We start from the raw sequence: 112,408 nt of genomic DNA on the forward strand, positions 1-112,408 counted from the left end.
GATCAGATGGAATTGCGCGAAGACGACATTCGCAAGCATTATCCCGCAGCGACCGCCTTGCTGAACGGGTTCGAACACGCACCTCGGATTGCCAAACCTGTTGAAGCCACCATTGAACGCTCTCCGGGTGTCTCGACCGGACGGCGGTTCCGGTCCACAACTCCGGGGTTGGTGACACGTCGTACTGCGCGCGCGGATGGGGTGCATCTGGTTGAACGGATCGAAGCTTCGGATGATGGCGATACGCTGGTCTCGCCGCCGCAGGCCACTACGCAGCAGGCAATCCGCCGTGCGGTTGCCATTGCTCTGGCGGTGGCTGAAGCCTATGCCGAACAGACACCGCTGGCAGACCTGAAACGCGCGAACCTTGCGGGCGATCTGCCCGCCGCGCGCAAGACCGAGTTTTCGGAATTGCTGACGGCTGAGGCGCTGATCACCTCGCATACTTTCGGCAATGCCTTGGCCTATCTGATGTCCTCGCATCTTGGCGAAACCACTGCTGATATTGGTGAGATCGAAGAGGTCTTGACCGACAACGGTCAACTTGCCCTGCATGGTGCATTGTGGGAACTGGACCAGATGCTGGCCAAACATGCCCCTGACGATGCCTATCTGATCGCGGCCACCAGCGCCTATGCCGAACAGCTAATGGAAAAAGCCGCCCTGCGCGCGCAATCTGCTGGTCATCTGGCCCCGTTCCACAACGCCGCCTGGCATATCGAGGCCGATGATCTGACGATCCGAGGGTTTGAACCCGCCTCGAAGGCCAAATCCACCACCCTGACCATGACGTTCAAGAAACCGAACGAGGTCGTTGGCAACCACATCGCCAAGTATCAGGCGATGAAGCTGGCCAAGATGGTGATGGCCTATGACTTCGACCGCCGCCTGAACCCGTTTGCCGAACTGGGTGGGTTCATCTTTACTTTCATGGGCGACGGCAAACCGGGCACCGGAAAAACCACCCTGATCCAGATGATGGCCGGGCTAATCAATGACTACTGCCAGAACGCGGGCTATCCGTTCCGCTATCAGAACCTGAGCACCGACAATATCGACAGCTATCAGGGCAAATCCGGCCAGAACGCCAAGGCCTTCATCAACACGATCATCGACCCCTCGGTTATCGGGTTTGGCACCATCGACGATATCGACCAGCTGGCGGGCAAACGCGGCGACCGGCAGTCCTCGGCCGGGCAACTGGAAATTACCGCCGTATTGATGGAGAGCTTTGCCGGCGCCAACACCGTTGTACGCGGTAACTGCACTTTCGGCATGTTCTCGAACTACCCCGAGAATGTGGACGACGCCCTGCGCCAGCGGGCGGGCGCACGGTTCCTGGTGGACGGGCCGCAAACGCGCGAGGATTACATCGACATCCTGCACCTGCTGATGGGCCGCAACCATGACATCCCGCTGGGCGAGCACGAAGCCTATGCCGCGCAGGAGATCAAGAAGGCCGTCGCCGCCAGTTTTGAAAGCCACTCCCGCCCGCATGAGGACGCCTTGCTGAAGGTCTATGACCGCGTGTCCGGCGACATCGGCCAGATGGACACGATCGCCAAGCTGGGCACCTACCTCAAGGCGATCCAGCAGGCGGATGAACGGTTCACCGGCCGCGCCATCAAGAACATCACCGACGCGGTCAAGGTCCGCGCGATGGATTTCGAACTGCCTGACGAGTGGATGGAAAACCCCGACCTGTTCCTGTTCCGAGACTACGACACCAAGAAGGCCATGATCGAGGACCTACGCCAGCCGATCACGGTCGAGATGGTGATGCAAGAGATCAACCGCTACGCCGACAGCGAGTTCCGATATGCCGACAAGAGCGACGAGGTCGCCATCGAAAACGCCGTCCGCGAGATGGGACGGATGGAAGAGGCCAAGCGGCGGTATTTGGACGGGAGGGGTGCTTAACCAATGATCATAGTCACCGCAATAATTGTGACTATCGGCGCCTCAAGTTTCGCGTTGGGTTGGTATGCGTCACCTAGAGTGGATACATTCGCGGCTTCGGTCATACTAGCACTACCCGTCGGGGGATTTATAGCTCCTATGGTTTTGACCGAGGCGTTGGGGATTCTAAATTCTGGCCAATTTGGTGCGGGCATCGGTTACATTCTAATCTATTTTTTCAGTCTGATTAAGTTTCCGTGGATTCTCTTTTGCACAATCCTGCTCTCATCGGGGATGTGTCTGTTTGCGTTACATGTGCGCCAATCTCTAGATTCCTCTCTGTCAAATGAGGATACGGCTCGGGCGCGAATTAAGGAGCACAGAAAGCTCATGAACGAAGCAACATTAGAAAAGGGTCAAAAGCGGGGATGACACAATGATCCGCCTCATCGAAAAAGGTCTGATGTTCGGCAACCTTGTCCACATCTCCAGCCCGGCTCTGGTCGAGCGGTATAACCGCGCGCTGCAGCATCTGGCGGGCAGGACCACGGCGCTGACGGATTTTCATGTCGATATCTCGGGCTATTCGCCGGAGGTGGGGATTGAGCTGGAGGATGAGCTCTACCTCAATCCCAACGGGGTCAACCGGCAGTTCATTCTGCTGACGACCGAACAGAAACGCGCGCCTCTGTTGAATGTCAAATTCTCAACCTCGCGCGATATTCTGCGCGAATTTATCGAGATGAACGAGGCGCAGCTGTTCGCCCTGACCGCCACCGATGCCGTGGCCGGAGAGCTGGTGAATTCGGTCATCAAACTCACCTCGCCGCGTGACCTACTGAACATCAAAAAGATCGAGATTGAGGCCGACACTGCAGGCGGCACCCTGCGCAAGGCGCAGCAGCTGGCGGGCATGGTCGAACAGTTCAAAACCCAAGAGGACGCCTGGTTCGATGACGTTCTGATCGCCAGGATGATTGAAACCGCCAAGGAAACCGGCGATGTCACCCGCAACCCCGTTCGCCTGCGCCACACCGCGTTTGAGCAACGCAACTTCTGGACGGCGCATTTCGGCGGGCTCTATCTGTTCCCGGATCTGGACCATCCGGCGGCGATCTACATGGGCGAAAAACCCGACGATCTGAAGATCAAATACACGTTCGAGCCGTCGCAGCGAAACCAGATCGCCAAGTTTCTTGACTATAACGACTTGGTCGAACCAATCGTCAAAGCGCGGGGCGTGGATGCCACCGCGATCCTGCAGCAAAAGATGGATTTCCTGACCGTCGACGCGGCGGCGGATGCAGGTGTTGACCTGAAGGGGCTGGATCGCAGCGATATGCGACGGCTGGCCCGTAATCACGCAGACCGCCTGCCCGAGGCTTATCACGGTTTGGGCCAATTACTGCGCTGGGCGAAGGATGGTGGTCCGTGGCCGCGCATCACTTCGGACCATCCGGCCTATTTCTACACGTTGCGGGCCGCTGATACGCCGAACCGCGATCTGGTGAACATGCTGCTGGCTGAGCTGGCCCCGCTGGACCCGCGCCAAATGTTCATCTGTCACAAGGAACTGTTTTACAACACCTATGCCGGTTGGCCCGAGACCAAGAAAGCCTATGTTGCCGACTTTCTTGCGCGCGAGTATCAGGTGGACAAGGCGGGCGCCCGCGCTGCGTTGTTCGGGCATGAGCCGGACATGAGCGGCGATGACCGGATCAGCGATGACATCATCGCACGCGTTGGTCCCTGGGGCGCAGTTGGGAGGAATTGAATGCTTGTCGCAATCCGTTTTCTAATTCCACTGCTGATCGTTCTGACCGTGATCTATGTCGGGCTGTCGATCTATTCCCGCCTCGTCCGTCGGCGTAAGTTGATCGCGCATTGGGAAAAAAAAGGGCTGCACGGTGATCGAGAGGCTTTTCTCGAGCGGGGAATGCGGCAATATGACAAATCGTTCCGCAAGAAACTGCTGCTGGGTGTCTACGTCATCCCGCTTGGGGCCATTGCCCTGCTGATCTATATTACTAATTTCAAATGAGGGCCGGATAGATGGTCTATGTCAAATGGGTATTCATCATCGTGTTTTGGGGGCTTGTTGCCTCGGTGCTGGAATACACCTTGCCACAGCAAGATGTGGTGCGGATCGTAAAAACCGAGGTGCGGCGCGTCGATTTTGGTGAGAACTCGATCTTCTGGGCACAGCAAGATACAGGCCAAGAGGGCGCGCAGACTGTCAACCGAGATGTGCGATTTGTGGAAACATTCCGCCCGAACGGGAAACCGCGCGTTTATCGCAATGAGGATACCGGCTGGGGCTGGCCGCCCTATTTCAAACTCGACAGTTCGAACCTACAGGCGGAACTGACCAATCTCGTGTCGACTGCGGATAACCCGCAATGGGTGGTTTTGCGCCATTATGGTTGGCGCAATCAGCTTATGTCGATCTTTCCCAATGTGGTCTCGGTGCGCCCGGTGGACAGCCCTGATGTGCGGCTGATCCCATGGTTCAACATCATCTTTCTGACGGTCTTCTTTGCCATCGTCTGGGCTATTTGGGTGCGCTGGCGTCAGTTCCGACAACGCCGTATCGACCCGATGCTTGAGAATATGGAAGATGGGATTTATGCCGCCGGTGATGCGATCGAAGAAAAGCGCAACGGGTTCCGCCGCTGGCTTGATAGCTGGAAATCCAAGTGATGGCGGGCATCTGATCCCGCCACCTGCTCGGTTCTGTTTGCTTATCGAACTACAAATTCAGCGTGCAATGCCCCGGCGGCCTTGATCGTTTTCAGTATGTCGATCATGTCGCGGGGCGACACGCCCAGCGCATTCAGCCCGGCCACAACCTCGGACAGGGTAGTTGCCTCGGGGATTTCGGCCAACCCGGTGCCATCTTCTTCTTCGATACCGGCGAAAGTGCGGGGGACCACAACCGTTTCGCCGCGGGCAAAAGGGTTGGGCTGAACTGCGATGGGGGATTCCTCGACTGTCAGGGTTAGATTGCCTTGTGATACCGCGACCCGTGAAATCCGAACCTCTTGCCCCATGACGATGGTGCCCGAGCGCTGATCGACCACGACGCGCGCCTTGGTTTCCGGTTCGACCAGAATGTTTTCGATCCGACCTAGCGCATGCGCGGTTGAAACCGACTGGGTTGCGGCAATGTTGAGTTCCACCGTGCCGGAATCCCGCATAATCGCCACTGCGCGGTTGAATTCTGTGTTGATCGCAATCTCAATCCGGCTGGCGGTGGTGAAGTCCGGCTCGCGCAGGGCAAGGCGCATTTGCGTCAAGGTTGACAGGTCAAAATCGATCTCACGCTCAACCCGTGCGCCCGAGGGGATCACGCCGGAGGTCGGCACTCCCTGAACAATCGAAGCAGCCTCACCCTCAGCCACGGCGCCACCGGCCAGAACCGTGCCTTGCGCCACAGCATAGATTTGCCCATCGGCTGCGTTGAGCGGTGTCATGATCAGAGTGCCACCCAACAGGCTTTTGGAATCACCAATGGCCGACACCGTCACGTCGATCTGCCCGCCGACCCGCGCGAAAGGCGGCAGGCTGGCGGTCACCAACACAGCCGCTACGTTTTTAGGGCGAAAATCTTCGCCATTCACGTTGACGCCCAGCCGTTCCAGGATGTTCGACATAATCTCTTCGGTGAAGGGTGAATTGCGCAGCCCGTCGCCAGTTCCGTTCAGCCCGACAACCAGGCCATAGCCGACCAGATCATTGCCCCGCACCCCGTCAAAATCCACAAGGTCCTTCAGGCGGATCGTGCCAGCGGATGCTATCCCGGGCAGCAACATCAGTAGGAAAACAAAAAGCTTCATCTTAGGAAATTCACCAGCGACAGGTTCGCATTGCGAACGGTGACGGAATACAGGCTCTCCAACTGGAACTGGACGGTCTGCAACTGTGAAGCGGTTTCATAGGGACCCGCAGCGATCAACTTGTTCCTGCTGAATTCAAGGCTGGTCTGCGCGGCGCTGTTGCGCGTGGCCGCCTGTTCGATCCGAGCCTCTGCTGAACCGACCTGAGCGCGCAAGTTCACCACATCGTTCTGGGTGTTGGCCAGATCGACGCCCAACTGTGTAAACAGGGCGGTGCGCTGATCACGCGGCAAGTTCAGAGCATTGTCAGAGACCAACGCCGCAACGGCAATATCCCGTATCGCATCCTTGATCGCGGGGTCGGTGGCTGTGATCGGGATCGTGATGCTTTCATTCTCGGATATCTGCATCGGTGCCAACGCATTGCCTGAGCCCTGGTAGATCACCGCGTCAAACCCGGCGGGGTCGTTGAACCAGTTTTCTGCCGCCTGTCTGATATCCGCCGTTGTGACGTATCCGCTCAGCTCCGTTTCAAGTGCGCTCAACAACGTGTCGGTTGACGGCAGGGGGGAGACATCAGTGGCCGCGCCGGAATACAGGCTGCGTCCACCAGCGCGGGTGTTCAGCGCTGATATGATCGTATCCAACTCGTTCCGGGCCTGAACCGATGCATTTTCATGGCTGACCGCCTGGTTTGACGTGCCGAAGGACAAAAGGGATGAGGTCAACTCGGTCACGGACTCGTTAATCGTGGTCAAGCTCAGCTGCATGGCATCCGTGAACAACCCAGCCTCAGCCGTCGACACCTGATAGGCGTCCAGGCGCGACAGGCTGCGGTCCAGATCCAGCAGATGGGAATAGTCGCCATCCAGACGTCCCGACACATCCTGAACCTTGCCGGTCGACATCTCATAAGACAGGGTTTCGATTTCGTTTCTGAGTTCGGTCGAGCGGGTCCGCAATGTCATGCCCCGCGCCAGATCGCCAATAGACGTCAAATTCATCATCAGAGCCTCAACAAGGTTTGCATCAATTCATCCACTACCGAGATGACCCGCGCGTTCGCGGCATAGGCCTGCTCGATCTCCATCAGGTTCTGCAATTCCTGGTCGGTGTCGACGCCCTGTTCCGCCTCGATTCGGGCCATTTCCAGCTGTGCGCTGTTGGCAAAGGTCAGGCGTTGGCTGGCTGTATGGGCGTCAGAGCCGGTCTTGGACATCAACGCCTCGGTCAGGTCAGAGGCGCGCATATTGCCGGTGCCAAAGGGCGATCCCGCGACGGGCCGGGCATCGCTGAGAATGGCGCCAAAGGCTTGCAATTGCGTGGCATCGCCCGGATCGCCGGGGGCCACCGCACCAAGCCCGTCGCGCAAGCGCCAGCTGTCACCCCCAGTGTCGGGATCAACAATCGTGTTCAAGCTGATGCGCGAGGCCAGCCCCTCAGGCGCAGTGGCATCGAAGCGGTTGCCGGCATCCGTGAACAGACCGGGATCGGTAGGCAATGCGGTGGGGTCCAGACCGGGTGTTTCGAACCGTTCGATCATATCCCGCGCGACCGAGTCGAGATGAGCCTGTGCCTCAACCGCCAGCTCATCGCGGATTTCAAACTGCGCCATCAGCGCGCCGCCGCGTATCTGGGCGTTGTCTCCGCCGGTGCGCACCGGGTTTCCGTTCATCTCCAACCCCGACAGCAGCCCATTGCCCACCGTCATGTGGGGTTTGGTGTCGCCCGTGGTGGTAAAGGAAAATTCGGCAGCCGTGCCTCCCAGCAGGATCAGGCCACCGTCTGAGTACAGCGACACCTGATCGTTCGCACGCGGAACCGCGTTCACCGGAACAAGCTCATTCACCTGATCTATCAACACCTGCCGCTGGTCTAGCAGGGCACCAATATCGCCACCCGCATGTTTGACCGACGGAATTTTGGCGTTCAGCTTCTCGATATCCTTGAGGGTCTGGTTCAGGCTCTCTACCTGCTTTCCAATGGAGCGATCTGCGTCCGAGCGCAGCTGCCGAACGCCTTCGGACGCCGAATTGAGCGCGTCGGCCAGATCACGGCCCGCGCGGGCCACCTGATCCAGTCGCTCAGAAGAATCTGGCAGGCTGGCAGCGGTGATCAGGCTGCTGTCGAACTCGGCCAACCGATTGGCGAGCGATGTGGGATCGTCAACCGTGCCAACGACGCCCTCAACACTGGTGTGAAAGCTGGAAACTGCAAATTGGTAGGCCAGTTCCGCATCGGTGGTGCGACGGTTGGCGGTTAGAACCGGGTCCTGATTGCGAATAACGCCTGCGGTGCGCACCCCGGTGCCCGAAATCACGTTTGTCGTCAGTTCCAGAGACCTGCGGGCATAGCCGGGCGTCCGCGCGTTGGCGATATTGTCTGACACAACCGAGGTGCCGCGGCTCGAGGCCGTCAGGCCGCTGACGGCGTTGTTGAATGCTGTCGACAAATTCATAGACAGGCCCCTTTCCGGGTCAAAACCCAAATCAGCGTTTGATGTTGGTGGTTTCTTGCAGCATCTCATCAACGGTCTGAATCACCGTAGCAGCCGAGGAATAGGCGCGTTGGGTCTGGATCAGCGAAGTCAGCTCGGTCGCGATATCTGTGGTCGATTCCTCGCGCGCGAAAGACACAAGTTCACCTGTTGGACCTTCCCCCGCGTTCCAGAGAAAATATGTGCCGCTTTCCCGTGATGGCGCATAAGTCTGGCTGTCCAGCGCGGTCAGGCCATTGGGGTTGGGCACATCTGCTAGCGGGATCTGGAACATGCGACGGCTGACACCAGTGTCATAGAACGCATATACATAGCCATTTTCATCGACCTGAACGCTGGTCATCGTGCCCACGGCCGACCCGTCGCGTGTGATCGAAACGGGCGCAAAGGTATCGGACAGTTGCGTGATGCCGTCCGCATCGCCGATCTGGCCGATATTGATCTCCATCGGGCCACCCGCGACGTTGACCACAAGGCTGCCGGTTGCCGGGTCATAGGCCCCGCCCGATACGGTGGCGACGCTGGCCAGTGTGCCGCCAGCGGTGCGGCTGTCGGTGAACGTCAGCGTGTATTCCCCGATCACCGCCCCGCCCGAGGCTGAGTCGCGCAGCACCATGGTCCATTCATTGCTGCTGCCGGCCCCGGGGACGGTTGGCACAAGTTCGATATCCACGCTTTCGGATTTGCCCAGGTTGTCGAAATATTCAACCGACAGGGGTTGTGTGTCGCCCGGCGACCCGGCTTCGGTGGCCGTTGCAGGCAAGTTCATACGCAGATTCATCTGTGTGGTCGGCGCGCCGGACAGTTGATTGACGCTGAGCTGCACGGGCTCGAGCGCTGCCGGGGTGTCCCGCGGCACCGCGGGAATTGAACCGTCCGGGTTGGCGCGCCAGCCCAGCAGGACCAAGCCGGATTCGGTGACCAGATACCCTTCCTCATTGGTGCGGAAAGAACCGGTCGTGGTCAGTTGCATCTCATTCGAGCCACCCGCGATTTGCGAGCTTGGGCGAACCGGCAGCATGCCTCGGCCGCGTACTGCCAGATCGGTTGAATTGTTGGTCGTCACCAGTGACCCGCGCTGATCGATCAGACGCTGGCTGGTGGTTCTGACCCCACCCGCCGAGTAGCTGCCGCCCTGACCCGAGGTGACCATCGAATGAAAATCCGTCTCAACCCGCTTGTAGCCGAAGGTCGACGAGTTGGCGATGTTGTCTGAAATAGTAGCCAGCCGGTTGGCGTTGGCCTTCAAAGATGCCACACCGGCATTCAGCGAGGAGGAAATCGTCATTGGCACGCCCTTCTGTTGCGTCAATCGTTGAGGCAACAGCTAACGCACTGCCCCTTAACAGCGCGCTAACAGTTAAAATCCGGCCTATCCTGTGCGTTCAGGTGTCGCGCAGAAAGATGATTTCGATCCGGTTATTGCGCACGGCCATCGGGTTTTCATCGCTCAACTCCCGGTCGGCATGACCGGTCACGCGATCCAGCCGAGAACCCGCAAAACCCTTATCCTCAAGCAGTTGGCGTACCACCTGCGCGCGCGAGGTCGATACATCCCAGGACGGGTCCTGCGCCAGAACCACGGGCGAGGCGCTGACGTGACCCTCGACCGAGACAGCATTTGTCACCAGATCCGAAGATCGCGTCACCAGCAGGGCCAGCGCCCGCATCATCGGGGTCGGTTCATCCGTTCCCGATTCGAACAGCGGCTGATCTTCGGTATCAAACAGCTCGACCACCAGACCTTCGTCAGTGACGCGCGTAACGATGTGCTTCAGCACATTGTCCGACACCATGCTTTCCCCGGTATGCCCCAGAAGTTGCGCTTCGAGCGTCGAGAAGTCCTCGGACATTTCCTTGCCGCCATCGGGATTCACGCCGATCGACCCCCGCGCTTGCCGCGCAATCGTCGGGTGCCGCTTGGTCGCGCCCGAGCCATCCATTACCATGGTCACTTCGGAAAACATGTTGTTCCCGCCAAAAGCCCCATCGCCCCCGCCCGAAACCGGGTTTACCGGAATTGTTGGCGAGAAATAATCCGCCAGCCCTTTGCGTTGTTTCTCAGTCGTTGCATTCAGCAGCCACATCAACATGAAGAACGCCATCATGGCCGTGACAAAGTCGGCATATGCGACTTTCCACGCGCCGCCGTGGTGACCATCGCCACCTGACACACGTTTCTTCTTGATGATGATTGGCGCCGCATTGGATTGCGCACCCATCTCCACCACCTTTTTTATCACCCAACTACAGGGGTAGCCGGGCAGGTCTTAAGGTGGCCTTAACACTTAAAACTGTCCCGATTTCGCTAGCGCGGCAAGTTGGCGTTGGCCCGCCGCAGGATCAGTTGCAGGAGGTTGAAGCTTTTTTTGATTCCATCTGGCTCGGGTTTGCCAAAGAACGCGTCCAGTTCCTCATGCACGCGCACGGCCTGATCCAGCAGCGGGTCTGCGCCTTCGGCATAAAGCCCGGCCTTGATCATGACCTCGGATTGTTCATAGCTGCCGACCAGTTTGCGGGTTTCCGAGATCAATTGGTTTTCCTCTGCGGTGGCCGCCCCCGGCAGGCTGCGCGAAACCGAACGGCTGAGGTCAATGGCCGGAAACCGCCCGCGCTCGGCAATGTCGCGGCTCAGCACGATATGCCCGTCCAGAACCCCGCGCAGGATGTCAGCCACTGGTTCATCCATATCCGAACCCGCGACCAGAACGCTGAACACGGCGGTGATATCACCTTGGCCCGCCGCTCCGGGACCCGCGCGTTCACACAACCCGGCAATCAGCGGCGTGACCGAAGGTGGGAAACCCCGCAACGAAGGCGCTTCGCCCATGGCAACGGCGATTTCGCGGTGCGCCTCGGCAAATCGCGTCACCGAATCGGCCAGAAACAATACGTTCAGCCCCTGATCGCGCAGATACTCGGCCACCGACATTGCCGACCAGGCGCAACGCCTGCGGGCAAGCGCCGATTGGTCGGACGTGGCCGCGACAACGACCGAGCGTTTCATCCCCTCTGCCCCCAACGCATGTTCGACAAACTCGTTCACCTCGCGCCCGCGTTCGCCCACCAGTGCCACGACAACGGCATCCGCCTGCATCGATTTCGCGAGCGTTGCCAGCAAGGTGGATTTTCCGACGCCCGATCCGGCGAACAGACCGATGCGCTGACCCTGGACCACGGGCAGCATCGTGTTGAGCATCGCTAAACCGGTCTCCATCCGTACGCCCAGCGGTTTACGTGCCACAGCGGGCGGCGGAGCACGCATGATGTCCTGCTCATGTGCGCCCGAAAGCAGAGGTTTCCCGTCCAGCGGTTTGCCAAAGGGATCGACCAGGCGCCCCAGCCAGTGCATGCCGGGTGCGAAAGCGGATGTCTGGTCCAGAATCACCCGGTCACCAAGGCACACCCCATCCGGCGCGGCGGTTGGCATCATGCGAATCCCGTCGGTCTCGACATGAAGCACTTCGCCCGGCAGATCCGGGCCATTACGACGCCGCAATGTCAGGTGGTCACCGATTCGCGCCTGCCCTTCAAGGCCTTGTATTTCAATGACTCCGCGCGCCACGCCGGTAACGCGGCCCATATGGCGCACAGCAGACAGACGGTCGAATTCACACTTCAGAAGCATCGGGTCGAGATCGGACATCGTGGGTTCTCCAATGGGTTTCTGCAAACGCTTTCTAAAGGAATCGGGGTTAAGCCTTGATTGAAATTGATCGAGGGAGAAGCCCCCGATGTTCTATGACCTGAACGTCTTTAAGGCAGCGTACGCAATGGCAACCCATGCCGGGCAACGGCAGGCAGTGATTGCGCGCAACATGGCCAATGCAGATACGCCCGGCTATCAGCCCCGAGATATCGAGGGTTTTCAGAAAGCATTCGAAAAATCAGACCGTCAGGTTTCGATGACCGCCACCCGCGCGGGTCATCTGAACGGCGCCACCGCCCCACAGCCCTGGGCCGAGTTTGAGGTTGCGCCGTCAGGCGATCCAAACGGCAATGGAGTGTCTGTCGAGGAAGAGATGTTCAAAGCTGTCGAGGTCAAGCGCCAGCATGACCGCGCGCTGACCATCTACAAATCCTCGATGAACATCCTGCGCAGCAGCCTTGGCCGGTCATAAGGAGTGTAAGACATGAGCGATTTTTCCCATTCCCTAGCCGCCTCAACCAATGCTCTGCGTGCGCAATCAGCCCGCTTGCGGCATGTGTCCGAGAATATCTCGAACGCCGATACGCCAGGTTATCGCCGCAAAACCGTGCCGTTTGAGACGGTGCAAAAGAACGGACAAGAGGTGGTGCAGGCCGGGCGCGTCAAACTGGATCGCCGCGAGGGTTCGCGCATTTATGACCCCGGTCACCCGATGGCGGATGAAACCGGCCATTACCGTGGCTCGAATGTCGATCTGATGATCGAAATCGCAGACGCACGTGAGGCGCAGCGCAGCTATGAGGCCAATCTCAAGATGTTCGACCAGTCACGCCAGATGTCGTCGAGCTTGATGGAACTTCTCAGAAAATAAAGGACACCAGAATGGATATCCGATCCCTGACCGCGGCACAAAACTATGCTGTCGCTCGCCCGGCCACGCAGGCCGATCCTGATCACGCCGGATTGGCGCAAGGGCTGCGCAGTACGTTTCAGGACTTTACAGCGACGCTGAAGCATTCCGAGCAAATGTCGCAGGCCGCCATGACCGGCCAGGCCGATCCCCACGCTCTGGTACAGGCACTGGCACAGACCGAGCTGGCCGTGGAAACGGCGGTCATTGTCCGCAACAAGGTGGTCGAGGCGTATCAGGAAATCCTGCGGATGCCGGTCTGATCGGATGCTCAGCGAAGGTCTCTTCTATGACATTGTGCGCCAGGCGCTGTGGGTCGCGGTCATTACCTCGGTTCCTATCCTCGCGGTGGCGCTGGTGTCGGGCCTGATCGTGGGTCTGTTTCAGGCGCTGACCTCGGTACAGGAAATGACACTGACCTTCGTGCCCAAGCTGATCGCCATCGTCATCGTGTTCTGGATCTCGATGGGGTTCATGACCCAGACGCTGGTGACGTTTTTCACCACAACCCTCATCCCATTGATCGCCGGAGGTCGCTGATGGATACCGCCTATACCACTTTGTCCCGTCAATCGGGCCTGATGAATGAAATGCGGCTGGTGGCGAATAATATCGCCAATGCCAACACCACCGGATATCGCGCGCAGGGTCTGGTGTTTTCCGAGTTTGTCCGCGACTTGCCGGGCAACCCGTCCCTGTCCATGGCACGGGCCGAGGCGCGCAACACCTCATTGCAGCAGGGCCTGCTGACCGAAACCGGCGGCCAGTTTGATTTTGCCATCGAAGGTGATGGGTTTTTCATGGTCGAAACGCCATCCGGCAACAGGCTGACCCGGGCCGGGGCGTTCTCACCCAGTGCCGAGGGTGATGTGGTCACGATGGACGGCCACCGGGTGCTGGACAGCAACGGCGCACCTGTTTTCATCCCGCCGGATGCTGCGTCGATTGACGTTGGCAGCGATGGCACACTGAGTATCGAGGGGCAATTGCTGGGGCAGATCGGCGTCTATCGTGTGGCCGATCCCAAAACGCTGGTGCGTGAAGGCAGCACGCAGTTCCGCGCCGAGGGCGAAATTGACCCGGTCGAAAACCCAGTGGTGCTGCAGCGTTTTCTCGAAGGGTCCAACGTCAATGCGGTCGAGCAGGTGACCCGGCTGGTCGAAATCCAGCGCGCCTATGAGCTGGGCCAAAGCTTTCTGGAAACCGAAGACGAACGTCTGCGCGGCGCGCTCAAGGCGCTGATGCGTTGACTTGTGAAAAGGAGATTTTGACATGCGAGCATTGAAAATCGCGGCTACGGGCATGGCCGCGCAGCAGATGCGGGTCGAGACGATCTCGAACAATCTGGCGAACACGAACACTACTGGCTACAACGCCCGCCGGGCTGAGTTCGCGGATTTGCACTATCAACAAATGGCGCGGGCCGGGGCGGTGAACGCCAATGACGGCACCGTTCTGCCCACCGGTATTCAACTGGGTCTGGGTGTGCGTCCGGCGGCTGTCACGGTGCAACTGGCGCAAGGCGGATTGTCGGCCACCGGGAGCGATCTGGACGTGGCCATCGAAGGGCGTGGTTATCTTGAAGTTACGCTGGCCAATGGTCAGTCGGGCTATACCCGCGATGGCAGCCTGAAACGGTCCGCAGAGGGGCTGATCGTCACATCAGACGGGTTTGCCGTCGCGCCCGAGATCACCATTCCTGACGATGCCCGGTCGATCTCGATCAACGCTGCGGGCGAAGTTTATGCCTATTTCGACGACACGGCAGACGGGCAACTGCTGGGTGAGCTGACGCTGGCCAGTTTCTCGAACGCCAAGGGGCTTGAGGCGATTGGCAGCAATCTGTTCAAGGAAACCGAAGCCTCAGGCGCACCCGTGGTCGGCACACCGGGTGAGGATGGTCTGGGCACGCTGCGGCAAGGCTATCTTGAGGACAGCTCGGTCGATGCGGTGCGCGAAGTGACCGAACTGATCGAGGCGCAGCGGGGATATGAGATGAATGCCAAGGTCATTTCCGCCGTCGACCAGATGATGGGCGCAACCACACAGGTGCGGTGATGCGGTTTCTGGTTTTGATGTTGGCCCTTTTGGTGCCGGCCTCGGTACAGGCTGAAATCGTAGTGCCGACACGCACTATTCGCGCCAAGGAAATGATCTCGGCGACTGATCTGGAGCTTAAGGCCCAGCAGGTGCCCGGCGCGATAACCACGCCTGAGTTTCTGATCGGGCAAGAGGCTCGGGTCGCGCTGTATCCCGGACGCCCGATCCGTGAAGGCGATGTGGGTCCACCGGCCCTGGTGGATCGCAACGATCTGGTTGTCCTGATCTTTGACCGCACATCGCTGTCGATCACCGCAGAAGGTCGCGCGCTGGGTCGTGGGGCCGCCGGTGATCGTATCCGGGTCATGAACCTGTCCTCCCGTACCACTGTGACGGGCCTTATCCGGCCCGACGGCCAAATCGAGGTAAAATGATGTCGCAACTTTCGAAATCTCTGTTGTTTGCCGTTCTGGCGGTGTCAGCCTGCGGGCGCTTGGATCATCTGGGCAAACCGCCAAGCTTCACTCCGAACGAGGACTCCCCCGAACATGTCGCGATGTTGTGGCCGGGCCTGCCTTTGCACACCCAGCCGCAGCGCAATGTCGACAGATCCTCACTTTGGAGCGGTGGGCAACAATCGCTATTGGGCGATCAGCGGGCGATCAAAAAGGGGGATATCCTGACGGTCGTGATTGAGCTGGACGAAAAAGCCGAGTTTTCGAACGACACGGAACGCTCGCGATCTGCTTCGGAAAGCCTTGGCATCGTCGGCTTGTTTGGCCTGCCACAGCGCGCGGCGGATCATCTGCCGGAAGGGGCATCGCTGGCGGACGCGGTCGAGATCGATTCCGCCTCAGAAAGCACGGGCGAAGGATCGGTTAAGCGCAAGGAAAAGCTGACGCTGCGTGTGGCCGCGACCGTGATCGACGTGCTGCCAAACGGGGTGCTGTCGATTTCGGGCTCGCAGGAACTGCGCGTCAATTTCGAACTGCGCGAGCTTTTGGTGACGGGCTACGTGCGACCACAGGATATCTCGCGCAAAAACGAGATCACCTATGACAAGATCGCCTCGGCCCGCGTGTCTTATGGCGGGCGCGGACAGATCACTGACGTGCAGCAGCCGCGTTATGGCCAGCAGATCCTGGATGCTGTGCTGCCGTATTAAGGAGCGGATGTGATGAAGAAACTTCTACCCGTCGTATTCTTGCTGATCGGTCTGGGGGCCGGTATCGGTGCCGGAGTTGTGTTTGCGCCCTCCGGTGAACCGAAAGAGGCCGCAAAACAGGAAAAACCCAAGGCCAAGGCGGAAAAAACCAAAGAGAAATCCGCCAAGAAAAAGGACAATGCTGGGAAAAAGGAAACGCAAAGCGACTATGAATACCTCAAACTGACCAAGCAGTTTGTAGTGCCCGTCGTCGATGCGGACCGGATCGCGGCGTTGGTCACCATGTCGCTGAGCCTTGAAATCACTCCTGGCATGACCGAAGCTTTCTACGCGCTTGAACCCAAACTGCGCGACGGTTTTTTGCAGGTCATGTTTGATCACGCCAATACCGGTGGTTTTGACGGCGCATTCACTGAATCGGACAATATGAGCGTTCTGCGCAAAGCGTTGCTGGAGACAGCGCGCAAGGATTTGGGCGATGATGTGTTTCAGGTCTTGATCATGAGCGTCAACCGTCAGGACGTTTGATTCTGACGGGGTTATACGCTGTTTAGTAGGGTGACGATTTCCGGTGCTGGGCGCGTTTGTGCGCCTTTTTTTGGGCGTCTGACAGGTTGGTGACGGCTTGTTTGCGGCCAAAGGCCGTGCGCAGCGCGTCCATCGCCGACAGTTTTTGCGCCCGAATCCGCGCCAGTTCCATATTCAACTGGCGGCGCGTGGCCGACTCCCAACCGTTCCACAACACATCGGTGCCAGTGACTCGGTACCCCTCGGCCGCGGCGCCGTCTTGGCGTGATTGCCGGACTTGCGCGTCCAGCCGCGCCAATTGGTGTTGCACGCGTGCTTCAGCCTCTAGCAGGGGGCGCAGGGCGTTGTATTCTTTTTGAAACACGGCCTCTGTAACGTTTTCCAGGTCTGATAGGGCGGCTTGTTTCATCTGATCTGTCCTTTGGCCTTTTTGCGCATCGCCTCTGCAAATCGGATGGCAGCAGCGACGGGGCGATAATGTTCTTCCGCGATTTCCTGTCCGATCTCGACGGCGGCATGCAGGGCGCGGGCCGTGGGCGGGTCGGAATGAATGGGAACGCCAGCCTCAGCAGCCCGGCCCCGGATTGCTGAGGCCACCTCCTCCACGCCCTTGGCCACGCAAACAGGGGCTGACCCCGCCGTCCGGGCCCATTTCAAGGCCACCGCGTAATGGGTCGGGTTGACGATCACCACATCCGCCGAGGGTACGTCGGACATCATCTGGTTCGTGGCGATGTTCTGCGCGCGCTGGCGGCGTTGTTGTTTGACATGCGGGTCGCCCTCGGCATCCTTGGTTTCGTCCTGAATTTCCTTGCGCGACATCCGGTTCTTGCGAATATGCTCGGCATGTTGCCAAAGATAGTCGATCACCCCGATGGCAAGCGCCACGATGATGACGATGAACAGGAAGCGAAACAGAAAATTCATCATCAGCATGACCGATGACCGCGCCGGAGCGGCGCTGGCGGACAGAATCTCGTTTAGGTTGGAGCGCAGAAACAGCGCCAGACAGGTGCCGTAGATCACCAGTTTCACAAAGCTCTTGGCGAATTCGAACAGGCCGCCGCGCCCGAATTTGTTTTTCGCATTCGAGATGATCGAGATGCGGGACAGTTTGGGTTTCAGCTTGCTGGGCGCAAAGATCAGCGCACGCTGGGCGATCAGGCTGAGCAGAACAGCGGCGGCGGGCACAGCAAACAGAACCGTGACGGACAACAGCGCCGTATTGACCATCCCACCGACCGGGCTTGCGGTGGGCCCTTCGGTCAGCAAGGGAGCGATAGTGTCGGCCTGATCAATCAGCACGACAAACAGGCTTCCTATATGTTGCACGCCGAATTGCCCGGCCGCGAACAGGGCAATGAGGAACCCGGCATAAGCGGCAACCACGGACAAGTCGTTGGACTTGGCAACCTCACCCTTTTCGCGCGCTTTCTGGAGCTTCTGCGGCGTCGGCTCGTAGGACTTGTCGCTGTCGTCTTCGGACCCGCTCATCTTGGGTCCTCAAGCGGGTTCAGCATGAAGGCAAAAAAGGCATCAGACCAGACAGACAAGATCAGGGGCGTGCCCGCGAACAACAGGAACAGGCCTGCAAAAGTAATGGCCGGAGCGCCAACAAACGCCACCATCAGCTGCGGCATCGCGCGGTTGATGACGCCAAGCGCAAGGTTATAGATCAGCGAGGCGATCACGAAGGGCATAGCCAGCGCAAACGCCAACCCAAAACTGCGCGCAATTTGCTGCACCCCCCATTGCGACAGGTCCGGGGCTAGTAGTGGGGTGCCCATTGGAAACAGCGTATAGCTGTGGATCAGAAACTGAGCGACGCGGATGTGCAGGCCGAGCAAAACCGCCAGTGTCAGGCCAGCCAGTGTCAGAAGATATCCCATCGCGGGCACGGGATCTGCAGCAGCTGGACCCAGAATCTGCGACAGCGATGTTGCCTGCGCCGCAATCGATCCTGCCGTTTGCAGGGCCAGCACGAACAGTCGCAGCGACATACCCAAGGCCATCCCGATCAACACTTCGGTCAGAACCAATCCTGCCATAGGCAACAGGCCGGGTGGGGCAACAGGCGCCGCAATCGCTGGTGTCACAATAAGGGTAAAGGCAGCCGCGATGCCGAATTTGACGCGGGTCGGAATGCTGCGCTCGCCAAAGGCGGGCAGCAGCGACACCATGGCCGAGACACGCAGGAAGACGGCAAAGAGGTGCCACAAACCCTCACCCAGCTGGGGCAAAAGCTCGGGCGGTAGCGCGATCACGCGGGCACCGTTCCAACCAGCGAAGGCCGCGCCTCGAGCCCGATTTCCTCGAACGACAGCACCGGGTTGGCTATGCCGCGCGCGTGCATGATGGTGCGCAGCAAACGGCGACGGCGGGTCGAGGTGACCAACGCCGGAAACAGCCCGTGATCGGCGGATTGCGCGACACTGTCGACCACGCCATCGGCCAGCTTGTTGAACAGGTTCGGCGGCAGCGCCACGTCGAGACCCGCTGCAGGCGCGTCGATCTGGTAGGTGGTGAAAGTATCCTCCCACTCCGGGGCCAGTTGGATCAGCGGGATCGATCCGTCTTCGCGTTTCATCTCGGCCACCAGTTGGAAACCCAATCGCTGCCGGACCAGTTCGCAGATGCCTTCGGGCTGTGTGGTGGTCAGCCGCGCCTCGGCCACGCTCTCAAGGATCAAGGCCATGTTGCGGATCGAGACCCGTTCGTCCAGCAGCAGACGCAGCACCGCATGTAGCGTGTCGATCGGTACCTTGTCGGGGATCAACTCGTCCAGAAGCTTGCGGTTGGCCTCGGCCCGAACCGGATCGCTGAGCCGTGTCATCTCGGATAAAAGGCGGCGCAGGGATTTCAGCGTCAGCAGGCGTGAGAAGTTCTGTTTGATGATCTCAAGCAGATGAGTAGCCAGAATCTCGGGCGGGGAAACGATGGTGGCCCCACTAAGCGCGGCGGCCTCTTGATCCTTGGGCAGAATCCAGCGGGCGGGGGCGCCATAGACGGGCTCGGTCACGTCATTACCCTCGGGCAGCATGTCGCGGTCATCCTGTACTAGCGCCAGAACCAGATCGGGGTTCAACACGCCGCGCGCCTGTTCGACGCCCTGGACCTTGACTACATAGGTGCCCATGGGCAGATCGGCGCGGTCGGTCAGGCGGATATCAGGCAGGATCAGGCCAAAGCTTGAGGCGACATAGGTCCGCATATTAGCGATGCGCGCGTCCAGCCCGGTGCCGGGGTTGAGGACCATGCTGACCAGATCGGGGGCAAACTCCAGATGCACATCGTCCAGGTCCAAAATATCGCCAATGGCTTGCGAGACCGGTGTGTCTTCCTGCGGTGTTGGCGCCAGCGCCTCTTCCGCTTCGGTCTTTTGCTTGCGATGGACGTTATAGGCCGCATAGCCCAGTACACCCGCCCCCAGGATGAATGGCAAAAAGGGCAGGCCGGGCACCAGCGCAAACAGCACCATCAACATGGCAACTGTTGCCAGGGCCGCTGGATGCCGGCCCAGCTGCGAGAAGATTGCGTTGTCGGTCGCCCCCTGCGTACCGCCGCGGGCCAGCAGCAGGGCTGACGCGATCGATATGATCACCGCCGGGATTTGCGACACCAGCCCGTCACCGACGGTCAGGATGGCGTAGGTCTCGAACGCGGATGAGATTGGCATCCCATGGACGATCACGCCCATGATCAATCCCATCACCAGGTTGAGCAACGTGATCAGCAGCCCGGCTATCGCATCGCCTTTGACAAATTTCGACGCCCCATCGAGAGAGCCGAAAAACGTCGTCTCTTGCTGCTCACGCTCGCGGCGTTCTTTAGCCTGTTGGTGGTCGATGGCCCCGGCGGACATGTCGCTGTCGATGGCGAGCTGTTTTCCCGGCATGCCGTCCAGGGCGAACCGCGCGCCGACCTCGGCCATGCGGGCAGCGCCCTTGGTGATGACCATGAAATTTACGATCAGCAGCACGCCGAACACCACCAACCCCAGAAAGATACTGCCGCCCATGACGAAGTCGGCAAAACCTTCGATCACGTCCCCAGCGGCATTGGGTCCCGTGTGCCCCTCTCCGATGATAAGCTTGGTTGAGGATACGTTTAGCGACAGCCGCAGCATCAGCGAGGCCAAAAGGATTGTCGGGAAAGACGAGAAATCCAGCGGCCGTTCGATAAACAGCGTCAGCGTAAAGATCAGGATCGCCAGCGCGAACGAGGCTGCCAGCCCCACATCCAGCACCCAGGCGGGCATCGGCAGGATCATCATCACAATGACCGTCATCAGCGCCAGCGCCAGCAGCACGGTCGGAGAAAACAGGGAACGGGCGTCGATCTTGGGCACGCATGCCTCCTAGTTGAACGAGATAAAGGCGGTGGCAGTGCCCGAAGGCGGAACCAGCGACCCCAGCGCGCCGCCACCCGGTTGTGGCAGATTGACCGGGATCAGAGGGGTTGCGGCGGTGGTAAACGGGTCGCGCGCGGCCCGTTCCGGGGCAGTGGGCAAGGGTTGATCCAGTTGTGCCAGTACGGTCTGAAACCGGCCCGAGTAAGCATTGGCCAGCGATGGTGTGCGGGAATGATAGGCCCCAACGGCTGCGGGCCACGATCCAAGCTCGGCATACAGTTCATTCAGAAACCGGGCGGCGTAGGTGGCGTTTTCATCCGGGTCGAACATGGCGTCGATGGACCGGAATGCCTTGCCGTGCCAACGGTAATTGATCTGAAAACAGCCGATGTCAAAGCTGCGCTTGCCTGCTTTGAAAATGTCGAAAACATAAGATTTCGCCTCAAACTCGGACGTGAACCAGTATCCTTGCCCTTCGACATTGATGGTCCAGGGCCAGGGTTCCAACCGCCCGCCGCGCAACCGCCCGGTTTCCACCCGCGCAATCGCGCGTAAGACATCCAGTGGTACACCCTGGGATTGGGCAGCGCGGCGCGCGGCTGCATCGCAAATGCCCGCCCCGCTGGCATCGGGCATGGCAAAGACCTGTTGCGCCGCACACAACGCAAGCAAACTCAGGCCAAAGATCAAACGATGGGGCATTCTGCCGGTCCGGGATTCTGATCAGTCCCGGCCAAGCTAGTCCTGCTAGGGTTTACAGAGGGTTATCAGCCGTTCAGATTCGATCAATCCGGCGGCCGAAGACAACGCTGGTATTGGTGCGCAGCACGCCGGGGATCTTGGCCAGATCATCAACCAGAATATCCAGGTCCTCGATCCGCGGGGCCTCGGCCGATAGCAGCAGGTCGAACTCGCCATTTATCGACAGGCAGAGCTTGACCTCGGGGTAAGCCTCAAGCCGATTGATGATACGCTTGGTTTCCTTTTGCTGCACTTCCAGCAGCACGACCACCTGTACGCGCGGGGCGTCTTCGGGGCTGTTCAGAACCACCGAATAGCCTGCGATCACGCCACGCTCTTCCATACGGCTGATGCGTTCATGCACGGTGGTTCGTGCCACGCCCAGCTTCGCGGCAATCTTGGTGGTCGATTCGCGAGCGTTGTGCTGCAGGGCGGCGATAATGCGACGGTCTAGCTGATCCATGATGCACCAAGGTGTAATGCACCGGGGCAGGGGGGCTCAAGACATGTCAGCACGTTCTTTTGAAACGGCTTTCCGGTCCGAACGCGGCCAGATCACAAGGGCCACCATAACCCCGGGGGCCGCGACCAGGGTCATCCAACCCAACGTTGCCGCCGTGCTGGTTGTGGTCATGATCCAGCCGGTTAGTGGATATAGCACCAGCCAGCAGGCGTGCGACAGGGTGAACTGGGCGGCAAACACGGCTGGTCGGTCTTCGGATCGCGTCGAGCGGGTCAGCAACCGGCCTGAAGGCGTCAGCGTGGCGGAATAGCCAAACCCGATGCAGGCCCAGAGTATTGCGAGACCGATCAGAGAGATCGGCATGCCCGCGAACAGGATGGCAGAGAGACCAATTGCCAGGATTCCGAAAATGGCCCCGCTCAGCATAACGGTGCGGTCCATGAACCGATCTAACAGTTTGGGCAGGGCAAATGCGGCCAGCATCGAACCGCCGCCGAACCCGGCCAACGCTATGGCCACAGCGCTTTCCGACAGGCCCAAATCGGACCGTACAATTACAACCGTATTGACGATAATCATCGCGCTGAGGGTCGCTGCTGTCCAAGTCAGGGCAAGTAATCCGCGCAGTCGGGGTGTATGCAGGTACAGACGAATGCCGCGTGTCGTACGGTCATAAATTCCACGGCGTCTTGTCGGTTTGGGTGAGGGCAGGGCAACCGACACCACCAACAGTGCCGAGGCGATGAACCCCAGGCCCGTACCCCAGAACAGGCTGTCGAAACTGACGAACAGCAAAAGCGCTGCGGCCAGAGCAGGGCTGAGCAGGCTTTCAAGATCATAGGCAAGCCGCGACAGGGAGAGCGCCTTGGTATAGTCCTGCTCATCGGTCAGCACGTCGGGGATGGTGGCCTGAAACGCCGGGGTGAACCCGGCGGATGCGGATTGCAGGACAAAGATCAGCACATAAATGTGCCAGATCTCGGTCACGAAAGGCAGGCAGACGGCGACCGCCGCACGCACCAGATCCAACGCCACCAGCATCCGGCGACGGTCGAGCCGCTCTGCGAAGGCTGCGGCAAGTGGGGCGACGACCACATAAGCCACCATCTTGATCGTCAGTGCGGTGCCCAGCACCAGACTGGCCGCGCCACCTGCCAGATCATAAGCCAGTAGCCCCAACGCAATTGTCGCCAAACCGGTGCCCGTCAACGCGACGACCTGAGCGCCCAGCAGATGGCGATAGGTGCGGTTTCGCAGGACACTCAGCATCGGCGGTTCGGACCTTTTTTCAATTGGCGTCGCGTCAGAGCCTGCTTAATGCAAGACGCACGGCGGCCTTATCCATTTTCCTGTCAAAGCAGGTGGGGTCAAGAAATCCGCGCATGTTTGTCGCATTCTATTGATGGCGTTGAGTTTACGGGCCAAACCTCCTATCTCGGGGGCGATATCGCATAAAGGAAGACCCCGTGGCGAACCATCTTTATAAAAACGACCTGCCGGACGGGTTGGACTTGGGCCCTGTGGTGGCCATTGATTGCGAAACCATGGGGCTAAACCCGCATCGCGACCGCCTGTGCGTGATCCAGATGTCGGGCGGCGACGGCAACAGCCATATCGTGCAGGTTGAAAAGGGCCAGACGCAGGCACCAAACCTGTGCGCCATGTTGGAAAACCCCGACGTGTTAAAGCTATTCCATTTTGGACGGTTTGACATTGCCGCGATGTACCACACCTTTGGCGCACTGGCCGCGCCGGTCTATTGCACCAAGATCGCCAGCCGTCTGGTGCGCACCTATACCGACCGTCATGGCCTGAAGAACCTGTGTCAGGAGCTGATTGGTGTCGATATTTCGAAGCAGCAGCAGATGAGCGACTGGGGGGCCGAAACCCTGACCGACGCTCAGCTGGAATATGCGGCCTCGGACGTTCTGTACTTGCATCAGCTACGCGATGCGCTGGACGGGCGTTTGGCCCGCGAAGGCCGTGCCGAGATGGCGCAGGCGTGTTTTGACTTCTTGCCGATGCGTGCGAAACTTGACCTCGCAGGCTGGCCCGAAACGGATATCTTTGCACACTCATGACTGATAACGAGTCCTTTCTGAGAACCGCCAAACAGGTCGTCACCGACGAGGCCCGCGCGCTGGACGTGCTGGCCGACAGTCTGGACGAGCACTTTGCCGAAGCCGTGCAGATGATCCTGCAGGCTCCGGGTCGCATCATCATCAGCGGCATCGGCAAATCCGGCCATATCGGTCACAAGATTGCGGCCACTCTGGCCAGCACCGGCACGCCTGCCTATTTCGTGCATCCGGCCGAGGCCAGCCATGGGGATCTGGGCATGGTCTCCAAAGGTGATGTGGTTGTGGCGATTTCCAATTCGGGCGAGGCACCGGAACTGGTAAACCTGCTGGCCTTTACCCGCCGCTTTGGCATTCCGCTGATCGGCCTGTCCAGCAAGCCGGAAAGCACGTTGATGAAGCAGGCCGATGTGCATCTGCTGATCCCGTCGCTGGGTGAGGCTTGCGGGTTCGGCATGGTGCCCTCGATCTCGACCACGCTGACTTTGGCGATGGGCGATGCGTTAGCCATTGCGCTGATGAAATACCGCGACTTCCAGCCCGAGGATTTCCGCGCCTTCCACCCCGGCGGCAAACTGGGGGCGCAGCTGTCCACTGTGCGCGATCTGATGCATGCCGACCTGCCCGTGGTGCCTGTTGGCACCCCGATGAGCGAAGCCTTGCTGGTCATGAGCCAGAAAAGCTTTGGTGTCGTCGGCGTGACCGACGAGGCGGGCCGCCTGATGGGCATCGTCACGGATGGTGACTTGCGCCGGAACATGGACGGGTTGCTGAACAGAACCACCGAAGAGGTGATGACCCGCAACCCGATGACCATCGCACCAAACGCTATGGCGGAAGAGGCGGTTGCGATCATGAACGATCACAAGATCACCTCGCTGTTTGTAGTTGATCCCGAAGGACAGGGGCAGGCCGAGGGGCTGCTGCACATCCACGACTGTTTGCGCGTCGGTCTGGGCTAGGTAGGGGCTGAGCGGTGGACGGACATTCACGCATGGTTCAGTTTTTTAAGGTGGTGCTGCCGTTGGTGGCCATCTTGATGCTGTCCACTGTGTTCTTGCTGTCGCGCAGCATCGAAACCAATGTGTCCGTGCCCTTTTCCCAACAGGATATCGACGAACGGTTGGCCGATCAGGTGGTGACGCAGCCAAACTACCGCGGCACCACGCGCAAGGGCGAAGAGGTCCAGATCCAAGCGACCCGCGCCACGCAGGGCACCGAAGCTTCCACCCCGACAGCGGCCGAGTTCCGGGGCCGCCTGGGCCTTTCGGGCGGCGGCGTTATCACGTTGGATTCCAACTCTGGCATGATCCGCCCCGACAAAAACACCGCAACCTTTATTGGCGATGTGGTCATAACCTCGACCGATGGCACCGAGATCACAACCGATCTGCTGAACACCGCGCTGGATGAAATTCGCGGTGACGCGCCGGGTGAGGTGCATGGCACCGGGATTCTCGGCAACATTTCAGCAGGTGGCATGACCTTTGGAACGGAAAAAAAGGACGGACCGGTCCATATTATTTTTACAGACGGCGTGAAGCTGATATACGAGCCTGAAAAAGCAGAAAGATAACCTGTGTTCGATTTTCGATTTGTTCCACTTTGCCTTGTACTGACACTTGGTGCTTTTTCTGCGGCGGCGCAGGAGACTCAGGTTGCGTTTGGCGCGGTCAAGGCTGACCCTTCGCTGCCGGTCGAGGTGACCTCGGAAACCCTCAACGTCAATCAAGAAAACGGCTCAGCCGAATTTGTGGGCAATGTGATCGTCATTCAAGGGGAAATGCGCCTGACCGCTGAACGGGTGCTGGTTCTGTATAATGAGGATCGCTCGGGTATCGAGCGGATGGAAGCGACCGAAGATGTGGTTCTGGTCAGCCCGCCCGACGCGGCCGAGGGTGACTGGGCCGAATACACCATTGATTCAGGTGTGATCGTGATGAAGGGCAATGTGCTGCTAACGCAGGGGCCCAGCACCATCAGCGGCGATCAGATGAATGCTGATCTGACCACTGGCACGGCAACGATGACAGGCAATGTCAAAACCATCCTGCAGCAGGGCAATAATTGATGGCGCGGCCTGAACTGACCGTGGCCGAGGGGCAATCCGGCCTCAGAATAGAAAAGCTGCGGAAATCCTATAGCAAAAAGACCGTGATCCGCGATGTGTCGATGACGCTTGACCGGTCCGAGGTCGTGGCGCTGCTGGGTCCGAACGGGTCGGGCAAAACCACCACGTTCTACTCGGTTGCCGGGCTGGTCTTCCCCGAGGCGGGCACGGTTACGATCGACGGGCAGACCGTAACGACTTTGCCGATGTACCGCCGCGCGCGTTTGGGCATCGGATATCTGCCGCAAGAGATGTCGATCTTCCGCGGCATGAGCGTCGAGGACAACATCGCCTCGGTTCTGGATATCACTGTCCGCCACGCCCATCGCCGCAAAGAGCGGCTGGAAGAGCTGCTATCGGATTTTTCGATTGAACACCTGCGCCGGGCACCCGCGCTGGCCTTGTCGGGCGGTGAACGCCGCCGGGTTGAAATTGCGCGCTGTCTGGCGGCCGACCCGAAATACCTGCTGTTGGATGAACCTTTTGCGGGTGTCGACCCGATCAGCGTGGGCGATATCCGCCACCTGGTCGCTGATCTGAAAAAACGCGGTATCGGGGTTCTGATCACCGACCACAACGTGCGGGAAACGTTGGAGATTGTGGATCGCGCCTATATCCTGCATGACGGTCAGGTGCTGATGTCTGGCACCCCGGACGAAGTGGTCGAAAATGAGAACGTCCGGCGCGTTTATCTGGGTGAAAATTTCCGTATATCATAGGCTTGCGCAGAAATGCGCCGACTGCATGGCGGAAATCACGTATATACACGTCTGTTTTGATTGACTCTCCCGCCGTCTCTTGCCTCAATTGGGTCATGGCATTTCTTCGGTTTCCGTCTGGATCACGATGCCCCTTCCTGGAAGGGCAAATGGCGCGGCTACTGCAGGATATGCCTTTTTCCCCCACCCGATAAAAACACGTGCGTCGCGTAACGTGACGTAAGAATGGGTGTGAATTGTGAAGGAGATCACATGCGTTACCAAATCAGCGGAAAACAGATCGACATCGGCGCGGCGCTGCAAACTCACGTGCAGACCGAACTGGGCGAGGTTGTGGGCAAATATGCCCAGCGCCCAACAGATGCCAACGTCGTCTTTTCCCGTTCAGCGCATGAATATGTATGCGAAACCACCGTACATCTTTCTACGGGGCTGACGGCGCAGGCCAAAGCTCATGCAACTGAAATCTATGCAGCGTTCGAAGGTTGCTGCGACAAGATGGAAACACAGCTGCGCCGGTATAAGCGGCGTTTGAAGGATCACCACAAGGATCGGTCTGAGCCTGTTGAACTCTTTGGGGCGTCGTCCTATATCCTCGCCTCTGACGAATCTGACTCGGCTGCCGAACCCGAATCTCTGCAGCCGATGATCGTGGCTGAGATGGAAACCAAGATCCCATCGCTGAGTGTTGGTGAAGCCGTCATGCAGATGGAACTGGCCGGCGCCCCGGTGCTGGTGTTCCGGAATGAAAACAAGGACGGATTGAACGTCGTTTATCGTCGGGAGGACGGTAATATCGGCTGGATCGATCCGTAACAGGCAAGAATAGCAAAGGCAGGCCCCTGCAAATGCGGGGGCATCGCCATGGAGCGTAATCATGGAGCTTTCGAGCATATTGAAGCCCGAAGCAGTTCGCGTACTGTCCGCCGCTTCCAGCAAGAAGCGGTTGTTTCAGGAAATTGCGGATGTGGCTGAGGCAGCGTTGGGCCTTGATGCCCAGATTGTTGTCGAAGGGCTGCTGGAACGGGAAAGCCTGGGGCCGACTGGTGTGGGTCATGGCGTGGCTTTGCCGCATGCCCGTATGGCTGAATTGGAAAACGTTTCAGGCGTGTTTGTCATGTTGGAAAAACCGATCGATTTCGGATCGGTTGACCGCCAGCCGGTCGATATCGCCTTTGCCCTGTTCGCCCCAGAAGAGGCCGGGGTGGATCATCTGAAAGCACTGGCGTTGGTGTCCCGCACCCTGCGTGACACCTCGGTCTGCGCCAAGTTGCGGGCCAACCCGGACCCGGTCAAGTTGTATGCGATTTTGACCGAAGCGCAGTCTATGCAAGCGGCCTAAGCCTTTAAGGATATGAAAAAAGCCCCCGGTTTTCCGGGGGCTTTTTCGTTTTCGGATGGGGTTGCGGTTAACCGCCAGCGCCCATTTCCAGCGTCCACCAGATTTTCCCGCCACCTTCCTGATGCCATGCAAAACCCATCTGCGTGGCCTTGGGGTCCAAAATCACCGAGCGCGGACCAGGTTCCTGCATCCAGGCGGCCAGCGTTTCGGTTTCGGTTTCATAGGTCTCGGAAATTGCTTCGCCCAGGAACGTGCCAAAATAGCCCACGCGCTGGGCGCGGTCGATTGGCGATGATCCGTCCGACCCAAAATGCCATGGGCGGTTTTGCCGTGCCATGTCCTTGGCGTGGGTGGCGGCCGCGGCATTAAGCTGCGAATTCAGCTGCACTGACTGCAAGCCCTGCGCCTGACGCAGTGCGTTGACCGAATCAAGCATGCGGAACTGCAGTTTTTCAGGATTGCCCCGGATTTTGTAGACGGTCGGCAGCGGCCGGCCATCCGATCCATATGTCGGGGTGCTGCTGGGTGTACATGCGGCCAGCGCAAAAAAGCAGGTAAACAGTAATGAAATAATACGCGTCATGATCGACCTGATGATTGTGTTAATCTACGGCATAGCGTGACAGACCGTCTTGAGCAAACGCACAATGGACCCGTTCTGCGTGATTCTGCCGGTTTGATTTGCGACTGAAGCATTCTGGCAATAGAATACGACAGATTTTCAGACTGGCCTTAGCAAAGGACCGCCCCTCATGGTCAAGAAACACATTCATGTAGCTTCCCGTCGCGGATTCCTGGCCGGGGCTTCAGCCCTGCTGGCCTCACCTGCGATTGCGCAATACATTCCCGGCGACCCGCTGCGCCCCGCACCCGAGGCGGAACCCAATGTGCGGCGAAATATCTCGGGCTTTCGTGCGTTGGATTGGCAACCCTATTTCTCGAACACAAATAACGGGGCCATTTTGGTCGATACCGTCTCGCGCGCGTTACATTACTGGTCCGACGACCAGCGGGTGTATAAACTTTACCCCTCGTCCGTACCTCTGACCGAGGAGCTGACGCGCCGTGGTCGTACAAGTGTGATCCGCAAAGTCGAGGGTCCGAGCTGGTCACCCACGCCTTCGATGAAAAAGCGCAACCCCGAATGGCCGGATTATATCCCGCCGGGTCCTGATAACCCATTGGGAACGCACGCTTTGTATCTAAGTTGGAAGTATTATCGCATCCACGGAACACATGACACGCGCAAAATCGGCCGCCGTTCGTCGAATGGGTGCATCGGTTTGTTCAATGAGGATATCGCGGAACTGTTTTCAATGGCGAAGGTCGGCACGCAAGTGTTGCTAATTTGACGACATTTTCGCGCACGAACCCGCTTGCGGCGCAAGTTGCAATTGCATTCCAGTCGGATAGCTGGTTAGAAAAAAACACGAGGTAAGTCTTGGGTGTGCGGTTTCACTATTCGGAACCGTGCAAATTCTGGAGGTTAATATGAAGAAACTCGTTCTCGCCGCTGCACTGACTGCTGCTGCTTCGACCGCTTATGCCGGTAACCTGGAAGAGCCGGTTGTTGAAGCACCGGTTGTTGTAGAGGAAACTCAAGGTTCGTCGCAGGGTATCATCCTGCCGCTGATCCTGCTGGTCGTAGTTGCCGCAGCTGTTGCAGCAAGCTAATTTGACGAGCGTCATCTAGAGAAAAGGCGGTGGAGCGATCCACCGCCTTTTTTCATGCCTGATTGATGGGTGCTGCTTAGTCCAGCCAACCCTTCAGATTGTCTTCGATCACCCTGCCCAATGCCGCGATGTGCGAATCATCATCGTTGAGGCAGGGTATATAGGTAAAGGTTTCACCGCCCGCCTCTTCGAAGCTTTCCTTGATTTCTTCGTTGATCTCTTCCAGCGTTTCGATGCAATCGGCGGAAAACGCCGGTGCGATCACGGCAATGTTTTTCTTGCCCTGCCGCGCCAACTCGGCCACGTGGTCGACCGTATACGGCTTCAACCATTCCTCAGGCCCGAATCGCGATTGGAAGGTTGAAACAAGCTGATCGTCCGACCAATCCAGCCGTTCCTTGAGCAAGCGCGAGGTTTTTGCGCATTGGCAGTGGTATGGATCGCCCTGCTGCAAATACCGTTCCGGCATCCCGTGATAGGAGCAAACCAATATATCCGGCTTGGCTTCCATCGCTGCATAGGCCTGTTCCACCGACCCGGCCAGAGCGTCGATATAGGCGGGTTCATCGAAATAGGCAGGTACGGTGCGGGCGGCCGGTTGCCAGGCTTCATCCATCAGCGCGCGGAAGAATTGATCATTGGCGGTGGCCGTCGTCGCGCCCGCATATTGCGGATAAAGCGGGAAGAACAGGATGCGGTCGCAGCCCGCCGCCACCATTTCGCGCACTTTCGATTTGGTCGACGGGTTGCCGTAGCGCATGCAGAAATCGACCAGCACCTGATCGCCATAACGCGCCTGCATCGCGTTGCGCAGCTTAGCGGTCTGGTCCTTGGTGATCGTCATCAGCGGGCTTTCGCCCTTGTCGTGGTTCCAGATCGATTTGTACGCTTCGCCCGAGCTAAACGGGCGTTTGGTCAGGATGATTCCCTGCAGGATCGGTTGCCATTTCCATTTGGGATAGTCGATAACGCGCTGATCCGACAGAAACTCGTTCAGATACCGGCGCATCGGCCAATAGCTATAGTCGTCCGGTGTGCCAAGATTGGCCAGCAGGATGCCGACGCGGCCCATTTTGACCTTGGGGTGGTCCGCAGGGGCATGATCGGGGCGAGTGGCGTCAAACATTTCGAGCTTCCTGAGAGTTCTCTGTATCTGGCTGAGATAACCGGAAATCTCCGGTCGTCAATTGGACAGTTTGCCTTCTTTCGTTCCCAGCGCCTCGGCCAAGCGCGCCTGCGCTGATCCCGGACGCAATGGTTTTTGCTGGCTGTCATCGGGTGACCAGCCGGTCAGGCAAATCAATTCATAAGTGGAGGACAAACGCCCCTGCGGTGTCGGGAAGTGATCGGCGTAAATCTGCTGCGCCCGGGCAAAGACCTGCCGCTGTGTGGCGTGTTTCATGCGTCCGGACAGGCTGTTGGTCTCTCCCATCGCGCGCAGATCATGCATCAGATGGGTCAAGTCGCGGTATTCCGCCGTCAGACGAGCGGTATCGGCAACCGGCAGCGCAAGCCCCGCGCGTTGTAGTAACCCGCCCAGATCGCGCAGCTCGGCCATCGGGGCGATACGGGGGCTGAGGCCACCTGTGACCTCAATCTCGGCCTGCCCAAGGGCGGCGCGTAACTCGTGCAGGGTTTCACCGCCGAGACACACCACCAGCAGCAAGCCGTCGGGCTGCAGGGCGCGGTGACATTGGATCAGCTGCCCCACCGGATCATTGGCCCAATGCAGCGCCATGGCGTGAACCACCAGATCATGCGCTCTGGGTGCCAGGTCTAGAACCTCGTCATCCGAAACGATCTGTGCCTCCGGCAAAATGTCCTGCCAGATATGCGCAAACGGCGTCACAATCGCTGGGGCCGTAAAGGTTTTATTAACCATGGAGAGCCGATCCTGCACCTCATCCACCGCGGCGCGATGCAAAAACAGCGCCTCGTCCCGCGCGCGGGCACGGTGTCGGATCAGGGCTGGGCGGTCGAACAGAGAGGGTGCGTTGGACTCAGGCAGTTTCATAGGGCGCAACTACCGCATATGGCAGCGGATTCAAACCGCTGTCGAGTTGATCTATCCACCGCGATGTCTGGGATGTGGTGAATTGACCGAAGCGGATTTCGGCCTGTGCGGCGCTTGCTGGCGCGACACACCTTTCATTGGCGGAGTGGTATGCGAAAGCTGCGGGGTGCCCTTGCCGGGCGAGGTGGATGGTCACCGGATCGAATGCGATGACTGCATGAAAACGGCTCGCCCCTGGCAGGATGGTCGGGCTGCGCTGATGTACGATGGCAAGGCGCGCGCCTTGATTCTGGCCTTGAAACACGGCGACAGACCTGAGCTGGCAAAGCCAGCAGCTCGGTGGATGGCGCAAGCCGGGCGGGATCTATTTCGCGACAACATGCTGATCGCGCCTGTGCCCCTGCACTGGTCCCGTTTGATCAAGCGGCGGTACAACCAGTCGGCATTGCTAGCCCAGCATCTGGGGCGGGAAACGGGAATTGAGGTGTGCCCGGACCTGTTGCACCGACGGGCACGAACGCCAGTTCTGGACGGGAAAACCGCTGCTCAGCGGGCGGAAACACTGGCCGGTGCGATCTCGGCGCATCCCAGGCAGGGGTCGCGCATTAAGGGACGGGATATCTTGCTGGTCGATGATGTCATGACCTCTGGTGCGACTCTGACAGCCTGTGCGCGTGCCTGCCATGCAGCGGGTGCAAATCATATTTTCGTGTTGGTACTGGCACGCGTTGCCAAGGATGCCTAATTCGCGGAAGATCACGCGAAACCCAAAGGGACGGAATATGAAACCGGTTGAAATCTACACCTCGCCGCTGTGCGGTTTTTGCCATGCGGCCAAACGACTGCTGAAACAGAAAGGCGTCGAATTCAAAGAGATCGACGTGCTGATGCACCCCAAGCGCAAGCCAGAGATGATCAAACGCGCAGGCGGCAAACGCACCGTGCCGCAGATTTTCGTCGGGACGCAGCATGTGGGCGGCTGCGATGACCTGTACGAACTGGACCGTCAGGGCAAGCTGGACCGTCTTTTGGCGGCCTGATGAAATCCGCGCTGCTGCAAATCACTTCGTCGGATAACCCGGCCGAAAATCTGGAAATGGTGCGCGCCATGGTGGCCGAGGCCGCAGATCATGGCGCGCGGTTCATTCTGACGCCCGAGGTGACGAACTGTGTGTCCACCAGCACGACACGGCAGCGCGACGTTCTACAGCATGAAGAAGACGACCAAACGCTGGCGGGCCTGCGAGATCAGGCCGCCGCGCTGGGCGTCTGGCTGCTAATCGGGTCTTTGGCCATCAAAACCCACGATGCCGATGGGCGTTTTGCCAACCGTTCCTTTTTGATCGACCCGCAAGGGCAGATCGTGGCGCGGTATGACAAGATTCACATGTTTGACGTGCAGGTCTCGGAATCTGAGACCTTCCGCGAATCCAAAAACTATCGCCCTGGCGGTAAGGCGGTGCTGGTCAAAACCGATTTCGGCACGGTTGGTCTGAGCATCTGTTATGACATCCGTTTCCCACATCTCTATGCCGCTTTGGCGCAGGCGGGGGCGCAAATTCTGACCATTCCAGCGGCGTTTTCGCCGGTCACCGGCGCGGCCCATTGGGAATCACTGCTGCGGGCGCGGGCGATTGAAACCGGCTGTTGGGTGCTGGCCCCGGCACAGACCGGAGAGCATCCGAAAACCCGCGGCAGAACGCGTCAAACCTACGGTCACAGCATGGTTGTGGCCCCGTGGGGAGAGGTCGTTGTCGACGCAGGGGACGATCCAGGCATTCACTTTTTCGATTTGGATGATAGTTCTGTGTCAGAGGCGCGCCGTCGGGTGCCCTCGTTGACTCACGTGCGGCCTTTCGACGGGCCCTGATCCAGAACCGGACCATGACTGACGAACATAATGCCCTTGCGGTCACGCTGTTCAGCGAGATCCTGACCGCCGATCAACTATTGCGCAACCGGCTGAGCCGGGTGCTGCCCAAGGGCATGGAAATCTCGCATTTCTCGGTGCTGAACCATCTGGTGTTCGTGGGGGATGAGCGCAGCCCCGCGCAGCTGGCCAATACGTTCCACGTGACCCGAGGGGCGATGACCAACACCTTGGCCAAACTGGAATGGGCCGGATACATCCACATCCGCCCCGACTGGGACGACGCCCGCCGCAAGATGGTCGCGATCAGCCCCGCTGGTCGTCGTGCGCGCGATCAGGCAATTTCGTCGATTGCGCCGCTGATCAACCGCGTCGTTGGAGAGCTGGGGCTGGAGCGTGTCCGCAGCACGCTGCCGGTGCTGCGGGATTTGAGAATTCGACTCGAAGACGAGTAAGTCAGGCTTTCAAAGCGGGATGCAGGTTGGACGCCCGGAACTCGGTCACGCGAAATTTGGCAACCTTTTCCTGTGCGAACGGGTCATGTTCCAGATACTTCTCAGCCTCCTCCCGGCTGTCGGCGGTCATCACGATCAGGCCGCCACTGCGTGGAACCTTTGGCCCGGACATCAGGAACCGGCCATCTTTATAAGACGCGTGTACAAAATCCATGTGCGAGTCGATTACGGGTTCCACCTGATTCATTGGTACAATGTATTCGATGTCTACGACGAACAGGCTGCTACCTTCGAGGATTACTGACATAAAAAGTCCTTACTCTGGGCGAATGCTGGCTGTGACGTAATTGACGCTCAGATCCCGGTCCGAGATCGACCAACTCCAAAGAATCGGGTTGAATACGAACCCCTTGCGGTCCACCGGCTCCAGCCCGGCTTGGCGCAGCAGGTCGAACAGCTCATCGGGGGTGATGAACTTGTTCCACTCATGCGTACCCCGCGGCAGCCAGCGCATGACGACCTCGGCCCCGACGATCGCCATAGCATACGATTTCGGGTTGCGGTTGATGGTGGAACAAATCTCCAACCCGCCGGGTTTCAGCAATTGCCGCGTTGCGGTCAGATAGGACAGCGGATCGGCCACGTGCTCGACCACTTCCATGTTCAGCACCACATCAAATTGCTCGCCCGCCTCGGCCAACGCCTCGGCAGTGGTGTGGCGATAGTCGATGTCCAGCCCGGACTGTTCCGCGTGGATGCGCGCAACGGGCAGGTTGCCCTCGGCGGCGTCGGCGCCCACGACCTCGGCCCCAAGGCGCGCCATCGGTTCGCTCAGCAGCCCTCCGCCGCAGCCGATATCCAGCAAACGCAGGCCCTGAAACGGATTCGGCGCGGTCAAATCCCGGTCAAATTCGCCCGCGATCTGCTGTGTGATATAGTCCAGACGGCACGGATTCATCATGTGCAGCGGTTTGAATTTCCCGTGAGGATCCCACCATTCTGCGGCCATCGCTTCGAATTTTGCGATCTCGGATGGATCCACAGTGTTCGGATGCGCTTGCATTCCTGTCTCCGTATGCTCTTTTACGTTTAAGGACTATATAGGGCCATAATGGACAAGTACCCGGACCAAAAGCGCGCAGTGCAATATCTGTACCCGCCGATCGACCCGTTCGATCAGCGCATGGTGGATATGGGCGAAGGGCATCGCATTTATATGGAACAATGCGGCAATCCAAAGGGGATACCTGTTGTGGTGCTGCATGGCGGGCCGGGCGGCGGCTGCAGCCCGGCGATGCGCCGTTATTTCGATCCCAGCGTCTATAGGGTGATTCTATTCGATCAGCGCGGCTGTGGCCGGTCGCGGCCCCATGCGTCTGTGACCGACAATACGACATGGCATCTGGTGGCCGATATCGAACGGTTGCGCACCCTACTGGATATCGATGATTGGACAGTGTTTGGCGGCAGTTGGGGTGCGACTCTGGCGCTGATCTATGCACAGGCGCACCCGGATCGTGTGAACCGTCTGGTGCTGCGCGGCGTGTTCCTGGCCACGCAGGCCGAGCTTGATTGGTTCTATGGCGGCGGCGCAGGCAAGTTCTGGCCCGAGCAATGGGCGAAATTCACCGCTCTGCTGACCGAGGCTGAGCTGACCGACACGATCGCTGCTTATAACAAACGCCTGTTTTCGGGGGATCGGGCCACGGAAATCCTGTATGGGCGGGCCTGGTCCGCGTGGGAGAACGCGCTGGCGTCAATTCATGCCCAAGGCGGGACGGGGGAAAGCCCTGGCGAATATGCGCGGGCCTTTGCGCGGCTTGAGAATCACTATTTCATCAATAGCGCCTTCCTTGAGAAGGACGGTCAGATTCTGGACCAGATGGACAAGATCGCTCATATCCCCGGCCATATTGTGCAGGGTCGCTATGACATGATCTGCCCACCACAGGCCGCGTGGAATCTGGCCGAACGCTGGCCCAATGCCGAACTGAAGATGGTCCGCAACGCAGGCCACGCCCTGTCTGAACCCGGTATCAGCGCCGAGCTGGTCCGGATCATGGATCGCGTGGCCGAGGGGGTGGTATGACCCGGATTGACCGTCGTGCTCTGTTTGCCTCGGGTGCTGCCGCAGCTTTGCTGGCGGCCACGGGGGCGTCGCTGGCGGATACGCCTAAGGCCGGAGGTGCGCTGCGGCTGGCTGTGCCACGCGATGACAGCTTGGAACAGGTGGCTCGTGGGGCGGTGTTCGATACGCTGACCGAAATTGCCCCAGATGGCACCTTGCGCGGTGAGCTTGCGACGGGTTGGCACACGGACGCGGATGCGCGGGTCTGGCAGTTCGATCTGCGCGAGGGTGTTACCTTTCACGATGGCGTGCCGCTGGACGTTGCGGATGTGATGGCAGTTCTGGGCAATGTTGGGCGGGTCGAAGCCGTATCGCCCAATCAGGTGCAGCTTGAACTGGCTGAGGCAAATCCGGGCCTGCCGTTCCTTCTGGCCGATAGCCGGTTTGTCATCACCCGCAACGGGCAAGGCGTGACGCCTTTACACGCGGCCAATGGTACCGGATGCTACCGCGTGGAACGCGCCGAGGATGATCGTCATTTCCTGGGCCGCAAGGTGCTCGGGCACTATAAGGACGGCAAGGCCGGGTGGGCCGAGACGTTCGAAATCATTGTCATCCCCGACGCCCGTGTCCGGGCCGAGGCGTTGCGCGACGGGTTCGTCGACGTGGCGGCGCTGCCCTCAGGCGGCGAGTTGAAAGGCCAGCGCGGGCTGCGTTTTCACCCAAGCGAATCGGATATGGCACTGGCCGTGGCCCCACATGTGGGCATGCCGCGCCAGATCGGGGCGGGCCGCGCACTGGACGATGGCCGCATCGCCGAACGGTGGTGGATGGCGTAAATCCAATCACGTCTTGCACCGGGGGTTGCAGATTCGGGAAACCCTGCGTATATGCAGTTGCAACAGCGGCGTGTCGGGCTTCGGTCCGGGGCTCCACCGGAAATTTCGACGGGCCGCGCGCCCGTTTTTTTGTGCCCGTATGACAGGGTAGAGCACCTGATGACAAACGACCTGATAGCCAAAGCGGCGATTGATCGGCGGCTGGCCGAGATCATCACCCCCGTGATCGAAGATCTGGGGTATGAGCTGGTCCGCATCCGCCTGATGAGTGGCAAGACCACAACGATGCAAATCATGGCCGACAAGCCTGATGGCGGCATCGAAGTGGATGATTGCGCCGAAATCTCGAACGCGGTTAGCGCCACGCTGGATGTCGAAGATCCGATTCTTGACGCCTATACGCTTGAGGTTTCAAGCCCGGGCATTGATCGTCCTCTGACCCGTCTCAAGGATTTTGAGATGTTCGAGGGGTATGAGGCCAAGATCGAGACCGCCGAGCTGATCGATGGCCGCCGCCGGTTCAAGGGTGAGCTGGCTGGGATCGAAGGGGATGAGGTTCTGATCAACATCCCCGAAGGGTCCGAGACAATCACCATTGGTCTGCAATTCGACTGGCTAAGCGATGCCAAGCTGGTTTTGACCGATGACCTGATCAAGGAAATGTTGCGCCAGCGCAAAGACGCCGGTGCCCTGAACGAAAACGCTTTCGACGAGATTGAGACCGAAGGGTCCGAAGAGGAGACGAACTGATGGCAATCACCTCAGCCAACCAGCTGGAGCTGCTGCAGACCGCCGAGGCCGTGGCCCGCGAAAAGATGATCGACCCCGGTCTGGTTGTCGAAGCGATGGAAGAATCGCTCGCCCGTGCCGCCAAGAGCCGTTACGGCGCCGAGATGGATATCCGCGTCAGCATCGATCGCAAGACCGGCAAAGCGACATTCACCCGCGTTCGCACCGTGGTCGAGGATGAAGAGCTTGAGAACTACCAGGCCGAGATGACCGTCGAGCAGGCCAAGCAGTACATGGAGGCGCCCGAGGTCGGCGACGTCTTCGTCGAAGAGGTTCCCCCGGTTGAGATGGGCCGGATTGCTGCTCAGTCCGCCAAGCAGGTCATCCTGCAAAAGGTTCGCGAAGCTGAGCGTGACCGTCAGTACGAAGAGTTCAAGGATCGTGCGGGCACCATCATCAACGGTGCGGTTAAGCGCGAAGAGTTTGGCAATGTCATCGTCGATTTGGGCGGTGCCGAGGCCGTTCTGCGCCGCAATGACAAGATTGGCCGCGAAAGCTATCGCCCGAATGACCGCGTGCGTGCCTATATCAAGGAAGTCCGCCGCGAAGTTCGTGGCCACCAGATCTTCCTGTCGCGCACTGCGCCGGAATTCATGGCCGAGCTGTTCAAGATGGAAGTGCCGGAGATCTATGACGGCATCATCGAGGTCAAGGCCGTGGCCCGTGACCCCGGCTCCCGCGCCAAGATTGCCGTGATTTCGTACGATGGGTCCATCGATCCTGTCGGTGCCTGCGTTGGTATGCGCGGCAGCCGCGTGCAGGCCGTTGTGAACGAGCTGCAAGGCGAAAAGATCGACATCATCCCGTGGAACGAAGACCAGCCGACCTTCCTGGTGAACGCGCTGCAGCCCGCCGAGGTTTCCAAGGTGGTTCTGGACGAAGAAGCCGGCAAGATCGAAGTTGTTGTGCCTGAGGAACAGCTGAGCCTCGCAATCGGTCGCCGCGGTCAGAACGTGCGTCTGGCCAGCCAGCTGACAAATCTGGATATCGACATCATGACCGAGGCCGAAGAATCGGCGCGTCGTCAGAAAGAGTTCGAAGCCCGTACCCAGCTGTTCATGGAAAGCCTGGATCTGGACGAATTCTTTGCTCAGCTGCTGGTGTCCGAAGGCTTTACCAACCTCGAAGAGGTCGCCTATGTCGAGCTGGAAGAGCTGCTGGTCATTGACGGCGTCGACGAAGGCACTGCGCAGGAGCTGCAAACCCGCGCACGCGAATTCCTGGAAGCCCAAGCCAAGGCAGCGCTGGACGCAGCCCGTGCCTTGGGTGCCGAGGACAGCCTTATTGAATTCGAAGGCCTGACACCCCAGATGGTGGAAGCGCTGGCAAAGGACGACGTAAAAACGCTTGAGGATTTTGCCACCTGCGCCGATTGGGAACTGGCCGGCGGCTGGACCACGGTCGATGGTGAGCGAATCAAGGATGACGGTGTGCTTGAGCCTTTCGGCGTTACGCTGGAAGAAGCACAGGATCTGGTCATGACCGCACGTATCATGCTGGGCTGGGTCGATCCCGCCGAGCTGGAACAAGCCGAAGAAGATGGCGAAGCGGTAGACGAGGAGGCCGAGGCCTGATCTCAGGCCTCGGGGTGCGCGCATGGGTCGCGGTGGCGTCCATAAGGATCGGTCCGAAGGACCTGAACGCAAGTGCATCGCCACGGGCGACATTCAACCTAAATATGGGTTGATACGCTTTGTGGCGGGGCCGGACGGACAGGTCTATCCGGATGTTGCGGCGAAATTGCCGGGTCGCGGAGTCTATGTGGCGGCGGATCGCGCTGCACTGGACAAGGCCGTTGGCAAGAAGCTGTTCGCACGCGGGTTCAAAGCGCAAGTCAGCGTGCCACAGGATTTGACCGATGAGGTCGAAAAACAGGTTTCGCGCCGGGTGATCGAGCTGTTGAGCCTGGCGCGCAAGTCCGGTGACGCGGTCGCTGGGTACGAAAAGGTCAAGACATGGCTGGACCGGGAAGAGGCACAAGTGCTGATTCAGGCCAGCGATGGATCGGGGCGCGGCAAGTCGAAACTCAGCACGCCGCACTTTGGAAAATACATCGGTTGGCTGACCGCAGACGAGTTAGGACAGGCATTTGGGCGCCAAACCGTGATTCATGCGGCCATGGCCTCTGGTGGACTCGCCAAACGTGTTGTAGAGGAAGCGCAGCGCCTGCGTGGCTTGCGCGAAACGGATGACGGCGGCAGGGGCCGCGCGGAAGGGTAAAAAGCTTTATGAGCGAGAATGACGGCAAAAAGACATTGGGTCTTCGTGGTGGGGCACGCCCCGGAAATGTGAAACAGAGTTTCAGCCACGGACGCACCAAGAATGTCGTGGTGGAAACCAAACGCAAGCGCGTGGTGGTTCCCAAGCCGGGCGCCGGCAAACCGGGTGGCGGAGCAACGCCGTCGGGTGATCCGTCGCGTCGCCCTGCAGGTATCTCTGACGCGGAAATGGCGCGCCGGATGAAGGCACTGCAGGCCGCCAAGGCCCGCGAAGTCGAAGAGGCCGCAGCGCGTGAAGCCGCCGAAAAGGCGCGCGAGGAAGAACGCGCCCGTCGTCGTGCCGAGCAAGAAGCAAAAGAGCGCGAACAGCGCGAAGCTGAAGAGCGCGCCCGCGCCAAGGCCGAAGAGGAAGAGCGCAAGCGCAAAGAGGCGGCAGAATCCGCCAAACGTGCCGCTGCTGCCCCAGCTGCCGAAGAACCCAAAGCGGCGCGCGCACCGGCCAGCAAACCAGCCCCGGCCGCCACCCCGCGCAAGCAGGACCGTGAACGTGAACAGCGCGGTCGCGGCAAGGGCCGTGATGACAATCGTCGTTCCGGCAAGCTGACACTGGGTCAGGCCACCGGTGGCGAAGGTAGCCGTCAGCGCTCGATGGCGTCGATGAAGCGCAAGCAAGAGCGTGCGCGTCAAAAAGCCATGGGCGGCCCGGTCGAGCGGGAAAAGGTAATCCGCGACGTTCAACTGCCCGAGGCGATCACAGTATCCGAGCTGGCGAACCGTATGGCCGAGCGTGTGGCTGATGTGGTCAAATCGCTGATGAACATGGGCATGATGGTCACGCAGAACCAAACCATCGACGCCGATACCGCCGAGCTGATCATCGAAGAGTTTGGCCACAAGGTCACGCGTGTATCCGATTCGGATGTCGAAGACGTCATCAAAGAGGTCGAAGACAGCGAAGAAGATCTGCAGCCGCGTCCGCCGGTCATCACCATCATGGGTCACGTCGACCACGGTAAGACCTCGTTGCTGGATGCGATTCGCGATGCGCGCGTTGTTGCCGGTGAGGCTGGAGGCATCACCCAGCATATCGGTGCCTATCAGGTGAAAACCGATGGCGGCACTACGCTGACCTTCCTGGATACGCCGGGCCACGCGGCCTTTACCTCGATGCGTTCGCGCGGGGCTCAGGTCACGGATATCGTGGTGCTGGTTGTGGCTGCTGACGACGCGGTGATGCCGCAGACGATCGAAGCGATCAATCACGCCAAAGCGGCCGAAGTGCCGATGATCGTGGCGATCAACAAGGTCGACAAGCCGGATGCAAACCCGGACAAAGTGCGCACCGATCTGTTGCAACACGAAGTGATAGTTGAGAAAATGTCGGGTGAGGTTCAGGACGTCGAAGTGTCCGCCATCACCGGTCAGGGCCTTGATGAATTGCTGGAAGCCATCGCGCTGCAGGCCGAGATTCTGGAGCTGAAAGCCAACCCCGACCGCGCCGCCCAAGGTGCTGTGATCGAGGCGCAGCTGGATGTGGGCCGTGGCCCCGTGGCCACCGTTCTGGTTCAGAACGGCACGCTGCGTCAGGGCGATATCTTCGTTGTGGGTGAGCAGTACGGTAAAGTCCGTGCGCTGATCAACGACAAGGGCGACCGCGTCAAAGAAGCTGGCCCCTCGGTCCCGGTCGAGGTTCTGGGTCTGAACGGCACGCCCGAGGCCGGTGACGTTCTGAACGTGACCGAGACCGAAGCACAAGCCCGTGAGATTGCCGCTTATCGTGAACAGGCCGCCAAGGACAAACGCGCCGCCGCTGGTGCCGCGACCACCCTTGAGCAGCTGATGCAGAAGGCCAAGGAAGACGAAAACGTCACCGAGCTGCCGATTCTGATGAAAGCGGACGTACAAGGTTCGGCCGAGGCCATCGTTCAGGCGATGGAAAAGATCGGCAACGAAGAAGTGCGCGTGCGCGTTCTGCACTCGGGCGTTGGTGCGATTACTGAAACCGATGTCGGCCTGGCCGAAGCGTCGGGTGCCCCGATCTTTGGGTTCAACGTGCGTGCCAATGCTTCGGCGCGGAACACTGCGAACCAGAAGGGCGTGGAAATCCGTTATTACTCGGTGATCTACGATCTGGTCGATGACGTGAAAGCCGCCGCTTCCGGCCTGCTGAGCGCCGAAATCCGCGAAAAGTTCATCGGTTACGCCGAGATCCGCGAAGTCTTCAAGGTTACCGGCGTCGGCAAGGTTGCTGGATGTCTGGTCACCGAAGGTGTGGCGCGTCGTTCCGCAGGCGTCCGTCTGCTGCGCGACAACGTGGTGATCCACGAAGGCACGCTGAAGACGCTGAAACGCTTTAAGGACGAAGTGTCCGAGGTTCAGTCGGGTCAGGAATGCGGTATGGCGTTCGAGAACTACGACGATATCCGCGCCGGCGACGTGATCGAAATCTTCGAGCGCGAAGAGGTTACGCGTACGCTGGATTGATCCTGCTTTGTATGGGAAATGAAAACAGCGGCTCAATTGGGCCGCTGTTTTTTGTGAAATACCACGAACCTAAACTGTCTTGAACGAAATTTTCTGACTCTAATCCCGACCGCGCATAAGCAACTCCGACATTGCCACACGGTGGATCCAACATAACGTCCGCTTTGCGGGACATTCCCGACCTACGTAGCTCTCAGACCAACGACGGCTCTCGGGCGGTACAGCAAAAAATGAGTGTGGCGCCCTTGCGCAACGTTAGCCCAAAAGCGAGAGTAGCCTACACAAGGAAAGACCGATTTCGCGCGGCGTCACGACAGCGACTTGATGAGGAGAACCCAGTTTTCGGTCTCAGTCTCCCACCCATCTTTGGCGCATGGGGCTTTATCCAGCTCAGAGTATCCCTTTCGCTCGTATAGACGTCTCGCTCCCACGTTTTCATCGGCGACAATAACGCTCATTTTGTTGTAGCCCGCGTCTCGGGCTATCTCGTCGGCGACATCGAGTAGTCTTGAACCAAGTCCTTGCCCCCTGTTCTCTGGGTAACAAGCCAGAACATTCACATACCAGCTGTCTAACGCTTTGTTTTCCAGCTCCTGCAAGGGGCGGAACAACGCTGGGAAGTCATCTCCAATTTCTTCTGGTTCTGATCCGATCCCATAGCCCGTGAGCCCAGCAACTGCCCCGTTTCCATAGTCAATTACAACTACTTGCCTCTCTCGTGCCTTTTCGGCCTGTCGCGCGCGACCGACGGCCCAAGGATCCTCGCCATCTTGTGCCAGCCCGGTCCAGATATGGAGCGGCAGGCCTTCACCTGCAAAATTCACTAAGTCCGCAAGTGCATGGGCATCAGTTTCAACGGCCAATCTCAAAGGCTTTTCAAGTGGTATCACGTCTCGTACTCCAAAGAATTCAAAGCATCATAGACATCTCATGCCAAGTCATTCCTCCATGGTCGGAAGTCGATGGCTGCAAATAGCTGTATCCAAATCGCTCATACAGTGGGACGTGATGCTCTTTGCACATAAGGAAGATCGCCGATTTACCCACTTTTCTCATGCGGTCGACGAATTCAGTCATCAATGCCCGCGATAGGCCCCTTCCCTGATGGGCAGGATCAACGACGACAGACATAATTACGACATTCGGAGCGTCGGGATCATGCCCCACAAGCTCCTTAAATTCCTCATCAGACATTTCGACGTCATGGGCACATCCGCAATTGATAAAGCCAACGATCTCGCCGTGTTCTTCAAGAATGAGGAAACCATCGGGATATTCCTCGATCCTCTTGGATATCTTTTTGAGGGTTGCTGCGTCGTCGCCTTCATAGGCAGCAGTTTCGATCTCGAAGCATCGAGTTGCGTCGGAAGGTTTGGCGTTTCTGAACGTGCTCATGCACGTGACACTAAGCGCGTCGGGGCAAGTTGCATAGCCGCCATTGGTTGGGCCCGCAGCATTCGGTACTTTGGGCTCACAGCGGATAATCCCTGCTCCGTCAAAAACGTTCGGTTCGTTAGGGATGCGTAGGTTTGTGTGCTAAAGGCCAGACCTGACTGATACCCAATTTTCTTGGCTATCGGGACGTCGCAAAAAACGTTCCCGGATGCATAATTATATCGAAATGCTGCATCCCCTTTTTCAGATCGAAATTGACCGCATGCCCGGCTTTGCGCAGCAATTCGGCATAATCTCGGCTCTGGCGGACGAATTCGGGGGTATCCCGTTCCGCCACAGTCACATGGTAACGCGGGCCAGGGGCGGGTAGGTGCAGGATAGGGGACAGATCATGTATCTCGACCGGGGTCAGTTGCAGCGGATCGTTTACGGACGTCAGGCTGATCGGCTCCAGATCATAGACACCGCTGATCAGGATCACCTCGCGCACGCGGAGCCCGGCGCGGGCCAGCGCATCGGCCGAGGTTGCCATGACCATAGCCGCCAATTGCGCCCCGGCGCTGTGGCCCGACAGGGTGATCCGTGACGGATCGAAACCCAGATCAGGCGCATTTGCGGCCAGCCACAGCAGGGCGTCGCGGCATTCGTTGATCATGTCGCCAATCCGCGCCTCGGGGGCCAATGTGTAGTTCAGGGTCGCAAAGGACTGTTCGGCCTCAACCAGTGCCGGGGCCATCATTGCCGACTCGTTCTGACTCAGCGCCTGCCAGTAACCGCCGTGAATAAAGACGTGCAGTGGCGCGCCCGCGCCTTTTGCGGGAAAGAAATCCAGAACCTGAGCCCTACCGTCACCGTAAGAGACATTCCCGATGACTTCCATCTGTGCCCGGTGCTGCGCGCTGAGCGCGGCGTAGCTGTCCAGATAAGGGGTCAGGTCGCCGCCGATCATCGACCGGGGCGAATATTCCTGCTCTAGCTCTTCCTGCGAAAACCCGCGGTACAGCATCGCTTACTCCTGCTCGGAATACATCAGTTCGGTGCGCATATCGTAAAGATCATGGAAGAACCGCAAATCCAAGGCTTTCCGTAAGAAGGCAACGCCGCTGGACCCACCGGTGCCCGGCTGGTTGCCGATCACCCGCTCTACCGCCGTGACGTGATCAAAGCGCCAGCGTTGAAACAGGGATTCAACGTCCATCAGTTTCTCCGCCAGTGCGTAGAGGTCCCAGTGTTTGTCCGTGTCGCGGTATATCTGCACCCAGATTTTCACCACCCGCGGATCGCCGGAATAGGGCTGGGCATAGTCGCGATCCAGCAGGTCCTGCGGTACGTCAAAGCCTTGGCGGGCCAGCATGAACAGCACCTCGTCGTATATTGACGGCTTGGTCAGCGCAGCGTTCAGCAGTTCCATGACCTGCGGGTCATGCTCGTGGACTTTTAGGGTCGAGGCGTCCTTGTTGCCCAAAATGAATTCAATCTGGCGATAGCCATAGCTTTGAAAACCGGACGAACTGCCCAATGCCTCGCGAAAGGTCATGTAGTCCGCAGGGGTCATGGTCAGCAACGTCTCCCAGGCGGATATCAGTTGCCGCTGGATGGCCTTGACCCGGTCGAGATTTTTCATCGCAGGGCCGAATTCATCCTGTTGCAGAAATCGGCGCACCTCGACCAGTTGGTGATGCATTAGTTTCAGCCACAGCTCGCTGACCTGATGAATGATGATGAACAGCATCTCATCTGGTTGCGCAGGGTCCTGAAAGGTTTTTTGCAGGTTCAGCAGGGTTTTGAGTTGCAGGAAATCACCGTAACTCTTGCGATGGGTCTGTGCGAAATCGGTGACCAGAGTGTCCTCGATTCCGCGTTCCAGATACCGATCATCCTTATCGCCCATATGCTCCTCCAAACGACTGGGTTCACCCCTGTTTAGGGGCTGAACCCGCGCAGTACCAGAGCGTCAGGTCCAGTCCAGCACCACTTTGCCTGACCGGCCTGATTTCATCGCGGCAAATCCTTCGGCAAAATCGTCAACTTTCATCTCGTGCGTGATGACACGGCTGACATCCAGACCGTTCTGTAGCATGGCGATCATCTTGTACCAGGTCTCGAACATCTCGCGCCCGTAGACGCCTTTGATGGTGATGGCTTTAAACACGATGCGGGACCAGTCGACCGGGGATTTGCCGGGCGGAATACCCAGCAGAGCGATCTTGCCGCCCATCACCAGCGCCTCGACCATTTGATCCAGCGCGATTTGTGAGCCCGACATTTCCAGCCCTACATCGAACCCTTCTTTCATGCCTAGTTCTGCGATGACGTCTTGCAGGTCTTCTTTGGACACATCCACGGTGCGCACGGTCGGAACCACATGTTCCGCGAGCTTCAGGCGATCGGGGTTGATATCGGTGATCACCACATGGCGCGCGCCAGCATGGCGGGCGACAGCGGCAGCCATGATGCCGATGGGGCCTGCGCCGGTGATCAGAACATCCTCACCCAGCAGATCAAAGCTGAGCGCGGTGTGAACCGCATTGCCCAATGGATCGAGGATGGCGCCGATCTCATCCGGCACGTCCTCGGGCAGGGGCACCACGTTGAAGGCGGGCAGTTTCAGATATTGGGCAAAAGCCCCCTGTTCATTCACGCCAATCCCGCGCGTGCCCGGATCAAGGTGGAACTTTCCCGCCCGGCTTTGACGGCTGTCGGTGGTGATCAGGTGCCCCTCGCCCGAGCAGCGCTGACCGATCTCAAGACCTGTCACATTGCGCCCGATCTCGACGATCTCGCCCGCAAACTCGTGGCCGGTGATCATCGGAATCGGCACTGTGGCGGCGGCCCAGTCATCCCAGTTCCAGATATGGATGTCGGTGCCGCAGATGCCGGTCTTGTTGACACGGATCAGCACCTCTTCGGGGCTGATTTCGGGCACCGGGGCCTGGACCATCCACAGACCTTCCTCGGGCTTGGATTTCTCCAAAGCTTTCATCGTGTTGGGTCGCATCAGATCACTCCCAATTCTTTGCCAACCTTGCCAAAGGCGGCCAATGCACGGTCCAGTTCGTCTTTCGTCAAGGCTGCATTCATCTGCGTCCTGATCCGCGCTTGTCCGCGCGGGACAACGGGGAAGAAGAAGCCCGAGACATAGACGCCCTCATCAAACAGACGCGACGCCATGTCCTGCGCCAAAGTGGCCTCGCCCAGCATTACCGGAATGATTGGGTGTTCGCCGGGCAGCAGGTCAAAGCCCAGCTTTTCCAGCCCAGCACGCCAGTATTTCGCGTTGCCGAATAACTGAGCGCGCAGCATTTCGCCCTCTTCGACCAGCCGGATCGCCTCAAGACCTGCGGCGACAATCGAGGGTGGCAGCGAGTTTGAGAACAAATAGGGCCGCGCCCGCTGCCGCAGCAGATCGATCACTGGTTGCGGCCCGGCGATGTAACCGCCGATTGCCCCCCCAAGTGCCTTGCCCAAGGTTCCCGTTAGAATGTCGACATCGACACCAAAATGATCTGGCGTGCCTGCGCCGTTCGGCCCCATAAAGCCGGTCGCGTGGCAGTCATCGACCATGACGATGGCATCATATTTATCGGCCAGCTCGCGAATTTTCGGCAGGTTGGCCAGGTAACCGTCCATCGAGAACACGCCGTCGGTCGCGATCATGATGTGCCGCGCTCCGTCCTCGCGCGCCTGTTTTAGCCAGGCCTCAAGGTCGTTCATGTCGTTGTTCAGGTAGCGATAGCGTTTCGCCTTGCACAGCCGCACCCCGTCAATGATCGAGGCATGGTTCAGACTGTCCGAAATGATGGCGTCTTCTGGCCCTAACAAGGGCTCAAAGAGCCCGCCATTGGCATCGAAACAAGCCGCAAACAGGATCGCATCGTCCTTGTTCAGGAATTGCGCCAGCTTCTGTTCCAACTCGCGGTGAATGTCCTGGGTGCCGCAGATAAACCGGACCGAGGCCATGCCGAACCCTTTGGGCCGCATCGCGCCCTTGGCGGCATCGATCAGCGCAGGGTGATCGGCCAGACCCAGATAATTGTTGGCGCACAGGTTGATCACCTGCTTGTCGCCCACAGTAATCTCACCGCCCTGAGGCGAGGTGATCATTCGTTCGCGTTTATACAGACCCTCAGATTCAATCTGCGCAAGGGTATCCGAGATGTGGGACAGGAATGCATCGGCCATGGCGGTCTCCGGTTTATATGAGTCGCGTATCTAACATAACGGATATGATTCCCAAATAGGGGAATTCAATATTACAGAAAAAAAATCCACGATAACGGAACATGCGGAAAACCCTGAAAATTGCTTTCGACTCGGAGGCGTCTATTCCGGTTTTGCCACGTTGTCCTGAAACTGTTTGGTTGAATTTGTGTGCGGATAGGGTTCTTCGGGAATGTCGACGCCAAGGAAAGTGCACAGTGGTTTCCATCCGCTTCCGGTTTCATAGACCAGCAACCGGTCCTTCGGGACAGTGTCGCGGACTTTTTTGATATGCTTCCGAAACACGCTGACGGCGTGATCCCGATCATCCATCCGGCCGTCGAAGATGCCATGAACGATAAACTTGCTGCACATCTCGGCAATCGCGTTTGCATGATCCGAGTCGTGCCGTCCGCGCATTGTGGTCATGAATGGTCCAATCGTGGCCCATATGCTGTCAAACCAGGCATCAGGGTCGCGCACGCTCAAAATGATTTTGGCATCTGGATAATGATAAGAAAGTTGGCGCCAGTATGCGGCGCCTGGCCAGTCGACTTGCGCGCGATAGCCGTGAAACATGGCATCCCAATCAGCTTGCTCGCCATGTGCGGCACGGTTCCAAGCAGGCAGTTGTTCGGGATTGTCCCGCACTTCGAACATGTGGTGACAGGGTCCGAAATTTAGCTGTTCCAAAGCAAGCTTCAGCGAATTCGTCCCAGTGCGGCCAAATCCAGCGCCAATCACTTCCAAAGTCATTTTGGGTAACTCCAATTCGTGTAAATGCCATAAAATAGCACAACACACAGGTATCCCTCAAACTTCGCCCCGGTCGGGGTCAGGCGTTTTTCACAATCAGGAACACTCGCGCGGGACCGTTGGGCGATGCGATCGAGTGCAAGACGTCTGCCGCATACCGCGCTGTATCGCCTTGGTTCAACTCCATTGTGGCCGATCCCGATGTGACGCGAACCGACCCGTCCAAAACCGTCAATTGCTCTTGCGCGCCGCGCGTGTGGGGCTGGCTTTTCAATGCGCCGTCTTTGTCGAACTGAATGTCATAGACTTCATGCCCGCCCGCTTCTTCGGGGGGGGACAGGATGCGAATCCGGCAGTTTTGCCCCATATTGTCGATGCTTGGCACTTCAGAGTTTCGCAGCACTTCGATTTGGTTTGCGGTGCCGGTCTCTTCCAGCAGACCGGCGAAATCAACCTGCAAGGCCCGGGTCAGGTTCCACAGGGTTGAGATGGTAGGGCTGCTTTCCCCCCGTTCGATCTGACTAACCATTGAACGCGACACACCACTGAGATTAGCCACGGCTTCAAGCGACAGGCCCTTGGCGCGACGTGCCTCTTTCAGGCGGGCGGGAAGGCGTGTCAGGATATCGTCTGTATTCTCCGTCATGACGGAATTTCATGCGCCTTGTATATGTGGTTGTCAATTCCATCCGTGACGGGACGTCCCATAGGACAAGGCGACGTGGTGTATGCATACTGCGCGCAATTGCACGAGGAGTGATCCATGACTGATATCGTAATTTTGGACGGTGCCCGCACCGCTATTGGAACCTTTGGCGGCGCGCTGGCTTCAACCGCTCCGATCGATCTGGCTACGGTTGTCACCGAAGCCGCGCTGGAACGCTCGGGTGTTGAAGGTGGTCAGATCGGGCATGTGGTGTTCGGCCACGTGATCAATACCGAGCCGCGGGACATGTACCTGTCGCGCGTTGCCGCGATGCAGGCGGGGATCCCAAATGGTACACCTGCGATGAACGTGAACCGGCTGTGCGGGTCGGGCGCGCAAGCGATTGTCTCGGCGATGCAGTCCCTGATGCTGGGGGATGCCGAGTTTGCCGTGGCCGGCGGTGCCGAGAGTATGTCGCGCAGCCCTTATATCGTGCCGCAGGCGCGCTGGGGCGCGAAGATGGGCGATGTCACCTCGTTGGATATGATGCTGGGGGCGCTGAATTGCCCGTTTGGCACCGGACATATGGGTGTGACGGCCGAAAACGTTGCAGACGAACACCAGATCACCCGCGAGCAGATGGACCAATTCGCCGTGACCAGTCAGACCCGCGCGGCAGCGGCGATTGAGGCGGGGTATTTCGACAGCCAGATCGCGCCCGTGCAGGTCAAGGTCAAGCGGGACATGGTTGATTTCAAGGTCGATGAACATCCCAAGGCCACCACTGCCGAGACCCTGGCCGGATTGCGACCGGTATTCCAGAAGGACGGGCGCGTGACGGCGGGCAATGCCTCGGGCATCAATGACGGGGCGGCGGCGATGGTATTGGCATCAGCGGACGCGGCCGAGAAAGCCGGGTTGAAGCCCAAGGCGCGCGTGCTGGGCTATGCCCATGCGGGTGTTCGCCCCGAGGTTATGGGCATTGGACCGGTTCCGGCGGTGCGGAACCTGATGGAAAAAACCGGCCTGTCGGTGGATGATTTCGATGTGATCGAAAGCAACGAGGCCTTCGCGGCGCAGGCTCTGGCTGTGAATCAGGAACTGGGTTTGGACGCGTCGAAGGTTAACCCGAATGGTGGCGCAATTGCCTTGGGTCACCCGGTTGGGGCAACCGGCGCAATCATCACTATGAAAGCGCTGTATGAGTTGGAGCGCGTTGGTGGGGCCAAAGGTCTGGTGACTATGTGCATCGGTGGTGGGCAAGGTATTGCACTGGCTATCGAGCGGCTTTGATTTCGCACCGTGCAGGGGGGCTGTCTGCCCCCCATCGCGCGCAGGCGCGATTCCCCCCGAAGGTATTATTGGCCAGAAGAAGCAGGCGGTCTGGCTCAGCTGAGCGCGTTGACAATCAGGACAAGCGCAGCACCGGCTGCGGCACCGATTGCGGCAGGTAGGGCCGCGGACCATAGGGATGACTTTTGCGGGTCGTCTTTTTGCGTCTGGGCGATCAGGGCATTTTCAACCAGACCCGGCAATCGTGGGCCAAAGCGGGCCAGAACCATGGCGGTTTTGCCGAAGTCCTGCAGCGCGGCGCGGGGACCGATGGATTGCTTTATGTAATCCTCGACCACGGGGCGGGCGGTTTCCCAAATGTTCATATGTGGGTCGAGCGAGCGTGCGACGCCTTCGACCACAACCATTGTACGCTGCAACAAGATCAGTTCGGTCCGGGTTTCCATGCCAAAGCGCTCGGTGACCTCGAACAGGTAGTTCAACAGGCGGCCCATTGAGATATGCGAGGCGTCCATGCCAAAGATCGGCTCGCCCACCGCTCGCAGCGCGCGGGCAAATTCGTCGACATCCTGGTTGGCGGGGACGTAACCGGCCTCGAAATGCACCTCGGCCACGCGTTTATAGTCGCGGCGGATGAACCCGAACAGAATCTCGGCATAGACCCGGCGGGTGTATTCGTCGATGTGACCCATGATGCCGTAGTCATAGGCGATGATATCGCCATTTGCGGCGACCTTCAGGTTGCCCTGATGCATATCGGCGTGGAAATAGCCATCACGCAGGGCGTGCAGCAGGAATAGGTGCAGGACCCGCTCTGCCAGATCGCGGCGGTTGTGACCAACCGCATCCAGTGCAGCATTGTCGCCCAGCGGTACACCATCCGCCCAGCTGAGCGTCATCACCCGGCGCGCGGACAGTGACCACACAACGGGGGGCAGCCAGAAACCGGCATCGTCCTTGGTATTGGCGGCATATTCCGAGGCAGCGGCGCTTTCAAGTCGCAAGTCCAACTCACCCCGTACAACGCCGTCGAAATGTTCGATCACGTCCATCGGTCGCAGGCGGCGCGCGCCGGGGGCGAACAGGTCGACAATACGGGCGGCGAAATAGAACGCATCGACATCCTTGTGAAAGGCACGCTCGATCCCCGGGCGCAGCACTTTGACGGCGACATATTCGCCAGTGCTGACCAGCCGGGCCTTGTGAACCTGCGCAATCGACGCTGCGGCGATCGGTTCGCTGAATTCCTCAAAAACCTCATCGACGGGCTGGCCAAGTTCCTTTTCCACCTCAGCCATGGCTTCGGCGCGGGAAAAGGGTGGCAGCTTGTCCTGCAACACACGCAATTGGGCGGCCAGTTCATCGCCCACCACGTCGGGGCGGGTCGAGAGAATCTGACCGAATTTGATATAAGCCGGACCAAGCGCCGTCAGCGCTCGGGTGGCGGGTGGCATATTGGGATCGCCCTTGTAACCCAGCCATTGAAACGGTTTGCCCAACGCATGCGCCAGAAATCGCAACGCGCGGGGGGCCTCAAAGGCATCCAGCACCACGTTCATGGCGCCTGTGCGTTCAAACGTGGCGCCTGTACGGATCAGGCGAATGATGTTGTGGGGTCCGCGCATAAATCAGATCTTCCAGCCGGAATGCAGCGCGGCGATGCCCATGCTGAGGTTGCGGTATTTGGCGTTTTCGAATCCAGCGGCACGAACCATGCCCAGAAAGGTTTCCTGATCGGGGAAATTGCGGATCGATTCGACCAGATATTGATAGCTGTCGTAATCATTGGCGATCAGCTTGCCCATGCGGGGAATGACGTTGAAGCTGTACAAGTCATAGAGCTTTTGCAGCCCTTCATTGGGCAACTGGCTGAATTCCAGCACCATCAGGCGGCCACCGGGCTTCAGAACTCGGAAGGCTTCATTCAACGCCTCTTGCGGGCGGGTCACGTTCCGGATGCCGAAGGAAATGGTGTAGACGTCAAACGTGTTGTCCTCAAACGGCAGGGCCATCGCATCGCCTACCACCCAGTTCAGGCTGTCGGACATCTGATCTGCTTCGGCGCGCTGGCGGCCTTCGACCAACATCGGCTCGGTCAGGTCCAGAACGGTGGCGTGACCGTAACCCGCGCGTTTGAGAAAGCGGAAAGAGATATCGCCCGTTCCACCGGCCACATCCAGCAGACGTTGACCAGGGCGCGGGGCCAGCCAGTCCATCATCGCGTCTTTCCAGACCCGGTGGATGCCCATCGACATGACATCGTTCATCACGTCATATTTTGAGGCGACCGAGTTGAACACGCCCTGCACACGACCGGCCTTGTCGGCCTCGCGCACGGTTTCAAACCCAAAATGAGTGGTCTTGTCGCTGTTGTCGGACATAAGCCTTGCCGTTTGTCGAATTTCGTCTCTGTTATAGGGCTCTGGAACCGGGGCACAATGCGGCCCTTTGAATTAGGAGCCATCTAATGCCCGAATTGCCCGAGGTCGAGACAGTAAGACGCGGCCTGAGCCCTGCAATGGAGGGGGTCGTGATCGAACGGGCAGATGTGAACCGCCCCGATTTGCGCTGGCCGTTCCCGGACCGCATGGCCGAGCGGCTGACCGGGCAACGGGTGGATCAGCTGCGGCGGCGGTCGAAATATATTCTGGCAGATCTCAGCAGCGGTGAAACTTTGTTGATCCATCTGGGTATGTCTGGGCGGATGACAGTATCGGGTGATCCGCTAGGGCAGTTCGTGCATGAGCATCCCATGCCCGAAAAACACGACCACGTGGTGTTTCACATGGCCAATGGCGCGCGTGTGACATTCAACGATCCGCGGCGCTTCGGCGCGATGGACTTGTTGCCCACGGCTACAGCCGAGGATCACAAGCTTTTATCCGTTCTGGGGCCAGAGCCGCTGGGCAATGATTTTCACGAACAGCAGCTGATCGAAGCGCTCAAGGGCAAGAATACTCCTGTCAAATCTGCACTGTTGGATCAGGGAATCGTTGCCGGATTGGGCAATATCTATGTTTGCGAGGCCCTTTATCGCGCGGGTGTGTCGCCACGTCGCAAAGCAGGTCAAATTTCTGCCGCCCGTGTCGGCGCGCTGGTTCCGATCATTCGGCGGGTACTGCAGGACGCGATCGACGCGGGTGGTTCATCCCTGCGCGATTTCCGCCAAGCCGATGGAGAACTTGGATATTTTCAACACAGCTTTGACGTTTACGGACGCGAAGGCGAACCCTGCAGAACCCAGGGATGCAGTGGGGAAATAAAGAGAATCACTCAGTCCGGTCGCTCATCCTTCTATTGTGCGCAATGCCAAAGATAACTTGATCCAGATAAATCGCGTGATAAGGAATCGTACTTGAACGGAACAACCGGAAGCTTACACCTCATGGCTTTTGAGACGATCATCGTCGAAATCGAAGACCACGTCGCCCTTATCAAGCTCGACAGACCCGATGCGCTGAATGCGCTGAATTCGCAGCTGGCGCAGGAACTGTGCATCGCATTGGAAGACGCGGATACCAACGACAAGGTGCGCTGCATCGTCATTACCGGTTCGGACAAGGCGTTCGCGGCCGGCGCGGACATCAAGGAAATGTCCGAGATGAGCTTTGTTGATGTCTACAGCTCAAATCTGTTTGGCGCTCTGAATGACCGTGTTTGCGCGATCCGCAAGCCGATCATTGCAGCCGTTGCTGGCTATGCGCTGGGCGGTGGGTGCGAGTTGGCCATGCTGTGCGATTTCATCATTGCTGCGGATACCGCCAAGTTCGGCCAGCCCGAAATCAACCTGGGCGTTATTGCAGGACTGGGTGGTTCGCAGCGCCTGACGCGTTTCGTTGGGAAGTCCAAATCGATGGACATGAACCTGACCGGTCGCTTCATGGATGCCGAAGAGGCCGAGCGTTCGGGTCTTGTCAGCCGGGTCGTACCGGCCAAGAAACTGATGGAAGAGGCGATGGGCGCCGCCCAGAAGATCGCTGAGAAATCGCAGCTGAGTGCAATGGCGGCGAAAGAAGCTGTGAACCGCAGCTATGAGTTGCCTCTCAGCGAAGGGATGCTGTTTGAACGTCGCGTGTTCCACTCGATGTTTGCGACAGAAGACCAGAAAGAAGGCATGGCGGCCTTCCTGGAAAAACGCGCGGCTCAGTTCCGCGACAAGTGAAGCGCGTAAGCGACCGAAACAGGCGGGCTTGGCCCGCCTTTTTTCATGACTGCTATGCGGCGCAAAAGAATCGGCTTGGCAAATCCTGCAAACTTGGGTAACTAGCGCCGCTATACATGCGCGTGCGGCCCGCTTGGCCCGACTCACACTCGTGATTCTGATCCGGTGCGGATAGTCCGTGACGCGCAACCTTTGATAACCGTACCGAATGAAGGTCAGAAACACATGGCAAACTCGCCTCAGGCTAAAAAGCGCGCTCGTCAGAACGAAAAGCGTTTTGCTATCAACAAAGCACGTCGCTCGCGTATCCGTACTTATCTGCGCAAGGTCGAAGAAGCGATTGCTTCTGGTGACAAGGACGCAGCAACCGCAGCTCTGCGTGCCGCTCAGCCCGAACTGATGCGTGGCGTCACCAAAGGCGTCTTTCACAAGAACACCGCTTCGCGGAAAATGTCGCGCCTGTCGGCACGCGTGAAAGCACTGGGCTAATCGCTCAGGTTGACCTTGCGTCAACAAAACAAGGTTGAATTGTTCTCAAAGGCGTCACAATGCGTGGCGCCTTTTTGTTGCTGTTGCCGGAAAGTCGCGTCTTCACAAAACCGAGAGATTCTTTCTGCAAAAGACCCGAGTCAATATCAGAGTTTCGTTGCCGTACGCCTTGGCCTCTTGCTACCACTGTTACAGCGATTCACTCGCTTGGGGGGACAGGCTGTTTCGGCGATCTGACTGACGGGCATCAGGACGGTCACGAAACGAATGTTGGCAATCGGTCACGGCTGATTTGCTGATCTGCTAAAGGTCTTGGGGTAACCGAAGATCTGAGCCCTGTCTAAAAATTTGATTGCGAAGCGCAACCCGGTTACGGGGCGCCCGGATTATGGGTGCCTGATTGCTGGGCTGTGCAAACTTTCGGGACAGTCCCGCCAATCCCATGTGGTTTGGCGATGGGTATCCTATTGCGGTGAATGCTTAAGAACCGGGCAACCGGGCCAGATCAATAAGGCCGACAGGCCAATAAAGAATGGGATGCGTGAGGCGCTTGATGACACAAGAGAAATGGGGACAACTGCGTAACAAACTGCTCAAGGCGATCGGCAAGAACAACTATACCACCTGGATCGAGCCTCTTGAATTCCAAGAGCTGCAGGATGGCGTGGCCACGTTCTCGGTTCCGACCAACTTCATGGGCAATTATGTTAGTCAAAACTTTGCGGACTTGATTCTGTACGAGATGAACACCGCAGGGGAATCGGTCCAGCGCCTGGCGTTTCGCGTCGCAGCCAATTCGCCGGTGCGTCCGTCGGGTGATGTAGAACCTGCGCCGTCTGTTGTTCAGGACACGACTCAGCCGCAGTCCCTGTCACAGCGGGCCGAACCCGCGAATGATGCGCTCGAATCCCTTCAGGCTGCACCGCTGGACGCCCGTTTCACCTTTGACAGTTTTGTGGTGGGCAAACCCAACGAGCTGGCCCATGCCGCCGCGCGCCGTGTTTCTGAGGGCGGCCCCGTCACGTTCAACCCGTTGGTTCTGTATGGCGGCGTTGGTTTGGGTAAAACCCACCTGATGCACGCCATCGCGTGGGAGCTGAAAACCAAACGCCCCGAACTGAACGTGCTGTACCTGTCGGCGGAACAGTTCATGTATCGCTTTGTACAGGCGCTGCGCGAACGTCGGATGATGGACTTCAAACATCTGTTCCGTTCCGTCGATGTGCTGATGGTGGATGACGTGCAGTTCATCGCAGGCAAGGATTCAACTCAAGAAGAGTTCTTTCACACGTTCAACGCGCTGGTTGATCAGAACAAGCAGATCATCATTTCGGCTGACCGCGCGCCGGGCGAGATCAAGGATCTAGAAGATCGCGTGAAGTCGCGCCTGCAATGCGGTCTGGTCGTCGACCTGCACCCCACCGATTACGAACTGCGCCTGGGCATCTTGCAGAACAAGGTGCAGCAATACAGCAGCACCTATCCCGATCTGACCATCGCCGATGGCGTGCTGGAGTTTCTGGCCCACCGTATCTCGACCAACGTGCGCGTGCTGGAGGGTGCCCTGACCCGTCTGTTCGCCTTCGCCTCGCTGGTGGGACGCGAGATCGACATGGAGCTGACGCAGGACTGTCTGGCTGACGTGCTGCGCGCGTCCGAGCGCAAAATTACTGTCGAAGAGATTCAGCGCAAAGTGTCGGACTATTACAACATCCGTCTGTCCGACATCATCGGCCCCAAGCGCCTGCGGTCTTATGCCCGTCCGCGACAGGTGGCGATGTATCTGTGCAAGCAGTTGACCAGCCGATCCCTGCCCGAGATCGGGCGTCGCTTTGGTGGTCGCGATCACACCACCGTCATGCACGGTGTCAAACGCATTGAAGAATTGAAAGTCACCGACGGCCAGATCGCCGAAGATGTGGAAATGCTGCGCCGTTCGCTGGAAGCCTAAGGGTCATCCTATCATTCAAGAAACGCCCCGGACCCTCACGCCCGGGGCGTTTTCTTGTGCGCTTAAATCCACGGTTGAATAGGAACTGTGCCCGCCCGGCCACGCGCCCCTTGACCCTTTGGCCGTTCCGACCCAGAAAACCATAAAAAATCCTTGTGCCTCAGGGTGGAACCGCTAACGTGCCAGTCCCGCCTGTTTTCGGCACGCAAGTCAGAGGAATTGAGGGTATGAAGATCAGCATCGAACGCGGCACCCTTCTTAAGGCCGTTTCGCAGGCCCAATCTGTTGTAGAGCGCCGGAACACCATTCCCATCCTTGCCAACGTGCTGATCGAGGCCGAAGGCGATCAAGCCATGTTCCGTGCCACCGATCTGGATATCGAGGTGGTGGATAAAGCCCCGGCGCAGGTTGAAAAGGCAGGGGCCACAACCGTTGCAGCGACGACCCTGCACGAGATCGTGCGCAAACTGCCGGATGGGGCACTGGTGACGCTGACCTCTGACAGTGCGGCGGGCCGCCTGACGGTTGAAGCAGGCCGGTCGAATTTCTCGCTGGCAACGCTGCCGAAAGAGGATTTCCCGGTGATGGCGTCCTCGGAATATCAGTCGAACTTTACGGCTTCGGCAGCACTGTTGCGACGGCTGTTCGACAAATCGAAATTCGCCATCTCGACCGAAGAGACCCGGTACTACCTGAATGGTGTCTACATGCATGTGGCTGACGGGTCCGAAGGCGGCAAGGTGCTGCGCTGTGTGGCCACCGATGGCCACCGTCTGGCTCGCATTGATGCAGATTTGCCGGATGGTGCCGCAGACATGCCGGGCGTGATCGTGCCGCGCAAAACCGTGGGTGAGCTGCGCAAGCTGCTGGACGATGATGAGATGGATATCGCCGTCTCGGTCAGCGAAACCAAGGTGCGTTTCGCAACGCCCGATATCACACTGACCTCAAAAGTGATCGACGGCACCTTCCCCGACTACACCCGCGTGATTCCGCAGGGCAATACGCGTCAGCTGGAAGTGGACGCTGCTGAATTCGCGCAGGCCGTGGATCGGGTTGCTACCGTTTCGTCGGAACGCTCACGCGCTGTGAAACTGCAACTGGATGCGGACAAGCTGGTTCTGTCGGTCAACGCCCCCGATAGTGGTGCGGCTGAAGAAGAACTGGCCGTGGCCTATGGCGACGAACGGCTCGAGATCGGCTTCAACGCCAAATACCTGCTTGAGATCGCCAGCCAGGTGGATCGTGAAAACGCCGTGTTCCTGTTCAACTCGGCCGGTGATCCGACCCTGATGCGGGAAGGCAATGATCTAAGCGCAGTCTATGTTGTCATGCCGATGCGCGTCTGATCGACCCCGCGGGGTGTTTTTTAACGAAAGGGATGGGTCATGAGTTTGGCCCTGACCGAACTTACGGTCTCGCATTTCCGGTCCCACAAGCTGGCGCGGTTGTCCTTTGACGGGCGGCCGGTGGCGATACATGGGCCGAACGGGGCGGGCAAAACCAACATTCTTGAGGCAGTGTCGCTGTTTTCCCCCGGTCGCGGAATGCGCCGGGCCAGCGCGGCTGAGATGACCCGGCGACCCGAAGCGCTGGGCTGGAAACTTTCCGGCCTGTTGCAAGCACAGGGTCGGAATTACGAGATCGAGACCTGGTCCGAAAGTGGCGCGGCGCGGCAGGTTCGGATCGATGGCAAAGCGTCCAATCAGATAGATCTGGGTAAACTGGCGCGGGTGGTTTGGCTGATCCCCTCGATGGACCGGCTGTGGATCGAAGGGGCTGAGGGGCGGCGCCGCTTTCTGGATAGGATTGCGCTGAGTTTCGACCCCGCCCATGCTGAGGCCTCGCTGACCTATGAAAAATCCATGCGTGAACGCAACCGCCTGCTGAAAGAGCAGGTGCGCGATGCCCATTGGTATGCAGCGCTCGAAGGGCAGATGGCCGAGACCGGCCATAGAATACACTCCGCGCGGCTGGCCGCGTTGGAACATCTGCGAAGGGCGCAGGAACAGGCGGAAACGGCGTTTCCGTCCGCTGATCTGGAATTGGTGCAAACCGAAGGCGCGATGCCCGTGGCAGCTGAGGAATTGCGCGAGGCCTTGAATGAAAGCCGTTTCCGCGATTTGGCGGCAGGGCGCACATTGGTCGGGCCGCATCGGTCGGACCTGTATGGTGTGTTTGCCGCCAAAGGTGTGCCAGCCAAGGATTGCTCGACCGGAGAGCAAAAGGCGCTGTTGGTGTCGCTGATCCTGTCAAACGCGCGGGCGCTGGCCGGGATGGTTGGCGCGCCTCCGATCGTGTTGCTGGATGAGGTGGCCGCCCATCTGGATGCGGGGCGGCGGGCGGCGCTTTATGATGAGATTTGCGCGCTGGGCGCCCAGGCCTGGATGACGGGCACCGGGCCTGAGCTGTTTGCGGAATTGGGCGATCGAGCCCAGACGTTGATCGTGAGTGATGGCTTTGAGGGCTCGGTCGTTTCCACTTAGGCGGGTTCGCTGACTTTGCGTTCCCACAGGAAGCCACGCATGACCTCGTCAACCGGCGTTTGTGCCATGTGGTTGACGTAGTTCGACATGGTTTTCTGCGCCAGACCCAGCACCACGTCCAATACAGCGCGGTGCGAGTAGCCTGCATCAAAGAACGCCTGCAGCTGTTCCTCGGACGGGTTGCCCCGGGTTTCCATCATTTGCAGGGTGAAGGTGCGCAGCGCCTCAAGCTTGGCGTTGGGCAGCGGGGTTTCGTTGCGCAGGGCCTCGGTGATCTCGTCCGAGACCTTCATCATCTTGGCAATACCGGTATGCGCTGGCACGCAGTAATGGCATTCGTTTTCCACGTTTATGGTCTGCCAGACGACGGTTTTTTCGTCATTGTCGAAATCGGTCTGCACGAACAGATGGTGCAGCACCTGATAGCCTTCCAAATGCTGGGGGCTTTCGGCCATCACCTTGTGCAGGCCGGGCAGGCGGCCAAACGCGGCCTGAGATTTCTCCAACAGTGGTTTGGATCCTTCAGGGGCGGATTCGAGGTCGTGTGAAGGGAAGTTGGACATGTGGGAACTCCTTTTTTCTGGCGGCTGAGTCCGAAATAGCCTTTCTTGAGCGGTCGCTCAAGTATATATTTGAGCAACCGTTCAAGAATTGGTGAAGATGATGCCCCGCAAGCCTACCTATGACCGAGATACTTTGATCGCACAGGCCCGAGATATATTCTGGCGTCACGGTTGGGCCGGAACATCGTTGAAGGACCTAGAGCGTGAGTTGAAGTTGAAGCCAGGCAGCTTCTATGCGGCGTTTGGTTCGAAAGATGCGCTGTATGCGCTGGCAATGGAGCGTTATGCGCAAGACGGCGTCACCAATATGATGGCGTTGGCGCAGGATCTGGGCCCGTTAGGCGCGCTCAAGGCCCAACCGCGTCTGGTGGTTGAGGCGTCAGAGTTGCCGACTAAGGCTTGCATGTTGTCCAAAACCTATGCCGAATTGCAGGCGCGCGGCCATGAATTGGCCAGTCAGGCCCGCACCCATATGGTAGGGATGAAGACCTGCTTTGCCGAGTTATTCCGCCGCGCGCAAGACGCCGGGGAGATCGGCCCCAAACATGACCCGGATCGGCTTGCAGCCCGGTATCAATCCGACCTTCTGGGCCTGCGATTGTCAGCTGAACGGGATGATGTGAATGCGGCGGAAATTGCCACGGATATCGCCGCTGATCTGGATCGGCTGTGATCTGCAAATAACACCGCTCTGACCCACAAAATGTTGGGGGAGCGCGTGACATTCCCCACCAGAAAACGTATAAGTTACGAAAATAATATAGGTACTAACGGCATGTCCGACGACGCACAGGCACCCCAGGAATACGGCGCTGACTCTATCAAAGTTCTCAAAGGCTTAGAGGCGGTTCGCAAACGTCCGGGCATGTATATCGGCGACACGGACGATGGCTCGGGTTTGCACCACATGGTCTATGAGGTCGTCGATAACGGAATTGACGAGGCGCTGGCCGGTCATGCCGACCATGTGACAGTGAAAATTCACGCCGATTCCAGTGTTTCGGTTAGCGACAACGGGCGCGGGATCCCAGTGGATATTCATCCCGAAGAGGGTGTCTCAGCCGCTGAGGTTATCATGACCCAACTGCACGCGGGCGGTAAATTCGACAGCAACTCGTACAAGGTGTCGGGTGGTCTGCACGGTGTGGGCGTTTCCGTCGTGAATGCACTGTCTAAGTGGCTGGAGCTGCGGGTTTGGCGCAATGGTAAAGAGCATGTCGCCCGGTTCGAAGGCGGCGAAACGGTCGAGCACCTGAAAGTAGTCGAGGAGTGTGGCGACCGCACCGGAACCGAGGTGCGGTTCCTGGCCTCGACCGACACGTTCTCGAATCTGGAATACTCGTTTGAAACGCTGGAAAAACGCCTGCGCGAGCTGGCCTTCCTAAACTCGGGCGTGCGTATCATCCTGATCGACGAGCGCCCGGCGGAACGGTTGGAAACCGAGCTGTTCTATGAGGGTGGCGTTAAGGAGTTCGTCAAGTATCTGGACCGCTCGAAATCGGCGGCGATGCCAGAGCCCATTTATATCAAAGGCGAACGCGACGATATCGGCGTGGAAATCGCTATGTGGTGGAATGACAGCTATCACGAGACGGTCCTGCCCTTCACCAACAACATTCCACAGCGCGATGGCGGCACCCATGTTGCCGGTTTCCGGGGTGCGTTGACCCGCACGATCAACAACTATGCGCAATCCAGCGGGATCGCGAAAAAGGAAAAGGTCAGCTTTACCGGCGATGACGCGCGCGAAGGTCTGACCTGTGTGTTGTCCGTCAAAGTGCCCGATCCAAAGTTCTCGTCCCAGACCAAGGACAAGCTGGTGTCGTCCGAGGTGCGCCCAGCGGTTGAAGGTCTGATGAACGAAAAGCTGGCAGAGTGGTTCGAAGAGAACCCGAACGAGGCCAAGACCATTGTCGGCAAAATCATCGAGGCTGCTCTGGCGCGTGAGGCCGCGCGCAAGGCACGCGAACTGACCCGCCGCAAAACGGCGATGGACGTGAATTACCTAGCCGGCAAGCTGAAGGACTGCTCCGAGAAGGACCCATCAAAGACCGAAGTTTTCCTGGTCGAGGGGGACTCGGCTGGCGGATCAGCTCAAACGGGTCGGGATCGTCTGACCCAAGCAGTGTTACCGTTGCGCGGGAAAATCCTGAACGTGGAACGGGCGCGGTTTGACCGGATGCTGTCTTCGCAAGAAATCGGAAACCTCGTCATGGCTCTGGGCACCGGTATTGGCCGCGATGAGTTCAACATCGAAAAGCTGCGCTACCACAAGATCGTCATCATGACCGATGCGGACGTGGACGGCGCGCATATCCGAACCCTACTGCTGACCTTCTTCTACCGGCAGATGCCGGAACTGATCGAAGGTGGATACCTCTATATTGCGCAGCCGCCGCTTTACAAAGTTTCACGCGGTAAATCAGAGGTTTACCTGAAGGACCAGGCCGCATTGGATGACTACCTGATCAATCAAGGTGTCGAAGGAGCTGTGCTGAAATTGGGCTCAGGTGAGGAGATCATCGGTCAGGACCTGACTCGCGTCGTGGACGAGGCACGTCAGTTGAAACGCGTTCTGGATGCCTTCCCGACCCATTACCCGCGCCACATTCTGGAGCAGGCCGCTGTCGCAGGTGCGTTTGTGCCCGGCGCGGTCGATGCTGACTTGCAAGGTGTGGCCGACAAAGTTGCCGCCCGTTTGGACCTGATTGCGCTGGAATACGAACGCGGCTGGCAAGGTCGGATCACGCAGGATCACGGCATCCGTCTGGCCCGTATCCTGCGCGGTGTTGAAGAGGTCCGCACGCTGGACGGCCCCATGCTGCGCTCGGGCGAGGCCCGCAAAACCGGCAGCTTTACCCAAAGCCTACAAGAGATCTACAACACCCCCGCCACCCTCATCCGTCGCGACCGTAGCCAGATGATCCACGGCCCGCTGGACTTGTTGCGGGCCATTCTGGAAGAGGGTGAAAAGGGTCTATCGCTGCAACGCTACAAAGGGTTGGGAGAGATGAACCCCGACCAGCTATGGGAAACCACGCTGGACCCGGACGCACGGACTCTGCTGCAGGTGCGGGTGGACGATATGGTCGAGGCAGATGACCTGTTCACCAAGCTGATGGGCGACGTGGTGGAGCCGCGCCGTGAATTCATCCAACAAAACGCGCTGAGCGTCGAGAATCTGGATTTCTAAGTCTCTGTAGGTTTGCGTATAACACTTCGCGCACCCTATAAGTTTGCGTAGTTTGCCCATAGTTTTGCGCTCCGCGCTTGTCCGCTTTAGCGGTGAATTCAATCAGTTTTGACGTAGTCGTTGCGTTTATGGCGCTTTGCGGGGCTCAACCCCGCAAAGGGTCTCCCTAATGCTGCGCGTTCAACGAAGGTCAGCTTGACGAGGCAAAGCGCCAAAACGTTTGCCAGACGAAATTTGAACATAGGCGCGAAGCCATCCTCATGCTAATTTTAGAGAGGATTTGTAGGGCGGGAAGCTGTTGGATCGCCAGCACACAAAAGAGATTGACCGTGTCTTAAGCGGGTTCGATACAGGGAGAGACCGGCTTGTCGCGGACAGCTGGCAGCGCTGTGTTGAAACCTATGGTATGGATCCCTCACGGCAGGAACCCGCGCATATCCTGCCTGACACCAAATTCCGTGAACATCTGGAGCAATCCGAACGTCTGATCGCAACAGCGCGCTCGGGGCTGCAATCGTTGTTTGCGCAGGTTGCAGGGCAGAACTACGTCCTGCTGCTTGCGGATGCGGATGGCGTCTGCGTCGATTTCTTTGGCGACCGGAACTTTGAGGACGAACTTAGAACTGCCGGTCTTCATCTGGGATTCAAGTGGACGGAAGAGTTGGCAGGAACAAACGGCGTAGGGTCGTGCATCGTTACAGGTCAGCCGGTGACGATCCACCAGGGGGATCATTTTTCGATCACGCATACGCCGCTGTCTTGTACGGCAGCGCCTATTTTCGATACCAAAGGTGGTCTTGCGGCTGTTCTGGATGTTTCGTTGTTGCGTGGCCCTTCGCCTAAGGCGTCGCAGAATCTGGCGATGACATTGGTGACGAATTCCGCCCGTCGCGTCGAGATGGCAAACCTGATGGCATCGACCCGGCGCGATTGGGTCCTGCGCTTTTCAGCAAGCCCCGAATTTCTTGAGGTCGATCCTGAAGCGGCGGTTGCAGTGGACGGAAGCGGCAAGATTATTGGTATGACCTCGGGGGCCCGACGCGCACTGGACCCGGACGGTTCGGGCCACCTGATCGGGTCGCAATTGCAGGACTGGCTTGAAATCAGTGTTGATGACATGCCGGAGTTCATGCGCGGCAGACCGTCCGAAGACCGCGTTCTACACCTCAAGGACGGGCGCGCGCTCTATGGTCATGCCGTTGCGCCACAGACGTCGCAGATGACGGCGGCCCTGCGCAAGCGAGAACAGGTTCTGCCCGGAGCCCTTGGCAGTTTTGCCGGGCCGGATGCGGACCTTCAGCAGCTTTTGAACAATGCTGCACGTCTTGCACCGACCAGCCTGCCGCTTTTGCTGACCGGTGAAAGCGGCACGGGCAAGACCAAACTGGCGCGTGCGATCCACATGGCCGATCCTGCGAGACAGGATTTCCACACAGTGATCTGCTGCGATACCGAGACATTCGATTTCTGCCAAACCATCGACCCCGGCACGCTGTTCCTGCGCGGTGTTGAAGACCTGAGCGAGCCTGCACAGGCCTCTCTTTTAGCAGTGCTTGAGCGGCGGGCTGATCTGAGGATCATTGCCTCATGTCGGCAGCCCCCGGCGGGATTGCAGGGCGGTCTGCGTGAAGATCTGTTGCACCGGATTGCGGGGGCCACATTTTCTCTGCCGCCTTTGCGCCACCGAGCGGATCTGGATTGGCTAATTGATCGCCTGCTTCGACGGTTTGCAAGCCATGATATTCACCTGTCGACAGTCGCGCGCGCCGATCTGAAATCACGACTATGGAGCGGCAATATTCGTGAACTGGAACATCTGCTGCACAGCGCGGTCGCCCTGTGTCAGGACAACATCATCGACTTGACGGATTTGCCAGCCCCGGCGCTCGCCCCTGCGCAAAAGCCGGACTCAGATGATTTGGAAGCACTGCTGCGTGCTTGCGATTGGAACATGTCTCAAGTGGCGCGACGCCTTGGCGTGAACCGGTCGACAATCCTGCGCCGTGTGCGAAAGGCCGGGCTTATTCCACCTGCATAAACCACATGCCTTCGTGTTGCGCCCTTGTTGCGCGCGCAACAAGTCTTGGTGTTTTTGGCCTAGGTCAAGCGTTGAGCCGCCAAATCGACTTGCCCGAAGGGACGCGGATTTGCCAGCCTTTTGCTCCGTGGAGATAGGGAGGATGACATGCTCGACACAACACTCTCGGATCAGGTGCAGGGGTTCCTGGATGACTTCGGTGCGGCTTTGTCCCAAGGCGATATCGATGCTGCCTGCGATATGTTCCAGGACGATTGCTATTGGCGCGATCTGGTCAGCTTTACCTGGAATATTAAAACGGTCGAAGGCAAGGCGCAGGTGGCAGATATGCTCGCGCATCAGTTGGCCACAACCAAGCCGAGCGGTTGGAAAATAGCCGAAGGTGAAGTGCCCACTGAAGACGGCGGAATAACCACCGCATGGATCGAGTTCGAAACCGAAGTGGCACGCGGCTATGGGTTAATCCGCCTCAAGGATGGCAAGATATGGACCTTGCTGACCACGATGGTCGAGCTGAAAGGTCATGAAGAGCCCAAAGGATTCAACCGCCCACTTGGGGCCAAGCATGGTGCGGGTAAACACAGGACCACATGGGCGGAAGAACGGGCCCAAGAAGAGGCTGAACTGGGCTACAAAACACAGCCCTACTGCGTCATCATCGGCGGTGGTCAGGGTGGGATCGCCATGGGTGCGCGGCTGCGACAGCTCGGCGTCCCGACGATCATCGTTGAACGGAATGACCGGCCTGGCGACAGTTGGCGCAATCGCTACAAATCCCTCTGCCTGCATGATCCGGTCTGGTATGACCATCTGCCTTATATCAAGTTCCCGGAAAACTGGCCCGTGTTCTCGCCCAAGGACAAGATCGGCGACTGGCTTGAGATGTACACCAAAGTGATGGAGCTGAATTATTGGACGCGCACGACGGCCAAATCCGCCACCTTCGATGAAGACAAGGGCGAATGGACCATCACGGTGGACCGGGATGGCGAAGAGGTGGTGTTGCGGCCCAAGCAGCTGATTATGGCGACGGGTATGTCCGGCAAGAAACGCATGCCTGATTTTCCGGGTATGGATGTTTTCAAGGGTGAGCAGGCACATTCCTCGGAACACGACGGGCCGGCCAGATGGGCAGGCAAGAAGGTTGTCGTGGTGGGGTCCAACAACTCGGCCCATGACATCTGCGCCGCGCTTTGGGAAAACGATGCCGATGTGACCATGGTGCAGCGGTCCTCAACCCATATTGTCCGCTCGGACACCCTCATGGAAATCGGACTGGGCGATCTTTATTCTGAACGTGCGGTGCGGTCTGGCATGACGACCGAAAAGGCCGATCTGATCTTTGCATCACTGCCTTATCGCATTCTGCATGAATTCCAGATTCCGGCCTATGCCGCGATGAAAGAGCAGGACAAAGAGTTTTATGACGGTCTGGAAAAGGCCGGGTTCTGGCTGGATTGGGGCGATGACGAAAGCGGGCTGTTCATGAAATACCTGCGCCGCGGATCAGGCTATTACATCGATATTGGGGCCAGCCAGTTGATCATTGATGGTGAGATCAAGCTGAAACGCGGTCAGGTCACTGCGCTTGATGAAACCGGAGTCATCCTTGATGACAGAACGCATCTGGGTGCCGATCTGGTGGTCTATGCGACCGGGTATAATTCGATGAACGGCTGGGTTGCTGACCTGATGGGTCAGGATATGGCGGATCGGCTTGGGAAATGTTGGGGCCTGGGCTCTGACACAACCAAGGACCCGGGGCCTTGGGAAGGCGAGCAACGCAATATGTGGAAGCCGACACAGCTTCCAAACCTCTGGATGCATGGTGGAAACCTGCATCAGTCCCGACATTATTCACAGTTCCTGTCGCTGCAAATAAAGGCCCGGATGGAAGGTGTACCAACGCCGGTCTACGGCATGCAAGAAGTGCATCACCTCAGTTAAAGCATGTGCCGCGACCGAGAAGCAGACTTTGCAAATTTGTACGGATGGCCCAAAAAGTACTATGATTTGGTAAGTCATTTACGCCGCGTTTCTGAGATATTTCTCCCAAGTGCTCCATCCACGGGCTGCGTTCTGCTTTTAGGCAACACAATATGTCTGTTTGCAAGATCGCGCGTTGGATGAAGGCTTTTGAAACCTTGTTTCAATTGCCTGGAGAGTCGATTGTGTCCAACATTCAGGCGACCAAAGGATTGAATGCAATGCTCTGCAGGATTGGTGATGTTGAGGTTTGGCGAATTCTTGAAATTCATGCCCCGTTCATGAAGCCAGAAGAGTTGTTTCCAACCGCCGGACCAGATGTCAAAGCTGCTATTGAAAGCCTTGCTCCAGGCAGCATCGACCACAACTCGGGACGACTAATTTTACCCATACAAGGTTTCCTTCTGAAAACGCCTTCACATAACATTTTGGTGGATAGCTGTGTCGGCAATGATAAGACCAATCTAAATCACCAAGCTTGGCACCAACGATCAGACGACCGGTTTATAGCAGCATTGAAAGCGGCTGACCTCGGCACCGACGAAATTGACTACGTGCTGTGCACCCATCTTCACGTAGACCATATCGGTTGGAATACGCAGCTAAAAGATGGTCGTTGGGTGCCTACGTTTCCAAACGCACGCTACCTTTTGCCCAAAGACGATGAAGAAACTCAGCGTTTGCAGAACAGTATTACCTACGTCGAAAGCGTCTTGCCTGTAGTGGAAGCTGGTCAGGTGGAACTGGTGGAGGCAGGGCACAAGTTGGGCGACCATGTGACTTTGTTCCCAACGCCAGGACATACGCCGGGCCATGTTTCTGTACTCGTGAAGAGCAGGGGCGATGAGGCGTTGATTACTGGCGATGCGCTTCATACGACCGCGCAATGTAAACATCCCGACTGGCATTTCAAATTCGATTCTGACGCCGAATTGGCTGTGAAGTCGCGTAGATTGCTGCTTGAGCATTGCTCGGAAACCAGTTGTTTGGTCTTGGGCTCTCACTTCGCGTTGCCCTCAATAGGGCATGTGAAAGCCGATAAAGACAGTTTTCGTTGGGACGAATGAGATTTGGCGTCCCGTAGTCGATGATGCCAGAAAGCAGAGATATTCATTAACGAGCCCTGAGCGAACAATGTCCCTGCCGGTTGGAGTGAGGAGCCGCATCAACTATCGTCGAACGTATGTCAAACAAGGGGCAACAGTTGCAACGAAGGTTGGCGGCAATTCTAGCCGCAGATGTCGTTGGGTATTCGGCGCTTATGCACAAAGACGAGCAAGCCACAATTCTAATGCTTGATCACCTGGAAAGCGACATCGTCACCCCAACGATAGCAGGCCAATCAGGTCGTGTCGTAAAGAGCATGGGCGATGGTTGGCTAGTGCAATTTGACAGCGCGGCGCAAGCTGTAACCGCAGCAATGCAGCTACAAGAACAGTTGGCTGAACACTCGTTAATGAACATGCGGATTGGTGTTCATGTGGGCGACATCACTGAAAAAGGTGACGACATCTTAGGTGACGGTGTAAACATTGCGGCACGGCTTGAGAGCATTGCGCCAACCGGTGGCATCGCAATTTCTGAACCCGTACATTTGAACCTTGAACACACTCTGGCAGACGCTTTCAAAGCAGTTGGGAAAAAGAAGCTCAAGAACATCCAGCGCAGCCTGGATGTGTGGATTCACGGTGGACCGCAACTTGGCGCATCGCAAAGCTCGCATTCTTTCACAGAGACGAGCTTGCCAAAGCTATCCATTTATCCTGTCACGTGCAGCGACCAACGAACCGAATTAAAGGAAACGGCCGCAGCTCTTACTTCAGATTTCGGATCTTATTTTCGAACGATCAACTGGTTAAACGCGGCAATAACATCCACGGAAGCATCCGAGGGATATGCACTTCGCGGCGTGCTGCGTGGACACGGCGACCGATTGCGTCTGGAAGCCCGCTTAAATGACTCTTCTGGTCCTGAAATCTGGACTCAGAAGTTCGACGGTTCGGTCGAAGCTATCTTTGATTGGCAAGACGAAGTTGTAGAAAAACTGTTGGATGCGGTTAGTGGGATCTTGATCCAGTCGCTGACCGCAAAGCTCTCCGCTTTGCCTGAAGAAGAACTGACGGCCGAACAGTGCGTTTTGATGGGCATGATCACATGGTCGGAGGCCAGCATCGACAGCTATGAAGAGACGTTGTCGTACCACGCCAGGGCCATCGAAGCCAAACCAACCCTCGCTGCCGCCTACGCCGAAGCTATTTGGACAATGAATGGCGCGAGAACCTATGATCTTCGACGCGAACTGTCATCTTATTACGAGAAACTACCACACTGGATTGAGGCCAGTCGACACATGGCAGGTCAAAGCCCAACGCTTGATCTGAGTGTTGCCGTGGCGGATTACAATGTGGACGGGGATGCTGATCGACTTTCCGTGGCGCTTGAGCAAATCAGGCAACGAGCGCCATTAGATGCCCGCCTGCATTTGTTTATGGGTTGGGGATACAACTGGGCCGGGTTTCCTAAAATGGCATTAAGCTGTTTTCAGACGGCACTTCGGTTGGGCCGATATGGAGCCGTTTTCGTAGGTGCTTCTGGAGGTGCTGCCACCTCTTGCGTTATGCTTGGTCGAGACCGCGATGCCATCGGCTACGCTGAGGCAGGTTTGCGCTTCTCAAAAAACTATGCCGCACTTCACAGCACGAGGGCTGCTGCACACGCAATGCTTGGGGAACCTGAAGAAGCGTCTGCTGCTTTGGCGCAAATGCTGCAAATGGAACCTGGTGAGACGATTTCGAAGTGGCGTAGCAACGTCGACTATGGTGGCTCTGAAGGCGCTGAACGCTACTTTGAGGCACTTCGCCGGGCAGGGTTGCCAGAATAGCGGTGCCGAAACCAAGTTGCCCTGGCAAAACCGGCAGCTTGATCGCGCATATTAGTGCCTGCAAAGCTCGAATTTGAAGGGCCGCTTTGGGCTGGGATGCCAACAAACTGACTGGTACATCGAATTCTCAAATTGTGGCACCGATCTAGCAGTCAAGGTTTCCCTTAAACCGGTGGCGGCGCATTGGGGAAACAGGCCCAACGCGCCTCATTCGTTTTGGATAACTGGTCTCAGGTCTGCGACGGCACCGGGTCTTGGGTTCGGATGCAAACCCAAAGAAAATAGCGTCGAGCGAACCGGGTAGCTGACTAATGCGACGTGACATAGCTAGTTCCTTTTCTGTTTATGCGCTGAGCTTGGCTGGTCTGAAGGAACTGGGCCACAGACGCGATCCGCCTGAACCCGTAAGTCATCCGTAAGTCACTTGGGCAATCACCTATTGTCAGGCATATTGATAAGCAGCGGCACGACTATTTCGGAGACAACATGACCGCCCCTTCGTCCATCTTCGCCGACAAACTTCGAAGCCATCGAGCTCGCAACGGTAAGGAGGGTCGAATGTCACAGGAACAATTGGCTGCTTTGCTGGGATTAAGTGTAGATGCGGTTAGCAAATATGAGCGTTCGCTGTCTTACATCCGAGGTGATCTGGAGCACCTTTTGATAGAAAAGCTCGGATGGACGCGGGATGAAGTTGTGGCTTGCCGTGAGGATTGGGAAAGCCGTTCAATTGGAAAGCAGGCCTCCTACCGGGTTCTTCGCGAACACGAAGTGGCGTTGGAATACGGATCTATCGAGTTTGCCGATGCCGCCGTTCAGGCCTTGGAGTTGGCAAGCGCTCATGAGTTTCCCGACGGGTTCTCCGCCTGCGATCCCATCTGGGCGGAGATTCTGAAAGATGGGGCGATGTCTGGCGTTTATGTCATGATTGGAGATGAATTAGCCGCTCATATCTCGCTCATTTTCCTGGATGAAGATTTGGAAGCTAGGTTCCGCGAGCGCCGATTGGTTGAAGCTGAATTCAGTCTGGGAGCCCTCCGACGCCCGGTTCTTCCTGGCGATTATTTTGGCTATTGCGCCGGTGTCTACATCGCGCAAGGGCATCAAAAATCTGCGCTTCATCTGCTAAATGGGTTTGTAAAAGTACTGGAAGATCTCGTGGAAAGGGAAGTTTATTTAAAAGACCTAGCTGCCATCGCTGCAAGTCCAATAGGGCATCAACTCTGCAAGGATCTGAATTTCCAATTCATCGGGCCACACTTTAACGCCGCAGGCCTCGAATTCTGGCGTCTCGCCGGGGAAAGCATATCCAATTCTCTCTTTGCTCGACGCAGCCCAGTACTCAAGAAAGCTTATGCCGACCGTTTCAAAAAAACTTAAATTCGGTCTGGCAATTGGTCATATGCAAATGACGTCCAGCCCAAAGGTTCAATTGTGGGCGATACATAGAACTGTATTTTGGGCAGCGCTACTTCGATGAAGTTAAGAGTCGAATGTCCGGTTCGAGCTGACAGCTATCTTAGTCGATACTGTGCATGATCCGAATTTTCGATTTACGTATTAAAGCGCTAAGCAAATTCGTGGCAACCAAAACAATCTTCTGATCTCTACAACCCAATACAATACTGCGGCGCTACTCTGGTAGACCGGCCTTTAGCATAGCATCCGCCCAGAATTTGCGCAGGGCTTCAGTCTTGTAGACCATGTGGCCGGTATAGGTTTGCACTGAAAATTGCGGGTCGATTGAAAGAACTGCGTCTACTGCTTTCGTGGCATTTTCGGTGTCATCAAGATCAGCGTGGATTGCTGCCAAACGGATTTGGCACAACAAGGTGCCAGGCAGGCGGGTTTCCAAGTGCCGGTAAACTGTTCTTGCTTGCTCCAGCTGACCTAACCCGCGATAGGCATCCCCCAAATGGCTAAAATACCAGTCCGGGCTGTAGGGCGACAGCCGAATGGCTTTTCGCATGCTGTTCAGGCTTTCCTCAAATTCACCACAACTATTGTACGCAATTGCCAGCATGGCATGAGAAAGCGAGACACTGGGTTGCCGTTCGATAGCTTCATTACAAAAGGCTTTGGCTTCATCAAAACGAGATTCGTTTGTGAAAATATACCCTTGCAGTGCGTAGACATCAGCCGGGACATTTTTCATCGCCAACAATGCGTCGCAGATAGATTGGGCCTCGTCAGTTGACGCCTTCGGATCTTGATGAAACCCAAGGCGGGCACCGGCTTGTAACGCCCAGCCAAGGCCCGTTCTGAATGATGAGTTCTCGGGGTCAAGCTCAACCGCTTTCCGGTAGAGCTGAATCGCGGAGAGATTCCCTTCTTTTGTAAATTTGTATTGTTCACTGATTCCACGCATCATCAAGTCCCACGCCTCAAAGTTAGGCGCTTGATCAGCCCAAAGCCGGAGCTCTTGTCCGTGTGTAAGGTTGACCGCCAATGAGATAGAAATTTCGCGTGTGATTTCATCTTGAACGGTAAAAATGTCTTCAATCTGACGATCATAGCGGTCGGCCCACAAATGCGACCCGGTTTGGCATTCAATAAGCTGCCCGGTAATGCGAACCCGCTGCCCCGCCTTTCGAACACTCCCTTCAAGGACGAAACGAATACCTAATTCCCGTCCGACCTGTCTTACATCGACAGACCTTCCTTTGTAGGCAAATGTCGAATTGCGCGCCATCACGATGAGGCCATTGATATGCGACAAGGCAGTGATGATGTCTTCGGTAATTCCGTCCGCGAAGTATTCCTGCTCTGGGTCGCCTGACATGTTTTGAAATGGCAGGACGGCGATTGACGGTTGGTCCGGCAACTCCAACTGCTCACCTGTCAGAACTTCGTAGAACTCAGGTGACAGGCGCGCCGGGTCGAGATCGATGCTGTAGGCGCCAATCCTATGCTCGATGTTTTTTAGATCTTGCTCACCCAGATCCTTGAAACTGCCGGAGACCTTTCCTTTGATTTGACGGTATACATCCTCGGAAATGCAGACGCCTCCGGGTTCTGCGATTGCTTCCAATCTTGCGGCTACGTTGACGCCTTCGCCAAAAACATCTGAACCTTCAGAAATCACATCTCCCAGATGAATGCCGATCCGCAATTGAATGCGTTGCACACGGGGCATGTCAGGTTCTCGGTCCTGCATTGCTCGTTGAATGGCAATAGCGCACCCTGCCGCGTCGACCACACTGGTGAATTCGGCCAACAAACCATCGCCCATCAACTTGACAATTCGCCCTCTGGACTCGCGTATTTGGGGTTGAACCAATTCAGAAAGTAAAAGGTTTAGGCGTAGTAGCGTGTTTTCTTCATCACGCCCCATGAGTCGTGAGAAGCCAACAACATCAGCTGCCAAAATCGCTGCAAGTTTCCGCTTCACTGTCAGCCCCCCGCGAAAGTTACGTTAGAGGCAACGACCTGCAAGGTCTACATTCGTGCGCCCTTGAACGTTTGCTGTTCCAACGCGGAGATTCTTGTTGAAGCTAAAAATACGGCCGCCAAGGCTACGCACCGCTAAACTCAGCTTTGGCAACTAAAATCCAACGACCGCTCCGAGCTGCAATCAGCCAAATAAACGGGATACAGATAAATTTGCATTTGATGACGCAGCGGTTGGGCAAAAGAGTTACGGTAAGCGTCAGCCAGTCAATCCTGCCGCCCGTAGCCCATCCACAAGACGTTTGAAATCATCCGGTCGCCGCCACATCGACCTGAATCCACGGGCAAGGCTTTCTACTGTGTCATCATCAACCACAATACCTCGACTTGTGAACTCATCGCGACGTTCGGTGACAAATTCTCGCAATGCGTCGGAGGCGTCTCGCGCTCGTCCGAGCTGCGCGTAAGACGCGGCGACAAAGGCAGTGGCCAATGAGTTGAGCCGCGCTGCTCCCATCAAAAAACCAAGCGCTGCTTCGAAGTTGCCGTTGAAGAATTCGACCTGTCCCATAATCCAGTCGATGGCAGGCGGATGCAGCGGGTCCAGCGCCATCGCTTCCGAAACTACTTCGCGCGCCTTTTCGTGCAAGCCGAGCAGTAGGAAAGCGTAGCCGCACCATGCCATCGACTCCGCCTCGTTTTCTATCATGGAAAGTGTCTTATTGAATTGTGCCTCTGCTTCATCCCAAAGGCCAGCACAGAGATAGGAAAAACCAAGTTGGTCCTGAATGTAGACGTCCCGGTTATCCAGTGCCACGCCCTTTCGGGCGATTTTCAACGTGTGGGCCGGTGCGTCAGCGTCTGCCAGCCCAAGCCACAAGTCTATTACATATGTGTCCGAAAGATACATGTAAGATCGCGCGATGGTCGGATCGAGTGCGACCGCTCGTTCCAACAAAGCTCTCGCCTTGGCCGTATCTCGTGCGTTCAAGCCGTCGCGTAGTGCCTTGCCCTTCAGCATCAGTTCATAGGCCTTCATCTGATCCGTTGGTTTCTGTGTCGAGCGGTCGACGACATCGTTTTGGACCCTACCCGGCAACACTGCGATGATATTTCGGGCCACTTCGTCTTGAACCGCCAGAACGTCCTCCAGTTCGTGGTCATATCGATCCGACCAGAGTTGAGTGCCCGTACGCGCGTCAGCGAGCTGTACCGAGATTCTCACGCGACTGCCGGCCTTCCGCACGCTGCCTTCAACCAGGTAATCTGCGCCGAGAGCCTCCGCGATTTTGGCCGGATCTGTGTCCTGTGTCCGGAACCTGAAAGACGCGTTTCTGGAAACAACCTTAAGTGTTCGAAAACGCGATAAGCCCACAATAATGTCTTCCGCAATCCCGTCGCTGAAGAATGCCTGCTCGGGGTCATCACTCATGTTTTGCAGGGGCAGGACCGCAATAGTGGCTTTTTCCGATTCAGGCCTGGGCGGTTCAGCGCATACTGCGTTTGATCCGCCAATGCGCCAAGCATGTACCGGTTCGGCGACGTTCTTTACTGTGTGCTGACCAGCATCCTCCCAGGCGACCGGTATACGGTTCCCGACCACACGATAGACAGCGTCAGACACCAACACACCGCCGGGCGGGGCAAGCTGCTCCAACCTCGACGCAAGGTTCACACCGGAACCAAAAACATCTCCGTCGCGCATGATAATGTCTCCAAGAGTGACACCGATGCGAAAGCGAAGCGGGTCGGAGCCTACTACTGGCACATTTTGCCATTCAACCGCGCAAGAAACGGCATCGAAAGCGCTGTCGAAGCTGGCGAGCAGACCGTCACCCATCTGTTTGACAATGCGACCGTGATGCCGACCGACAAGCGGAACAGCAGTATCCTCAATGTGCGCTGAGAGGATTTCGAGCGTGCCTTTCTCGTCCCGCTCCATTCGGGCGGTAAAGCCGACAAGGTCAGCAATCAGGATGGCCGCCAGCTTTCGCTCCACCTGTTGTCCTCCTTTCTGTTTCATACTGGTCGCTACGTGTTTAGACCATGCGAAAGTGCACAGTGCCGGTTTCTGACTTTGCTCGAAGTCGGTTTCAGCGTTGGGGAACTATGCCATTCGTCTGCGCGAAAAGCTTGGAGGACAAACAGCCCAGTTGTCCTCGCCTTGAGCTGCGTTAGGTCCGCTTTGGGCTGCGAACGGCCTATCGCACCAAATCAGAAAATGCCGCCATCGACCCTTGTTAGACCTGCTTTGGTGCGAGTTCTCCCAACTCATCCGCGCTCATCCTTTTTCGCGTTAGCCCATCCTCTGAGGCGAATTGGGCTGCTTTGACGATGAGAAAGGCCACCGTGATCGCATCTACCTCGCTGCGTTTCTCGAATTCTCCGGTAGTTTCATTGGGCCTTTCTTCTGACATTCCCATTCCCCTCTGTATCCGACGCTTTCGGGCAATTGGCTAGGGTCAGGACCCATTGATTTCCGCTTGGCTGCGTGATTCACGGTTCGAAAATCGAGCGGTGACCATGTCTGATCTTTTCTGGCTGACGGATGCGCAGATGGCGCGTCTTGAGCCTTTCTTCCCCAAGTCCCACGGCAAACTACGCGCTCATGATCGACGTGTGTTGAGCGGCATTATCTTCATTAATCGCAATGGGTTGAGATGGCGCGATGCCCCTTCGGCGTATGGCCCACACAAGACACTCTATAACCGTTGGAAGCGGTGGAGCGACAAAGGCATCTTCGCCCGGATGATGGCCGGTCTGGCTACCAAACACGGTGAAGAGAAGACCGTGATGATCGATGCCACCTACCTGAAGGCCCACCGTACCGCGACCAGTTTGGGCGTCAAAAAAGGGGGCGTGGACGCCTGATCGGTCGCACCAAAGGCGGCATGAACACCAAGTTGCATGCCATCTGCGACAGCCGGGGGCGCCCGCTCAACCTGTTCATCACCGCCGGTCAGGTCAGCGATTACGTTGGTGCGCGGGCACTGCTGAGCGGCCTGCCGGATGTCGATTGGCTGCTCGGGGATCGTGGCTATGATGCCGATTGGTTCCGGGAAGCGTAGAAAGACAATGGGATGCGCGCCTGCATCCCTGGCCGGAAGCAGCGGAAGAAACCGGTTAAGTACGACAAGCGTCGTTACAAACGGCGCAACCGGATCGAGATCATGTTCGGCAGGTTGAAGGATTGGCGGCGTGTGGCAACCCGCTACGACAGGTGCCCGAAGGTCTTCCTGTCAGCAATCGCCCTCGCAGCACTCGTTATCTATTGGATATGAGTCCTGACCCTAGTTGCCAGAAAGATTGGAGATTTCCGATTTGCGGTTAAACTGAATTGTGAAAGCGACCACAGGGAAGCAAATGAGGACTTGGCTGTTTAAGATACTTGGGCTCGTTGCGCTACTCGCTTTTGCAGCAATCGCATTTGTTTGGTTGCTACTTGCTGCACCGTTGTTCTCAGATATGCGACGCAACCTTGTGGAAAAGGTTCTTTCGGAACAAATTGGGCAGCCGCTTCTGGTCAACGACGATGTGAGCGTCGCACTTGGTCGCACTACCCACATTTATGTCGGTGGCGTTGTAATCCCCAGCGAGACACTGCCAGATACACCTCTTGCAGAATTAAAGCTCCTTGAACTGGAACTGGACGTTGCCGCCTTAGCCAACGGACGTCTGCACTTTGATAACCTATTGGTGGACGGTCTTCAGGCAAACTTTCTTACAGCCTCTGATGGCACAACAAGTTGGCGAAAACGCCGACCAATGCCAACTCCTCAAACCAACGGGTCGTTGGCAGAGGACAATCAAGATGCTGAGGCCGAAATCGAGACGTCCGGAGATGGTGGCAAAGAAAGCAGTGGGATTCTTACCTTTCTCAGCGACAAGAACGTCAGCTTCACATCCATCGGTTTGAACATTGACGACCAGGTTTCAGGTTTTTCGTTTGTGTTTGATCTTCAGTCACTCGCCCTCGAACAAGCAGCTGATGAACAAAGGACAAAGGTTTCGGGGACAGGCTCCGTCAACGGTCAAGGTTTCGAAATCGAGGGCGACTATCCCCATGACGCGCCGTTTACGACGCGGGCCAGTTTTGGAGAAATGACTGTCCGCTATGATGGCGAGCCATTAGCGGAAGACGAAGGTGGCGGTTACCGGGCTATCCTGGAGATGGATACTGGTGAATTCGGTGACTTTCTCGATGTCATGGGGTTGGAACGAGTTCTGGAAGGTCATGGCCAGTTGCAAGCTGAACTTGTATCTCAGGACGCCCTAACAATCGAAGCATTTACAACAAACATAAGCCTCGAAGATGGACAAAAACTCGAAGCTGAAGGGTCGATTGAAGACCTCTATACAGCTCAAGGTGTCGATCTGCTTTTTAATGCGCGACTACACCCAGAGGGACAACCGCCCCAAGCGGCAAAGAGTATTCAAGATCTCAAGTTTACAGGCTTTGAAATGCATATGGTTGGATCCCTCGCCTCCTTCGAATTCGAGAAGCTACTTTTTCAAACCAATGCATTCGACCAAGGACTGGACGTAATTGGCCCAGCATCCATCGAAAGCATTCGCCGCATGCCGGACGGCCGCCTGGCCATGCTGGACATTGCCTTGCAAGCCGGTCCAATTGAAGAGCCTGTCCTTAAAGCCGAAGGTGAAATCCTCGATCTGCTTCAGCTTCAGGACGTAACTTTCGATGGTGTGCTCAACGGACGTGCTAAGTTGATTTTGCCGAACCTAGATGAGGGTTACGTTGATCAGTTCGGCGGCATCAAAGCCGATTTCAACATAACCAATGCGGGTGGGCCAGTTTCTCTCAACAGGTTTAACGCAACCACCTACGGCACCGATCTTTGGGCGCTGGATCTTGCACTATCTGTCAACGAGCTCAAAGGGCTAGCCGGTCTCGACTTCGACGTGGAACTGCATGTCGACAATGGCGCCCAGTTTTTGACTGCGCTCAACCTGCAACCTATCGAAATTGGCGCACTCGGCATTGATGCTGAAACCTCTAGGCAGGGCGAAGATTTTGATGCCGCAATCGAGTTCGAGGCCGGGTCTTCGCATCTCCTAGCCGCTTTGGATGCAAAGTTCCCCGAAGGTGCACCCGTCGTCCGTGGCAACGTTACGAGCGAGAGACTCGATCTCAACGACCTGAAGAACCTGACTGCCGTACTGGACCAACTGAAAAGCCTGGTAGGCGAGGCCTCAAAAGAACCTGAAGCTGAAATTCAGCCTTTGGTTTTGCCGAAGGAGACAGATGTTCAGCCCTTGGTTTTACCTAAGGAGAATGGGAAACCTGCCGATCTTCTGGATGTGCAACGTGTACTGAAAGAGGCTGATGTCGAAGTGCAGATCGACTTCAATGAGATTGTAGGCCAGCAAGGCGTAACTTCTGTTTCAAGCCAATTGTCTGCAAAAGACGGAACCATAGATTTTGGTCCTCTTCAAATGGCCTATGGCGGCGGAAACTTCAGCCTGCGGGCGGGCATGGACCTGATTGTTTCACCCGATTGGCTTTCCTTGTCGGGATCGACCTCAGGATGGGAATTCGGTGAAATCCTTGATGAATTGGGAATTGGCATTGATGCCTATGGACGTTTGAGCGGTGAGTTCAACGTTTCTGGCAGTACCACCTCGGGCAAGGCCTTCGTCAACTCCATGCGTGGCAATGCGTCTTTGTCGATGTCCCAGGGCTACATCAGCACCAGCTTATTGGAGTTGGCGGGGCTGGGAATCTTCCCGTGGCTGTTTTCAGAAGAGTTCAGACAAGGTTACACCGATATCACTTGCGTGGTAGCTCCGGTTGAAATTCAGGCCGGGCGGGTCAGTTCAAACTCCACCGTCATTGAAACAGGGTCGGTTCAGTTGGTGGCCAGGGGACAAGTGGACTGGCTGAACGATAGTATTGCGATCAGAGCGGAGCCGCGGCGCGTTGGCAAACCCCTATCCCGAAGCGCTTGGCCTTTTGATGTGTCGGGCCAGCTTTCGTCGCCAAAGTTCAAGTTGGATGTGGGCGGATCCAGAAACAAGGCTCCAGAGGGCGCCGATGCTATGCCTGTCGACAGGCAACCCTGTGTGCCTGATATCAATCAATTGCAGTGATCTGACGCGACCTAGTTCTTCAGTGGTTCCGGCTGCTCCGCCTGACACGCCAGAACGGCCTCAATGGCTTTTGCGGATCCGCTTAAGTCGAGTTCGACTTCGGCTCCGCTTTCGCCAATGATCGTAACGCTTTGGCGTTTTCCAAACTCGGTTACAAATGCCGGATTGTCAAAAAATGCGTAGCCACCGGGCACGCCATTCTTGTAGACACCTACAGCCTCACCTTCGAACTGCGCATCACCAAAATCAAATCTTACTATGCCTGTCGCACCGTCCTCGACTTGAACCCAGGCCGGATTGTAGGCGGCAAAAAAGCCGCCAGCCTGGTTTGGTGCAGCGCCAATTTCTACTGTCATATCGTCTTCAAAGGCTCTCCACGCGAGACAACCGTTGCCTTTTTCTGGATCGATGAGAATTGCCCAGTCGCCGGACTCACCCCACTGTTCCATCCCGGCTGCGTGAACATACCCAGGCAGAAGCACTACAGTTGCGGAAAGTACCCACTTGATCATCCGGAGCCTCGCTGAGTTCTGAAGATTTCTTGTTTGATTCTAATCATTGCTCAATGTCAATCAATCCAATCCGACGACGGCGGTATTGCGTTTTTGAAGTTTCACAGATGCCCCTGACGAGTTGTTAGTCAGATATGTGAGCAAGCTCACCATCCCAATCAGCTGAAGGTATTTTGGGTTCCGGCGGATCAGCGATGTAAGACGGAGTCATTATTTGAGTTTCGTTTTCATTAAAAACATCGACAATGTTCTCACGAAGATCCGACAAGATTTTTGGCAAACTCGATCCACGAGAAGTGTACGCGTTGATTTCATAGTTGATCGCGTAATCTGCCAACTGGGTCCAAAGCACAAATGGCTCCGGGCTCTTTCTCAGGCCTTGAGTTCGGTGTGCCGCCTCAATCAGCATCGCTTTGATTTTCTTGGGAGGCTCCTCGTAGCCAATCCCCACCGTCGTGTGCACCAGTAGCCCCCGACCATCCACTTTGCGTGAGTAGTTCACAACTTCGGAATTGAGCAGTTGGGCATTTGGAATGCTGATCATCTCGTTCTTGATCGATTTGATGAGTGTTTCCATCAGTTTGATCTCTGTTACGTCGCCGATCTTGTCACCGACCTGAATTCGATCACCCACATTAGTGCTGCGTCTGTAGATGACAAACAGACCGGCCATCATATTTGAAACAACTGTGTTGGATCCCAGCGAAACCATGATGCCGGCAAGAATAGTCAAACCTTGGAAGGCGCGAGAGTCGGAACCAGGAATGTAAGGGTATGCAAACACCAACGCGATAACGATGAACAAAGCCCTGCACAGCATTTTTGTTGGTGCAATCCAATGATCCTCGAAGTCCTTTAGCTCAAAGGCTCCGCTCTCAATGTTTTCGAAGAAAAGATCGAGGCCTCGAATTCCCAGCCGAGTCACAACGGCTATAATCGCAAGCATGATCAGATTGGGAATGTACCCGACAATGGCCAAAACCACAGTGACCAGCGGTTCACTGACATATTTCAACAGTATTTGGGCTATGCCCTGTGTTTCCGCGAAAGAAAGCAGAACTAAGGAAAGGTAGTAATAGAAGAAAAAGAGGAAGAAGACCCACATCAAAACGTGGAATGCGTAAACGATGATGGAGGCAATAGCCTTGCTTCTTAGAATCGATTTTGTGGCTTCCTCAAAACCTTCTGCTCTCTTTTCCAAGTTGCTTCTGATGTAGTCCAACAGCTTTCGTCGTTTGGCGAAGAACGCATATGAAACCAGAGCAAAAATGACTGTCCATGCAACGGCAGCAATTGCACTGTCGACTAGGCCCTCGTTGGATCGCGCTTCACGATATTGCAGGATCGCGGTTTCAATAGCCTCGGCTTGTAGTGCGGCCAAACTCTCGACGTCCATCTGTTCATATTCGGCATCCGCTTGGGTCGTCGTTGTAATCATCTGGCCATCGGCTCTAATGAGTTTCCCGAACTCAGAGTCCATGATTTCAACATTTATGCTCGAACTCTGAGAAGCGTCGCCAACCTCAGAAAGGCGCTCAGCAACCTTGTCGGCCCGCTCAGTTGCAGGAAGGGCACTCGAACCACGAACGACGAACAGTTCCTCCCCATCTACAATTACTGGAGCAACAAATTCAGAATCTTCTCTTTCTTCAGTCGGAACAAGCGGTTCTTCTGACTGGGCGAACGCGACACTGCTGGCAAACAAAACAGTCGTGAACCAAACTACAAAAGCTCTCATGACTTTGCTCCCTCTACGGGTATCAGGTGAACATCGCGCTGCGGGAAAGGTATCGAAATCCCCTCTACGTCAAACCGCTCCTTTGCTTGCCCCGTCAGGTCCCAATAGACGGTCCAGTAATCGTCAGATTTGGACCACGGGCGACAGAAGATATTGACAGAGTTGTCTCCCAGCTCGCCGACGAAAACCTCGGGCTCGGGTGTCTTCAAACAGAGCTCGTGTTTTGAAACCAGTTCTTTGAGAACATCGATTGCTTGCGCCGCGTTGTCTGTATAAGCGATGCCAAAAACCAGATCGACCCGGCGTTCTTCCGAGGCACTTACGTTGGTAATCACGTCTCCCCAGATCTTACTGTTTGGAACGATAATAATCTGGTTGTCGAACGTACGAATTTTGGTTGAAACCACAGACATCTCATCCACAAAGCCGGATGACCCTCCGACTTGAATGTAATCGCCAGTATCAAACGGCTTCAAAACCATAATCATCAGACCACTTGCGAGATTGCCTAGAGTTTCCTGAAGCGCGAAGCCCAGGATGAAAGACAAGCCACCAAGAACGGCAAAAAGCGGAGTGACGTTCACCCCGAACAAGGCCAAGACAACGAGTATCCCAAGAACAAACACAGCCCAGAAAACTGCTGTGGCGATGAATCTCTTCAGCATCCTCGAAATTGTCGGAATTTTTTCTAAACCGCGTTCGGTGACGCGGCGCACCATTCGGGCGACAAACATCATGGCCCACACGGCTAGCAAAACACCCAAAATAGCCATCAAAAGGCCCACGCCCCCTTCCCAGGAGAACAACCAGGCCCAAGCATTTTGAATTAGTGTCTGAAAGTCAGTTGTTTTGAGCGCCCCTGCCTTTAATGCAAGGATGTAGTCGGAATGGGGTTGCAGGTCTTCTGCCTTGGCCCCTTTCAGTGTCCACGCCTCAAGCACCAACCGATAGTTGTTCAAAAGCGCCGATCCTGAGTCACTTAGGGACGCCAATTGTGACCGGAGGTCGTTTTCTTGCTCCCCACTTGCTGTCCGAAGACCGAGATTAATCTGGGCGACCTCTTCGAGTTGCGACCGCACAATACCTTGCCAAGTGCCTGCGACCTCGGAAAGCTCATCTGCTGTCAACGGAACAATCAGGATCTCCAAATCTTCGCCCGAAATGGATGTATCAACGACCTCATCAAGAAGTTCGTCTTGCTCTACTTCGACAGCTTCCTGCGCATCCGTCGTTTCTTGGGCGTTGGCAGAAAAAGCACCTGTGAGAGTCACCATGCAAAGAAATAGCCAAATTGGCCCGATATTGAATAGTCGTCTCATTTATCCGTCCCCCTCTTTAATCGCTAAGGAGAACATACAGGGGTGCCATGAATCCACTTTTATATTCAAAATCGAATATTCTGTTGTGACAAATACCGTCTGAAAAAACAGCTTCACATCCACTTGGTTCGGAAGGATGGTTGTTCAAAAAAGCGGACTACCAATTCATTGCAAATCGTCGATTGTCTTTGCCCCCTAAAATTGGGCCACTACTTTGGCGGCTGCCGTAGAAAGATAAGTGACTGGGCCTACGTCCCAGCCGCCAGGTCTTCCAACGACCCACCATCACGCAGAAAGTCGCTCCAGATCCACGCCATGCGATCCACAAACCACATCTTGCCGCCCGAGATCACAACAATGCCAAGGAATGTGGCTCCTAAGTCGTACGCCCAAAGACCGTATGCAAACGGCAGCAAACCCAATCCGCTGACATAGGCAAGTGCTTTGGCCATTCTAATATGATGAGCCGCAATCTTGTCTTGGTATCGCAGCCAGACACGCTCGCCCAATACACCTTGGGCTGACCAGCTTTCGAAGGTCTTGGGTCGGGAGAACGCACGCGGATTGATCCAGACCCAGACCAAAACCACGCCGACGGCAACCCATGCCCAACCACCAATCCACGCCCGACTCCAGATCGCCAGCGCCAAAAGGGGCAGCGGTGTCAGCACGCGGGTCCAGACCGACCAAGGGTTTGTATGCCGCAACCAAACTTCGTCTTTCATGCCCATGAGGCGTTCGGAAAGTCGAACTATGTCCATCGGGTCACTCCAGAAACTGCAAACCCATTATTGAGATTGAATCCATCCACTACGGAGCACAACCGCTTTCAAGTCTCGTGCTTTAATAAAGATCAGGCACTCGCGATTACATGGCGAGTATCCGGATCGATCCTGACAAGGCTTGAAAAACATATCTGGCCCGAACCTTGCTTGAGTGTATTCTTGTCACATTTTGGAGCTTTGGGGGGTTGAAGTGACTGATACAGCAGACTTTGAGAAAATGGAACGCCGAGGGTGGGCGGATCCGTCTATTGCTAAAGGGTATGCCGACGGCTTTGAAATGGCGACGCGCCTGGTTGCCAGAAAGCTTGCAGACGAAGTCGCTGCCGGGCCGAATTGCAAAGCGCTTGATCTGTGCACCGGACACGGTGTCGTGGCAGCAGAGCTTGTGGCCCGCGGCTCGGATGTAACGGGCTTGGATTTCTCTGAGCCGATGATTGAGCTCGCCCAATCAGCTGTGCCAACAGCGCGGTTCGTTCAGGGTGATGCAATGGCTATGGAGTTTCCAAATCACACCTTTGATGCGGTCACAATCGGGTTCGGCGTCCCACATTTTCCAGACCCCGAACGCGGTTTCAGAGAAGTAAACAGAGTGCTGAAACCGGGCGGTAGAGTTGCCTTCTCGATTTGGCGTGGCAAAGGATCAGATGGCGCGTTTGGCTGGCTGTTCGATGCTGTTGAACGCCTGGCCGACCCATCCATCTCTCTGCCTGCGGGCCCGGATGCGCACATGCTCGTAGACAGTGGAATTGCCAAACCAATGGTCGAAAATGCAGGTTTCCGCAATGTGCGGCTTATCGATGTTGCAAGCGAATTGTGCGTTTCAGATCCTAAGATGCTTTTTGATGTTTTTGATGGTGGTGCAGTGCGTGCGGCATCGCTCCTCAAGCGTCAGCCGAAAGAACGGCGTGATGCAATACGTGCGGATTTGGCAACGCGCGTTCAGGCGGAAGTAAACAAAGACATTCGAGGTTACTTTGTGCCTGCCCCTTCAGTTGTTATCACTGCTTCGTCCCAAGCCTGAGCTGCTTCGCTGTAGATCGATTTCGCCGGAAGATACTTGGAGGGATCGTCCATTGATGCCGCATGGACGTAGATGCAGTCACTCATCCGTTCACTTCTACGGATCAGCGGTGAGCCGCAGTTCGGGCAAAATCCGCTAAAGGTCGACAACCCTGATCCTCCTGCCATTTCAAATGTTTTGAGCGCATCACCAATCGAAACAGATTTGGCCACAAGTGGCACCATCTCTGAATGTCCCGAGCCGGTGAGCTGCTGGCAATCTCGGCAGTGACATCGAAACATCGGAAGATCAGAGCGAAATCCAGAGTATCGCACCAGCCCACATTTGCAGCCGCCTTCGATCTTATCACTCATGTCTTCTCCTCCACCTAGAAAGGATAGAACGGCCGGTCCTTTGTGTCAGCTTGAACCTGCCGCTCCGAGGTAACAAGGACCGGCTATAGGTTAGAACGGTACAGCCACGCTTGTTCAGAATCTCCGGCGGTTCGCGCTTAAATATGCCTAGCCGATACCGCAAATGCAGAAAGCGTCCGAACGGACAAGTAAACACCTCGGTTTTGCAGAAGATCTGATCATTGTTATTGTGGATGCGGAGTAATGCCGGTGTTCGAGGGGTGCAAAATGGCGCGGAGACTTCCAGGCGAGGGGAACAAGAAATTTTTGGTTTATGCAGGTACAGGTACGGACCTGATCTTTAACCACGGTATCGAGCTTCCGGGTTTTGCGTCGTTTCCCTTGCTGGAGAAGCCTGACACCCGGGCTGTTCTGGCCGGACAAATGCAAGCGCTCGTGCAATTGGCCGGCGATATGGGTGTTGGGTGCATTCTCGACGCACCGACATGGATGGCCAATGCCGACCGTGCTGCACCTTTGGGCTACGATGCTGAACGTCTTTGTGAGGTAAACAAGGATGGTGTCGCACTGATGGAGGAGGTGCGCAAGGCTTCTGGTCGGGATGACGTTTTGGTTTCCGCCTGCGTCGGCCCAAGATACGATCCTTACGCTGATGTCCCGCCCATGACAGTTGAACCGGCGCGTAGTTACCACGGTGCGCAACTTGCTGTTCTGAAAGAAACCAGTGTTGATCTGGTGACCGCGTACACGTTCAACCGCCTAAGCGAGGCTGCTGGCTGTGTTCTGGCTGCAAGAGATATTGATTTACCGATCATTTTGTCATTGGTCGTCGAAACCGATGGCTGTTTGGCTGACGGCACCAAGCTTGTTGATGCCATAGACCAGATCGAAGCAGAAACAGACGGCGCGGCTCTGTTCTACATGGTCAACTGCGCACACCCGACGCACTTTGCCGACGCGCTCAACGCGCATCCAAGGCTCAAAGGTGTTGTTGCCAATGCATCAAGTTGTTCGCACGCAGAACTGGATGAGGCCGATACCTTGGATGAAGGAGATCCCGTGCAGCTCGGCCAAGAAATTGCGGATGTCCTGCGGAAGAACCCGTCTATCAGGGTGTTTGGCGGTTGCTGCGGTACGGATATGCGACACCTAAGGGAAATGGCTTTGGAGGTAGATCGCGGATAGCGCTGCTGTTTTATTTACGGCGGCGTATCACCGTATGGTTGAAGCTTGATGATAGGCTTTAACGGGAAAAACAGTGATCCGAGAAGTAATTCCGATGAAATGCTGGCGAAGCTTCATGACAGGTGCTTGACTTTGCTTTTATAGACCGTGGACCAAACGTGTTCTACCGTCTCGATCACGCAACTCAATTTGAGAAGCTCAACTGACACCTTCAGGATGGAGACTGACGATGTTTGCTGGGAGGATGACAAGCTTTCGCACTCACATGAAAGAAGCCGGAATCGACGTTGCTCTCATCACCGATGACGACAACGTTTATTATCTGACGGGCTATTATGACTACCTGCATATGGAGTTCGGGCGTCCAACCATCCTGATTGTGCACCGATCAGGCGAAAGCCTGCTGATCACGCCGACAATAGACCTGAACGCGGCACGTTCGGCGGCTCATGTTGATCGTATCGCGGCCTGGAATGACGGTATGGGCGAAGAGTGGAGATCGGAACTGCCTAAAGCGGTCAAAATGGCAAAGCGCGTCGGGATCGAGCCTGATCACATGCCGCCTGTTGTGCGGACATATCTGGAAACGTTGGTCCCGGTGGAAAACCTGGTCAGCGCCACACCGATATTGGCTGAAATGCGAATGATAAAATCCGCCCAGGAACTTCAATTGGCCCGGCATGCCGGGCAAGTTGCAAGCGCTATGATGGACGCCGGACGCGACGCCATTGCAGACGGAGTGCCGGAGTTCGAAGTTGCGATTGCCACGTCCCAGGCTGGAACACGAAAGGCCGCCGAGCTTTTAGTGGCGCATTACGATGACGCGGACATGTCGCCCAACACTCATTTTCTGCAAATAATGGCGTCGGGCGACACCATCACCAAAACCCATCATCGCGCCTCAACCCGGATCATGAAACGAGGCGAGCCGGTGTTTTTGTGCTTTTGCGGCATGACCAATTTTCACCGCTTCAAACTGGGTTTTGACCGCACCTTTTGGATTGGTGAGGTGGCGGACAAACAACAAGAGAATATCTATGAGGTTGCCGTGGCAAGTCAGGCCGCCGCACTGGCAGAGCTGCGCCCAGGTGTGACCGCCGAAAGTGTGCATACCGCCTATGCCGAGGTTATCCAGGGGGCGGGTTTTGAATACCCGTTCCGGTGTGGTCGCGCGACCGGCTATAGCTTTTTGGAGAAACCACAGCTCGTCACCGGCGACACGACAGTGTTGCAGCCAGGGATGGTTTTCGCTGTTGATGGTTCAGTGTCAGTCGATACATTTCGTGCGCAGGTTGGCGACAGTTTCATAATCACCGAAGATGGTTGGGAGGCAATAACGGAACATCCAAAGTCCTTGGATGCCGTTATCCTTTGACCTTCTGACCAACGCAGTCTTTTGAATGCATTAGCGTGGCGAGCGCCTGAAATGGCGAGCCGGGTCTTAGGACTTTGTAAGTTTTGCTCCACGATCTCGCGATTGCGTTGCATCTTTAGGCATCCGCAACGCGATAAGGTGCGCGAAGTTGGAAGCACCTCCGGCACCTTCGATAGCGCAGTTTCAGAGGTAAATAAGCCACTTTGGGACCCGGCAATTGGAATGTATAACTGGCAGTGCATTGGAGAAGAAGGCGTGGCGGAAAACTTGCGTTAACAGCCATTATTCGATTGGGGGTAGATGGAAAATGAGTGATGATTCTGAAACCTACCGAGGAATCTGTTATTGCGGCGCATGTAGTGTTTCTACTGCCGGTGAGCCGATGGTCATGGCTTATTGTCATTGCCACTCTTGCAGAAAATGGCATTCGGCGCCGGTCAATGCCTGGTGCCTCTGGTCGGCAGACAATGTCTCGTTGTCAGGACCGACGGTTCACTCGGACAAGAATGATGAAAGCCATCGTGTTTCCTGCGGCAAATGCGGAGGTGCATTGGTGAATATCAAACCCGGAAAGGACATTGTAGCGGTCTACGCAATGTCGCTGGCCGAATCCGGATTGAGCTTCGAGCCGGCCTTTCACATCTTCTACGGCGAGCGTGTTTTCGACATGGCTGATGGCCTGCCGAAGTGGAAGACGGTTCCGACATCGTTTGGAGGGGATGGTGCCGCTGTGACCGAACCGGACAAAACCGGTTGGATTTCCTTGAACACGCGAGCCGAAGGTTGAAACGCAAACTCACTTCGATCTTGGCGGCTGACATTGTCGGCTTCTCGCGGCTTGTGGAAGCCGCCGAGGAAGCCACGCTGGCCCGTCAGAAAGAACTGCGCGTGTCCGTGTTTGATCCCGGTGTTGCGCAGGCAGGTGGTAAGATCATCAAGTCAACGGGCGACGGATTTCTGGCCGAGTTTTCTAGTGTAGTGGAAGCGGTTCGTTTCGCGATATCTGCACAAGAAGCCGTTCGCGCAGAGGAAGAATCCACGCCTCAGGATCGGCAGATCAGTTACCGCATGGGCCTTCACATAGGCGATGTGGTTGTTGATGACGGCGATATCTATGGTGACGGTGTGAATCTCGCAGCTCGCTTAGAGGGCGCAGCCCCGACGGGCGGGATTTGCATCTCCGCTGCCGTTCGTGACCAGATCGTTGGCGTAATGGACGTGCTATTTGCGGATGTCGGTGAATTGACATTAAAAAACATCTCGCGCCCGATCCGCGCCTTTGTTTGGCCCCCCGACCAAGATGGTGCGCAGAACGGTGTCAGCACACCACCCATCGGTGGTACATCCAGGAAACCGACCATAGCCCTCGCGGCATTCGAAGGCCTTGGCAGCAATGATGATGCCAAGATGCTGGCAGAGGCCTGCAATCACACGGTAGAGGCGGCGCTTGCCAATCTGACCGGATTGGATCTGATCGCTCTCGATGCGGACCCGGATCATATCGCAACCGCAGTGTTTCAGGCGTCCGGCAACCAGGTCCGTACCACCCTAAAGCTACGCGAGACGAGCACGTCAGCAACCTATCTGACCCAGCGGATGAACGGTGATCTTTCTGATCCCTTCTTGGCGGAAGATCTGTTGTCAGGTGAAATCGCAACAACGATCCGATACGGAATTCTGCAACGAATTGCTGAGCACGCGGCTGAGACAGAGACAAACGATCCTGAGGCAATGCTGAACCTCGCAGGGCATTACATGATGGGATCGCAGCCCGAAGAATGGGACGCGGCGGGCCGTCTGCTGGACAGGATCCTGACGGTCCAGCCACGCAATTTTATGGCCGTTGGAATGAAGGCGAACACGTTGATCGGCGAGTTGGTATGGGGTTACCGTCCGATAAACACGGAGGATATCGAAGCGGCCGACGCCGGGTTGAGCAAGGCGGTATCGTTGAATGACCAAAGCGACTACTTGCACCTGATCCGGGGGATTTTTCACTACGGTATTACCGGCGATTTGGAAGCGGCGGTGCGGTGTGTTGAACGCGGGTTCGAAATCAGTCCGCAGTTCGCTCAGGGGCATATGGTACTGGGCTGGATTCAGAACCTGATGGGCCAACCAGAGTTAGCGCTGAAGTCCATCAAAAAGGGCTCGTTTTCTCTTGCCAAGAACCGGATATATCACCGTGTCCCACAAGCGTTGGCCCAGACTTATCTGGTTATGGGCGACTTCGAGAATGCCATCGCCAGCGCCAACCGAGCGCTACAAAATTCGCCGGGGCTGCCGGTCGCACAAATGTACCTTGCCAGCGCAGCCGGTCAGGCTGGTCTACCTGATGAAGGAGAAAGGGCGCGGGATGCTCTAATTGCGTCAGATCCGGACTTCCGAGTTAGCGGCGTGCGCAGGTTCCATTTTCAGGACCCAACACGTTGGGACGCAATCCTGGATGGACTTCGTTTGGTGGGGCTGCCCGAGTAAGCTCTCTCAGGAAATTCTGTGTTGAAGTGTGCTAACATAAATCCCCGAGGGGGACATTATGCACAACAAAGTATTGGCCGTTTTAGTTTTACTCGTGAGTTCAGGGCAGGCAATCGCCCTCGATTGTGGTGACAAAACAAATTCGTGCAAGATTGAAACCGGAGAATATCATATCGTTCTTCCGAACGATTGGCAGGGTGGACCTGCTGTGATGCACCTGCACGGTTATGGCGGTACAGGTGAGAAGATTGTAGGGAACTCGGCGTTCGTTGAAGAATTCACCAAGCGGGGATACGCATTTATCGCGCCAACCGCGCTCCCATGGTTGGATGGTAAACCCACCGACTGGTCTGTTCGAGACGGTTGGAACACCTACCGTCGCTCAGACGTAAGATTTCTCCGTGAGGTTTTGGCTGACGCTGCCCTTCGTGCAAACGTGAATGTGGGCCGGGTGTTGCTGACAGGATTTTCCAGAGGCGGATCAATGGTCTGGGAAGTTGCTTGTCTTGCACCGGAAATAGCGCTTGGTTACGCGCCAGCTTCCGGTGGTTTCTGGCTCCCGGCAACCGAAGATTGTCTAAAGCCAGTACACTTGCTCCATACCCACGGGTTTGCCGACAAAGTTGTTCCGCTTGAAGGTCGCGCAATTCACAGCGAGGAGTTTGACCTTACCATCACGCAGGCAGATATCTGGCAAGGCCTGTCGGTGTGGCGGCAAGAAAACAAATGCCCACCCAATGCTGCACATCACGAAATGACCGAGGGTCTGTGGCGCAAACGCTGGAACTGCAAATACGGTAGTCTCGAAATCATTCTGCATGACGGAGGGCACGGTTACCCGACAGGATGGAGCTCCACAGCGCTTGACTGGTTTGAAAGTCTGGGAAACTGACGCATCATCAATTTCAAAAAAATTGGTTTTGCTACGGTGAGACTCAGAAGAGCTTGTGGATCGGTCGGCTGGCCAAAAGGCACGTCTTCTAGATTTTAGTTAGAAACGCAGAGCGGATAGCCGTTTTCATGGCATCCAATGGCCCGGTTTCCTGTGAACCGGCTGCCGCCATCACCAACTTCGAGGTGGACGTTCTGCTGAAACCAAGGGTCTCACCCACTATCGATAGACCGGCATGAAGTGAGGAACGCCCCAGTAGGCCGACCGCTATCCCTGCTTCGACCGCCGCGATTACACCAGCGACACTCTGGCTGGAATAGACAATGCGGTATGGTTTTGCGCGGTGCTCTAGCGAAGCGATTGCCGCGTCGCGCCACCAACAGGCGTGATCGAATACAGCCACCGGCAAAGTTTCATCGACTGAAAACTCCCGATGTGCGGATGAGACCCAACATGTTGGATCCTCAAACAACAGTTCTTCATGAGGCTCTGGGCTTTCAACTTCATAAACTGCAAGGTCCAACGACCCCTTGTCGATGGCGTCAGGGAAACCGGTGCTCAAAGCGCAGGTCACCTCCAACTCGACCTGTGGGTGGTGGCGGGTGAATGCTGCGATAATCTGGGCCAGTTTGGCTCGACCGTGATCATCTGGAACGCCTATGCGCAGTTTGCCCGTCACGGCCGTTTGGGAAATGTCCTGCAATGCCACGTCCAGACGTGTTGTCACTTCATGTGCAACGGGCAACAGCAGACGACCTGCATCGCTTAGGACGACCCCGCGCCCGTGCCGCTTAAATACGGGTTGGCCGAGGATGGATTCGAGGCGTTTGATTTGAAGGCTTGTGGCGGATTGGGACCTATGGATACGTGCGGCGCCATCCGTGACGCTGCCTGCTTCGGCGACGGCTACAAAGGTGCGCAACAAATCGCTATCCAGATTTACCATTTGAATTACCAATATCAGTGATTGAAACTATTCGTTTCACACATGTTTGTTCAACTCCTATTTTTCAAGATCAAAGGAGTATCCTATGACCGATCAGACAATTGTCCGCCGGCAATCAGGTAAGACTTATGTGGTCTGGGGCGTGTGCCTATTGCTGTTGGTCAGAATCGGTTTCGCCTGGCCGGAACACTTTGCGGATGCCACTAGGTTTGTCCTCTGGGGCCTCGTTGCCGTTGCCCCGATAGTTATTCCGGGCATCCTTCTGGCGGCCTGGATCATCGCCAGCGGAGCAGACACCCACATTGCTGGCGTGTTCGAAGGCAGGACACTTCGAACAGTGGTGGCCGCATCATTGATCGGGGCCATCACGCCAATTTGCGGTGTCACCGTACTGCCATTGATGGCAGGGTTGTTGGCTGCTGGCGTGCCGCTTGCCCCGATCATGGCGTTTTGGTTGTCATCCCCGATCACAGACCCTGCGATGCTCGCAACGACCGCTGCCACTCTGGGATTGAGCTTTGCAATTGGCAAAACGCTCGCAGCGTTCGGATTGGGTGTGTTCGGAGGGGCAGTTACCAGCTTATTTGCCAAAGCACCTTGGTCATTGTACGCGCTTCGCAACAATGGTCTGGCACGCCAACTCAGCACAGCGCGACGTTGCAATGACCAAAACTTCGACCCATGGGTTTGGAGAACTCAAGCACGTCGGCATTCATTCAGAAAACAATTCTGGGCAACGGCACGGCTTATCTTAATCTGCCTGATTCCTGCCTTTGCGGCCGAATACGCGTTGAATGCTGCACTGACCCCAGGGGTGCTTGCGGCTTATGTTGGCGAGGATCAATGGTGGGCTATACCCGCAGCGGTTTTTTTGGGTGCACCAGCCTATATCGATGGTTACGCTGCGCTCCCACTTACGCGTGGGCTAATTGACAACGGCATGTCTAAAGGTGCCGCCATGGCCTTTTTGGTTTCAGGTGGTGTGGTCAGTATCTGGGGCGCAATGGCCATCGCCCCGGTTCTCAAACTGAAGCCATTCTTGCTCTATCTTTTGCTTGCCATTTTGGGATCTCTCGCCGCGGGATACGCTTTTGGGTGGATCGCCTGACCGCGCACGAGAACTTGAGCAGGCATCGGCAAAGCACTATTCAAATCCGTAATTCGGCCATAGAACCGCTGCCGAGGAAAACGAAGGCTTTTGGCTCGTTCGGCTAAATCGAATAGAATGCACGTCACGGCCTTCCGCAGAATTTGGGCTTCAGAAACTGGATTCCAGTTCAGCAATTTACCACAAGCGCTGACGAGCATCGTCCTTCAGGCAAGGGTTGAATTTTGTCGCCCAGAATGCACCTATGATTGAGAGATGGCCCTTTAAAGCTGAAGAAGGAGCGCGACAGCTGCCATCAATTGAGAGCGTTTTTCGAACCGCGCAAATTTATGGGCAAATCGTGCAAGCTTATGCGCAAATACCGCGCAGAATTATGGGCGAACACAGCCGAATTTCCTGCATGTCTTCAATGAAGACAATGCAGCGTTATGAGAACACCTACACTCTTGTAGGTGCGCCCATAGCTTTGCATTTCGCCCAAAGAATTGCGTTTTTGGCCCAAAACTTTGGGCGCATTAACCTTCAACTTTCTTAGTTCGAGGCTCCATATCTTCGGGTCTAATTCTTTGCTTATTTCGCGCCATCGCCGAATTGCCGGGGAAGGTTTTCGGATGGCCGCTTCCAGCCCAAACCGGACATTCGATACTGGGATGCGCAACTCCCGAGATGCGGGAAGAGGTGGCCATTTCGTTTTCTGCAATTGAATACGACAAGCCAGTGCGATTTTTTTCGGCAATCAAACCTGCGGTAAAACAAATGCGTATAGGCGTGACTTTTTGCCATCATCGGTCAAGATGTAAAGAACGCCACCACTTTCATCCAAAGCTATCCCCTCAGGATTCTTCACTTCCTTTACTTCATCCTTTTTGGAGTAAATTAAATCGATAGTTTTGACCGTCAGAACTTCAGGATCAAAAACGAATATTCGGCGCCCTTCATCGCTGAGTATCCATAAAGACTTGGTCTTGCCGGACCAGGCGATCCCGCTGATGTCTAGTTCATCATCGTCGGTGCGAGATGAAACGAAACCAGCCTCAGCCGCTAATGGAACTACTCCAATAATCTCATCAATTTTCGAGGAAATGACGAGCAGCAGTCTTGGTTGACCCTCAATGACTATGAATACTTGCCCAGAGTCTTGATCTACAGTGATCCCTTCCGGTCCCTTGTTTAAAGGGTTCTCAGCAAGCATTTCAGCAACTTTGCTGTAGCCCCTGAGTGAAGAAATTGGAGTAGAATTGACTTTAATTGGGTCTGTGGGTTGGACCGTTACGATGGATCGGTCAGTTTCTTGTAACAGCAATACAGACCCATCCTTTCTTCCAGCGACACCTTCCAAGTCTGTGCCCAGATACTCTGGAAGTTTGAACGAACTCTTTAGCTCTCCATCTACTCCTAGAAGGTGCAGCTTCGATGCTTCATCGCTTACTGCCCACAAGAATCCATGAACACTGGAAAGCGACAATCCGGATGGCTCAGAAAAGCCCGCTGAATTATCTGCCACTTTGTAAGACCCAATAAGTTCCAACATATCAGTCTGCGCTCTCACTGGGCTCGTTAACGCAAAAACGTTGGCGATCACAGCAAGGCTCGCGCAAATTGCCTTTGCAACTCTTCGTTTGTGCCGATCATTTGGCTGGTTCATTCGAGTAAAACCTGCGTTCGTTTGGACTTAGTTCATACTCGATCAAAAATCGATGTTGTCCAACCTAACACAGTATTTGGCGGAAGTATGATGTCTGATCCAGCAAGGCTTTACCGGAACTAAATTCATAAGGTTGAATTGGTCTATGGGAGTGCGGCTTAGTCGTGAGGTGTTGAGCGATTAAGCCAAGTTACTCACTACAGAGCGAATATTCGACGATTCAGCGGGAGGAAAAGACTGTTGAGTAAGCTATTTTCGATTGCATCGGTCCTTTTGGCGGTGCTTTTGCCTAGTGTTAGCTATTCTCAGATTGATCCTGCTTCCTTGCTTGCAGGAACATCCGAGTCAGAGATAGTAATTGAACGAAGCTGGACTCAGTTCCGCGGCAAGCAGGAACTCTACTTTTTCACACTGGACGTCATCGTAACGATCATTTTGACCGCTTTGATTGTCTATCATCCCGTACGACGTAAAGCGCGCCGAAGTGTCAGCGATCTGGTTATGCCCAGATTGTTTTTCCTGTACGCGCTGATCGGAATGGCCGTAGGGTTCCTCGTTGTTCAACATGGGTCAATGATTGGTTTCGTTATCTTTGGCATCGGCGCGTTGCTCAGGTTCCGCTCCAATCTGGATGACCCGGTCGATACAGTCGAAATGATTATCGTAACGGTTCTTGGTCTTGCGGTCGGTTTGGGCTTGCCGCTGATGGCCACTCTGGTGGCGATTGTGTGTTGGTGTTTCATTTGGCTAGGCGGACGCAACAGGGGTGTCGAAGTTTCCCTGAAGGCCTCAGACGAAGAGCACTCATTGAACGTCAGCGGCGCCATTGAAGCTATGGCCGCAGACGCTGGATGGAAGCTGGTCAGAAAACACCACGTCCCCGGAAAATCTCGCGTTTCATTGCTTTTCATCACCTCGGGTGGACTTTCAGAAGCCCGGATAGAAGAGATGATAAACGATCTGGTTCCTGAAAAAGTTGAACTGAAACTCAACCTCTAGTCATTTGACAAGGTCCAAACGTTTCAACACCGCGTTCGGGGATCTGATCTCTTTCGGAAGCGACTTGAAGTTTACCGACCTTTCGAAATCAGGTCCTCGATATACTGCTATCCCAAATTCTCCGTTTGGCTGAAACGTAACATGAGTGAAGCTGTGAGGTGATCTGGCTTTTGAGCCGATAAGCCGTCGGGGACCACCTCCCAAACAAGCTTGGGAGACGTAAGCAACACCGTCTTTCCAACCTGGATAGAAGGCATGATGGTGGCCTGACAGATGCAGAACGACACCGCTTTCCAAATAGATTTTTTCAAGTGTTGGGTCGCCGATGATTTCGCGTTCGCGCTGGATCGCGAATGGCCAAAGTGGGAGGTGACTGAAAGTGACAATCGGGTCTCCGTCTGCACCCAGTTCCTGTAGGCGATCCTGCTGGTCACCGGATAGGGGTCCTAGGGTCGTTGCATCCAGAGACGCAAACGTAATGCCCTGCATCTCAAATGCGTAGAAGAACGGGTAGTCATCTGAAAGCAGGAAGTCGACGTCTGGTTTTCTCGGAGTCCATTCCTCTGAGTATATTTTTCTTTCCCGCTCGAACCCACGGTACGCAGAGGCATCATGGTTTCCTGGCGTGACCGCAAATGGAATGCCGGCAGCCGCTAAAGGATCTGATACGGCCTTGTGAAACGCCTTCCACATATCCCTGACTTGTTTGTCGGACAAGTTGGGAATGCGCTGCCCCGCAACCATATCTCCGGTCGAAATAACCAGATCTGGATCAATCTCGACTATCCGCTCAATCGCTTTGTCGACGCGGGCATCGTATCTTACCGAACCATAGCTGCCATTCAGATCCGATATGACGATGACATCCAATGCCGCCGCTTTGCAGGCGACCAGAGCGGTCCAAATGAATGCCGCAAAGAGCGTAGAAAGCTTACGGGTCACTACAGTTCACGGCCTCCACTTCGGTGTCGTTTCTCAAAAAGAATGCGACAGGATCCAAATCGAACATCAAATCACCATTAGAACAATTGTCCTGGAGGATGTATGTTGCCAGCGCGGTGTTTTTCACAACTTGGGCAATCTGACTGTCTGACAACCCAAAGCTTTGCGACAACCATCCGTAGACGGGACCTTGAGATTGAAGGTCATTATTCAAAGCGACCAAGCGCCGATACGTACTTGGAGAGAAGTGCCGTATTTTCTCTAGCATTTGAGTAGATTTTGCGAAATTGGCATACTCGACCCGCCCACCAGCATCGTTGTCGTTTAGATTGCTGCGACGGATCAATAATGCGTCGGCGGGAACGTCTCCATCGTTTGGTTCATGGTGCTTGGCCTTCCTATGCTTCAGGTCTCCGTCTTCGACCCAATACCAATAGGGTGTGAAGTCTATGTTTCCCACACGGTCCTGCTGGCTAAAGATGAAGTCGAGTAGAACAATCTCGGTGAGTTCTTGCATCCAAAATGCCATCTGTTGGTCACTGACATCGGGGCCGAGATCCTTGTTGATCATCCGGTCTTTTCGGCCTTCTTTAACGCCCTCTGCAATGGATTCTGGCAAGGGTTTTGAAGAACGCAAAGCCAAGAAAGCGGGGGTTTCCTGAAAATCGCGGTTTTGACCTTTCCCCCAGCCAGACTTACGAGTGCCGTTGATTTCCGAGCCGTATCGATGCCCAGGACTATCAAGCAGTACACCGTAAATTTGCGTTCGATCCGCGGAGAATAGATCGTCGGTTGGCTGGTATGATTTCGGGTCAGCATCCGCAGCTGCGAAGACCCGCCAGCCTTCGTGGTTCATGCGCCCGCCATGAGATCCACCAGAAATCGCAAGGCCAGGCTCGGCGACCTCGGAAAAATGCGCCTGGGCGTCCATGCTACGCCAAACAGCGACTGGAACTCTGACAGTTGCGTCGAAATATCTGGAGAAATGATAGTAAAGCAGTGAAGACGTGGAAAACGTTCCACTGGTGCCTTTTTGGTTCATGGTGGACTTGAATTTAGCCACCCTGTCCTTGGCCAGATCTTTTGCCGCCTTCCCCTCCTTGCAAGCGTTTCTCTCGAATTCAGAACGGTTCCCCACGTAAGGTCCTTCCGAAATATCGTAGACGGCCATTCCTGGGCTGGTGCTCCAGGTTTTTGGGCAAATAGCAATTTCGGAGGCATAGAAATCGATCTCGCAATAGGCCGCTTCTTCCTCAAGATCGCTGTTCTTGTACTCGCCCGTTGGAACTTTTTCGATCCGAATACAGCGTTCAGTAACACCGTTGGGACTATTAAATGTCGTGGCTTTGCCTAGAACATCGTCGTTCGCCCACAAGACGGCGGGTGCAATGAAAGCAAGTGACCCCAGAAGGATGAACTTCATTTGGATAGTCCTCCCAATATCATTTGGGGCAAATCGTTGCCTGTTGTTCGGTGGAGATTTTCAACTTGGGGTCGACGCTGAAGTTGGAGAATTTTGAGTCAATCCACTGGTCGCACCCGCCTGAACAAGGGGCCCCGTTTCGGGCATCATTCCAATATTCCTTGGCCCTTTCTTCCGTCCAACCACAAAACTGAACGAGCGCCATTGCCGACAATGCCCCCGAGGAATGAACGCCCCACATGCAGTGCACCAAGACAGGGCCTTTTCCAGGGTTTTCAATCACCTCGTGTATGGAAGCCATGACAGCACCGGGTCGGGAGGATCTGGCACTTTGATAGTCAAAGGATCCGTTTCCACAACTGATGCGACCGTACTCAGTGTTTTTGCCAAAGTCGGCATAAAACCCGGTTGAAAACCCTTCACCGCACAAAGTTTCGCGTTGTCCCTCACTCAGGCCCGTTCGGTCCTTGTCGCCGCCTTTGAAACCAGAGCGATACAATACTCCGCTTAAGACTGGGCGAAAAAAAGCGACACCATCAACTCCTCCGTCGCCACCCTTTGAAAGCATTTGACTGTTGCTTGGGCCACCGTTTCGACTGGTCACATCAGAATTCGCCGCGGTTGCAAGAACACCAATGAATATGAGGGACGTCAAAAACCGCATGTGTATTCCTTTCTGTTTTCAGCCAGCGATGCTCACGCTTTTCTTGCCGGGAGTCCCGCGGAGAGGCTCGTTCACGGTAACCATGTAAGGTGGGCGGTTGGCTTCCCGTCCTGAAGTTTCAAATTGGCCACACCAGATTGATGAGAAAGACGACTACGAAGTAGGCCAGAACAACTTTCCAGTTCCATTGGTGTTTGTTTTCTTCGTTGATCACCCCCGCAGATTTCAATACGAGGTTTGTGACTATCAAAGCTGCAACAGTCACCACAGCGTGTGCAAGATCGAAGTGCATTTCTCAGCCTCCTTCACTTTTATAAACTAATCCGGACAAAATTCAGCAGTCGGACGAAGGAAGCATGGTGACATCTGAATACCGACCCTCAGATGTAGTAATGCGCGCGCAAGCGCCTGTATTCCGGTTGAACCAGTACGAGGTGAGACCTTCGCTTCGGATGAGTTCAAATCCGAGACTTTGGATGCCCATTTCAGCCTGACCGGCGCGCGCACCTTCAAAAGACGAAAGGTCGTTTGAACTGCCGACGGTTGGCGACCCAGTATCCACTGATCCCCCGTTATCGTCACAAGCCGCCAAAGCAAGGGCACAAACTGCGCCTCCAAGCAGCGATAGATTGGTTCTCATTTCTTCTCTCCCTTTCTGGTCTCCAGCAATCCAAAAATCCAGTGCAACTCACGCGTGGTCTTACTCGATTCCAAATATGACGTTGTAGTCAACTTGCGCATTTCCCCGGTTAATAACTTCAACGACATGGTCACCAGATTGCCAAAGCTGGCCCCGGTATTCCTTGTCCGCCGACATCAACTCCAGAAGCTCCGAGCCATCAGGGTTGCGAATGACGTAGTCCAACGACCCGTTTCGTGGCGCGACGCGCACATACAGAAACTGTTCGTTCTGCGCGCCAAGGACATATTGTTGAGAGGCGCCGGGCGCGAGTTGGCCGACGAGTTCGACACCGGTGGACCCGACATCGAATTTGACACGCTGGCTACCGGTAGACCCGGCGGCACCGTCCATGGCTCCACCGCCATCATCCATGGCTTCGACAACCGACATCTCGCCGATGCTTCCATCCTTGTAAGCGATGCAGCGCCAAAGTGTTCCACCTGCATCACGCAGCATAACGAGCGTACCAGCTTCCGAGAACTGAGAGCTTTCAATCGTTCCGGATTGACCGTCTGGTCCACCAACCTGCCGCAAATGGTCGATACAAGCATCGTCGGCTTCTGACATTGCAAAAGCAGCTGTGCTCGCGATTGCGAACATGGATGTGAGGAGCTTGAGTAAAACGAGTTTCATCAGATGGTTCCCTGTTGGCTTGTCCTTACTGTTTTGTTCCGTACAAAGCGGAACCTCACTTCGCTTCTCGTAACTTTGACAGAAATTCATCGCATGCCTGTGCGCTGCCGACGATCTCGCCCGTCGTTTCAATTCCTTGCATTGACGCCATTTCGGAATTCACGCGATTGAGGATCTGATCCGCTTGCTCGGCAGTGATAAGGTTCTCGGCTTGTGCTCCTTTCAATGTGGTGCAGACACCGGCGGACAAGCCTGTCGCAACGCCGACACCCATCGCGGCCCCACCACCCAAGGTCATCGCCCCAACCACGCCGAGGACGAGCCCGATCACAATTCCCAAGATCACTTTTCCCATGTTTTCCTCCCTTTTGGTGAGACAGAGCTCCGCCTTCATTTCTGGTGTAAACTGCGAGCCCATCTGCAAATGAAAACCAGCGCCAAAATGTTGAGCATCGGCGCAATCGCTGCAAACCACGGCTTGGCGGACTCCGAAATTAAGTCCGCTACAAGTATCCAGGGTAGTCCCAACGGCAGTAGGAACACTCCGGACAAAGGGTCTCGTTCCTGTCCCAACCAGCCAAATTTGCCCGTCAAGAATGCAACCAACGCCAACAGGTACAGGACCGCGAATACGATGATGGTGGTTCTACAAACCAAGTCGAGCCTCAGCAGATCAAGCCAGTGCTGCGCAGCCGTTTTCAGCTACGCAGCAGACAGGTCACAATGCGCCTTCGTCGCCCAGGAACTCGATACCAGCTGTCGCGCCATCACTGTAAGCAATGCAATTCCAAGGAGCACGATCCTCGCCAACGCCGACTGTGACCTGTGTTCCCGCCTCGCTAAACGCAGATGAGAGCACCACGACTTGCGAATTGTTTGTCGTGTTGGCTACATCTCGCAAACACGCCTGCTGAGCCGGCGTGAGCTCGGCGGACGCGCTTGATGTACTCGTATCGTCGCAGGCCGCAAGCAGTGCGAAACATGTCGCGCCTGCAATCATCACCAACTTGTTAGACATTTTCTTCTCCCTCTGGTTCCCTTGAAATTAGTGAAATTGGATGCGCTTGTTTGAAGCTCTCGCGTCTGTGCAGCCAATAGAACATACCTCGATCCTGTGACCATCTTACCCAAAACTTGCCGCGGGGGGCTTGGTCGGCGGGACGATATTTCGTTGACTATCGGGGCCGACAATAACGTGTGAAGGCCGAATGACGTCACTAGCAAATGCTAGAGCAAACTCTGAAAAGAGGGCGAGTACGTTAAGTCTGAGCATCGCGTCCTCCCAGCGCTCAATCATTGTAAAGTGCCTTCCGACCGCCAGCACTCACTCCAGCAGTCGGAAGGGCTCGGCACAGCGAGCAGCAACGACAACAACGGAGGTAAAATAAAGTTGTGTCGAATTCGCATGTTTGAATCTAATTTCTCATAAATCAATGTTTTTTCCGCGCGTAAATTTCTCTACGCTCTCGTACGATAGGCCTCTGCGTTCAAACAAAAAAGTAAGTGGTAGCTGCGAGTGTGTTCCCCTGAGTGGCGAAGCGATTTGAGGCCGCACAGAAACAATGAAGGGATTGAAAGATGGGATTTGGTGAAGCCGTTAAGACGTGTTTCTCGAAATACTTCCAGTTCTCCGGTCGGGCTATACGCTCAGAATACTGGTGGTTCTTCTTGTTTGTGGTTCTCGTGAGTGCTGCTTTAGCTGTGCTGGATACGATCATATTCGGGACCAACCCAGAAACTGGGCAAGGATCTCGCGTCATGTCCTCTGTTTTCCAACTGGCTGTTCTCATACCTATGCTGGCCGCCGGTTGGCGGAGACTGCATGATACAGGACGACCTGGCTGGTATTTGCTGCTGCCGATGGCGCTCAGCATTACAACGCTCTTTGTTATGCTGGGTGGGGTGGCGTTCTTCTCGGTATTGGAGCAAGGGACCGAGAACCCTGACGCATTGCGAGGACCTGCGGCAGTCCTGGGCGTGTCCGGTATTGTTGTTGTCTCAATTCTTCAATTGGTTCTGTCCATTCTGATGATCTGGTGGTTGACGCGCCCTTCCCAAGAAGGCGCAAACGAATACGGCGAACCTGTTTCCTGACCTGGCTGCCCGGGCAATTGGCCGGACTCCCTGCTGAATAGCAGTGCGAACCGTAACACTATGGAGAGAGAAAATGAGTTTCAAAACAATTTCCACTGGGACGCTGATGGTGGTTATGGCGACTACAGCATCAGCGGAGTGGTCGTTTAGTTCCGGGCCCAATCCCAATGCATTTATTCAATCTGGAAACATGACGCTGGAACTACAGTGTAACCGTATCCGCTTTGCACCGGCTGGATATGAGGACAGCCAGGACCTTGTGGAGAAGCAGGGGCTTTCCATTCGATTTTTGAAGAACGGCACCACCGAAGTTGGAGCATTTCAGGTTGGCGCAGAAAACGCTGCCTTGCAGATCGTCGACAACTATCCCGTCGAGGTCAGTTTCAATAGTCAGCAGGACTATGATTTTGTACTGGACCAGCTTGCAGCCAATGCATCGGTTAATCTGTCCATGATTGATCAAGATGTCAGCTATGGGATCTTTGACTTGAAAGGTTCCGGCGCGGCAATTCGGTCCCTTCGTTCCGCCTGCGATTTAGATGCTAGCCAGGGGACCTCCTACGAAGCACCCGAAGGCATCGTCTACTGTGGTGGCGGAGCGATAAAACGCGTGATCGAACCCGTAATTTTGGACAACCCGGACGGAGAGTGGGACGCGCGAGTAACGGTTAACGGTGCGTCGATCAGAGCCATGACAGCCTACAGTTACTTCGGAAACTCTGAGCCGCCGGCGGGATTTGTTGTCGCCCTGCTTGGGGAAGACAGGTCCGAATTTCTGATTTTTAACGAAGGCTCAGCAAACTGGCTGGAATACGGGGACTACAGGTATGAACAATGCAATTGATGCCACCTTCCAAACGACTTCCCAAGTAGTGCGTCAATTGAAAGGGTTGGATTTTAGGATTGTGCTGGTCTCTGGCCTCTGGCCTAGTATGGAACTCACCAGCTGTCGCGGCTGATGTTTCGCGACTTCCCATCGGTTTGCGGGAAATGGTTGATCTGGCGGCACAAGCCTGCGCGGAGTTCAACGACGGTCATTTTGACTTAGATTGGGGTGCGGTTGAGATGGTCGATCTCGACGGAGACCTACAACGCGACTGGGTTTTGAATGAGTCTGGTTTTGCGTGTTCGAGCGCCGCATCTCTTTACTGCGGAACTGGCGGATGCATGTCGCACTTCTTGATTGAAGAGGAGGTTCAATCCTTGCTCAACCAGGGCTGGACGGTTGTTGATTTTGGGCGTCAACGCGTTGTTGTTGCGGATATTCATGGATCCAATTGCGACGGAATAAACCCAACGCCTTGCGTCACCGCCAGTGTTTGGGATGCGGACGCTAAGACGTGGCGCTCATCTGCTGGCGATTGGGAGTAAACTGCATTTGTGTGTAGCAGATGTGCCAGAGGCCCCATTTTTCGATGGGTTCTCTGTGGCACGCAAACTTATGGGCGAATTGTACAAAGTTATGCGCAAATACCGCGCAGAGCTATGGGCAAGCTTCCAAGATTTTCTTCAATGAAATCAATGTTGGGAATGCAGCGCTATGAGTGCACCTACAGTCTCTGAAGGGATTCAATAAAGGATTCTTGTTGTTGCGAACTTGCCTGCGGGTTGGGACGCTACTGAAACACCTTACTGCATGGACATCGCAATCCGGGTCGTAACTAAACGTGAGCAGTGTTGGCGGGGTTCATGCTCAATGTGACTTCTGGAATCCCAGGTTTGGGTTCTCAGGCAGTTTGAATATTCTGTGCAGAAAGCAGACTTTGCAAAGTTCAACCAAAGACGTATTTTCGGTAATGATCAAGCAATCAATATGCGGCGCTAAAAGCCGCATTTTTGATAGATTTCTGTTTCGGCTGCCATCATATTTGTGACCCCGGTTTTTTCGTCCCGGGGTCACATTTAGATACGCGAGTACTATTCGGCTGGCATCGTTGATGTTTCGGGATCAACAGTTGATGCGATGCCAGCCGCTTCGCGGCGCCCATCGTTCCAGATCGCTTTTATCAAAGCAATGCACATCAGCGCCATGACGATAGAGAAAGGTAGTGCGCCGATTACCATAGCGGTCTGAATGGCCCCAGTTCCACCTGAGATCAGAAGGCCTCCAACCACCAATGCCAGCGCAGCGCCCCAGAACATGATATGCGGACGTGCCTTGGGCCCTTCGTCACCAGCCGCGTTGATCGTATTCACGATTAACACGGCCGAGTCAGCCGAAGTGACAAGGAAGGTCATCAGTAAAATCACGATCACAACCGCCATGGCCCAGGCCAGGAACTCGGCTATGGGCGCGAGCATGTAGGTGGTCATGGCAAAGATCTTGTCACCATTAGCCGCATCCAGGATCACACCGTTTGCGCCACCGTTCAGTTCAAGGTCGATAGCGGTGCCGCCGGCCCATGCAAACCAGACAAAGCACATCAGCGACGGTACGATCATCGCACCCAGCACGAACTCACGGATGGACCGCCCCCGCGAGATGCGCGCCAAGAACAATCCGACGAAAGGTGCAAACGCGATCCACCAGGCCCAATAAAACACCGGCCACCAGCCCTGCCATTGTGCCAGCAGGAAAGATTCAGACCCTTCTACGCCATCCGAGGCGTAAACGTTGAAGCTGAGCCAGGGCAGAGCAACCAAATAGTCCCAGATGCCGACAAAGAATGCCTTGGCGCCAAAGAACGTAGCCCCGAACAGGATGAAGAAACCCAGAAGGAAGATCGATAGCGCCATATTAATGTTCGACAGCCACTTGATGCCCTTACCCACACCAGACAGAGCCGACAGTGTCGAAGCCCCCATGATGACCAGCAACGCGACGATGATGCCCAGCGTTGTGGCTGAACCGTCTGTATTTGCCAGGCCGCCGATGCCGATACGCGTCAGGCCCGCAACGAACTGCTCAACACCAAAGCCAAGCGTCTGTGCCACACCCAAGATGGTTGCAACGACGGCGACGATATCGATTAGGTGGCCAAGGTTGCCCGAAAGCGCCTTACCAAAGAGCGGCGTCAGGGATGAGCGGATCGTCAGCGGAAGCCCACGGCGATAGCTGAAGAATGCCAATGCAAGACCTGCAATCGCGTAGCACGCCCAAGCGCCCAATCCCCAATGCAGATAGGACCACACGTAGGCAGTGCGCACATTGTCCGCATCTAGGGCTGTAGTGACCCCTTGAATAACCGAAGGATTGTTCTTGAAGTGGGCCACGGGTTCCGCCACCGCCCAGGTCAACATCCCAACTCCGATACCTGCACCGAACATCATCGAGAACCATGAGAAATTCGAGAACTCCGGCTTTTCGCCTTCTACACCCAAGTTCAGACGTCCTGCGGCTGGCCAGATGGCCAAACCAATACAGACGATAACAAACCCGGTTACGACCCAGATGTACCAAGCTGCAAACTGAGCCAGAATGGCTGCATTCCAATCGCCAAGGATCCTGCCGGCCTGGGTCGGCCAAACGATGCACCAGACGACCAGCAAACTAATGATAATCTTACTGATCACCGTGACGTTAACACTGAACCCCCTATAAAAACCGTTGTCAGCGGTCTTAATCGGAAGTTCTGAAAGAGGTGGCTTTATCGCCATAATCAACTTCTCCCTGTTTTTGATGCTCTGGTGGGATTGTCTGCTAGTTTTAGCTCGACCGCCTATATTGCTGGGAAACCACTGAGCCCAACGATACACGCAAGTTGCATCGTCAATCTCACTGGGACCGGGGAGTCAAAACTCGCTGAAATTCTCAATTTTTTTGAGCCAGCGTACGCATGTGAATTTCGTTAATCGCATGGCTATCCGCGCTTATGGCCGCGACTTTGTATTGTTATCATTGGCTCCCGTATTTCTCTCACAGGGCTGCACTCGCGCCCATAGGCATAGTTTTTGGTATAAATTTTCTACCTTTTGCAGTAGCTGAGTAATTATGGGTGACATTAACAGAGTTAATACCAGTCTAAGCCGAAACCTCGTGGCGCTTTATGCGTTCGAAATGGTCGCGAAACATGGAAACTTTACAAGTGCCGGCGACGCTCTCGGGCTGACCCAGTCCTCGATCTCGCAACGGATAAAAGGTTTGGAGGTCGATCTGGGCGTCGTCCTCTTCAAAAGAGAACACCGGGGCGTTTCACTGACGTATGAGGGGTTGAGGCTTTTGAATGTGGTCAGACCCGCAATGACGCAGATGAATTTTGCGGTAAACTCTTTGCTCGAGCGCAAAACTAAACCCAGTGTTCGAATCTCAGCCGATTTTGCGTTCTCAACATTCTGGCTGCTTCCGCGTCTTGGTTACCTCCGAGAGGAAATCGGGGATGAAATTGAAATTCAGATTTTGGCGTCCACTGTGCCGCCCGGCCTGGATGATACCGATTGCGACATTCGTATCCATGTTGCACCCAAAGCCCAGATCAAACCTGATGAAATACTACTCTTGGAAGAGGTTGTCGCCGCTGTTTGCAGTCCTCAGCTATTAAAGAAGATTGGATCAATCCAAAATCCCGCGGACTTGCTGGACGTTCAACTTCTGAGCCTGTCAAAACCTGCAACCGCAGCGTGGCAAACCTGGCAAGGATGGTTTGATAGCCTGGGCATCACTGGCAAAAGAAAGAAAAATTACATCAGTTTCAACAACTATGACATGGTCACCCAGGCTGCTTTGTCTGGTGAAGGTGTCGCATTGGGGTGGATTGGATTGATTGATGATCTGCTCAGCAAGGGGTCTCTGGTGACCGTTACGGACGATTTAGTCTTCAGCGATGCTGGTTATGTAATGTCACGAAGTCATACCAACTCCGGCAGGGGGTCCAGGCTTGTGTTCGACTGGATTGCGGATCAAGTTCTCGCAGCATCTTCGAATTAGAACGTCGCTGAGTTGTTCAGTCAGCTCGGCCAAAATGTCAGGTCAATTCGAAAACTACGGCAATACTACAACAACATGAAGCGGCATTGAAAACTTGCTTTCTTCTCGCTTTACGGAATTGCTAAATCTGGTCGCGAATGTCGGCTACTGGCTGAATCAGCCAAGTATGCAACCCGTAGAAAGTGACTGCTGTGGGCCAAAGCTGCCGAAAACTGACCCGGTCCTAAGGTGTTTTGTCAACCACGGGCGCGCATCTCCAAAGCGTCTTGTGTAGTTAGAATGTTTCCCGCGTAACCCCATGAACCGCTGCTTACCTCTAGCAACCGGACAGACGTTCCATTTTGTATTGTTTGCCCGGCGACTTCGCCGAAGGCCTTGGTGACATTTTGTATTATCTTGCCTTTTTCTTCTGCCGAAAACACACCTTCAAGCACCTGAATTTCAATTGAGGGCATCGCACACTCCATTTCTTAAGACTTACCAAAATGCTGGTCTATACTTGGTCGATTGTTCGACAAGATGACATGCAATGCCCATTCTTGTAAGAATCCTATGCAGTTCGAGAGGAGCAACTACATGTCAGCAATGGTTTCATTTCGCTCGGTTGTTGATCCATCGGATTGCGATTTTCTTGGACATATGAATGTTTCGAGGTACTTCGCCGCATGTTCCGACGGTGTTTTAGCCATTCAATCTGAAATGGGGTTAACCGCAAACGATATGCGAACGGGCCGCCGTGTTTCATTCGCCGTAGTCAACGCTCAAAGCGATTTCCGCGCAGAGCTTACTGCTGGTGAATCGATACGGCTGGAGACGGAAGTTGTAGCGATTGGCTCCAAATCCATGACCTTTAGACATCGGCTTTTTCGAGCTGACGGCAACAAAATAGCGTTCGAAACCGAATTCAAATGCGTACTGCTAAGCCTCGAAACCCGCCAAGCCACAGAGATACCCGATGACGTTCGCGAACGTGCAACCAAATGGTTGGGGAATCCAACCTGAATGACCAGAAAGTCCCGAATTGCGTTGGTTCACTCCGACCAATCTTAGCGCCGTACATCAATCGGTGGCTTTGGTCAGCATCGCTAGAATTACAAAGCTCGGTTTTGAAGGTCCGCTTTGGGCTGCGATCTGTCGCAGACATTGTATGCAGAAAATGTCTGCAGTGAGCCCAATGCAGTCATCCATCGTTGCTTGAGCAGGACAATAAATTGCGCATTTGACAACAAGTATTTACGGCCCTCATGCTAAAATTTGGAAATCGAAGTGGAACGACCAAAGGTAATTTCATGTTTAGATCATCAACCCGAAGTGAAGCAGAAAGTTTGTTAAGCGGACTTGCTCTTGGATTTTCTGCGGACCCATTCATGCGTTGGCTGTATCCTGAACCTGCCGATTTCCTCTCCCACTTCCCGCGAGTAATGGACTTCTTTGGAGGGCGTGCATTTGAACAGGGCAGCGCGTTTCGAAACGATGATTTCACCGCTGGCGCACTTTGGCTTCCGCCAAGCATTCACCCTGATGAAGAACGGCTTGTCGCCTGTTTTGAGCAGACGGTCTCACCAGAAAAGCATGATGCGTTGTTCGAAACCTTTGGGCAGATGGACAATTATCATCCCGATGAGGACTGCTGGCATTTAGCTTTTATTGCGGTCGACCCAATTCACCAAGGAAAAGGGTTGGGTTCCGCGTTGCTTGAATGCTGCCTCAAACGTTGTGACGAAGATGGAAGACCTGCTTACTTAGAGTCGACAAACCCTACAAATCTATCGCTGTATAAGCGCTATGGTTTTCAAGAGATGGGTCTAATCAAAGCCGACCAAGCCCCACCCCTATTTCCGATGTTTCGAGCCGCCCAATAGCGATAGATCAAAAGGCTGCATTGTCCGCTTCTCGGAAAACTGCAAAGTCTAGTTTTGAATGTCCGGTTTGGGCTGAGACCGGTAACAGAAAAGCTCTGTTTTGGTCCGCTATTTTGGCGTGTCTTGCCGGGGCCCGTCTTGCAGAAAAGCTTCAGTTTCTCCGAGCAAACCAGACACCGACTGAAGGCTATTTGTCATCCAGGTATCTGACAACCATCCTTATGTTCTCTTCTTTGTGCAGTTCCCAATAACTCTTGGTAATCTGATTTGTGATTTGGCCGGGGGTTCCAGAACCGATGCTTTGTCCATTCACTTTGGTCACTGGCATGATCCCACCGGCAGTTGAAGATATGAAAATCTCGTCTGCACCTAAGAGTTGGTCTTGAGGTATGTCGACGGCTGAGCAGTCGATTTCTAGGTTCGTGCAAATGTCGAAGACCGTCTGACGTGTGATCCCGAGAAGCACACCGAACCTTGGTGTTAGAACTTTTCCGTCGATGACGGCAAAAATATTGAATCCGGGCCCTTCAGACACGTTACCATTTGTATCGACAAGGATCGCAGTGTCTGCGCCGCGGTCGTAAGCCTCATAGAGGCCTTTGACCAAATCCAACCAATGATAGTTCTTTACAGTTGGATCGACTGAATTTGGCGGGATGCGCACCAAAGAGGATATTGCTGCATTTAGACCATGCTTCATCTGCTCTGGATTGGCCACCGAACCAAACGGGATTGCGAACGCGATGAACTGGTTGACGGCATGACGTGGATCCCGGCTGAATGTTGGAGACATGCCGCGAGTACAAATGAACTCGACGTATGAGTTCTTTAATCCGGATAGTGCGACGCAGTTGTGCAGTATCTCGATGACCTGGCCTCGATCATACTCAATCGACATATGCAGCTTTTCCAGACCTGCGAAGAACCGATCAAGGTGATTTTCTAGTCGAAAGAAGGCTCCGTTCCAAACATGAACTACATCATACGTTGCGTCGGAATGAAGCAACCCATAGTCCAGCACCGAAATCTTGGCTTCAGAAATCGGCAAATACTGTCCGTCCAGGAAAGCCACGCCTGGAGGATATGTTTTAGGGTCTGAGTAATGCTCGGAGAGGCTGGGTAGTACATTCATAATGTGAAAGCTACCGGAGTACAGGCTGCAATCGCAATGTCTGCTTTGGGCTGCGACCGATCACAGATACGCGTCGCGGATATCTGAGCGAACTGCCGTGTCGCAAAGCGACGTGACCTATTCTTTGACCCATGGTAGTGGCCCTGTGAAAGGGCACTCCATGACAGCGGAACAAAAACTACAAAACCCGACAGCTGGTATTGTGTTCGTGCTGATCGGAATATTGGCGATTTCTGTCAATGACATGCTGATCAAATTCCTGTCTGGCGGTTACCCCTTGCACCAGATGGTGTTTACAAGATCGTTGATCGGGATCGGGTTCAGCTTTGCCCTGGTCCAGATGGAGGGCGGTTGGCGCATCCTGAAAACCGATCAGCCGGGACTTCACCTTGTGCGCGGTTTGCTGATTGTCATTGCCAATCTGACGTTCTTTACGGCCCTGGCGGTAATGCCGCTGGCGGAAGCCACCGCTGTTTTCTTCGTAGCCCCCTTGATGATCACCTTGCTGAGTATCCCATTGCTTGGCGAAAAAGTTGGGCCGATGCGGATTGGTGCTGTGCTTGTGGGATTTTTGGGCGTGGTGATCATGACTCGCCCATGGGAGGCCGGCGGCGAGCGTGAAGTTGGTCTGTTGATGTATGCCTTACCCGTTCTTGCTGCATTTACCTATGCCCTCAACAACGTGATGACCCGTTTTCTTGGCGCAAAGTCCAAAGCCTCAGCAATGGCCGTGTACATTCAGGCGTGCTTTATCGTTGTCAGTCTGTTGTTCTGGTCCGTGGCAGGGGATGGACGTTTTACGACCGAGCTCGAGAACGATAGCCTGATCTTCTTACTGCGTGCGTGGGTTTGGCCCGAAGGGGCTGACCGCTGGTTGTTTATTGGCCTCGGATTCAATTCTGCAATTGTCGGGTATTGCCTTGGCCAGGCCTACCGAATGGCAGACGCAGCTACTGTGGCACCGTTTGAATATGTCGGTCTTCCCATGGCTATTTTCTGGGGATGGGTCATCTGGGGCGAACTCCCAAACCTGCCTGTCGCAGTCGGTATTTCACTGATCTTGGGGTCAGGACTGTTTGTTTTTTTGCGCGAGCGTCAGAAAAAGAGGCACGTTGTTACTGAAAAGAGAGTGCACCGTCGGTATTAGGTGCCAAATCAATTCTGGCCAAAAGCCGCTCAAAAATACCTTGGGATATTGAATATCAATCACAGTTGAGCACTGATGAATCTTGTCATTAATGAGATGAGAATTTTGATGCGATACACAGTCATTCTTGCTGCGCTAATTCTTACCGCTTGCGGCAATGAACCCGCAGAGCCTTTGACGCGACTTTATCCCGGTGAAACCCCTGAGCTGCGCGTGATGATCAACGAAACTGCGGACGCAAACGGTGTACCGCGGAGCCTCGTACACCGTGTGATCCAGCGAGAAAGCGACTACCGCCCCAATGCCCGAAATGGTCCCTATTATGGGCTGAT

At 56.0% G+C, this 112,408-nt stretch carries 112 protein-coding genes and 1 pseudogene (2 of these 113 only partly in view); 64 read left to right on the forward strand and 49 right to left on the reverse strand.

Translation table 11 applies throughout. The features are described 5' to 3' along the window. The 4 genes from ACR0DL_RS14455 to ACR0DL_RS14470 form a co-directional block, all read left to right on the forward strand. Nucleotides 1–1,920, forward strand: the 3' portion of a protein-coding gene (locus ACR0DL_RS14455) for an AAA family ATPase (RefSeq protein WP_480689784.1). It extends 15 nt beyond the left edge of the window; 1,920 of the gene's 1,935 nt are visible here — the last part of the coding sequence; the start codon falls outside the window, past its left edge; it ends in the stop codon at nt 1,918–1,920. A 415-nt stretch (nt 1,921–2,335) separates the two neighbouring features. Further along, nucleotides 2,336–3,673, forward strand: coding sequence for a DUF6638 family protein (locus tag ACR0DL_RS14460; protein WP_480689786.1), 1,338 nt, complete (start codon nt 2,336–2,338; stop codon nt 3,671–3,673). Beyond that, complete coding sequence (locus tag ACR0DL_RS14465; RefSeq protein WP_170361871.1) at nt 3,674–3,940, forward strand: hypothetical protein; 267 nt, start codon at nt 3,674–3,676, stop codon at nt 3,938–3,940. An 11-nt stretch (nt 3,941–3,951) separates the two neighbouring features. After that, nucleotides 3,952–4,599, forward strand: coding sequence for a DUF1523 family protein (locus ACR0DL_RS14470; RefSeq protein ID WP_480689788.1), 648 nt, complete (start codon nt 3,952–3,954; stop codon nt 4,597–4,599). A 41-nt stretch (nt 4,600–4,640) separates the two neighbouring features. On the opposite strand, the gene ACR0DL_RS14475 is transcribed toward ACR0DL_RS14470, so the two are convergent. The 6 genes from ACR0DL_RS14475 to ACR0DL_RS14500 form a co-directional block, all read right to left on the reverse strand. Further along, a complete protein-coding gene (locus tag ACR0DL_RS14475) occupies nt 4,641–5,735 on the reverse strand; it encodes a flagellar basal body P-ring protein FlgI (RefSeq protein WP_480689790.1) in 1,095 nt (364 codons plus the stop codon). Continuing rightward, nucleotides 5,732–6,742 carry a flagellin gene (locus ACR0DL_RS14480; RefSeq protein ID WP_480689792.1) on the reverse strand — a complete coding sequence of 337 codons (1,011 nt, stop codon included), beginning with the start codon at nt 6,740–6,742 and terminating at the stop codon, nt 5,732–5,734. Before ACR0DL_RS14480 ends, ACR0DL_RS14475 begins: the two co-directional genes overlap by 4 nt. Continuing rightward, complete coding sequence (gene flgK / locus ACR0DL_RS14485) at nt 6,742–8,193, reverse strand: flagellar hook-associated protein FlgK (RefSeq protein ID WP_480689794.1); 1,452 nt, start codon at nt 8,191–8,193, stop codon at nt 6,742–6,744. The genes ACR0DL_RS14480 and flgK overlap by 1 nt, the downstream gene beginning before the upstream one ends. 31 nt (nt 8,194–8,224) lie before the next feature. Next, complete coding sequence (locus tag ACR0DL_RS14490; RefSeq protein ID WP_170351880.1) at nt 8,225–9,520, reverse strand: flagellar hook protein FlgE; 1,296 nt, start codon at nt 9,518–9,520, stop codon at nt 8,225–8,227. 97 nt (nt 9,521–9,617) lie between these two features. Continuing rightward, a complete protein-coding gene (locus ACR0DL_RS14495) occupies nt 9,618–10,454 on the reverse strand; it encodes a flagellar motor protein MotB (RefSeq protein WP_480689796.1) in 837 nt (278 codons plus the stop codon). A gap of 86 nt (nt 10,455–10,540) precedes the next feature. Next, on the reverse strand, nt 10,541–11,878 hold the full coding sequence (locus ACR0DL_RS14500) for a FliI/YscN family ATPase (protein ID WP_480689798.1): 1,338 nt from the start codon (nt 11,876–11,878) through the stop codon (nt 10,541–10,543). An 88-nt stretch (nt 11,879–11,966) separates the two neighbouring features. Here ACR0DL_RS14500 and ACR0DL_RS14505 point away from each other — a divergent pair, with 88 nt between their 5' ends. The 9 genes from ACR0DL_RS14505 to ACR0DL_RS14545 are packed head-to-tail and all read left to right on the forward strand — an operon-like array spanning nt 11,967 to nt 16,524. Then, entirely contained in the window at nt 11,967–12,353 is a 387-nt protein-coding gene (locus tag ACR0DL_RS14505) for a FlgB family protein (protein WP_170361991.1), read from the forward strand. Nucleotides 12,354–12,365: 12 nt separating this feature from the next. Beyond that, complete coding sequence (gene flgC / locus ACR0DL_RS14510; RefSeq protein ID WP_170379299.1) at nt 12,366–12,752, forward strand: flagellar basal body rod protein FlgC; 387 nt, start codon at nt 12,366–12,368, stop codon at nt 12,750–12,752. Nucleotides 12,753–12,763: 11 nt separating this feature from the next. Further along, nucleotides 12,764–13,054, forward strand: a complete 291-nt coding sequence (gene fliE / locus ACR0DL_RS14515) for a flagellar hook-basal body complex protein FliE (protein ID WP_170518361.1) — start codon at nt 12,764–12,766, stop codon at nt 13,052–13,054. A 4-nt stretch (nt 13,055–13,058) separates the two neighbouring features. After that, entirely contained in the window at nt 13,059–13,331 is a 273-nt protein-coding gene (locus ACR0DL_RS14520; RefSeq protein ID WP_058282142.1) for a flagellar biosynthetic protein FliQ, read from the forward strand. Next, complete coding sequence (locus ACR0DL_RS14525; protein WP_480689800.1) at nt 13,331–14,041, forward strand: flagellar hook-basal body complex protein; 711 nt, start codon at nt 13,331–13,333, stop codon at nt 14,039–14,041. The genes ACR0DL_RS14520 and ACR0DL_RS14525 overlap by 1 nt, the downstream gene beginning before the upstream one ends. 22 nt (nt 14,042–14,063) lie before the next feature. Continuing rightward, nucleotides 14,064–14,849 (forward strand): flagellar basal-body rod protein FlgG, encoded by a 786-nt coding sequence (gene flgG, locus ACR0DL_RS14530; RefSeq protein WP_170361881.1) that lies wholly within the window; start codon nt 14,064–14,066, stop codon nt 14,847–14,849. Continuing rightward, nucleotides 14,849–15,265 carry a flagellar basal body P-ring formation chaperone FlgA gene (flgA, locus tag ACR0DL_RS14535; protein ID WP_480689802.1) on the forward strand — a complete coding sequence of 139 codons (417 nt, stop codon included), beginning with the start codon at nt 14,849–14,851 and terminating at the stop codon, nt 15,263–15,265. The genes flgG and flgA overlap by 1 nt, the downstream gene beginning before the upstream one ends. Further along, a complete protein-coding gene (gene flgH / locus ACR0DL_RS14540; protein WP_480689962.1) occupies nt 15,265–15,996 on the forward strand; it encodes a flagellar basal body L-ring protein FlgH in 732 nt (243 codons plus the stop codon). The genes flgA and flgH overlap by 1 nt, the downstream gene beginning before the upstream one ends. A gap of 12 nt (nt 15,997–16,008) precedes the next feature. Beyond that, the gene (locus tag ACR0DL_RS14545; protein WP_480689804.1) at nt 16,009–16,524 is read left to right on the forward strand and encodes a flagellar basal body-associated protein FliL; all 516 of its coding nucleotides are present in this window, start codon (nt 16,009–16,011) and stop codon (nt 16,522–16,524) included. A gap of 22 nt (nt 16,525–16,546) precedes the next feature. Here ACR0DL_RS14545 and ACR0DL_RS14550 read toward each other — a convergent pair whose 3' ends face one another. From ACR0DL_RS14550 to ACR0DL_RS14580, 7 genes are all read right to left on the reverse strand, one after another. Continuing rightward, entirely contained in the window at nt 16,547–16,933 is a 387-nt protein-coding gene (locus tag ACR0DL_RS14550; protein ID WP_170399465.1) for a hypothetical protein, read from the reverse strand. Continuing rightward, nucleotides 16,930–18,018, reverse strand: coding sequence for a flagellar type III secretion system protein FlhB (flhB, locus tag ACR0DL_RS14555; RefSeq protein WP_480689806.1), 1,089 nt, complete (start codon nt 18,016–18,018; stop codon nt 16,930–16,932). Before flhB ends, ACR0DL_RS14550 begins: the two co-directional genes overlap by 4 nt. Beyond that, entirely contained in the window at nt 18,015–18,788 is a 774-nt protein-coding gene (locus ACR0DL_RS14560) for a flagellar biosynthetic protein FliR (protein WP_480689808.1), read from the reverse strand. Before ACR0DL_RS14560 ends, flhB begins: the two co-directional genes overlap by 4 nt. Continuing rightward, nucleotides 18,785–20,812, reverse strand: a complete 2,028-nt coding sequence (gene flhA, locus ACR0DL_RS14565; protein ID WP_480689964.1) for a flagellar biosynthesis protein FlhA — start codon at nt 20,810–20,812, stop codon at nt 18,785–18,787. The genes ACR0DL_RS14560 and flhA overlap by 4 nt, the downstream gene beginning before the upstream one ends. Nucleotides 20,813–20,881: 69 nt before the next feature. Beyond that, a complete protein-coding gene (locus ACR0DL_RS14570; RefSeq protein ID WP_480689810.1) occupies nt 20,882–21,577 on the reverse strand; it encodes a lytic transglycosylase domain-containing protein in 696 nt (231 codons plus the stop codon). Nucleotides 21,578–21,650: 73 nt separating this feature from the next. Beyond that, complete coding sequence (locus tag ACR0DL_RS14575) at nt 21,651–22,079, reverse strand: Lrp/AsnC family transcriptional regulator (protein WP_170379279.1); 429 nt, start codon at nt 22,077–22,079, stop codon at nt 21,651–21,653. A gap of 36 nt (nt 22,080–22,115) precedes the next feature. Continuing rightward, entirely contained in the window at nt 22,116–23,348 is a 1,233-nt protein-coding gene (locus tag ACR0DL_RS14580) for an MFS transporter (RefSeq protein WP_480689812.1), read from the reverse strand. Between the two features lie 197 nt (nt 23,349–23,545). On the opposite strand from ACR0DL_RS14580, the gene ACR0DL_RS14585 reads away from it, so the two are divergent. The 7 genes from ACR0DL_RS14585 to ACR0DL_RS14615 all read left to right on the forward strand — a co-directional run bounded on the left by ACR0DL_RS14585 (nt 23,546) and on the right by ACR0DL_RS14615 (nt 28,328). Beyond that, nucleotides 23,546–24,160, forward strand: a complete 615-nt coding sequence (locus ACR0DL_RS14585; RefSeq protein WP_170361890.1) for a ribonuclease D — start codon at nt 23,546–23,548, stop codon at nt 24,158–24,160. Further along, nucleotides 24,157–25,119: a KpsF/GutQ family sugar-phosphate isomerase gene (locus ACR0DL_RS14590; protein WP_480689814.1), complete on the forward strand. Its 963-nt coding sequence runs from the start codon at nt 24,157–24,159 to the stop codon at nt 25,117–25,119. Before ACR0DL_RS14585 ends, ACR0DL_RS14590 begins: the two co-directional genes overlap by 4 nt. A gap of 32 nt (nt 25,120–25,151) precedes the next feature. Then, nucleotides 25,152–25,733, forward strand: a complete 582-nt coding sequence (lptC, locus tag ACR0DL_RS14595; RefSeq protein WP_480689816.1) for an LPS export ABC transporter periplasmic protein LptC — start codon at nt 25,152–25,154, stop codon at nt 25,731–25,733. A 3-nt stretch (nt 25,734–25,736) separates the two neighbouring features. Beyond that, nucleotides 25,737–26,228 carry an LptA/OstA family protein gene (locus tag ACR0DL_RS14600; protein WP_413247494.1) on the forward strand — a complete coding sequence of 164 codons (492 nt, stop codon included), beginning with the start codon at nt 25,737–25,739 and terminating at the stop codon, nt 26,226–26,228. Then, nucleotides 26,228–26,986 (forward strand): LPS export ABC transporter ATP-binding protein, encoded by a 759-nt coding sequence (lptB, locus tag ACR0DL_RS14605; protein ID WP_170351899.1) that lies wholly within the window; start codon nt 26,228–26,230, stop codon nt 26,984–26,986. The genes ACR0DL_RS14600 and lptB overlap by 1 nt, the downstream gene beginning before the upstream one ends. Nucleotides 26,987–27,238: 252 nt before the next feature. Beyond that, on the forward strand, nt 27,239–27,802 hold the full coding sequence (gene hpf, locus ACR0DL_RS14610; RefSeq protein WP_170351900.1) for a ribosome hibernation-promoting factor, HPF/YfiA family: 564 nt from the start codon (nt 27,239–27,241) through the stop codon (nt 27,800–27,802). A 61-nt stretch (nt 27,803–27,863) separates the two neighbouring features. Continuing rightward, nucleotides 27,864–28,328, forward strand: coding sequence for a PTS sugar transporter subunit IIA (locus ACR0DL_RS14615; protein WP_170351901.1), 465 nt, complete (start codon nt 27,864–27,866; stop codon nt 28,326–28,328). 67 nt (nt 28,329–28,395) lie between these two features. Here the strand turns inward: ACR0DL_RS14615 and dalA are convergent, their stop codons facing one another. Beyond that, nucleotides 28,396–28,911 (reverse strand): divisome-associated lipoprotein DalA, encoded by a 516-nt coding sequence (dalA, locus tag ACR0DL_RS14620; RefSeq protein ID WP_480689818.1) that lies wholly within the window; start codon nt 28,909–28,911, stop codon nt 28,396–28,398. 169 nt (nt 28,912–29,080) lie between these two features. Here dalA and ACR0DL_RS14625 point away from each other — a divergent pair, with 169 nt between their 5' ends. Further along, the gene (locus ACR0DL_RS14625; RefSeq protein ID WP_170351903.1) at nt 29,081–29,680 is read left to right on the forward strand and encodes a L,D-transpeptidase; all 600 of its coding nucleotides are present in this window, start codon (nt 29,081–29,083) and stop codon (nt 29,678–29,680) included. Between the two features lie 139 nt (nt 29,681–29,819). Continuing rightward, nucleotides 29,820–30,002: a hypothetical protein gene (locus ACR0DL_RS14630; RefSeq protein ID WP_010442520.1), complete on the forward strand. Its 183-nt coding sequence runs from the start codon at nt 29,820–29,822 to the stop codon at nt 30,000–30,002. Nucleotides 30,003–30,078: 76 nt separating this feature from the next. On the opposite strand, the gene hemH is transcribed toward ACR0DL_RS14630, so the two are convergent. Together hemH and ACR0DL_RS14640 are read right to left on the reverse strand one after the other, a co-directional pair. After that, nucleotides 30,079–31,128 (reverse strand): ferrochelatase, encoded by a 1,050-nt coding sequence (hemH, locus tag ACR0DL_RS14635; protein WP_480689820.1) that lies wholly within the window; start codon nt 31,126–31,128, stop codon nt 30,079–30,081. 57 nt (nt 31,129–31,185) lie between these two features. After that, nucleotides 31,186–32,016, reverse strand: a complete 831-nt coding sequence (locus ACR0DL_RS14640; protein WP_480689822.1) for a methyltransferase domain-containing protein — start codon at nt 32,014–32,016, stop codon at nt 31,186–31,188. Between ACR0DL_RS14640 and ACR0DL_RS14645 the strand changes: the two genes are divergently transcribed. From ACR0DL_RS14645 to ACR0DL_RS14660, 4 genes are read left to right on the forward strand one after another with little or no spacing between them, the layout of a single operon-like run. Beyond that, nucleotides 31,997–32,761: a ComF family protein gene (locus ACR0DL_RS14645; RefSeq protein WP_226689707.1), complete on the forward strand. Its 765-nt coding sequence runs from the start codon at nt 31,997–31,999 to the stop codon at nt 32,759–32,761. The genes ACR0DL_RS14640 and ACR0DL_RS14645 overlap by 20 nt on opposite strands. A 37-nt stretch (nt 32,762–32,798) precedes the next feature. Continuing rightward, nucleotides 32,799–33,056 (forward strand): glutaredoxin 3, encoded by a 258-nt coding sequence (gene grxC / locus ACR0DL_RS14650; protein ID WP_170351906.1) that lies wholly within the window; start codon nt 32,799–32,801, stop codon nt 33,054–33,056. Then, nucleotides 33,056–33,886, forward strand: coding sequence for a carbon-nitrogen hydrolase family protein (locus tag ACR0DL_RS14655; RefSeq protein WP_480689824.1), 831 nt, complete (start codon nt 33,056–33,058; stop codon nt 33,884–33,886). Before grxC ends, ACR0DL_RS14655 begins: the two co-directional genes overlap by 1 nt. A 14-nt stretch (nt 33,887–33,900) precedes the next feature. After that, nucleotides 33,901–34,341 carry a MarR family winged helix-turn-helix transcriptional regulator gene (locus ACR0DL_RS14660; RefSeq protein WP_170351908.1) on the forward strand — a complete coding sequence of 147 codons (441 nt, stop codon included), beginning with the start codon at nt 33,901–33,903 and terminating at the stop codon, nt 34,339–34,341. Nucleotide 34,342: 1 nt separating this feature from the next. Here ACR0DL_RS14660 and ACR0DL_RS14665 read toward each other — a convergent pair whose 3' ends face one another. Next, a complete protein-coding gene (locus tag ACR0DL_RS14665) occupies nt 34,343–34,648 on the reverse strand; it encodes a YciI family protein (RefSeq protein ID WP_480689826.1) in 306 nt (101 codons plus the stop codon). A gap of 9 nt (nt 34,649–34,657) precedes the next feature. Then, on the reverse strand, nt 34,658–35,404 hold the full coding sequence (ubiG, locus tag ACR0DL_RS14670) for a bifunctional 2-polyprenyl-6-hydroxyphenol methylase/3-demethylubiquinol 3-O-methyltransferase UbiG (RefSeq protein ID WP_170351910.1): 747 nt from the start codon (nt 35,402–35,404) through the stop codon (nt 34,658–34,660). Between the two features lie 48 nt (nt 35,405–35,452). Between ubiG and pip the strand changes: the two genes are divergently transcribed. The 6 genes from pip to infB all read left to right on the forward strand — a co-directional run bounded on the left by pip (nt 35,453) and on the right by infB (nt 42,740). Beyond that, nucleotides 35,453–36,430 carry a prolyl aminopeptidase gene (pip, locus tag ACR0DL_RS14675; RefSeq protein WP_480689828.1) on the forward strand — a complete coding sequence of 326 codons (978 nt, stop codon included), beginning with the start codon at nt 35,453–35,455 and terminating at the stop codon, nt 36,428–36,430. Beyond that, nucleotides 36,427–37,248, forward strand: coding sequence for an ABC transporter substrate-binding protein (locus ACR0DL_RS14680; protein ID WP_480689830.1), 822 nt, complete (start codon nt 36,427–36,429; stop codon nt 37,246–37,248). Before pip ends, ACR0DL_RS14680 begins: the two co-directional genes overlap by 4 nt. Before the next feature lie 159 nt (nt 37,249–37,407). Beyond that, complete coding sequence (gene rimP / locus ACR0DL_RS14685) at nt 37,408–37,998, forward strand: ribosome maturation factor RimP (RefSeq protein ID WP_170351913.1); 591 nt, start codon at nt 37,408–37,410, stop codon at nt 37,996–37,998. Next, entirely contained in the window at nt 37,998–39,611 is a 1,614-nt protein-coding gene (gene nusA / locus ACR0DL_RS14690) for a transcription termination factor NusA (RefSeq protein ID WP_170351914.1), read from the forward strand. Before rimP ends, nusA begins: the two co-directional genes overlap by 1 nt. Before the next feature lie 22 nt (nt 39,612–39,633). Further along, a complete protein-coding gene (locus tag ACR0DL_RS14695; protein WP_480689832.1) occupies nt 39,634–40,257 on the forward strand; it encodes an RNA-binding protein in 624 nt (207 codons plus the stop codon). A gap of 8 nt (nt 40,258–40,265) precedes the next feature. Further along, nucleotides 40,266–42,740 carry a translation initiation factor IF-2 gene (gene infB, locus ACR0DL_RS14700; protein WP_170379264.1) on the forward strand — a complete coding sequence of 825 codons (2,475 nt, stop codon included), beginning with the start codon at nt 40,266–40,268 and terminating at the stop codon, nt 42,738–42,740. 308 nt (nt 42,741–43,048) lie between these two features. Here infB and ACR0DL_RS14705 read toward each other — a convergent pair whose 3' ends face one another. From ACR0DL_RS14705 to ACR0DL_RS14740, 8 genes are all read right to left on the reverse strand, one after another. Then, entirely contained in the window at nt 43,049–43,630 is a 582-nt protein-coding gene (locus ACR0DL_RS14705; protein ID WP_170377254.1) for a GNAT family N-acetyltransferase, read from the reverse strand. Between the two features lie 19 nt (nt 43,631–43,649). Next, nucleotides 43,650–44,135, reverse strand: coding sequence for a GNAT family N-acetyltransferase (locus ACR0DL_RS14710; protein WP_170377256.1), 486 nt, complete (start codon nt 44,133–44,135; stop codon nt 43,650–43,652). 178 nt (nt 44,136–44,313) lie between these two features. Beyond that, nucleotides 44,314–45,141: an alpha/beta hydrolase gene (locus ACR0DL_RS14715; protein ID WP_480689834.1), complete on the reverse strand. Its 828-nt coding sequence runs from the start codon at nt 45,139–45,141 to the stop codon at nt 44,314–44,316. 3 nt (nt 45,142–45,144) lie between these two features. Next, entirely contained in the window at nt 45,145–46,026 is an 882-nt protein-coding gene (locus ACR0DL_RS14720; protein WP_480689836.1) for a tryptophan 2,3-dioxygenase, read from the reverse strand. Nucleotides 46,027–46,089: 63 nt separating this feature from the next. Further along, the gene (gene tdh, locus ACR0DL_RS14725; protein ID WP_170351947.1) at nt 46,090–47,118 is read right to left on the reverse strand and encodes an L-threonine 3-dehydrogenase; all 1,029 of its coding nucleotides are present in this window, start codon (nt 47,116–47,118) and stop codon (nt 46,090–46,092) included. Between the two features lie 14 nt (nt 47,119–47,132). Continuing rightward, the gene (locus ACR0DL_RS14730) at nt 47,133–48,317 is read right to left on the reverse strand and encodes a glycine C-acetyltransferase (protein WP_366553809.1); all 1,185 of its coding nucleotides are present in this window, start codon (nt 48,315–48,317) and stop codon (nt 47,133–47,135) included. 141 nt (nt 48,318–48,458) lie between these two features. Then, nucleotides 48,459–49,091, reverse strand: a complete 633-nt coding sequence (locus ACR0DL_RS14735; protein WP_480689839.1) for a sulfotransferase family protein — start codon at nt 49,089–49,091, stop codon at nt 48,459–48,461. Nucleotides 49,092–49,170: 79 nt separating this feature from the next. Further along, nucleotides 49,171–49,737 carry a helix-turn-helix domain-containing protein gene (locus ACR0DL_RS14740; protein ID WP_170351922.1) on the reverse strand — a complete coding sequence of 189 codons (567 nt, stop codon included), beginning with the start codon at nt 49,735–49,737 and terminating at the stop codon, nt 49,171–49,173. 117 nt (nt 49,738–49,854) lie between these two features. Here ACR0DL_RS14740 and ACR0DL_RS14745 point away from each other — a divergent pair, with 117 nt between their 5' ends. Further along, a complete protein-coding gene (locus tag ACR0DL_RS14745) occupies nt 49,855–51,030 on the forward strand; it encodes an acetyl-CoA C-acyltransferase family protein (RefSeq protein WP_480689841.1) in 1,176 nt (391 codons plus the stop codon). 95 nt (nt 51,031–51,125) lie between these two features. Here ACR0DL_RS14745 and ubiB read toward each other — a convergent pair whose 3' ends face one another. Together ubiB and ubiE are read right to left on the reverse strand one after the other, a co-directional pair. Continuing rightward, nucleotides 51,126–52,655: a 2-polyprenylphenol 6-hydroxylase gene (gene ubiB, locus ACR0DL_RS14750; protein ID WP_480689842.1), complete on the reverse strand. Its 1,530-nt coding sequence runs from the start codon at nt 52,653–52,655 to the stop codon at nt 51,126–51,128. Nucleotides 52,656–52,658: 3 nt separating this feature from the next. Further along, entirely contained in the window at nt 52,659–53,411 is a 753-nt protein-coding gene (ubiE, locus tag ACR0DL_RS14755) for a bifunctional demethylmenaquinone methyltransferase/2-methoxy-6-polyprenyl-1,4-benzoquinol methylase UbiE (RefSeq protein WP_170351925.1), read from the reverse strand. 86 nt (nt 53,412–53,497) lie between these two features. On the opposite strand from ubiE, the gene mutM reads away from it, so the two are divergent. The 6 genes from mutM to recF all read left to right on the forward strand — a co-directional run bounded on the left by mutM (nt 53,498) and on the right by recF (nt 60,118). Continuing rightward, the gene (mutM, locus tag ACR0DL_RS14760) at nt 53,498–54,349 is read left to right on the forward strand and encodes a bifunctional DNA-formamidopyrimidine glycosylase/DNA-(apurinic or apyrimidinic site) lyase (protein ID WP_480689844.1); all 852 of its coding nucleotides are present in this window, start codon (nt 53,498–53,500) and stop codon (nt 54,347–54,349) included. Between the two features lie 66 nt (nt 54,350–54,415). Continuing rightward, on the forward strand, nt 54,416–55,192 hold the full coding sequence (locus ACR0DL_RS14765) for an enoyl-CoA hydratase (protein WP_170361912.1): 777 nt from the start codon (nt 54,416–54,418) through the stop codon (nt 55,190–55,192). Between the two features lie 225 nt (nt 55,193–55,417). Further along, nucleotides 55,418–55,681, forward strand: coding sequence for a 30S ribosomal protein S20 (rpsT, locus tag ACR0DL_RS14770; RefSeq protein ID WP_170351928.1), 264 nt, complete (start codon nt 55,418–55,420; stop codon nt 55,679–55,681). Nucleotides 55,682–56,234: 553 nt separating this feature from the next. Continuing rightward, on the forward strand, nt 56,235–57,632 hold the full coding sequence (gene dnaA / locus ACR0DL_RS14775) for a chromosomal replication initiator protein DnaA (RefSeq protein ID WP_170361913.1): 1,398 nt from the start codon (nt 56,235–56,237) through the stop codon (nt 57,630–57,632). A gap of 227 nt (nt 57,633–57,859) precedes the next feature. Further along, nucleotides 57,860–58,981: a DNA polymerase III subunit beta gene (dnaN, locus tag ACR0DL_RS14780; RefSeq protein WP_170361914.1), complete on the forward strand. Its 1,122-nt coding sequence runs from the start codon at nt 57,860–57,862 to the stop codon at nt 58,979–58,981. A 39-nt stretch (nt 58,982–59,020) separates the two neighbouring features. After that, entirely contained in the window at nt 59,021–60,118 is a 1,098-nt protein-coding gene (gene recF, locus ACR0DL_RS14785; RefSeq protein ID WP_480689846.1) for a DNA replication/repair protein RecF, read from the forward strand. On the opposite strand, the gene ACR0DL_RS14790 is transcribed toward recF, so the two are convergent. Further along, nucleotides 60,115–60,681, reverse strand: a complete 567-nt coding sequence (locus tag ACR0DL_RS14790) for a carboxymuconolactone decarboxylase family protein (RefSeq protein ID WP_480689848.1) — start codon at nt 60,679–60,681, stop codon at nt 60,115–60,117. The two genes, recF and ACR0DL_RS14790, sit on opposite strands and share 4 nt — an antisense overlap. A 100-nt stretch (nt 60,682–60,781) precedes the next feature. On the opposite strand from ACR0DL_RS14790, the gene ACR0DL_RS14795 reads away from it, so the two are divergent. The 7 genes from ACR0DL_RS14795 to ACR0DL_RS14825 all read left to right on the forward strand — a co-directional run bounded on the left by ACR0DL_RS14795 (nt 60,782) and on the right by ACR0DL_RS14825 (nt 72,159). Next, the gene (locus ACR0DL_RS14795; protein ID WP_480689850.1) at nt 60,782–61,354 is read left to right on the forward strand and encodes a TetR/AcrR family transcriptional regulator; all 573 of its coding nucleotides are present in this window, start codon (nt 60,782–60,784) and stop codon (nt 61,352–61,354) included. 102 nt (nt 61,355–61,456) lie between these two features. Continuing rightward, nucleotides 61,457–63,874, forward strand: a complete 2,418-nt coding sequence (gene gyrB, locus ACR0DL_RS14800) for a DNA topoisomerase (ATP-hydrolyzing) subunit B (RefSeq protein ID WP_480689852.1) — start codon at nt 61,457–61,459, stop codon at nt 63,872–63,874. Nucleotides 63,875–64,169: 295 nt separating this feature from the next. Continuing rightward, nucleotides 64,170–65,912 carry a sigma-54-dependent Fis family transcriptional regulator gene (locus ACR0DL_RS14805; protein ID WP_170361994.1) on the forward strand — a complete coding sequence of 581 codons (1,743 nt, stop codon included), beginning with the start codon at nt 64,170–64,172 and terminating at the stop codon, nt 65,910–65,912. Between the two features lie 147 nt (nt 65,913–66,059). Beyond that, nucleotides 66,060–67,859, forward strand: a complete 1,800-nt coding sequence (locus ACR0DL_RS14810; RefSeq protein ID WP_480689854.1) for an NAD(P)-binding domain-containing protein — start codon at nt 66,060–66,062, stop codon at nt 67,857–67,859. Between the two features lie 179 nt (nt 67,860–68,038). Continuing rightward, nucleotides 68,039–68,965 carry an MBL fold metallo-hydrolase gene (locus ACR0DL_RS14815; protein WP_480689856.1) on the forward strand — a complete coding sequence of 309 codons (927 nt, stop codon included), beginning with the start codon at nt 68,039–68,041 and terminating at the stop codon, nt 68,963–68,965. 116 nt (nt 68,966–69,081) lie between these two features. Further along, nucleotides 69,082–70,779, forward strand: a complete 1,698-nt coding sequence (locus ACR0DL_RS14820) for an adenylate/guanylate cyclase domain-containing protein (RefSeq protein ID WP_480689858.1) — start codon at nt 69,082–69,084, stop codon at nt 70,777–70,779. Between the two features lie 558 nt (nt 70,780–71,337). Next, the gene (locus tag ACR0DL_RS14825; RefSeq protein ID WP_480689859.1) at nt 71,338–72,159 is read left to right on the forward strand and encodes a helix-turn-helix domain-containing protein; all 822 of its coding nucleotides are present in this window, start codon (nt 71,338–71,340) and stop codon (nt 72,157–72,159) included. A 253-nt stretch (nt 72,160–72,412) separates the two neighbouring features. Here the strand turns inward: ACR0DL_RS14825 and ACR0DL_RS14830 are convergent, their stop codons facing one another. From ACR0DL_RS14830 to ACR0DL_RS14840, 3 genes are all read right to left on the reverse strand, one after another. After that, nucleotides 72,413–74,170: an adenylate/guanylate cyclase domain-containing protein gene (locus ACR0DL_RS14830; RefSeq protein ID WP_480689861.1), complete on the reverse strand. Its 1,758-nt coding sequence runs from the start codon at nt 74,168–74,170 to the stop codon at nt 72,413–72,415. A 258-nt stretch (nt 74,171–74,428) separates the two neighbouring features. Next, nucleotides 74,429–76,168: an adenylate/guanylate cyclase domain-containing protein gene (locus tag ACR0DL_RS14835; RefSeq protein ID WP_480689863.1), complete on the reverse strand. Its 1,740-nt coding sequence runs from the start codon at nt 76,166–76,168 to the stop codon at nt 74,429–74,431. Nucleotides 76,169–76,409: 241 nt separating this feature from the next. Beyond that, entirely contained in the window at nt 76,410–76,586 is a 177-nt protein-coding gene (locus ACR0DL_RS14840; protein ID WP_480689866.1) for a hypothetical protein, read from the reverse strand. Nucleotides 76,587–76,692: 106 nt separating this feature from the next. Here ACR0DL_RS14840 and ACR0DL_RS14845 point away from each other — a divergent pair. Together ACR0DL_RS14845 and ACR0DL_RS14850 are read left to right on the forward strand one after the other, a co-directional pair. Continuing rightward, a pseudogene (locus tag ACR0DL_RS14845) lies at nt 76,693–77,450 on the forward strand (IS5 family transposase). Between the two features lie 82 nt (nt 77,451–77,532). Beyond that, nucleotides 77,533–80,277, forward strand: a complete 2,745-nt coding sequence (locus ACR0DL_RS14850) for an AsmA family protein (RefSeq protein ID WP_480689868.1) — start codon at nt 77,533–77,535, stop codon at nt 80,275–80,277. 11 nt (nt 80,278–80,288) lie between these two features. Here the strand turns inward: ACR0DL_RS14850 and ACR0DL_RS14855 are convergent, their stop codons facing one another. The 4 genes from ACR0DL_RS14855 to ACR0DL_RS14870 form a co-directional block, all read right to left on the reverse strand. Beyond that, a complete protein-coding gene (locus ACR0DL_RS14855) occupies nt 80,289–80,789 on the reverse strand; it encodes a hypothetical protein (RefSeq protein ID WP_480689870.1) in 501 nt (166 codons plus the stop codon). A 124-nt stretch (nt 80,790–80,913) separates the two neighbouring features. After that, nucleotides 80,914–82,527 (reverse strand): mechanosensitive ion channel family protein, encoded by a 1,614-nt coding sequence (locus ACR0DL_RS14860; RefSeq protein WP_480689871.1) that lies wholly within the window; start codon nt 82,525–82,527, stop codon nt 80,914–80,916. Continuing rightward, on the reverse strand, nt 82,524–83,846 hold the full coding sequence (locus ACR0DL_RS14865; protein WP_480689873.1) for a mechanosensitive ion channel family protein: 1,323 nt from the start codon (nt 83,844–83,846) through the stop codon (nt 82,524–82,526). The genes ACR0DL_RS14860 and ACR0DL_RS14865 overlap by 4 nt, the downstream gene beginning before the upstream one ends. 248 nt (nt 83,847–84,094) lie before the next feature. After that, complete coding sequence (locus ACR0DL_RS14870) at nt 84,095–84,607, reverse strand: DUF6653 family protein (protein ID WP_170379546.1); 513 nt, start codon at nt 84,605–84,607, stop codon at nt 84,095–84,097. A 301-nt stretch (nt 84,608–84,908) separates the two neighbouring features. Here ACR0DL_RS14870 and ACR0DL_RS14875 point away from each other — a divergent pair, with 301 nt between their 5' ends. Next, a complete protein-coding gene (locus ACR0DL_RS14875; RefSeq protein WP_480689966.1) occupies nt 84,909–85,652 on the forward strand; it encodes a class I SAM-dependent methyltransferase in 744 nt (247 codons plus the stop codon). Here ACR0DL_RS14875 and ACR0DL_RS14880 read toward each other — a convergent pair. Next, a complete protein-coding gene (locus tag ACR0DL_RS14880) occupies nt 85,601–86,005 on the reverse strand; it encodes a GFA family protein (protein WP_480689875.1) in 405 nt (134 codons plus the stop codon). The genes ACR0DL_RS14875 and ACR0DL_RS14880 overlap by 52 nt on opposite strands. A gap of 243 nt (nt 86,006–86,248) precedes the next feature. On the opposite strand from ACR0DL_RS14880, the gene ACR0DL_RS14885 reads away from it, so the two are divergent. The 5 genes from ACR0DL_RS14885 to ACR0DL_RS14905 all read left to right on the forward strand — a co-directional run bounded on the left by ACR0DL_RS14885 (nt 86,249) and on the right by ACR0DL_RS14905 (nt 91,935). Next, complete coding sequence (locus ACR0DL_RS14885) at nt 86,249–87,190, forward strand: homocysteine S-methyltransferase family protein (protein ID WP_480638611.1); 942 nt, start codon at nt 86,249–86,251, stop codon at nt 87,188–87,190. A 229-nt stretch (nt 87,191–87,419) separates the two neighbouring features. Further along, nucleotides 87,420–88,565: a M24 family metallopeptidase gene (locus ACR0DL_RS14890; protein ID WP_170361928.1), complete on the forward strand. Its 1,146-nt coding sequence runs from the start codon at nt 87,420–87,422 to the stop codon at nt 88,563–88,565. Nucleotides 88,566–88,872: 307 nt separating this feature from the next. Beyond that, a complete protein-coding gene (locus tag ACR0DL_RS14895; protein WP_170361929.1) occupies nt 88,873–89,352 on the forward strand; it encodes a GFA family protein in 480 nt (159 codons plus the stop codon). Continuing rightward, the gene (locus ACR0DL_RS14900; protein WP_480689877.1) at nt 89,349–91,043 is read left to right on the forward strand and encodes an adenylate/guanylate cyclase domain-containing protein; all 1,695 of its coding nucleotides are present in this window, start codon (nt 89,349–89,351) and stop codon (nt 91,041–91,043) included. The genes ACR0DL_RS14895 and ACR0DL_RS14900 overlap by 4 nt, the downstream gene beginning before the upstream one ends. A 58-nt stretch (nt 91,044–91,101) precedes the next feature. Then, nucleotides 91,102–91,935, forward strand: a complete 834-nt coding sequence (locus ACR0DL_RS14905; protein ID WP_480689879.1) for a CE1 family esterase — start codon at nt 91,102–91,104, stop codon at nt 91,933–91,935. 88 nt (nt 91,936–92,023) lie between these two features. Here the strand turns inward: ACR0DL_RS14905 and ACR0DL_RS14910 are convergent, their stop codons facing one another. Continuing rightward, nucleotides 92,024–92,881, reverse strand: a complete 858-nt coding sequence (locus tag ACR0DL_RS14910; protein ID WP_170361932.1) for a LysR substrate-binding domain-containing protein — start codon at nt 92,879–92,881, stop codon at nt 92,024–92,026. Nucleotides 92,882–92,966: 85 nt separating this feature from the next. Here ACR0DL_RS14910 and ACR0DL_RS14915 point away from each other — a divergent pair, with 85 nt between their 5' ends. Beyond that, a complete protein-coding gene (locus ACR0DL_RS14915; RefSeq protein WP_480689882.1) occupies nt 92,967–93,989 on the forward strand; it encodes a permease in 1,023 nt (340 codons plus the stop codon). 736 nt (nt 93,990–94,725) lie between these two features. On the opposite strand, the gene ACR0DL_RS14920 is transcribed toward ACR0DL_RS14915, so the two are convergent. Next, nucleotides 94,726–95,520, reverse strand: a complete 795-nt coding sequence (locus tag ACR0DL_RS14920) for an SdiA-regulated domain-containing protein (RefSeq protein WP_170552473.1) — start codon at nt 95,518–95,520, stop codon at nt 94,726–94,728. Nucleotides 95,521–95,874: 354 nt separating this feature from the next. On the opposite strand from ACR0DL_RS14920, the gene ACR0DL_RS14925 reads away from it, so the two are divergent. Further along, a complete protein-coding gene (locus ACR0DL_RS14925) occupies nt 95,875–96,633 on the forward strand; it encodes a DUF4956 domain-containing protein (RefSeq protein WP_480646785.1) in 759 nt (252 codons plus the stop codon). On the opposite strand, the gene ACR0DL_RS14930 is transcribed toward ACR0DL_RS14925, so the two are convergent. The 7 genes from ACR0DL_RS14930 to ACR0DL_RS14960 all read right to left on the reverse strand — a co-directional run bounded on the left by ACR0DL_RS14930 (nt 96,634) and on the right by ACR0DL_RS14960 (nt 101,995). Continuing rightward, complete coding sequence (locus ACR0DL_RS14930; RefSeq protein ID WP_480689884.1) at nt 96,634–97,575, reverse strand: metallophosphoesterase family protein; 942 nt, start codon at nt 97,573–97,575, stop codon at nt 96,634–96,636. Then, nucleotides 97,565–98,998, reverse strand: a complete 1,434-nt coding sequence (locus tag ACR0DL_RS14935; protein ID WP_480689886.1) for a hypothetical protein — start codon at nt 98,996–98,998, stop codon at nt 97,565–97,567. The genes ACR0DL_RS14930 and ACR0DL_RS14935 overlap by 11 nt, the downstream gene beginning before the upstream one ends. A 19-nt stretch (nt 98,999–99,017) precedes the next feature. Next, complete coding sequence (locus tag ACR0DL_RS14940; RefSeq protein ID WP_480689888.1) at nt 99,018–99,662, reverse strand: hypothetical protein; 645 nt, start codon at nt 99,660–99,662, stop codon at nt 99,018–99,020. Between the two features lie 118 nt (nt 99,663–99,780). After that, a complete protein-coding gene (locus tag ACR0DL_RS14945; protein ID WP_170399849.1) occupies nt 99,781–99,954 on the reverse strand; it encodes a hypothetical protein in 174 nt (57 codons plus the stop codon). 408 nt (nt 99,955–100,362) lie between these two features. After that, nucleotides 100,363–100,977 carry a hypothetical protein gene (locus tag ACR0DL_RS14950; protein WP_480689890.1) on the reverse strand — a complete coding sequence of 205 codons (615 nt, stop codon included), beginning with the start codon at nt 100,975–100,977 and terminating at the stop codon, nt 100,363–100,365. Between the two features lie 55 nt (nt 100,978–101,032). Continuing rightward, nucleotides 101,033–101,452, reverse strand: coding sequence for a hypothetical protein (locus ACR0DL_RS14955; RefSeq protein WP_425082516.1), 420 nt, complete (start codon nt 101,450–101,452; stop codon nt 101,033–101,035). Between the two features lie 243 nt (nt 101,453–101,695). Further along, nucleotides 101,696–101,995 (reverse strand): hypothetical protein, encoded by a 300-nt coding sequence (locus ACR0DL_RS14960; protein WP_171617724.1) that lies wholly within the window; start codon nt 101,993–101,995, stop codon nt 101,696–101,698. 560 nt (nt 101,996–102,555) lie between these two features. Here ACR0DL_RS14960 and ACR0DL_RS14965 point away from each other — a divergent pair. The 3 genes from ACR0DL_RS14965 (at nt 102,556) to ACR0DL_RS14975 (ending at nt 104,442) form a co-directional block, all read left to right on the forward strand. Beyond that, the gene (locus tag ACR0DL_RS14965; protein ID WP_170552488.1) at nt 102,556–103,071 is read left to right on the forward strand and encodes a DUF805 domain-containing protein; all 516 of its coding nucleotides are present in this window, start codon (nt 102,556–102,558) and stop codon (nt 103,069–103,071) included. Between the two features lie 73 nt (nt 103,072–103,144). After that, nucleotides 103,145–103,915, forward strand: coding sequence for a hypothetical protein (locus ACR0DL_RS14970; protein ID WP_480689892.1), 771 nt, complete (start codon nt 103,145–103,147; stop codon nt 103,913–103,915). Nucleotides 103,916–104,061: 146 nt separating this feature from the next. Then, entirely contained in the window at nt 104,062–104,442 is a 381-nt protein-coding gene (locus ACR0DL_RS14975) for a hypothetical protein (protein ID WP_480689894.1), read from the forward strand. Nucleotides 104,443–104,988: 546 nt separating this feature from the next. Here the strand turns inward: ACR0DL_RS14975 and ACR0DL_RS14980 are convergent. Next, the gene (locus ACR0DL_RS14980) at nt 104,989–106,668 is read right to left on the reverse strand and encodes a BCCT family transporter (protein ID WP_170352056.1); all 1,680 of its coding nucleotides are present in this window, start codon (nt 106,666–106,668) and stop codon (nt 104,989–104,991) included. A gap of 334 nt (nt 106,669–107,002) precedes the next feature. Between ACR0DL_RS14980 and ACR0DL_RS14985 the strand changes: the two genes are divergently transcribed. Beyond that, entirely contained in the window at nt 107,003–107,935 is a 933-nt protein-coding gene (locus ACR0DL_RS14985; protein WP_480689896.1) for a LysR family transcriptional regulator, read from the forward strand. 236 nt (nt 107,936–108,171) lie between these two features. Here ACR0DL_RS14985 and ACR0DL_RS14990 read toward each other — a convergent pair whose 3' ends face one another. After that, nucleotides 108,172–108,390 (reverse strand): tautomerase family protein, encoded by a 219-nt coding sequence (locus ACR0DL_RS14990; RefSeq protein ID WP_170414971.1) that lies wholly within the window; start codon nt 108,388–108,390, stop codon nt 108,172–108,174. A gap of 121 nt (nt 108,391–108,511) precedes the next feature. On the opposite strand from ACR0DL_RS14990, the gene ACR0DL_RS14995 reads away from it, so the two are divergent. Further along, on the forward strand, nt 108,512–108,937 hold the full coding sequence (locus ACR0DL_RS14995) for an acyl-CoA thioesterase (protein ID WP_170552496.1): 426 nt from the start codon (nt 108,512–108,514) through the stop codon (nt 108,935–108,937). 365 nt (nt 108,938–109,302) lie between these two features. Continuing rightward, on the forward strand, nt 109,303–109,797 hold the full coding sequence (locus ACR0DL_RS15000) for a GNAT family N-acetyltransferase (RefSeq protein WP_425082509.1): 495 nt from the start codon (nt 109,303–109,305) through the stop codon (nt 109,795–109,797). A 187-nt stretch (nt 109,798–109,984) separates the two neighbouring features. Here the strand turns inward: ACR0DL_RS15000 and ACR0DL_RS15005 are convergent, their stop codons facing one another. Continuing rightward, the gene (locus tag ACR0DL_RS15005) at nt 109,985–110,929 is read right to left on the reverse strand and encodes an aminotransferase class IV (RefSeq protein ID WP_480689898.1); all 945 of its coding nucleotides are present in this window, start codon (nt 110,927–110,929) and stop codon (nt 109,985–109,987) included. 160 nt (nt 110,930–111,089) lie between these two features. Here ACR0DL_RS15005 and ACR0DL_RS15010 point away from each other — a divergent pair, with 160 nt between their 5' ends. Beyond that, complete coding sequence (locus tag ACR0DL_RS15010; protein WP_480689900.1) at nt 111,090–112,076, forward strand: DMT family transporter; 987 nt, start codon at nt 111,090–111,092, stop codon at nt 112,074–112,076. A gap of 108 nt (nt 112,077–112,184) precedes the next feature. Then, nucleotides 112,185–112,408 carry the beginning of a transglycosylase SLT domain-containing protein gene (locus ACR0DL_RS15015; RefSeq protein WP_480689902.1) on the forward strand. It continues 244 nt past the right edge of the window, so the window shows 224 of its 468 coding nt (coding positions 1–224); the start codon lies at nt 112,185–112,187; its stop codon lies off the right edge, out of view.

This window comes from Ruegeria sp. BB5, from assembly GCF_056539405.1.

What these genes read in the sequence shown, in the direction of transcription:
- ACR0DL_RS14460 (WP_480689786.1), top strand. Translation starts at nt 2,336, where the DNA reads ATGATCCGCCTCATCGAAAAAGGTCTGATGTTCGGCAACCTTGTCCAC.
- ACR0DL_RS14465 (WP_170361871.1), top strand. Translation starts at nt 3,674, where the DNA reads ATGCTTGTCGCAATCCGTTTTCTAATTCCACTGCTGATCGTTCTGACC.
- ACR0DL_RS14470 (WP_480689788.1), top strand. Translation starts at nt 3,952, where the DNA reads ATGGTCTATGTCAAATGGGTATTCATCATCGTGTTTTGGGGGCTTGTT.
- ACR0DL_RS14475 (WP_480689790.1), bottom strand. Translation starts at nt 5,735, where the DNA reads ATGAAGCTTTTTGTTTTCCTACTGATGTTGCTGCCCGGGATAGCATCC.
- ACR0DL_RS14480 (WP_480689792.1), bottom strand. Translation starts at nt 6,742, where the DNA reads ATGATGAATTTGACGTCTATTGGCGATCTGGCGCGGGGCATGACATTG.
- flgK (WP_480689794.1), bottom strand. Translation starts at nt 8,193, where the DNA reads ATGAATTTGTCGACAGCATTCAACAACGCCGTCAGCGGCCTGACGGCC.
- ACR0DL_RS14490 (WP_170351880.1), bottom strand. Translation starts at nt 9,520, where the DNA reads ATGACGATTTCCTCCTCGCTGAATGCCGGTGTGGCATCTTTGAAGGCC.
- ACR0DL_RS14495 (WP_480689796.1), bottom strand. Translation starts at nt 10,454, where the DNA reads ATGGGTGCGCAATCCAATGCGGCGCCAATCATCATCAAGAAGAAACGT.
- ACR0DL_RS14500 (WP_480689798.1), bottom strand. Translation starts at nt 11,878, where the DNA reads ATGTCCGATCTCGACCCGATGCTTCTGAAGTGTGAATTCGACCGTCTG.
- ACR0DL_RS14505 (WP_170361991.1), top strand. Translation starts at nt 11,967, where the DNA reads ATGTTCTATGACCTGAACGTCTTTAAGGCAGCGTACGCAATGGCAACC.
- flgC (WP_170379299.1), top strand. Translation starts at nt 12,366, where the DNA reads ATGAGCGATTTTTCCCATTCCCTAGCCGCCTCAACCAATGCTCTGCGT.
- fliE (WP_170518361.1), top strand. Translation starts at nt 12,764, where the DNA reads ATGGATATCCGATCCCTGACCGCGGCACAAAACTATGCTGTCGCTCGC.
- ACR0DL_RS14520 (WP_058282142.1), top strand. Translation starts at nt 13,059, where the DNA reads ATGCTCAGCGAAGGTCTCTTCTATGACATTGTGCGCCAGGCGCTGTGG.
- ACR0DL_RS14525 (WP_480689800.1), top strand. Translation starts at nt 13,331, where the DNA reads ATGGATACCGCCTATACCACTTTGTCCCGTCAATCGGGCCTGATGAAT.
- flgG (WP_170361881.1), top strand. Translation starts at nt 14,064, where the DNA reads ATGCGAGCATTGAAAATCGCGGCTACGGGCATGGCCGCGCAGCAGATG.
- flgA (WP_480689802.1), top strand. Translation starts at nt 14,849, where the DNA reads ATGCGGTTTCTGGTTTTGATGTTGGCCCTTTTGGTGCCGGCCTCGGTA.
- flgH (WP_480689962.1), top strand. Translation starts at nt 15,265, where the DNA reads ATGTCGCAACTTTCGAAATCTCTGTTGTTTGCCGTTCTGGCGGTGTCA.
- ACR0DL_RS14545 (WP_480689804.1), top strand. Translation starts at nt 16,009, where the DNA reads ATGAAGAAACTTCTACCCGTCGTATTCTTGCTGATCGGTCTGGGGGCC.
- ACR0DL_RS14550 (WP_170399465.1), bottom strand. Translation starts at nt 16,933, where the DNA reads ATGAAACAAGCCGCCCTATCAGACCTGGAAAACGTTACAGAGGCCGTG.
- flhB (WP_480689806.1), bottom strand. Translation starts at nt 18,018, where the DNA reads ATGAGCGGGTCCGAAGACGACAGCGACAAGTCCTACGAGCCGACGCCG.
- flhA (WP_480689964.1), bottom strand. Translation starts at nt 20,812, where the DNA reads ATGACGGTCATTGTGATGATGATCCTGCCGATGCCCGCCTGGGTGCTG.
- ACR0DL_RS14570 (WP_480689810.1), bottom strand. Translation starts at nt 21,577, where the DNA reads ATGCCCCATCGTTTGATCTTTGGCCTGAGTTTGCTTGCGTTGTGTGCG.
- ACR0DL_RS14575 (WP_170379279.1), bottom strand. Translation starts at nt 22,079, where the DNA reads ATGGATCAGCTAGACCGTCGCATTATCGCCGCCCTGCAGCACAACGCT.
- ACR0DL_RS14580 (WP_480689812.1), bottom strand. Translation starts at nt 23,348, where the DNA reads ATGCTGAGTGTCCTGCGAAACCGCACCTATCGCCATCTGCTGGGCGCT.
- ACR0DL_RS14590 (WP_480689814.1), top strand. Translation starts at nt 24,157, where the DNA reads ATGACTGATAACGAGTCCTTTCTGAGAACCGCCAAACAGGTCGTCACC.
- lptC (WP_480689816.1), top strand. Translation starts at nt 25,152, where the DNA reads ATGGTTCAGTTTTTTAAGGTGGTGCTGCCGTTGGTGGCCATCTTGATG.
- lptB (WP_170351899.1), top strand. Translation starts at nt 26,228, where the DNA reads ATGGCGCGGCCTGAACTGACCGTGGCCGAGGGGCAATCCGGCCTCAGA.
- hpf (WP_170351900.1), top strand. Translation starts at nt 27,239, where the DNA reads ATGCGTTACCAAATCAGCGGAAAACAGATCGACATCGGCGCGGCGCTG.
- ACR0DL_RS14615 (WP_170351901.1), top strand. Translation starts at nt 27,864, where the DNA reads ATGGAGCTTTCGAGCATATTGAAGCCCGAAGCAGTTCGCGTACTGTCC.
- dalA (WP_480689818.1), bottom strand. Translation starts at nt 28,911, where the DNA reads ATGACGCGTATTATTTCATTACTGTTTACCTGCTTTTTTGCGCTGGCC.
- ACR0DL_RS14625 (WP_170351903.1), top strand. Translation starts at nt 29,081, where the DNA reads ATGGTCAAGAAACACATTCATGTAGCTTCCCGTCGCGGATTCCTGGCC.
- ACR0DL_RS14630 (WP_010442520.1), top strand. Translation starts at nt 29,820, where the DNA reads ATGAAGAAACTCGTTCTCGCCGCTGCACTGACTGCTGCTGCTTCGACC.
- hemH (WP_480689820.1), bottom strand. Translation starts at nt 31,128, where the DNA reads ATGTTTGACGCCACTCGCCCCGATCATGCCCCTGCGGACCACCCCAAG.
- ACR0DL_RS14640 (WP_480689822.1), bottom strand. Translation starts at nt 32,016, where the DNA reads ATGAAACTGCCTGAGTCCAACGCACCCTCTCTGTTCGACCGCCCAGCC.
- grxC (WP_170351906.1), top strand. Translation starts at nt 32,799, where the DNA reads ATGAAACCGGTTGAAATCTACACCTCGCCGCTGTGCGGTTTTTGCCAT.
- ACR0DL_RS14655 (WP_480689824.1), top strand. Translation starts at nt 33,056, where the DNA reads ATGAAATCCGCGCTGCTGCAAATCACTTCGTCGGATAACCCGGCCGAA.
- ACR0DL_RS14660 (WP_170351908.1), top strand. Translation starts at nt 33,901, where the DNA reads ATGACTGACGAACATAATGCCCTTGCGGTCACGCTGTTCAGCGAGATC.
- ACR0DL_RS14665 (WP_480689826.1), bottom strand. Translation starts at nt 34,648, where the DNA reads ATGTCAGTAATCCTCGAAGGTAGCAGCCTGTTCGTCGTAGACATCGAA.
- ubiG (WP_170351910.1), bottom strand. Translation starts at nt 35,404, where the DNA reads ATGCAAGCGCATCCGAACACTGTGGATCCATCCGAGATCGCAAAATTC.
- pip (WP_480689828.1), top strand. Translation starts at nt 35,453, where the DNA reads ATGGACAAGTACCCGGACCAAAAGCGCGCAGTGCAATATCTGTACCCG.
- ACR0DL_RS14680 (WP_480689830.1), top strand. Translation starts at nt 36,427, where the DNA reads ATGACCCGGATTGACCGTCGTGCTCTGTTTGCCTCGGGTGCTGCCGCA.
- rimP (WP_170351913.1), top strand. Translation starts at nt 37,408, where the DNA reads ATGACAAACGACCTGATAGCCAAAGCGGCGATTGATCGGCGGCTGGCC.
- nusA (WP_170351914.1), top strand. Translation starts at nt 37,998, where the DNA reads ATGGCAATCACCTCAGCCAACCAGCTGGAGCTGCTGCAGACCGCCGAG.
- ACR0DL_RS14695 (WP_480689832.1), top strand. Translation starts at nt 39,634, where the DNA reads ATGGGTCGCGGTGGCGTCCATAAGGATCGGTCCGAAGGACCTGAACGC.
- infB (WP_170379264.1), top strand. Translation starts at nt 40,266, where the DNA reads ATGAGCGAGAATGACGGCAAAAAGACATTGGGTCTTCGTGGTGGGGCA.
- ACR0DL_RS14710 (WP_170377256.1), bottom strand. Translation starts at nt 44,135, where the DNA reads ATGAGCACGTTCAGAAACGCCAAACCTTCCGACGCAACTCGATGCTTC.
- ACR0DL_RS14715 (WP_480689834.1), bottom strand. Translation starts at nt 45,141, where the DNA reads ATGCTGTACCGCGGGTTTTCGCAGGAAGAGCTAGAGCAGGAATATTCG.
- ACR0DL_RS14720 (WP_480689836.1), bottom strand. Translation starts at nt 46,026, where the DNA reads ATGGGCGATAAGGATGATCGGTATCTGGAACGCGGAATCGAGGACACT.
- tdh (WP_170351947.1), bottom strand. Translation starts at nt 47,118, where the DNA reads ATGAAAGCTTTGGAGAAATCCAAGCCCGAGGAAGGTCTGTGGATGGTC.
- ACR0DL_RS14730 (WP_366553809.1), bottom strand. Translation starts at nt 48,317, where the DNA reads ATGGCCGATGCATTCCTGTCCCACATCTCGGATACCCTTGCGCAGATT.
- ACR0DL_RS14735 (WP_480689839.1), bottom strand. Translation starts at nt 49,091, where the DNA reads ATGACTTTGGAAGTGATTGGCGCTGGATTTGGCCGCACTGGGACGAAT.
- ACR0DL_RS14740 (WP_170351922.1), bottom strand. Translation starts at nt 49,737, where the DNA reads ATGACGGAGAATACAGACGATATCCTGACACGCCTTCCCGCCCGCCTG.
- ACR0DL_RS14745 (WP_480689841.1), top strand. Translation starts at nt 49,855, where the DNA reads ATGACTGATATCGTAATTTTGGACGGTGCCCGCACCGCTATTGGAACC.
- ubiB (WP_480689842.1), bottom strand. Translation starts at nt 52,655, where the DNA reads ATGCGCGGACCCCACAACATCATTCGCCTGATCCGTACAGGCGCCACG.
- ubiE (WP_170351925.1), bottom strand. Translation starts at nt 53,411, where the DNA reads ATGTCCGACAACAGCGACAAGACCACTCATTTTGGGTTTGAAACCGTG.
- mutM (WP_480689844.1), top strand. Translation starts at nt 53,498, where the DNA reads ATGCCCGAATTGCCCGAGGTCGAGACAGTAAGACGCGGCCTGAGCCCT.
- ACR0DL_RS14765 (WP_170361912.1), top strand. Translation starts at nt 54,416, where the DNA reads ATGGCTTTTGAGACGATCATCGTCGAAATCGAAGACCACGTCGCCCTT.
- rpsT (WP_170351928.1), top strand. Translation starts at nt 55,418, where the DNA reads ATGGCAAACTCGCCTCAGGCTAAAAAGCGCGCTCGTCAGAACGAAAAG.
- dnaA (WP_170361913.1), top strand. Translation starts at nt 56,235, where the DNA reads ATGACACAAGAGAAATGGGGACAACTGCGTAACAAACTGCTCAAGGCG.
- dnaN (WP_170361914.1), top strand. Translation starts at nt 57,860, where the DNA reads ATGAAGATCAGCATCGAACGCGGCACCCTTCTTAAGGCCGTTTCGCAG.
- recF (WP_480689846.1), top strand. Translation starts at nt 59,021, where the DNA reads ATGAGTTTGGCCCTGACCGAACTTACGGTCTCGCATTTCCGGTCCCAC.
- ACR0DL_RS14790 (WP_480689848.1), bottom strand. Translation starts at nt 60,681, where the DNA reads ATGTCCAACTTCCCTTCACACGACCTCGAATCCGCCCCTGAAGGATCC.
- ACR0DL_RS14795 (WP_480689850.1), top strand. Translation starts at nt 60,782, where the DNA reads ATGCCCCGCAAGCCTACCTATGACCGAGATACTTTGATCGCACAGGCC.
- gyrB (WP_480689852.1), top strand. Translation starts at nt 61,457, where the DNA reads ATGTCCGACGACGCACAGGCACCCCAGGAATACGGCGCTGACTCTATC.
- ACR0DL_RS14810 (WP_480689854.1), top strand. Translation starts at nt 66,060, where the DNA reads ATGCTCGACACAACACTCTCGGATCAGGTGCAGGGGTTCCTGGATGAC.
- ACR0DL_RS14815 (WP_480689856.1), top strand. Translation starts at nt 68,039, where the DNA reads ATGAAGGCTTTTGAAACCTTGTTTCAATTGCCTGGAGAGTCGATTGTG.
- ACR0DL_RS14820 (WP_480689858.1), top strand. Translation starts at nt 69,082, where the DNA reads ATGTCAAACAAGGGGCAACAGTTGCAACGAAGGTTGGCGGCAATTCTA.
- ACR0DL_RS14825 (WP_480689859.1), top strand. Translation starts at nt 71,338, where the DNA reads ATGTCACAGGAACAATTGGCTGCTTTGCTGGGATTAAGTGTAGATGCG.
- ACR0DL_RS14840 (WP_480689866.1), bottom strand. Translation starts at nt 76,586, where the DNA reads ATGTCAGAAGAAAGGCCCAATGAAACTACCGGAGAATTCGAGAAACGC.
- ACR0DL_RS14850 (WP_480689868.1), top strand. Translation starts at nt 77,533, where the DNA reads ATGAGGACTTGGCTGTTTAAGATACTTGGGCTCGTTGCGCTACTCGCT.
- ACR0DL_RS14855 (WP_480689870.1), bottom strand. Translation starts at nt 80,789, where the DNA reads ATGATCAAGTGGGTACTTTCCGCAACTGTAGTGCTTCTGCCTGGGTAT.
- ACR0DL_RS14860 (WP_480689871.1), bottom strand. Translation starts at nt 82,527, where the DNA reads ATGAGAGCTTTTGTAGTTTGGTTCACGACTGTTTTGTTTGCCAGCAGT.
- ACR0DL_RS14865 (WP_480689873.1), bottom strand. Translation starts at nt 83,846, where the DNA reads ATGAGACGACTATTCAATATCGGGCCAATTTGGCTATTTCTTTGCATG.
- ACR0DL_RS14870 (WP_170379546.1), bottom strand. Translation starts at nt 84,607, where the DNA reads ATGGACATAGTTCGACTTTCCGAACGCCTCATGGGCATGAAAGACGAA.
- ACR0DL_RS14875 (WP_480689966.1), top strand. Translation starts at nt 84,909, where the DNA reads ATGGCGACGCGCCTGGTTGCCAGAAAGCTTGCAGACGAAGTCGCTGCC.
- ACR0DL_RS14880 (WP_480689875.1), bottom strand. Translation starts at nt 86,005, where the DNA reads ATGAGTGATAAGATCGAAGGCGGCTGCAAATGTGGGCTGGTGCGATAC.
- ACR0DL_RS14885 (WP_480638611.1), top strand. Translation starts at nt 86,249, where the DNA reads ATGCCGGTGTTCGAGGGGTGCAAAATGGCGCGGAGACTTCCAGGCGAG.
- ACR0DL_RS14890 (WP_170361928.1), top strand. Translation starts at nt 87,420, where the DNA reads ATGTTTGCTGGGAGGATGACAAGCTTTCGCACTCACATGAAAGAAGCC.
- ACR0DL_RS14895 (WP_170361929.1), top strand. Translation starts at nt 88,873, where the DNA reads ATGAGTGATGATTCTGAAACCTACCGAGGAATCTGTTATTGCGGCGCA.
- ACR0DL_RS14905 (WP_480689879.1), top strand. Translation starts at nt 91,102, where the DNA reads ATGCACAACAAAGTATTGGCCGTTTTAGTTTTACTCGTGAGTTCAGGG.
- ACR0DL_RS14910 (WP_170361932.1), bottom strand. Translation starts at nt 92,881, where the DNA reads ATGGTAAATCTGGATAGCGATTTGTTGCGCACCTTTGTAGCCGTCGCC.
- ACR0DL_RS14915 (WP_480689882.1), top strand. Translation starts at nt 92,967, where the DNA reads ATGACCGATCAGACAATTGTCCGCCGGCAATCAGGTAAGACTTATGTG.
- ACR0DL_RS14920 (WP_170552473.1), bottom strand. Translation starts at nt 95,520, where the DNA reads ATGTTGGAACTTATTGGGTCTTACAAAGTGGCAGATAATTCAGCGGGC.
- ACR0DL_RS14935 (WP_480689886.1), bottom strand. Translation starts at nt 98,998, where the DNA reads ATGAAGTTCATCCTTCTGGGGTCACTTGCTTTCATTGCACCCGCCGTC.
- ACR0DL_RS14940 (WP_480689888.1), bottom strand. Translation starts at nt 99,662, where the DNA reads ATGCGGTTTTTGACGTCCCTCATATTCATTGGTGTTCTTGCAACCGCG.
- ACR0DL_RS14945 (WP_170399849.1), bottom strand. Translation starts at nt 99,954, where the DNA reads ATGCACTTCGATCTTGCACACGCTGTGGTGACTGTTGCAGCTTTGATA.
- ACR0DL_RS14950 (WP_480689890.1), bottom strand. Translation starts at nt 100,977, where the DNA reads ATGAAACTCGTTTTACTCAAGCTCCTCACATCCATGTTCGCAATCGCG.
- ACR0DL_RS14960 (WP_171617724.1), bottom strand. Translation starts at nt 101,995, where the DNA reads ATGTCTAACAAGTTGGTGATGATTGCAGGCGCGACATGTTTCGCACTG.
- ACR0DL_RS14965 (WP_170552488.1), top strand. Translation starts at nt 102,556, where the DNA reads ATGGGATTTGGTGAAGCCGTTAAGACGTGTTTCTCGAAATACTTCCAG.
- ACR0DL_RS14970 (WP_480689892.1), top strand. Translation starts at nt 103,145, where the DNA reads ATGAGTTTCAAAACAATTTCCACTGGGACGCTGATGGTGGTTATGGCG.
- ACR0DL_RS14975 (WP_480689894.1), top strand. Translation starts at nt 104,062, where the DNA reads ATGGTTGATCTGGCGGCACAAGCCTGCGCGGAGTTCAACGACGGTCAT.
- ACR0DL_RS14980 (WP_170352056.1), bottom strand. Translation starts at nt 106,668, where the DNA reads ATGGCGATAAAGCCACCTCTTTCAGAACTTCCGATTAAGACCGCTGAC.
- ACR0DL_RS14985 (WP_480689896.1), top strand. Translation starts at nt 107,003, where the DNA reads ATGGGTGACATTAACAGAGTTAATACCAGTCTAAGCCGAAACCTCGTG.
- ACR0DL_RS14990 (WP_170414971.1), bottom strand. Translation starts at nt 108,390, where the DNA reads ATGCCCTCAATTGAAATTCAGGTGCTTGAAGGTGTGTTTTCGGCAGAA.
- ACR0DL_RS14995 (WP_170552496.1), top strand. Translation starts at nt 108,512, where the DNA reads ATGTCAGCAATGGTTTCATTTCGCTCGGTTGTTGATCCATCGGATTGC.
- ACR0DL_RS15000 (WP_425082509.1), top strand. Translation starts at nt 109,303, where the DNA reads ATGCGTTGGCTGTATCCTGAACCTGCCGATTTCCTCTCCCACTTCCCG.
- ACR0DL_RS15005 (WP_480689898.1), bottom strand. Translation starts at nt 110,929, where the DNA reads ATGAATGTACTACCCAGCCTCTCCGAGCATTACTCAGACCCTAAAACA.
- ACR0DL_RS15010 (WP_480689900.1), top strand. Translation starts at nt 111,090, where the DNA reads ATGACAGCGGAACAAAAACTACAAAACCCGACAGCTGGTATTGTGTTC.